Source organism: Pseudarthrobacter sp. O4 (assembly GCF_050157025.1).
Taxonomy (GTDB): domain Bacteria; phylum Actinomycetota; class Actinomycetes; order Actinomycetales; family Micrococcaceae; genus Arthrobacter.
Genome location: NZ_CP189591.1, coordinates 1874996 through 1988041 on the forward strand (window position 1 = coordinate 1874996; position 113046 = coordinate 1988041).

The 113046-nt window shown below is 64.9% G+C and carries 102 protein-coding genes and 4 pseudogenes (1 of these 106 running past the window's edge); 50 read left to right on the forward strand and 56 right to left on the reverse strand.

The window, feature by feature from the left end:
- Positions 1–165: 165 nt before the first annotated feature.
- Positions 166–614 (reverse strand): annotated as a pseudogene (locus ACQCSU_RS08620) (AMP-binding enzyme); the annotation flags it as partial.
- Between the two features lie 146 nt (positions 615–760).
- A complete protein-coding gene (locus tag ACQCSU_RS08625) occupies positions 761–940 on the reverse strand; it encodes a hypothetical protein (protein ID WP_354241802.1) in 180 nt (59 codons plus the stop codon).
- A 215-nt stretch (positions 941–1155) separates the two neighbouring features.
- Between ACQCSU_RS08625 and ACQCSU_RS08630 the strand changes: the two genes are divergently transcribed.
- The 5 genes from ACQCSU_RS08630 to ACQCSU_RS08650 all read left to right on the forward strand — a co-directional run bounded on the left by ACQCSU_RS08630 (position 1156) and on the right by ACQCSU_RS08650 (position 6581).
- Entirely contained in the window at positions 1156–1998 is an 843-nt protein-coding gene (locus ACQCSU_RS08630; RefSeq protein ID WP_426979327.1) for an IclR family transcriptional regulator, read from the forward strand.
- Positions 1999–2101: 103 nt separating this feature from the next.
- Entirely contained in the window at positions 2102–3442 is a 1341-nt protein-coding gene (locus tag ACQCSU_RS08635; protein WP_426979328.1) for an MFS transporter, read from the forward strand.
- The gene (locus ACQCSU_RS08640) at positions 3442–4488 is read left to right on the forward strand and encodes a zinc-dependent alcohol dehydrogenase (RefSeq protein ID WP_426979329.1); all 1047 of its coding nucleotides are present in this window, start codon (positions 3442–3444) and stop codon (positions 4486–4488) included. Before ACQCSU_RS08635 ends, ACQCSU_RS08640 begins: the two co-directional genes overlap by 1 nt.
- Positions 4485–5666 (forward strand): L-rhamnonate dehydratase, encoded by a 1182-nt coding sequence (gene rhmD / locus ACQCSU_RS08645; RefSeq protein WP_426979330.1) that lies wholly within the window; start codon positions 4485–4487, stop codon positions 5664–5666. Before ACQCSU_RS08640 ends, rhmD begins: the two co-directional genes overlap by 4 nt.
- A gap of 42 nt (positions 5667–5708) precedes the next feature.
- Positions 5709–6581, forward strand: a complete 873-nt coding sequence (locus ACQCSU_RS08650) for a fumarylacetoacetate hydrolase family protein (RefSeq protein ID WP_426979331.1) — start codon at positions 5709–5711, stop codon at positions 6579–6581.
- A 226-nt stretch (positions 6582–6807) separates the two neighbouring features.
- Here ACQCSU_RS08650 and ACQCSU_RS08655 read toward each other — a convergent pair.
- Positions 6808–7937: pseudogene (locus ACQCSU_RS08655) on the reverse strand (aldehyde dehydrogenase family protein); the annotation flags it as partial.
- A gap of 295 nt (positions 7938–8232) precedes the next feature.
- On the reverse strand, positions 8233–8949 hold the full coding sequence (locus ACQCSU_RS08660; RefSeq protein WP_426979332.1) for a GntR family transcriptional regulator: 717 nt from the start codon (positions 8947–8949) through the stop codon (positions 8233–8235).
- Between the two features lie 32 nt (positions 8950–8981).
- Between ACQCSU_RS08660 and lhgO the strand changes: the two genes are divergently transcribed.
- Complete coding sequence (gene lhgO / locus ACQCSU_RS08665) at positions 8982–10214, forward strand: L-2-hydroxyglutarate oxidase (RefSeq protein WP_426979333.1); 1233 nt, start codon at positions 8982–8984, stop codon at positions 10212–10214.
- Positions 10215–10340: 126 nt separating this feature from the next.
- Here the strand turns inward: lhgO and ACQCSU_RS08670 are convergent, their stop codons facing one another.
- From ACQCSU_RS08670 to ACQCSU_RS08685, 4 genes are all read right to left on the reverse strand, one after another.
- Positions 10341–11516 carry an aminotransferase class V-fold PLP-dependent enzyme gene (locus tag ACQCSU_RS08670; protein WP_426979334.1) on the reverse strand — a complete coding sequence of 392 codons (1176 nt, stop codon included), beginning with the start codon at positions 11514–11516 and terminating at the stop codon, positions 10341–10343.
- A 194-nt stretch (positions 11517–11710) separates the two neighbouring features.
- On the reverse strand, positions 11711–12208 hold the full coding sequence (locus ACQCSU_RS08675) for an SRPBCC family protein (protein ID WP_426979335.1): 498 nt from the start codon (positions 12206–12208) through the stop codon (positions 11711–11713).
- 13 nt (positions 12209–12221) lie between these two features.
- Entirely contained in the window at positions 12222–12554 is a 333-nt protein-coding gene (locus ACQCSU_RS08680; RefSeq protein ID WP_426979336.1) for an ArsR/SmtB family transcription factor, read from the reverse strand.
- 53 nt (positions 12555–12607) lie between these two features.
- Complete coding sequence (locus ACQCSU_RS08685; RefSeq protein WP_426979337.1) at positions 12608–13387, reverse strand: SDR family NAD(P)-dependent oxidoreductase; 780 nt, start codon at positions 13385–13387, stop codon at positions 12608–12610.
- A gap of 82 nt (positions 13388–13469) precedes the next feature.
- On the opposite strand from ACQCSU_RS08685, the gene ACQCSU_RS08690 reads away from it, so the two are divergent.
- Positions 13470–14075: a TetR/AcrR family transcriptional regulator gene (locus ACQCSU_RS08690; protein ID WP_426979338.1), complete on the forward strand. Its 606-nt coding sequence runs from the start codon at positions 13470–13472 to the stop codon at positions 14073–14075.
- 31 nt (positions 14076–14106) lie between these two features.
- Here ACQCSU_RS08690 and ACQCSU_RS08695 read toward each other — a convergent pair whose 3' ends face one another.
- From ACQCSU_RS08695 to ACQCSU_RS08710, 4 genes are all read right to left on the reverse strand, one after another.
- Positions 14107–16392, reverse strand: coding sequence for an alpha-galactosidase (locus tag ACQCSU_RS08695; protein ID WP_426979339.1), 2286 nt, complete (start codon positions 16390–16392; stop codon positions 14107–14109).
- Positions 16393–16568: 176 nt separating this feature from the next.
- The gene (locus ACQCSU_RS08700) at positions 16569–17906 is read right to left on the reverse strand and encodes an ABC transporter substrate-binding protein (protein ID WP_426979340.1); all 1338 of its coding nucleotides are present in this window, start codon (positions 17904–17906) and stop codon (positions 16569–16571) included.
- Positions 17907–17974: 68 nt separating this feature from the next.
- A complete protein-coding gene (locus ACQCSU_RS08705) occupies positions 17975–18967 on the reverse strand; it encodes a carbohydrate ABC transporter permease (protein WP_426979341.1) in 993 nt (330 codons plus the stop codon).
- 12 nt (positions 18968–18979) lie between these two features.
- Positions 18980–19945 (reverse strand): carbohydrate ABC transporter permease, encoded by a 966-nt coding sequence (locus ACQCSU_RS08710; protein WP_426979342.1) that lies wholly within the window; start codon positions 19943–19945, stop codon positions 18980–18982.
- 215 nt (positions 19946–20160) lie between these two features.
- Between ACQCSU_RS08710 and ACQCSU_RS08715 the strand changes: the two genes are divergently transcribed.
- Together ACQCSU_RS08715 and ACQCSU_RS08720 are read left to right on the forward strand one after the other, a co-directional pair.
- Positions 20161–21363 (forward strand): Gfo/Idh/MocA family protein, encoded by a 1203-nt coding sequence (locus tag ACQCSU_RS08715; protein ID WP_426979343.1) that lies wholly within the window; start codon positions 20161–20163, stop codon positions 21361–21363.
- Between the two features lie 5 nt (positions 21364–21368).
- The gene (locus ACQCSU_RS08720) at positions 21369–22415 is read left to right on the forward strand and encodes a LacI family DNA-binding transcriptional regulator (RefSeq protein ID WP_426979344.1); all 1047 of its coding nucleotides are present in this window, start codon (positions 21369–21371) and stop codon (positions 22413–22415) included.
- Between the two features lie 47 nt (positions 22416–22462).
- Here the strand turns inward: ACQCSU_RS08720 and galE are convergent, their stop codons facing one another.
- The 3 genes from galE to galT are packed head-to-tail and all read right to left on the reverse strand — an operon-like array spanning position 22463 to position 25781.
- Positions 22463–23476: a UDP-glucose 4-epimerase GalE gene (gene galE / locus ACQCSU_RS08725; protein WP_426979345.1), complete on the reverse strand. Its 1014-nt coding sequence runs from the start codon at positions 23474–23476 to the stop codon at positions 22463–22465.
- Complete coding sequence (gene galK / locus ACQCSU_RS08730; protein ID WP_426979346.1) at positions 23473–24645, reverse strand: galactokinase; 1173 nt, start codon at positions 24643–24645, stop codon at positions 23473–23475. Before galK ends, galE begins: the two co-directional genes overlap by 4 nt.
- Positions 24642–25781 (reverse strand): galactose-1-phosphate uridylyltransferase, encoded by a 1140-nt coding sequence (gene galT / locus ACQCSU_RS08735; RefSeq protein ID WP_426979347.1) that lies wholly within the window; start codon positions 25779–25781, stop codon positions 24642–24644. The genes galK and galT overlap by 4 nt, the downstream gene beginning before the upstream one ends.
- 187 nt (positions 25782–25968) lie before the next feature.
- On the opposite strand from galT, the gene ACQCSU_RS08740 reads away from it, so the two are divergent.
- Entirely contained in the window at positions 25969–26781 is an 813-nt protein-coding gene (locus ACQCSU_RS08740) for a DeoR/GlpR family DNA-binding transcription regulator (protein ID WP_426979348.1), read from the forward strand.
- A 91-nt stretch (positions 26782–26872) separates the two neighbouring features.
- Here the strand turns inward: ACQCSU_RS08740 and ACQCSU_RS08745 are convergent, their stop codons facing one another.
- The 8 genes from ACQCSU_RS08745 to ACQCSU_RS08780 all read right to left on the reverse strand — a co-directional run bounded on the left by ACQCSU_RS08745 (position 26873) and on the right by ACQCSU_RS08780 (position 35960).
- Entirely contained in the window at positions 26873–28348 is a 1476-nt protein-coding gene (locus tag ACQCSU_RS08745) for an FGGY-family carbohydrate kinase (protein WP_426979349.1), read from the reverse strand.
- Between the two features lie 234 nt (positions 28349–28582).
- On the reverse strand, positions 28583–29467 hold the full coding sequence (locus ACQCSU_RS08750; protein WP_426979350.1) for an NAD-dependent epimerase/dehydratase family protein: 885 nt from the start codon (positions 29465–29467) through the stop codon (positions 28583–28585).
- Between the two features lie 30 nt (positions 29468–29497).
- Entirely contained in the window at positions 29498–30124 is a 627-nt protein-coding gene (locus tag ACQCSU_RS08755; protein ID WP_426979351.1) for a DAK2 domain-containing protein, read from the reverse strand.
- Between the two features lie 3 nt (positions 30125–30127).
- A complete protein-coding gene (locus tag ACQCSU_RS08760) occupies positions 30128–31129 on the reverse strand; it encodes a dihydroxyacetone kinase subunit DhaK (RefSeq protein WP_426979352.1) in 1002 nt (333 codons plus the stop codon).
- A gap of 85 nt (positions 31130–31214) precedes the next feature.
- Entirely contained in the window at positions 31215–32288 is a 1074-nt protein-coding gene (locus tag ACQCSU_RS08765) for an ABC transporter permease (RefSeq protein ID WP_426979353.1), read from the reverse strand.
- Positions 32285–33340 carry an ABC transporter permease gene (locus ACQCSU_RS08770; RefSeq protein WP_426979354.1) on the reverse strand — a complete coding sequence of 352 codons (1056 nt, stop codon included), beginning with the start codon at positions 33338–33340 and terminating at the stop codon, positions 32285–32287. Before ACQCSU_RS08770 ends, ACQCSU_RS08765 begins: the two co-directional genes overlap by 4 nt.
- Positions 33337–34851 (reverse strand): sugar ABC transporter ATP-binding protein, encoded by a 1515-nt coding sequence (locus ACQCSU_RS08775; protein ID WP_426979355.1) that lies wholly within the window; start codon positions 34849–34851, stop codon positions 33337–33339. The genes ACQCSU_RS08770 and ACQCSU_RS08775 overlap by 4 nt, the downstream gene beginning before the upstream one ends.
- A gap of 62 nt (positions 34852–34913) precedes the next feature.
- The gene (locus tag ACQCSU_RS08780) at positions 34914–35960 is read right to left on the reverse strand and encodes a substrate-binding domain-containing protein (RefSeq protein ID WP_426979356.1); all 1047 of its coding nucleotides are present in this window, start codon (positions 35958–35960) and stop codon (positions 34914–34916) included.
- A gap of 191 nt (positions 35961–36151) precedes the next feature.
- Here ACQCSU_RS08780 and ACQCSU_RS08785 point away from each other — a divergent pair, with 191 nt between their 5' ends.
- Entirely contained in the window at positions 36152–36889 is a 738-nt protein-coding gene (locus ACQCSU_RS08785; protein WP_426979357.1) for a DeoR/GlpR family DNA-binding transcription regulator, read from the forward strand.
- A gap of 373 nt (positions 36890–37262) precedes the next feature.
- Complete coding sequence (locus tag ACQCSU_RS08790) at positions 37263–37562, forward strand: antibiotic biosynthesis monooxygenase family protein (protein WP_426979358.1); 300 nt, start codon at positions 37263–37265, stop codon at positions 37560–37562.
- Between the two features lie 174 nt (positions 37563–37736).
- Here the strand turns inward: ACQCSU_RS08790 and ACQCSU_RS08795 are convergent, their stop codons facing one another.
- Complete coding sequence (locus tag ACQCSU_RS08795; protein WP_426979359.1) at positions 37737–38672, reverse strand: DUF817 domain-containing protein; 936 nt, start codon at positions 38670–38672, stop codon at positions 37737–37739.
- 487 nt (positions 38673–39159) lie between these two features.
- Between ACQCSU_RS08795 and ACQCSU_RS08800 the strand changes: the two genes are divergently transcribed.
- From ACQCSU_RS08800 to ACQCSU_RS08815, 4 genes are all read left to right on the forward strand, one after another.
- The gene (locus ACQCSU_RS08800) at positions 39160–39516 is read left to right on the forward strand and encodes a VOC family protein (protein ID WP_426979360.1); all 357 of its coding nucleotides are present in this window, start codon (positions 39160–39162) and stop codon (positions 39514–39516) included.
- A gap of 144 nt (positions 39517–39660) precedes the next feature.
- Entirely contained in the window at positions 39661–42075 is a 2415-nt protein-coding gene (locus ACQCSU_RS08805; protein ID WP_426979361.1) for an ATP-binding cassette domain-containing protein, read from the forward strand.
- 227 nt (positions 42076–42302) lie between these two features.
- The gene (locus tag ACQCSU_RS08810; RefSeq protein WP_426979362.1) at positions 42303–42728 is read left to right on the forward strand and encodes a hypothetical protein; all 426 of its coding nucleotides are present in this window, start codon (positions 42303–42305) and stop codon (positions 42726–42728) included.
- A 140-nt stretch (positions 42729–42868) separates the two neighbouring features.
- Positions 42869–43687, forward strand: a complete 819-nt coding sequence (locus ACQCSU_RS08815) for a DUF1206 domain-containing protein (RefSeq protein ID WP_426979363.1) — start codon at positions 42869–42871, stop codon at positions 43685–43687.
- A 69-nt stretch (positions 43688–43756) separates the two neighbouring features.
- Here the strand turns inward: ACQCSU_RS08815 and ACQCSU_RS08820 are convergent.
- Positions 43757–44916: pseudogene (locus ACQCSU_RS08820) on the reverse strand (calcium:proton antiporter).
- Between the two features lie 171 nt (positions 44917–45087).
- Between ACQCSU_RS08820 and ACQCSU_RS08825 the strand changes: the two are divergent.
- The gene (locus tag ACQCSU_RS08825; protein WP_426979364.1) at positions 45088–45687 is read left to right on the forward strand and encodes a GNAT family N-acetyltransferase; all 600 of its coding nucleotides are present in this window, start codon (positions 45088–45090) and stop codon (positions 45685–45687) included.
- Between the two features lie 92 nt (positions 45688–45779).
- On the opposite strand, the gene ACQCSU_RS08830 is transcribed toward ACQCSU_RS08825, so the two are convergent.
- Positions 45780–46172 (reverse strand): nuclear transport factor 2 family protein, encoded by a 393-nt coding sequence (locus tag ACQCSU_RS08830; RefSeq protein WP_426979365.1) that lies wholly within the window; start codon positions 46170–46172, stop codon positions 45780–45782.
- Positions 46173–46416: 244 nt separating this feature from the next.
- Here ACQCSU_RS08830 and ACQCSU_RS08835 point away from each other — a divergent pair, with 244 nt between their 5' ends.
- The 4 genes from ACQCSU_RS08835 (at position 46417) to ACQCSU_RS08850 (ending at position 49572) form a co-directional block, all read left to right on the forward strand.
- Positions 46417–46881 carry a DUF309 domain-containing protein gene (locus tag ACQCSU_RS08835; RefSeq protein ID WP_426979366.1) on the forward strand — a complete coding sequence of 155 codons (465 nt, stop codon included), beginning with the start codon at positions 46417–46419 and terminating at the stop codon, positions 46879–46881.
- Between the two features lie 227 nt (positions 46882–47108).
- Complete coding sequence (locus ACQCSU_RS08840; RefSeq protein ID WP_426979367.1) at positions 47109–48056, forward strand: fumarylacetoacetate hydrolase family protein; 948 nt, start codon at positions 47109–47111, stop codon at positions 48054–48056.
- Positions 48057–48815, forward strand: coding sequence for an SDR family NAD(P)-dependent oxidoreductase (locus ACQCSU_RS08845; RefSeq protein ID WP_426979368.1), 759 nt, complete (start codon positions 48057–48059; stop codon positions 48813–48815). It begins immediately after the preceding gene.
- Between the two features lie 85 nt (positions 48816–48900).
- Positions 48901–49572: a FadR/GntR family transcriptional regulator gene (locus ACQCSU_RS08850; RefSeq protein ID WP_426979369.1), complete on the forward strand. Its 672-nt coding sequence runs from the start codon at positions 48901–48903 to the stop codon at positions 49570–49572.
- A gap of 77 nt (positions 49573–49649) precedes the next feature.
- On the opposite strand, the gene ACQCSU_RS08855 is transcribed toward ACQCSU_RS08850, so the two are convergent.
- The 3 genes from ACQCSU_RS08855 to ACQCSU_RS08865 all read right to left on the reverse strand — a co-directional run bounded on the left by ACQCSU_RS08855 (position 49650) and on the right by ACQCSU_RS08865 (position 53182).
- Positions 49650–50867, reverse strand: coding sequence for a fumarylacetoacetate hydrolase family protein (locus ACQCSU_RS08855; protein WP_426979370.1), 1218 nt, complete (start codon positions 50865–50867; stop codon positions 49650–49652).
- Positions 50864–52333, reverse strand: a complete 1470-nt coding sequence (locus tag ACQCSU_RS08860) for an aldehyde dehydrogenase (NADP(+)) (protein WP_426979371.1) — start codon at positions 52331–52333, stop codon at positions 50864–50866. The genes ACQCSU_RS08855 and ACQCSU_RS08860 overlap by 4 nt, the downstream gene beginning before the upstream one ends.
- A gap of 132 nt (positions 52334–52465) precedes the next feature.
- Positions 52466–53182 carry a GntR family transcriptional regulator gene (locus ACQCSU_RS08865; RefSeq protein ID WP_426979372.1) on the reverse strand — a complete coding sequence of 239 codons (717 nt, stop codon included), beginning with the start codon at positions 53180–53182 and terminating at the stop codon, positions 52466–52468.
- A gap of 225 nt (positions 53183–53407) precedes the next feature.
- Between ACQCSU_RS08865 and ACQCSU_RS08870 the strand changes: the two genes are divergently transcribed.
- The 5 genes from ACQCSU_RS08870 to ACQCSU_RS08890 all read left to right on the forward strand — a co-directional run bounded on the left by ACQCSU_RS08870 (position 53408) and on the right by ACQCSU_RS08890 (position 57998).
- Entirely contained in the window at positions 53408–54247 is an 840-nt protein-coding gene (locus tag ACQCSU_RS08870) for a transporter substrate-binding domain-containing protein (RefSeq protein ID WP_426979373.1), read from the forward strand.
- Positions 54248–54332: 85 nt separating this feature from the next.
- Positions 54333–55004, forward strand: coding sequence for an amino acid ABC transporter permease (locus ACQCSU_RS08875; RefSeq protein WP_426979374.1), 672 nt, complete (start codon positions 54333–54335; stop codon positions 55002–55004).
- Positions 54997–55686, forward strand: a complete 690-nt coding sequence (locus ACQCSU_RS08880; RefSeq protein ID WP_426979375.1) for an amino acid ABC transporter permease — start codon at positions 54997–54999, stop codon at positions 55684–55686. Before ACQCSU_RS08875 ends, ACQCSU_RS08880 begins: the two co-directional genes overlap by 8 nt.
- Positions 55687–55700: 14 nt before the next feature.
- Positions 55701–56423 (forward strand): amino acid ABC transporter ATP-binding protein, encoded by a 723-nt coding sequence (locus ACQCSU_RS08885; protein WP_426979376.1) that lies wholly within the window; start codon positions 55701–55703, stop codon positions 56421–56423.
- Between the two features lie 36 nt (positions 56424–56459).
- On the forward strand, positions 56460–57998 hold the full coding sequence (locus ACQCSU_RS08890) for a UxaA family hydrolase (protein ID WP_426979377.1): 1539 nt from the start codon (positions 56460–56462) through the stop codon (positions 57996–57998).
- A gap of 66 nt (positions 57999–58064) precedes the next feature.
- Here the strand turns inward: ACQCSU_RS08890 and ACQCSU_RS08895 are convergent, their stop codons facing one another.
- Complete coding sequence (locus ACQCSU_RS08895) at positions 58065–58847, reverse strand: GntR family transcriptional regulator (RefSeq protein ID WP_426979378.1); 783 nt, start codon at positions 58845–58847, stop codon at positions 58065–58067.
- Between the two features lie 173 nt (positions 58848–59020).
- Here ACQCSU_RS08895 and ACQCSU_RS08900 point away from each other — a divergent pair, with 173 nt between their 5' ends.
- From ACQCSU_RS08900 to ACQCSU_RS08920, 5 genes are read left to right on the forward strand one after another with little or no spacing between them, the layout of a single operon-like run.
- Positions 59021–60343 carry an L-fuconate dehydratase gene (locus ACQCSU_RS08900; protein WP_426979379.1) on the forward strand — a complete coding sequence of 441 codons (1323 nt, stop codon included), beginning with the start codon at positions 59021–59023 and terminating at the stop codon, positions 60341–60343.
- 60 nt (positions 60344–60403) lie between these two features.
- On the forward strand, positions 60404–61429 hold the full coding sequence (locus ACQCSU_RS08905; protein ID WP_426979380.1) for a zinc-dependent alcohol dehydrogenase: 1026 nt from the start codon (positions 60404–60406) through the stop codon (positions 61427–61429).
- On the forward strand, positions 61426–62196 hold the full coding sequence (locus ACQCSU_RS08910; RefSeq protein ID WP_426979381.1) for an SDR family oxidoreductase: 771 nt from the start codon (positions 61426–61428) through the stop codon (positions 62194–62196). Before ACQCSU_RS08905 ends, ACQCSU_RS08910 begins: the two co-directional genes overlap by 4 nt.
- On the forward strand, positions 62193–62858 hold the full coding sequence (gene eda / locus ACQCSU_RS08915) for a bifunctional 4-hydroxy-2-oxoglutarate aldolase/2-dehydro-3-deoxy-phosphogluconate aldolase (RefSeq protein WP_426979382.1): 666 nt from the start codon (positions 62193–62195) through the stop codon (positions 62856–62858). The genes ACQCSU_RS08910 and eda overlap by 4 nt, the downstream gene beginning before the upstream one ends.
- A complete protein-coding gene (locus ACQCSU_RS08920) occupies positions 62858–63940 on the forward strand; it encodes a PfkB family carbohydrate kinase (RefSeq protein WP_426979383.1) in 1083 nt (360 codons plus the stop codon). Before eda ends, ACQCSU_RS08920 begins: the two co-directional genes overlap by 1 nt.
- Positions 63941–64013: 73 nt before the next feature.
- On the opposite strand, the gene ACQCSU_RS08925 is transcribed toward ACQCSU_RS08920, so the two are convergent.
- From ACQCSU_RS08925 to ACQCSU_RS08950, 6 genes are all read right to left on the reverse strand, one after another.
- Complete coding sequence (locus ACQCSU_RS08925) at positions 64014–65156, reverse strand: amidohydrolase (RefSeq protein ID WP_426979384.1); 1143 nt, start codon at positions 65154–65156, stop codon at positions 64014–64016.
- A complete protein-coding gene (locus ACQCSU_RS08930) occupies positions 65138–66250 on the reverse strand; it encodes a mandelate racemase/muconate lactonizing enzyme family protein (protein WP_426979385.1) in 1113 nt (370 codons plus the stop codon). Before ACQCSU_RS08930 ends, ACQCSU_RS08925 begins: the two co-directional genes overlap by 19 nt.
- A 108-nt stretch (positions 66251–66358) precedes the next feature.
- Entirely contained in the window at positions 66359–67165 is an 807-nt protein-coding gene (locus ACQCSU_RS08935) for an amino acid ABC transporter ATP-binding protein (RefSeq protein ID WP_426979386.1), read from the reverse strand.
- Entirely contained in the window at positions 67162–68154 is a 993-nt protein-coding gene (locus ACQCSU_RS08940) for an amino acid ABC transporter permease (RefSeq protein ID WP_426979387.1), read from the reverse strand. The genes ACQCSU_RS08935 and ACQCSU_RS08940 overlap by 4 nt, the downstream gene beginning before the upstream one ends.
- Positions 68151–69101: an ABC transporter substrate-binding protein gene (locus ACQCSU_RS08945; RefSeq protein ID WP_426979388.1), complete on the reverse strand. Its 951-nt coding sequence runs from the start codon at positions 69099–69101 to the stop codon at positions 68151–68153. The genes ACQCSU_RS08940 and ACQCSU_RS08945 overlap by 4 nt, the downstream gene beginning before the upstream one ends.
- A 26-nt stretch (positions 69102–69127) precedes the next feature.
- Positions 69128–69994, reverse strand: a complete 867-nt coding sequence (locus ACQCSU_RS08950) for a GNAT family N-acetyltransferase (RefSeq protein ID WP_426979389.1) — start codon at positions 69992–69994, stop codon at positions 69128–69130.
- 104 nt (positions 69995–70098) lie between these two features.
- On the opposite strand from ACQCSU_RS08950, the gene ACQCSU_RS08955 reads away from it, so the two are divergent.
- A complete protein-coding gene (locus tag ACQCSU_RS08955; protein WP_426979390.1) occupies positions 70099–71697 on the forward strand; it encodes a PucR family transcriptional regulator in 1599 nt (532 codons plus the stop codon).
- A 55-nt stretch (positions 71698–71752) separates the two neighbouring features.
- Here the strand turns inward: ACQCSU_RS08955 and ACQCSU_RS08960 are convergent, their stop codons facing one another.
- Positions 71753–73045 (reverse strand): type II toxin-antitoxin system HipA family toxin, encoded by a 1293-nt coding sequence (locus tag ACQCSU_RS08960; protein WP_426979391.1) that lies wholly within the window; start codon positions 73043–73045, stop codon positions 71753–71755.
- A 278-nt stretch (positions 73046–73323) separates the two neighbouring features.
- Here ACQCSU_RS08960 and ACQCSU_RS08965 point away from each other — a divergent pair, with 278 nt between their 5' ends.
- Positions 73324–73527 carry a hypothetical protein gene (locus ACQCSU_RS08965; RefSeq protein ID WP_426979392.1) on the forward strand — a complete coding sequence of 68 codons (204 nt, stop codon included), beginning with the start codon at positions 73324–73326 and terminating at the stop codon, positions 73525–73527.
- A gap of 190 nt (positions 73528–73717) precedes the next feature.
- Here the strand turns inward: ACQCSU_RS08965 and ACQCSU_RS08970 are convergent, their stop codons facing one another.
- The gene (locus tag ACQCSU_RS08970) at positions 73718–74386 is read right to left on the reverse strand and encodes a GOLPH3/VPS74 family protein (protein ID WP_426979393.1); all 669 of its coding nucleotides are present in this window, start codon (positions 74384–74386) and stop codon (positions 73718–73720) included.
- A gap of 191 nt (positions 74387–74577) precedes the next feature.
- Here ACQCSU_RS08970 and ACQCSU_RS08975 point away from each other — a divergent pair, with 191 nt between their 5' ends.
- From ACQCSU_RS08975 to ACQCSU_RS08995, 5 genes are read left to right on the forward strand one after another with little or no spacing between them, the layout of a single operon-like run.
- A complete protein-coding gene (locus ACQCSU_RS08975; RefSeq protein ID WP_426979394.1) occupies positions 74578–75477 on the forward strand; it encodes a MurR/RpiR family transcriptional regulator in 900 nt (299 codons plus the stop codon).
- Between the two features lie 54 nt (positions 75478–75531).
- Positions 75532–76455 (forward strand): NAD(P)-dependent oxidoreductase, encoded by a 924-nt coding sequence (locus ACQCSU_RS08980; RefSeq protein WP_426979395.1) that lies wholly within the window; start codon positions 75532–75534, stop codon positions 76453–76455.
- Between the two features lie 33 nt (positions 76456–76488).
- Complete coding sequence (locus tag ACQCSU_RS08985) at positions 76489–78036, forward strand: aldehyde dehydrogenase family protein (protein ID WP_426979396.1); 1548 nt, start codon at positions 76489–76491, stop codon at positions 78034–78036.
- Between the two features lie 28 nt (positions 78037–78064).
- The gene (locus tag ACQCSU_RS08990; protein ID WP_426979397.1) at positions 78065–79291 is read left to right on the forward strand and encodes an amidohydrolase; all 1227 of its coding nucleotides are present in this window, start codon (positions 78065–78067) and stop codon (positions 79289–79291) included.
- Complete coding sequence (locus ACQCSU_RS08995) at positions 79288–80676, forward strand: DUF3100 domain-containing protein (protein WP_426979398.1); 1389 nt, start codon at positions 79288–79290, stop codon at positions 80674–80676. Before ACQCSU_RS08990 ends, ACQCSU_RS08995 begins: the two co-directional genes overlap by 4 nt.
- 101 nt (positions 80677–80777) lie before the next feature.
- On the opposite strand, the gene ACQCSU_RS09000 is transcribed toward ACQCSU_RS08995, so the two are convergent.
- Genes ACQCSU_RS09000 through ACQCSU_RS09035 form a run of 8 tightly spaced genes read right to left on the reverse strand, consistent with a single transcriptional unit; the run spans position 80778 to position 90642 of the window.
- Positions 80778–82388, reverse strand: a complete 1611-nt coding sequence (locus tag ACQCSU_RS09000; protein WP_426979399.1) for an amidohydrolase — start codon at positions 82386–82388, stop codon at positions 80778–80780.
- Positions 82389–82428: 40 nt separating this feature from the next.
- Entirely contained in the window at positions 82429–83808 is a 1380-nt protein-coding gene (locus ACQCSU_RS09005) for an aldehyde dehydrogenase family protein (RefSeq protein WP_426979400.1), read from the reverse strand.
- Positions 83805–85403, reverse strand: coding sequence for a thiamine pyrophosphate-binding protein (locus ACQCSU_RS09010; protein ID WP_426979401.1), 1599 nt, complete (start codon positions 85401–85403; stop codon positions 83805–83807). The genes ACQCSU_RS09005 and ACQCSU_RS09010 overlap by 4 nt, the downstream gene beginning before the upstream one ends.
- 34 nt (positions 85404–85437) lie before the next feature.
- On the reverse strand, positions 85438–87111 hold the full coding sequence (locus ACQCSU_RS09015; protein ID WP_426979402.1) for an amidohydrolase: 1674 nt from the start codon (positions 87109–87111) through the stop codon (positions 85438–85440).
- A gap of 55 nt (positions 87112–87166) precedes the next feature.
- Positions 87167–88204 (reverse strand): C-terminal binding protein, encoded by a 1038-nt coding sequence (locus ACQCSU_RS09020; RefSeq protein ID WP_426979403.1) that lies wholly within the window; start codon positions 88202–88204, stop codon positions 87167–87169.
- On the reverse strand, positions 88194–89000 hold the full coding sequence (locus ACQCSU_RS09025; RefSeq protein WP_426979404.1) for an amino acid ABC transporter ATP-binding protein: 807 nt from the start codon (positions 88998–89000) through the stop codon (positions 88194–88196). The genes ACQCSU_RS09020 and ACQCSU_RS09025 overlap by 11 nt, the downstream gene beginning before the upstream one ends.
- Positions 88997–89731: an amino acid ABC transporter permease gene (locus ACQCSU_RS09030; RefSeq protein ID WP_426979405.1), complete on the reverse strand. Its 735-nt coding sequence runs from the start codon at positions 89729–89731 to the stop codon at positions 88997–88999. The genes ACQCSU_RS09025 and ACQCSU_RS09030 overlap by 4 nt, the downstream gene beginning before the upstream one ends.
- 56 nt (positions 89732–89787) lie before the next feature.
- Entirely contained in the window at positions 89788–90642 is an 855-nt protein-coding gene (locus ACQCSU_RS09035) for a transporter substrate-binding domain-containing protein (RefSeq protein WP_426979406.1), read from the reverse strand.
- Positions 90643–90932: 290 nt separating this feature from the next.
- On the opposite strand from ACQCSU_RS09035, the gene ACQCSU_RS09040 reads away from it, so the two are divergent.
- Positions 90933–91913: an Lrp/AsnC family transcriptional regulator gene (locus ACQCSU_RS09040; RefSeq protein WP_426979747.1), complete on the forward strand. Its 981-nt coding sequence runs from the start codon at positions 90933–90935 to the stop codon at positions 91911–91913.
- A gap of 27 nt (positions 91914–91940) precedes the next feature.
- On the forward strand, positions 91941–92513 hold the full coding sequence (locus ACQCSU_RS09045) for an MOSC domain-containing protein (protein ID WP_426979407.1): 573 nt from the start codon (positions 91941–91943) through the stop codon (positions 92511–92513).
- A 21-nt stretch (positions 92514–92534) separates the two neighbouring features.
- On the opposite strand, the gene ACQCSU_RS09050 is transcribed toward ACQCSU_RS09045, so the two are convergent.
- Both ACQCSU_RS09050 and ACQCSU_RS09055 read right to left on the reverse strand, forming a co-directional pair.
- A complete protein-coding gene (locus tag ACQCSU_RS09050) occupies positions 92535–92831 on the reverse strand; it encodes a VOC family protein (protein WP_426979408.1) in 297 nt (98 codons plus the stop codon).
- Between the two features lie 260 nt (positions 92832–93091).
- Positions 93092–93877 carry an alpha/beta fold hydrolase gene (locus ACQCSU_RS09055; protein ID WP_426979409.1) on the reverse strand — a complete coding sequence of 262 codons (786 nt, stop codon included), beginning with the start codon at positions 93875–93877 and terminating at the stop codon, positions 93092–93094.
- A gap of 176 nt (positions 93878–94053) precedes the next feature.
- Between ACQCSU_RS09055 and ACQCSU_RS09060 the strand changes: the two genes are divergently transcribed.
- The 3 genes from ACQCSU_RS09060 (at position 94054) to ACQCSU_RS09070 (ending at position 95766) form a co-directional block, all read left to right on the forward strand.
- Positions 94054–94446 carry a VOC family protein gene (locus ACQCSU_RS09060; protein ID WP_426979410.1) on the forward strand — a complete coding sequence of 131 codons (393 nt, stop codon included), beginning with the start codon at positions 94054–94056 and terminating at the stop codon, positions 94444–94446.
- 363 nt (positions 94447–94809) lie between these two features.
- Positions 94810–94974, forward strand: coding sequence for a hypothetical protein (locus ACQCSU_RS09065; protein WP_426979411.1), 165 nt, complete (start codon positions 94810–94812; stop codon positions 94972–94974).
- 189 nt (positions 94975–95163) lie between these two features.
- Positions 95164–95766 (forward strand): PadR family transcriptional regulator, encoded by a 603-nt coding sequence (locus ACQCSU_RS09070; RefSeq protein ID WP_426979748.1) that lies wholly within the window; start codon positions 95164–95166, stop codon positions 95764–95766.
- A 653-nt stretch (positions 95767–96419) separates the two neighbouring features.
- Here the strand turns inward: ACQCSU_RS09070 and ACQCSU_RS09075 are convergent.
- The 4 genes and pseudogenes from ACQCSU_RS09075 to ACQCSU_RS09090 form a co-directional block, all read right to left on the reverse strand.
- Positions 96420–97323 (reverse strand): annotated as a pseudogene (locus ACQCSU_RS09075) (D-2-hydroxyacid dehydrogenase family protein).
- A 156-nt stretch (positions 97324–97479) separates the two neighbouring features.
- Positions 97480–97929 (reverse strand): SDR family oxidoreductase, encoded by a 450-nt coding sequence (locus ACQCSU_RS09080; protein ID WP_426979412.1) that lies wholly within the window; start codon positions 97927–97929, stop codon positions 97480–97482.
- Between the two features lie 57 nt (positions 97930–97986).
- On the reverse strand, positions 97987–99426 hold the full coding sequence (locus ACQCSU_RS09085) for a serine hydrolase (protein WP_426979413.1): 1440 nt from the start codon (positions 99424–99426) through the stop codon (positions 97987–97989).
- Between the two features lie 458 nt (positions 99427–99884).
- Positions 99885–101275, reverse strand: a protein-coding gene (locus ACQCSU_RS09090) for an IS3 family transposase (RefSeq protein WP_426977257.1) whose coding sequence is annotated in 2 segments (ribosomal slippage) — positions 99885–100924 and positions 100924–101275 — 1392 coding nt in all. Because the reading frame shifts where the segments join, the coding sequence is not laid out codon by codon here.
- 284 nt (positions 101276–101559) lie between these two features.
- On the opposite strand from ACQCSU_RS09090, the gene ACQCSU_RS09095 reads away from it, so the two are divergent.
- Complete coding sequence (locus ACQCSU_RS09095) at positions 101560–101916, forward strand: cupin domain-containing protein (protein ID WP_426979414.1); 357 nt, start codon at positions 101560–101562, stop codon at positions 101914–101916.
- Between the two features lie 86 nt (positions 101917–102002).
- On the opposite strand, the gene ACQCSU_RS09100 is transcribed toward ACQCSU_RS09095, so the two are convergent.
- The 3 genes from ACQCSU_RS09100 to ACQCSU_RS09110 all read right to left on the reverse strand — a co-directional run bounded on the left by ACQCSU_RS09100 (position 102003) and on the right by ACQCSU_RS09110 (position 104719).
- Entirely contained in the window at positions 102003–102731 is a 729-nt protein-coding gene (locus ACQCSU_RS09100; RefSeq protein ID WP_426979749.1) for an SDR family NAD(P)-dependent oxidoreductase, read from the reverse strand.
- A gap of 386 nt (positions 102732–103117) precedes the next feature.
- On the reverse strand, positions 103118–103969 hold the full coding sequence (locus ACQCSU_RS09105) for a phosphatidylinositol-specific phospholipase C/glycerophosphodiester phosphodiesterase family protein (protein WP_426979415.1): 852 nt from the start codon (positions 103967–103969) through the stop codon (positions 103118–103120).
- Between the two features lie 300 nt (positions 103970–104269).
- Entirely contained in the window at positions 104270–104719 is a 450-nt protein-coding gene (locus tag ACQCSU_RS09110; RefSeq protein ID WP_426979416.1) for a bleomycin resistance protein, read from the reverse strand.
- Between the two features lie 110 nt (positions 104720–104829).
- On the opposite strand from ACQCSU_RS09110, the gene ACQCSU_RS09115 reads away from it, so the two are divergent.
- The 6 genes from ACQCSU_RS09115 (at position 104830) to ACQCSU_RS09140 (ending at position 111438) form a co-directional block, all read left to right on the forward strand.
- The gene (locus ACQCSU_RS09115) at positions 104830–105102 is read left to right on the forward strand and encodes a tetratricopeptide repeat protein (protein ID WP_426979417.1); all 273 of its coding nucleotides are present in this window, start codon (positions 104830–104832) and stop codon (positions 105100–105102) included.
- Between the two features lie 205 nt (positions 105103–105307).
- On the forward strand, positions 105308–106081 hold the full coding sequence (locus ACQCSU_RS09120) for an electron transfer flavoprotein subunit beta/FixA family protein (protein ID WP_426979418.1): 774 nt from the start codon (positions 105308–105310) through the stop codon (positions 106079–106081).
- 11 nt (positions 106082–106092) lie between these two features.
- The gene (locus ACQCSU_RS09125) at positions 106093–107076 is read left to right on the forward strand and encodes an electron transfer flavoprotein subunit alpha/FixB family protein (protein ID WP_426979419.1); all 984 of its coding nucleotides are present in this window, start codon (positions 106093–106095) and stop codon (positions 107074–107076) included.
- A gap of 626 nt (positions 107077–107702) precedes the next feature.
- Positions 107703–108731 carry a cytochrome b/b6 domain-containing protein gene (locus ACQCSU_RS09130; RefSeq protein ID WP_426979420.1) on the forward strand — a complete coding sequence of 343 codons (1029 nt, stop codon included), beginning with the start codon at positions 107703–107705 and terminating at the stop codon, positions 108729–108731.
- 200 nt (positions 108732–108931) lie between these two features.
- Positions 108932–110296 carry a glutamine synthetase family protein gene (locus tag ACQCSU_RS09135; RefSeq protein WP_426979421.1) on the forward strand — a complete coding sequence of 455 codons (1365 nt, stop codon included), beginning with the start codon at positions 108932–108934 and terminating at the stop codon, positions 110294–110296.
- The gene (locus ACQCSU_RS09140) at positions 110296–111438 is read left to right on the forward strand and encodes an amidohydrolase family protein (protein WP_426979422.1); all 1143 of its coding nucleotides are present in this window, start codon (positions 110296–110298) and stop codon (positions 111436–111438) included. The genes ACQCSU_RS09135 and ACQCSU_RS09140 overlap by 1 nt, the downstream gene beginning before the upstream one ends.
- Before the next feature lie 147 nt (positions 111439–111585).
- On the opposite strand, the gene ACQCSU_RS09145 is transcribed toward ACQCSU_RS09140, so the two are convergent.
- A protein-coding gene (locus ACQCSU_RS09145) for an amino acid permease (RefSeq protein ID WP_426979423.1) crosses the window boundary here: on the reverse strand, positions 111586–113046 show its 3' portion. Its footprint extends 36 nt past the window's final position; 1461 of the gene's 1497 nt are visible here — the last part of the coding sequence; the start codon falls outside the window, past its right edge; its stop codon occupies positions 111586–111588.

Consider the following 113046-nt stretch of genomic DNA (forward strand, 5'->3'; position numbering starts at 1 on the left):
GCATCTCGGCCTCCTGCTCGTCTTGGCCATCGTGCCCGCTGTGTTGATCTGCAAGAGGATTGCCGTCGGCTGAAAAAGGGCCGGCAAGTGGCCAGCGGAGCCAATAAGGGCGGACGCGGTCAGCCGTCAGTTGGGGTGCCTGAAGCCAGCCGCCAGCCCGCATCCTTACGCGCGGGAGTCCAGTGACGGCATGTCCCCGATCGCCACGATCCGCTTCGGGACTTTGTAGCCGGCGAGGTGCTCGCGGCAGTGTGCCTGCAAGGCATCCTCGTCCAGCTCGGTGTCCGGTTCAAGTTCGACGGCGGCCGCCACCATCTCGCCGCCGCGTTCGAGCGACTTGCCGATCACCGCGGCGTCCCGGACATCGGGGTGCAGGCGGAGCACGCTCTCCACTTCGGTGGGCGAGACGTTGAAGCCGCCAGTGATGATCAGTTCCTTGGCCCGGTCCACGATGGTGGTGAAGCCGTCCCGTCCACGGTCACGACGTCGCCGGTGCGCAGCCAGCCATCAGAGGTGAGGGTCTTCGCGGTTTCCTCCGGGTTGTTCCAGTAGCCCTGGAAGACCTGCGGGCCTTTGAGCAGCAGCTCCCCCGGCTGGCCCGGAGCCACGTCGACGGCGTAGCTGGTGCGGCGGCCGAAGAACCCCAGCGCCGGGGCGACATGCTCACATCTTGCCGTGAAGTTCTACGCGGCGGCGAATTGCAGGACTGAAGGGACGGGAGGTCCTGATGCGGCTCGCAACGTGCTTGCCGCCCAGCGCGTCATTCGTCGCCGTTGTCCTGCGCTTCAAGGTGCTTCGCCATCGCCTCGCAGGCCTGGTTCCACCGTGCGGTGAGGGCATGCCGGCTCAGGGGCTCGAACATGCTGTTGAGGACCTTCTCGACTGCATCGTATGCGGCGTCCCGAACCCGTTCCTGCGCCGCCGGGCTGTAGTAGTTCATGACAGGAATTCGACGCCGGCAGCGTAAAGGATGGCGTTATTGTCAGCTGCCGGAGTCCTTAGCAACTCCGGCCTCGTAGCCCGGCATCCCGGCGCGGGTCTGTGTCCCGGAGCGACGGGAGGGACTCGCCCGCCTACAATTCAAGTATGTGAACAGGTCCGTCACATCACTCAAGGCTAAGCCTCGAGCTGGACGCCCAGACCCCGGGAGCAGACATGAGTGAAGATCGGGGCAACCCGACCGTAAAATCCGCAGACCGCGCGCTCACCGTGGTCGAATTCGTCGCGGGCAAGGGCTCGGCCAGTTTCACCGAAATCCTCGAAGGGCTTCACCTGCCGCGCTCAAGCGCGCATGGGCTGCTGAGCACCTTGTGCGCCGCCGGCTGGCTGGACCACAGCACCTCAAATAAACAGTATTCGCTGGGGCTTCGGGCCTGGCAGGTAGGCCAGCTGTATACCGGCCACCAGACGCTGGCCAACGTCGCAAAGCCCGTGATGGACCGGCTCTCCGCTTCGCTGGGAGAGACAGTTCAGCTCGCGCTTCTCGACGGTGTCGAGAACGTGTACATCGCCATCAGCCAGACGTCCGGCGGCATGCGGCTTGGCTCCTCGGTTGGCATGCGCCTTCTGGCCCATGCAACGGGGATCGGCAAGGCCTTGCTCAGCATGCTTGAACCCGGCGAGTCCAGGCGCCGCCTCGATTCGGTGGCGCTGCCCCGGCTGACCGATAAAACGGTCACCGACGTCACGGCACTGGCGGAACTGGTGGCCGCTGCCAAAGCAACCGGGTTCGCGGTCGACGACGAGGAATATCTTGATGGATGCCGCTGTGTCGCCGTCCCGCTGACCAGCGAGGCGGGAGGCGGCATGCACGCCGCTCTCTCGGTCACAATGCCTACCGCCCGGACTGACGCGGACTGGCCGGGGAGCGTCCTGCGACCGCTCGTGGCGGCAGCCCAGGAAATCCGCGCTCTGCTCGGAGTGCGGGAACCGGACATTGTGGTCCCAGCGGCGGGATCATTCCCGGAGCCGGCCCCCGCTCCCGCACGCTCCGCGTAACCCGAAATTGAATGCTTGCCACCACCTTGTGGCCTGTGCCATACTCGTGCTGTTCACATTTGTGAACAACAATTCATAATCGTGAACTCAACGAGGAGTTACAGTGTCCAACCAAGTGACGGCTCCCACCAGCGAAGCGCTGGCGCCGATTGTCCGCCGCGTTACGCGCCGGCTCATTCCAGTTCTTCTGCTGATGTACATCCTGGCCTTCCTTGATCGTGCCAATCTTGGCTTCGCCAAGGCCGCCTTCCAGGCTGACACCGGCCTCGCGGACGCCGCCTATGCACTTGGAGCCGGCATCTTCTTCCTCGGCTACGCTGCCCTGGAAGTCCCCAGCAACATCCTCATGCGCAAACTAGGAGCCAAGATCTGGCTGGCGCGGATCATGATCAGCTGGGGTATCGTCTCGGCGCTGATGATGTTCGCCCAGACCGAAGGGGCCTTCTACATCCTCCGCGTGCTACTGGGCATCACCGAGGCCGGCTTCTTCCCCGGCGTCATTCTTTACCTGACCTACTGGATCCCCACGCAGTTCCGCGGCCGCGTCAACGGCCTGTTCTACTTCGGCGCGCCCCTCGCCTTCATCTTCGGCGGCCCCCTCTCCGGCATGCTCCTGGACCTTGACGGACTGGGCGGGCTGCAGGGCTGGCAGCTGATGTTCGTCGTCACCGGCGCCCTGACCGTCGCAGTCGGAATCTGGGCCTTCTCCTACCTCGACAACGGCCCGACGGACGCCAAATGGCTCAACGACAGTGAGCGGACCACCCTTGTGGCGGCGCTCAACGCTGAAGACCAGGTCAAGGCCGACCACTCCCCGAAGAGCGCCCTGCGCGCACTGGCCAACCCGAAGGTCCTCTACTTCTGCCTCATCTACTTCACCATCCAGATGAGCGTCTACGGTGTCACTTTCTACTTGCCCACCCAGATCGCCAAGCTGGTGGGCGCGAAAGTGGGCCTCGGCGTCGGACTGATGACCGCTGTGCCGTGGGGGATCGCAATAATCGCCACGTTCCTGCTCAGCCGCTTGGCAGACAAGACCGGGAAGCGCCGCCTCGTGGCCACCGCATCACTCGCCGCAGCATCAGTCGGCATCTTTGCATCGGCCCTCACTGACAACCCGGCCATCGGACTGGCCGCGCTCTCCCTGGGTGCCGCCGGGTTTATCTCGGTACAGCCTGTGTTCTGGACACTGCCCACCGGGATGCTCGTGGGTGCCGCCGCTGCCGGCGGAATCGCACTTATCAACTCGATTGGAAGCCTGGGTGGCTTCGTGGCACCCATAGCCAAGACCTGGGCGGAGGCGTCCTTCGGTCCGAATGCCGGTTTGTTCCTGCTTGCCATTACGGCCTTCCTCGGCGCCGTCCTGCTCTTCAACAGCCATCGGGTCAGCAAGATCGCTGACAGCACTCCGCTGGCCCAGCCCATCGCCGAAAAGGTGCACTAATGCGAGTACTCGAACTGAAAGACTTCCGCCAGCTCGTGGTGTCGGATCGTGAAGAACCCGCCGCTGGCCCCGGCGAGGTCCTCATCGACGTGGTTGCCACCGGCATCTGCGGATCCGACATTCACGGCTACACCGGAGAGAACGGGCGCCGCGTGCCGGGCCAGGTCATGGGTCATGAGACCGCGGGACGCATCGCTGCCCTCGGTACAGGGACAGACCGATTCGGCTTCGCAGTCGGCCAGCCTGTCACCTTCAACCCGCTCATCAGCTGCAACGCCTGTGAGGCATGCAAGGCCGGGCAGCAGCAGCATTGTCCGGAACGGACCGTGATCGGAGTGAACCCGGCAATCGTGTCGGCCTTCGCCGAGCAAGTGGCGGTCCCCGCGGACAACGTCGTGGTGCTGTCCGCCGGAACACCCATTGTGTACGGGGCCCTTATCGAGCCCCTTGCCGTCGCCTTCCACGCCGTCCGCCGCGCACGGATCGCCGCCGGCCAGAAGGTCCTGGTGATCGGCGGCGGCCCAATCGGGCAATCCGTCATCCTGGCAGCACTTCAGGAGGGCGCCGCCCACGTCCTCGTCTCCGAAATGGATCCCGCCCGGCGCGCCCTGTGCGAACGGCTCGGCGCCACCGCGCTCGATCCCACCGCCGCTCCGCTGGACCAGCAGGTCCGGACAGCTTTTGGCACGCTCGCAGATACCACCGTGGACGCCGTCGGCATTAAGCCCACCATTGCCAGTGCCCTCGACGCCACGAAGTTCGGCGGCGTCGTCTCGCTGGTCGGCATGGGTTCGCCGGAGTTGACGTTCAGCGCCTACCGTGTTTCCACGGAGGAAAGGGAGATCGTGGGCAGCTTCTGCTACAACAACCAGGACTTCCGCGATGCAGCAGCCTGGGTGGATCAGGGATCCCCGGCCCTGGCAGAACTCATCAGCCGTGAAGTTTCCATGGAGGACGCCGACGCGGCCTTCACCGGGCTCGCCGCCGCGGACGGTACGGCCGGCAAAGTATTGGTCCGCATCGATTCAGCAAGGAACAGCCAGTGAGCATCGAAAACCGCATCCGTCAGGTCCGCGCCTATACGCTGCGCGGCGGCGGGGCCGACTACCACGACCAGGACGCAGGCCACTGGATCGATGACCACATCGCGACGCCGATGTCCGTCTACCCCGAATACCGTCAGTCCCGCCAAAGCTTCGGGATCAACGTCCTCGGCACCTTGGTGGTGGAGATCGAGGCCGACGACGGCACCGTCGGTTTCGCCGTCACAACCGCCGGCGAGCTGGGCGCCTTCATCGTGGAGAAGCATCTGGCCCGGTTCGTCGAAGGCGCGCGCGTCACGGACATCGAGAAGATCTGGGACCAGATGTACCGGTCCACGCTTTTCTACGGCCGCAAGGGCGTGGTCCTCAACGCCATCAGCGCGGTGGACCTCGCACTCTACGACCTGCTGGGCAAGATCCGGCAGGAACCGGTCTACGCGCTCCTCGGCGGACCGGTCCGCGACGAACTGACCATGTACGCCACCGGTGCCCGTCCCGACGTCGCCAAGGACCTTGGCTTTATTGGCGGCAAGATGCCGCTGCACCACGGCCCGGCCGAGGGTGAAGAAGGTCTCCGGAAGAATCTGGAGATGATCCGGGACATGCGCGAGAAAGTCGGCGACGACTTCTGGCTGATGCTGGATTGCTGGATGTCCCTGGACCTCGACTACGCCACCCGGCTCGCCCATGGCGCGGCGGAATACGGCCTGAAGTGGATCGAAGAGGCGCTGCCCCCGGATGACTACTGGGGCTACGCCAAGCTCAAGAAGCAGGTCCCGCCGAAAATGCTGGTGACCACCGGCGAACACGAGGCCACCCGGTGGGGCTTCAAGCTGCTCCTGGACATGGAATGCGCCGACATCATCCAGCCCGACGTCGGATGGTGCGGTGGCATCACCGAGCTGAGCAAGATCTCGGCCATGGCCGATGCCGCCGGCGCACTGGTCATTCCGCACGGATCTTCCGTGTACTCGTACCATTTTGTCGTCACCCGGACCAACAGCCCGTTCGCCGAGTTCCTCATGATGCATCCCACCGCCGAGGAAGTCGTGCCCATGTTCTCCCCGATGCTGCTCGGTGAGCCGGTCCCCGTAAACGGCAAACTCAAGGTGCCGGAAACTCCGGGCTTCGGGGTCGAGCTGAACCCGGCCCTGGAAAAGCTGCGGCCTTACACGCACTGACCGCCCCGCCAACTGAAAAAACTGCGAACAAGGAACCTATAAATGGAACTCATGCGCTTGGGTGAACCCGGCTTGGAAATCCCGGTAGCCACCGAGGACGGAAAGTACTTTGACCTGCGGTCGATCACCGCGGACATCGACGGCGATTTCCTGGGCGGCGACGGCATCGCCAAAGCCCGCGCCGCCCTTAAAGCCGGGTTGCCGGAACTCGAAGGAGCCGGATCCCTGCGGATCGGCGCGCCCGTCGCCAAGCCGGGAGCCGTACTGTGCATCGGCCAGAACTACGCCGCCCACGCTGCGGAATCCGGTGACGCCCCGCCGTCGGTTCCCATTCTCTTCTTCAAGCACCCCAACACCGTGGTGGGGGCTTTCGACCACGTCGTGATCCCGCCCGGAGCAGAGAAGGTGGACTGGGAGGTGGAACTCGCCGTCGTCATCGGCAAGCGCGCCTCGTACCTCGCGTCCCCCGAGGAGGCCCTGGACTACGTGGCCGGCTATGCGGTCAGCAACGATGTCTCCGAGCGGGCGTACCAGGTGGAACATTCGGCCGGGCAGTGGTCCAAGGGCAAGTGCTGCGCCACGTTCAATCCTCTCGGCCCGGCCTTGGTTCCCGCCGAGGAAATTGGCGACCCGCAGCAGCTCCGCTTGCGATCCGCCGTCAACGGCGAGACCAGGCAGGACTCCAGCACCTCGGACATGATCTTCTCGGTGGCCCACATCATCTGGAACCTTTCCCAGTACCTGGTGCTGGACCCGGGCGACATCATCAACACCGGAACGCCGAAGGGCGTCGCGCTCTCCGGCAAGTTCCCGTACTTGCGCGAAGGGGACAGCATGGAAATCTCCATCGAAAAGCTGGGCCGGCAGGAGCAGAAGCTGGTCGCATTCCGGCAGGAAGTTCCGGGTCCCAGCTGACTCGCTGGTGTCGTTTTGAGGCCCGATAACGATAACTACTGCGATTCAGTCGGGCGGACGAGAAGAGGACGACGGCGGGAAACTCTCCCGCCGTCGTCCTCTTGCGTTGCTGAGGTGCTACAGGCTGCGGACCAGACCGCCGTCGCACCGGAGCGCCGTCCCGGTGACGTACGGCATCCACCGCCACTTCCGCCGCCAGCGTTTTCAGGTACCCGGCCAGGGCGGTCCGGCCGGTGTTGGACAAGGCCAGGTTGGGCAGGGGAGCAACCACCCCGCTGGATCCGATGGCCAGAATCCGGCCCCACTTCTGCTCCTGCATGCCCGGCAGGAAACTGCTTACCAGTGCATGCTGGGGCCGGACCAGAAGATCGAACGCGGACGCCAGCTCCACGCTGCTGAGCCCACCCGCGGTTCCGGGCTCCGGTCCGGGACCGCTGAGCACGAGAATGTCCACGGAACCGAACCGGTCGGTGGCGGCGTCATCCGAATCCGCCGCATAGAGCACCGCGACAGGCCCGAAGATTTCTGCACAGGCGATGGCCGATCCTGGTGCCACGCCGTCGATGACGGTCGGCTCTATGAAGAAGCCTTCTCCGTCGAGCGCATGCCCACCGGCGAGAACGTTGGCCCCCTCGACCTTGGCCGCTTCGAGGAGTTTCAACACTCCGCGCTGCTTAGCGTCGATGAGCGGACCCACGGTGGTGCCCGCGGCAGTGCCGGCGCCAACGCGGAGTTCGGCCACCCGCTTCAGGAAGCTCTCCCGGAAGGCAGGCAGCACGTCCTTGTGAACGATGATCCGGTTCGCCGTGACGCAGGTCTGGCCCGCATTACGGAACTTCGCGATGACCGCCCCCTCCGCGGCCGCCTCGACGTCGGCGTCCGACAGGACCGCAAACGGGCCGTTGCCGCCTAGCTCCATGGAAGATGCCATGACGTTGTCCGCCGCTTGCTTCAGCAGTGCCGTTCCGACCCGGTGGAGCCGGTGAAGCTGACCTTGCGCGGGCGCCGGTCGCTCATCAGGGCCGCGGACTGGGCCCCGGACCTGCTGGTGGTGACGAGGTTGACCACGCCCTCGGGGATCCCGACCGAACGTAGGACCTCCACGAGGAGGTGCATGGTCAGCGGGGTCTGCGAGGCCGGCTCGATGATCACTGTGCAGCCAGCGGCCAGGGCCGCTCCGATTTTCCGGGATCCCATGGCGAGGGGGAGATTCCAGGGCTTGATCAGCAAGGACGGACCCACCGGCTGGTAGGTGGTGATGATCCTGTAGTCACCATCGGGCGCCGTTCCGTAATTGCCGCTCTGGGACGGCACCTGCTCGGAGAACCAGCCCAGGAACTCGGCCGCGTAAGCCACTTCACCCCGGGCCTCGGCGAGGGCCGCGAAATATGGCCTCGCGGTTGACTTGCATGTTACATGCAGGCATTCTATATGAGGCGATTAGCTTTCCCAGTACCGAAAGGCAATGGAGCCCCTATGAGCACCCAGACCGGTTCAGTCAGCACTATTTTCCCCGGAGAGTCGCAGCGGTCTCGATGATCGGCACCACGATTGAGTGGTACGACTGCTACATCTTCGGCAGCGGACCCAGCCGCGCGCCTGGAGAGGCTCCGGCAGATGACCGCCCAGGAACGGGGTGCTCGCCGGCGGCTCAGGAGAAGTCGTTGGGCCACCGCAGGGCCGCGGCGAGGGCGCCGGCGTCGAACTCCTCGTTGTCCCCAGCCTCCTGCGTAATCAGCAGCTGGGCGGTATTGAGGATGTGGCGGCGCATGGCGGCAGCCGCGGCCGGTCCGTCGTGCGCTGAGATCGCATCGACAATGTCGAGGTGGTCATCAACGACCTCCTGGCAGGATCGGGCGGCCGGGGCCGTCCCCACTCCCCTGGTCAGGACCAGGTTGCGGAGGTTTTCCAGGACATCGACCAATTTCGCGTTCCCCGCATTCTCCATGATCTGCAGGTGGAAATCACGGTCGGCCCGCAGGGTTGCCTCCGCATCGTCCTCATCGGCAGCGGCCTGCATATGGGCAAAGCACGCGAGGATTTTACTCATTCCGGCCTCGGAGACCGTCCGGGCAACCTTGGCCGCGGCCGGTACTTCAAGCATCAGCCGGATCTGGAAGACCTCCACCAGATCGGTGAGCGTGGTCGCGAGGATGGTGGCGCCCTTGTTCTTGTCGATCCGGATCATCCCGGCACGGGCCAGCTGGAGCAGTGCCTCCCGGGCCGGGGTCCTGGAGACGCCGATGCGCTCACCCAGGCTGCTGGCTGAATACGTTTCACCTGCGACCAGCTCGCCGGAAGTAATCGCCTCACGAAAAAGCTCCACGGCTTGATCGGTCAGGGACGAACTGCGGCTCAGTTTTTTCACTTCACCATCATTTCAGCAACGGAAGAAAAGCAATGACAACGAATCGAATAGCAGTGATCGGCGGCGGAATCATTGGAACCGCCGTCGCCCGGCAGCTGTCCCGCATGGTCGACGGCGCCGAGGTCACCCTTTTTGAGAAGGAGTCCGGTCTGGCCGGACACCAGACGGGCCACAACTCCGGCGTGGTCCACGCGGGCCTTTACTATGAGCCCGGCTCCCTCAAAGCCCGGCTGTGCCGGCGCGGGGTGGACCTGCTGGCCGAATACGCCGCCGAGAACACCATTGCCTATGACGAATGCGGGAAGGTCGTCGTAGCCCACAACAACAACGAACTCGACCGGCTGCACAGCATCTTCGAACGGGCCAAGGCCAACGGGGTTCCGGATGTCGCCATCGTCGGCCGGGACAGGCTCCGTGAACTGGAACCCGGCTGCACCGGAGGCATCGCCGCCCTGCACTCGCCGCACACGGCCATCATCGACTACCCCGGGCTGACCCGGTCGCTGGGCAGGGACGTCGAGGCGGCCGGCGGCCAGATCCGGCTCGGCACCGCCGTCACCGGACTGGACGTGACCGGGTCCGAGGTCCGGATCTCGGGCTCCGGCTTCGATGCAGAGGCCTTCGACCTGGTCATCACCTGTGCGGGCCTGCAGTCCGACAGGCTCGCCAACGCGGTCACCGACCGGACGGGTACCTCCGGGAAGAAGAACGAGGGACCCCAGATCGTGCCGTTCTACGGCGACTACTTCCTCCTGAGGCCGGAGCGGTCCGCTCTCGTCAACGGGCTCATCTACCCCGTACCGGACCCGCGCTACCCCTTCCTGGGTGTGCACCTGACCAAACGCGTCGACGGCGCCGTCATGCTCGGACCCAACGCGTTCCTTTCCCTCTCCCGGGAGAACTACCGGAACAACGCCCCCAACCTCCGCGATCTCGCGGATACGCTGGGCTACCCCGGCTTCTGGAAATTCGCGGCCGCTAACATCCCGGCGACCCTCCAGCAGGTCCGCACGGCAGTCAGCAAGAAGGCTTTCGTGGAGGAAGCCCGGAAGTTCGTGCCGGCCATCGAGGCAGCGGACGTCGTCAAGGGAGTCCGCGGCATCCGGGCGCAGGCCCTGAACGCGGACGGCGGCCTGGTTGATGACTTTGTGATCCGCCGTACCGGGCGGCTTGTCCAGGTCCGCAACGCCCCCTCCCCCGGGGCAACGGCTTCCCTCGCCATCGCCGAACACATCGTCGAGGAAGCCCTTGCCAAGGTCGCCTAGGACGTGGTCTGTCGCCCAGCCATTGGGGGGTGGGCGACGTGCAAAAAATGTATGAGGACGACGGCGGGAGCGGCGATTTCTAGGGGTCGTTGAAACACCTCTGGCGGCTAGGTAGTTTTCAGTAGATCACGCAGGAGGACCGCCTTTCCCAACTGCTTTCCGGACAGCCCCGACGGCCTCGATGGCCTGCCGGATATCCGCCATTCCGTTGTAGAGGTGGGGCGAAATTCGCACCCGTTTGTCTCCGGTCCAGGCGAGCACACCGTGGGCCTCAAGTCCGCGGCGCCAAACGCCCTCGTCGTCGACCTCGAACGCGACGATTCCTGCCCGTTTGGCGGAGTCAGCCGGGGTGAGCATGCGCATCCCCAGGGCATCGAGCTCAGTCCACAAAACGTCGGTCAGTGCCCGCACATGGGCCTCGATTCTGGCCAGCCCGCTGGCGTGCAGGTAGTCGATGCCGGCTCCCAGGATCTGTACGCACAGGGCGGCCGGGTTGCCGAGTTCGAAGCGCCGCCCGTCCCGGACCGGAGTAATCGAGGTGTCCCGAACGTCCGCATCGACCCACACCGCAGAGGTCCAGCCGGATTCCCGCGGCTGCCAGCCGGGCTGACGGGCGGCGTTGCAGTACGCGACTCCGGCGCCGTGGGTGCCCAGGGCCCACTTGTAACCGCACGCGACGGCGAAATCAGCCAGCGAAATGTCGAAACTCGCAACACCCAAGGCCTGGGATGCGTCCACGATCAGCACCGCGCCGCAGGAATCCGCAATCGCGCGGTATTCATTCAGGTCGATCAGCTCGCCGGTGTAATACGAGACCAGGCTGGTCACGATCGCCCGGGTCGCAGGGTCCACAGCGTCGCCGAAACGCTGTGGATCCATCAGATGGTCCGGGCTCCGGACCAGGCGGATTTCCATACTCGTGCCAGTCCGCCACGGATACATATCGGACGGGTATTCCCACTGCGGCATGACCACGTTTCCACCGGGAACGTCGATGCTGCGCGCCACCATGTTCACGGCCTGCGCGACGTTTTGGGGGAATCCAAGCTCGGCCGGCCGGCAGCCAAGCAGGGTGGCCAGCGAGTCCGCAGTCCGCGAGACCTTGGCGTAGATGCGTTCCCGCCCGCCCATCCCCAGGGCCTTGTCGTGCATGAATTCGCTGAAGAGCGCCGTCTGGGAGGCGAGCATGGGCGTCTCCCCCGCGGCCGCCAGGTGGCACAGCCCCGGAAGGCCTGCGAAATCGGTCTGGCTGACTAGCGGCGGCAACCCTGGATCGGGATAACCGCGGAACTGTTGGGACATGCTGCCGCACCTCCTCCGGAGCGCCGGCGTCACTGGCCGCCGGTCCCCCCAACGGTTCAATGCTGGCCCGGGCCCGCGCCGGATACAAGTGCTGAGGGGCACTTGGCGACACGCAAGAGGACGACGGCCGGAAGCTCCCGCCGTCGTCCGCTTTGCGTTGCGCCACTTGGGCGGGCGCCGCTCCAGTTGGCTGGTCAGGCGTGGGAGTGCTCGGCCAGGATGGCGTCGATCTGGCCGGCGGCTTCCTTCATGCCCTCTTCCATGCCCATCTCGACCATCTGGTTCATCTGCTCTTCGGACTCGAACGTGGACAGCACGGTCATCCGGGTGCGGTCGCCGATCTCCTCGAGCGTGACGGTCGCGTGAGTGGTGCCCATGGCCTCGACCGGGGCACCGTTCTCGTCGGCAAAACCGTCGTCGAACTCCAGCCGGGTGGGGGCCTGGATGGAGGTGATGCGCCACCAGCCGCGGGCCTTCTCCCCGTCGGGGCCGGTCATGTAGTAGGCCGCTTTCCCTCCGGGCTCGAAGTCGAGCTGCTCAAAGGTAGCCGGCCAGGTTGGCGGACCCCACCAGCGCTCAAGCTGCCGCGGGTCTTCCCAGATCTGCCAGACGCGTTTAACGTCCGCGGCGAACTCGGCCACGAGGGTGAAGCTGAGTGCCTCAAGATTCTTGGTGGAACTGATAACCGTCATTGCAGAACCCTTCCTATCCTTCAGCGAGAATGTCTGCGATCCGCTCGGCGCGCTGCCGCCAGATCGCCTCGTACTCATCGAGCAGTCGCCGGGCTTTCTGCAGGCCTTCATGATTGCCCCGCACGATCTGCTCCCTTCCGCGCTTCTCCTTTGTGATCAGGGAGGCGCGTTCCAACACCGCCACATGCTTCTGGACGGCGGCAAAACTCATGGCGTAGAGGGCGGCAAGGCCGGAGACCGAATACTCCCCCACCGTCACCCGCCGCACGATGTCCCGGCGGGTGGCATCGGCGAACGCCTGGAACAGGCGGTCAAGTTCGGCATCACTCAACTGATCTACAACCATTTAGTTGTAGAATATGACGGCGACGGAGAACTGTCAAGGGTTCCGGGACACAGTCACAGCGCGGACCAGCCGCCGTCGGAGGCGAGGATGGCGCCGTTGACGTTGGTGCCGTCATCGCTGAGCAGGAACGTGATCGAGGCGGCCAGCTGCGCGGCGGTGGCCGGTGCCGGAATGGTGGCCTGCATCAGCGGGCCGAGTCGTTCGGCCGCCAGCTGGGATCCCCAGTTGGCCTCAATGTTGGTGATGGTGGGGCCGGGGGCCACGGCATTGAAGCGCAGCCCCTTCGGCCCGTACATCACGGCCGAGTTCTTGGTCAGGCCGACGACGGCGTGCTTGGAAGCGGTGTAGGCGGCGCCGGCGGCTGAACCGCGCAACCCCGCCTCGGAGGCGATGTTGACCACAGAGCCGGCGCCTGCCTCGAGCATCAGCGGCACTACGGCACGGGTCAGGCGCATCAGAGCGGTGACGTTGATCCTGAAGACCCGCTCCCACAGGTCGTCGTCCACTTCGTGGATCGGGGCGAAGTTGTCCATGATGCCGGCGACGTTCGCGAGGGCGTCAATTCGCCCGCCGGCGGCAGCGACGACGGCGGCGACGGTCTCTTCGGTGGAGATGTCGCCGGGCACCGGAACCAGGTCCAAGCCGCCATTTTCGGCCACGAGGTCGTCCAGGCGTTCCTTGCTGATGTCCGCGGCGATGACCCTGCCGCCCTCCTTGGCGATGCGCAGGGCCGTGGCCTGGCCGATCCCCGAGCCAGCGCCCGTGACGATGACGGTCCTGCCGGCGAAGCGGCCCGTTGTGGTGGTTTCCTGCCATGAAGCCTCGTTGCCCATGATGTCCTTCCGAACGTTGGAGATTGTGTCACCGCTAGCTTATGACACGCCGTGTCATAATGTAAGGGTGGATACTGGTGGGATGCCTGAGGAAGACCGGCCGCCCGCCGTCACACGTGTCGCCGGGCGACCGGTGACGATCGACCCGGACGCCGTGGCCGGCATCGCGTTGCGCCTGTTCGCCGCGCGCGGCTACGAGCAGACCTCGATGGAAGACATCGCACGCGAGTCGGGCATCGGCCGGAAGAGCCTCTACCGATATTTCGCCAGCAAGGCCGATCTCATCTGGGGCGGGATCGAACCGGTGGTTGAGGCCTCCGGGCTGGTCCTTGAGCACGCCCGGGTCAACGCTGCAGCTGACGGGGACATCCTGTCCGGGCTGCGGATGGCGGCCCTGGCCGGGGCGGCAGTGCTTCCCGACCTCGCCGTGACGCGCGGACGCCTGCGCCTGATCGCCGAACATCCCGAGCTAGCAAGCCGGAGCTACGCTTCGCTGGCGCCCCAGCGCGAGCGCGCCCGGCTTTACCTCGCTGCGGCGGGCGTCGACGAAGACACCGCCGGCTATTTGTGCGCCGCCTATATCGGGGCGACTTTTGAGGCGTGGACACGGTGGGCCGCCGGGGAGGACCCGGATCCCGTGCCCTATCTGCTGGCGGCCATGGGCGTGCTGCGGCTGCCGCAGGGCTGAGCCTATACGCGGCTACCAGCCCGGGCCGAGGCTAGCTGCCGACGGTGGTGACTTTCAGCAGCAGCGCGTGCTCCGGGTTGAGAATGGGCATGGGCAGGCCCACCTCGGCCAGGAAGCGGCCGTTGGCCTGGGCCCCGGATGCCAGCCAGGCCGGGGGTTGGACCTGGGTGAACGTGTGGTTGTAGTGAGTGTCGCCCGGGGCCGGGAAGATGGCCTCCACCCGGTAATTGGTGTCGGCGGCAAGGCCCGGGATGGCGACCCGTCCGGGCTTCTCCGAGAACGAGGTCCGCGTGCTGACCAGCGCGAACAGCGCCGCCGTCGAACCCGGCACCGCACCGTCACCGGCCGCGCCGCCTGAACCCGCTGAGCCGTCCGCCGAGCCGGCCACCACGCCGTGCAGCATCAGGGCGTCGTCGGGCACGTCCGCGCGGACCATCCGGCCGCTGTGGATCAGCCCGCGGTGCTCCTTGTAGAGCCCGATGAAGCGCTTGAGCTCCCCGCGCTCGGCACCCTGCACCTGCCGGACGTCCCATTCCATCCCGAAGTGGCCGAACAGGGCCGTGATGGCGCGGAAGGAGAGGTCGTGGGTGCGGGCGGTCGTGTGTGAGGTGGTGGGGCCGATGTGTCCGCCGACGAGCTCCGGCGGAACCACCATTCCGGTCCAGCGCTGGATGGTCTGCCGCTCCAGGGCGTCGTTGCAGTCCGAGCCCCAGATCCGGTCGGTGCGCTCCAGGATCCCGAGGTCCACCCGGGCGCCTCCGGACGAGCAGCTTTCAATCTCGACGCCGGGGTGGGCCTTGCGGAGCTCGTCGAACAGCCGGTAGGCGGCGAGGGTCTGTTCATGGACGGAGGCGCGGCCGGCGTGGCCGTGCTCCAGCAGGTCCCGGTTCTGGTCCCACTTGAGGTAGCTGATGTTGTTCTCGCGCAGCAGCGCGTCCACGCGGTCGTAGATGTACTGCCAGGCGTCGGGATTGACGAGGTCGAGGATGTGCTGGTGGCGCCACTCCAGCGGCAGGCGGCCGCCGTCCTTAAAGCTCTGGACGGAGGGCCCCGCGATCCACTCCGGGTGGGCACGGACCACATCGGAGTCCAGGTTGACCATTTCCGGTTCCACCCACAGGCCGAACTCCATCCCGCGGGACGTGACGGCCTCGATCAGCGGCGTGAGTCCTGCCGGCCAGAGGGCCTCGTCCACGTACCAGTCGCCCAGGCCGGCGTGATCGTCACGGCGTCCGCGGAACCAGCCGTCGTCGAGCACGAAGCGCTCCACGCCCAGCTCCGCCGCGGAGTCCGCGAGTTCGATCAGGGTGGTGAGGTTGTGGTCGAAGTACACGGCCTCCCAGGTGTTCAGCACCACCGGGCGCGGCTTTCCGGCCCCGGCGCCCGTCGCGGTGGCCGGCAGCACGTGGTGCGGACGGTTCCGGAACCACGCGTAGAACGCTTCGCTGACGCCGTCGAGGCCGCGGTCCGAGTACGCGGCGAAAAGTGCGGGGGTGGTGTAGCTGCCGCCGGGCGCCAGGATGACCTCGGCCGGGCCGAGGAGTTCCGAGCCGCCGATCATGGTGCGCCCGTCCGCGACGCTGTCCGCGAACTGTTCGTGGTTGCCGCTCCACGCCAGGTGCGTCGCCCAGACCCTGCCGTGGCGGTTCCCGAAACCGGCGGTGCCGGCGGCGAAGAGCAGCGAGGAGTCGTGCCCGGTGCGGCCGTGCCGGCCGGTGCGGACCCAGGTGCCCTGCTGGATGGCGCGGCGCTGCGGGTGGCGTTCCCGGCACCAGCGGCCGGTCAGGTCCAGGAGCTCGACGGCGTCCGGCGCCACCGGGAGCACTGTGGCCAGCTCGTCCAGCTGGAAGGGCGAGCTGCCGGTGTTGGTGACGGTGTGGCTGAGTTCCAGCAGCCCGCCGTCGTGCAGCTTCAGGGAGGACGCAACGCTGATGCCGGCGTCGGCGTCTGCCTGGACAATCACCACGGAATGAGGCACCACGGAATGAGGCACCGCGGCATTCCCGACGACGGCGCCCGCACCGTCCGCCGTCACGTCCGCCACGCGGAGGCGGACGGAGAAGTCATAGCCGGGGACGCCGTCGGCGATCCGGTGGCCGCGCAGGGCCGGGCGGCCTTGCCAGCTCGAGGAAGCCTGCGGAAGCAGCCCGGCGGGGACCGCCGCGTCGACGGCGGAGTGCGGGACGGGCTCGCCGAGGATAGCCAGGTCGGGAAGTGCGACGCCCAGATCGGAGCCCCAGTGAATAATCTCGGCCTCCCCGCTGTCGAAGCTGATCACCAGGCTGGTGCTGGCGGAGCGGAGGTACAGGGGATCCATGGCGGGTCTCTTTCGGTGGTTCGGCATGCGTCCGGGAACGCGGGAGTCTTGGCGTGCGGAGTGCGGGATGCGGGGTGCGGGTTGGTGCGGCTGGGAAGTCCCCGGGTGCCGCCGCCGCGAGGAGGCGGCGGCACCCGGGCGGGTGGCTGCGGGCGGCGCCGCAGTCAGGCATGGGCCTACTTGAAGAGGGCGTTGACCTGGTTGTTGGCTTCTGTGAGCGAGCTGGCCGGCTTCTTGCCGGAGAGGACGGCGTCCATGGCCGGCTTCATGATGCCGTCCACCTTGGCCGCCTTGTCCGCGATCGGGAACAGGAACGTGGTGCTGTCCTTGACGTGGGTGGTGAAGGCGGAAACGTCGGTGCCCTTGTCCGCGAAGGCCTTGGCGGCGATCTCGGAGGAGCTGCTGACGGCCGGGAACACTACGGCCTTCTTGGCCACGGCGTCCTGGCAGGCGGTGGAACCGAGGTATTCGACCCACTTGACCGAGGCGGCCGGGTTCTTGGTGCCGGCCCAGACGGAGTCGGCCAGGCCGTTGAACATGCTGGCGCGCTTGCCTTCGGGGCCCTTCGGGGTCGGGGCGAACGCGGTCGCCACACCCTTGTAGCTCTGGTACTGGCCGATCAGCCAGTCGCCGGTGGTGTTGATGGCGGCCTTGCCGGCACCGAAGTTGTCCGCCAGGCTGGCGCCGACGGTGGTCTCGAGCTTGGGCATGTAGCCCTTCTCGGTGAGGCCGGCCCACCAGGTGATGGTGTCCTGGAACCGGGGGTCGTCGTAGTTGAACTTGGTGCCCCACGGGTTCTTGTCCGTGGCGGTCCAGCCGGTGGTGCCGGTCAGGAAGCTCCACTCGGTCTGTCCCTGGCCGGAGCCGCCGCCGGCCAGTCCGAGGCCGTAAACCGCGACGTTGTTCTTGTCGAAGCCGGCCTCGTCGCCGCGGGCGCCGTTCTTGTCCACGGTCAGGTGCGCGATTGCCTTCTCGTAGCTGCCGCCGTCCTGCGGGTTCCAGTCCAGGTTCGCCATCTGCTCGGCGGTCAGGCCGGCGGAGTCCGTCATGGCCTTGTTGTAGAAGAGGCCCACCGTGTCCCAGTCCTTGGGCAGGCCGTAGCGCTTCCCGTCCTGGCCGACCCACAGCTCGGGGAGGCCCTTGGTGTAGCTGTCCAGCTTGATGCCGTCCTTGGCCACGGCGTCATCGAGGGAGAGCAGCTGTTTCTTCGCGGCGTACTCGGGGTACTTGGAGAGGTGGTTGGTGAAGACGTCCGGGGCCGTGCCGGAAACAAAGCCGTTGGTCAGCGTGGTCCAGTAGTCGTCCCAGCCGCGCTGGGTGATCTTGACCTTGATGTCAGGGTTGGCCTTGGTGAAATCGTCCGCGCACTGCTGGTAGGCCGGGAGCTGGTTGGCATCCCAGAGCCAGTAGTTGATTTCGCCCTTGGCTTCGGCGGATGGGCCGGAACCGCCGCAGGCGGAGAGGGAGAGGGCGATGGCTGCGGCGGCAGCGACGACGCCGATGGTCTTCTTCATGGTGGACCTTTCGTGGAAGTGCGTGTTGAGGGGGCGTGTGTTGGGGGGCAGTGCGTGTTCGGTGGTCGTTACTTGATGCCGGAGAAGCCGATGGAGTTGACCACCCGTTTGCCGAAGGCGATGAAGAGCAGGAGGACGGGCAGGGCGGCGACCAGGGTTGCGGCCATCAGGCCGGACCAATCGGGGGCTCCCTGCGGGGACTGGGACCTGAAGACGCCCAGGCCGACGGTGAGGACGCGGACGCTTTCGTCCTGGCCCACGAGCAGCGGCCAGAAGTACTCGTTCCACTGGCCGATGAATGTCAGGAGGGCCAGCGTGGCCAGCGGCGCGGCGGCGTTGGGCAGCACGATCTGGAAGAAGATCCGGAGGTGCTTGGCGCCGTCGAGCATGGCCGCTTCCTCCACTTCCCGTGACATGCTCAGGAAGAACTGCCGCAGGAAGAAGATGGCGAACGGGGTCATGAAGAGGAACGGCAACGCCATGCCGGCGAAGGTGTTGAGCAGGCCCAGGTTCTTGATCATGACGAAGTTCGGCAGCGCGGTGAAGATCGGCGGGACCATCATCGTGGCGAGGAACAGGGAGAACACCACGTTCCGGCCGGGCCACCGGAGCCGGGAGAAGGCATACGCGGCCATCGCGCTGAAGAACACCTGACCGGCGGTGGTGACGCTCGCGAAGATGATGGAGTTGCGCAGGTAGAGCCAGAAGTTGATCGCCGCGCCGGAGCCGCCGTCGGCGATGGCCTCCTCGGGGCTCTGCAGGCCGAGGACCCGTTTGAAGGCGCCCAGGCTGAAGTCGGCGGGAAGCAGGTTGCCGGCGTTGGCGGCGAGTGAGTGGTTGCTCGACAGCGCGGTGCGGAGCATCCAGAGGAACGGTGCCACCGTCACGGCGACGGCGACGGCGACGAGGGTCCAGGCGCCGACGCGGCGCCAGTTGACGGGCTTCCGGTTGACGGGCTTCCTGTTGACGGCCTTGCTGGGGACGGACTCATCGCGGACGGACTCACCAGGGACGGCGGTGGTGCCGACGGGCTTTTTGCGGGAAAGGGCGGAGGTAGTCATGGCTGGGTTTCCTTAGTCCAGATCCGATTCGTTGCCCTTGAGGAACTTCATCTGGACGAAGGCCACAAGAGCGAGAATGACGAAGAGAATGACGGACAGTGCCGAGGCGTAGCCGAAGTCGGATTCACCGAAGGCCTTCTGGTAGATGTACATCTGGATGACGCGGGAGGCATTGATGGGGCCGCCGCCCGTGGTCACGGCCACGGTGTCGAAGACCTGGAAAGAGCCGATCACGGTGACCACCAGGACCAGCACCAGCACGGGGCGCAGGAGCGGCATCGTGATGCTCCAGAAGGTCCGGGTGGGGGACGCGCCGTCGAGCGATGCGACTTCGTAGACGTGGTTGGGGATGGACTGCAGGCCGGCGAAGATCAGCAGCGCTGTGTATCCCATGTGCCGCCACACGTTGACGCCGGCGATGGTGGGGATGGCCCATTGCTCGCTGCCGAAGAAGGCGATGCGGGGCAGGCCGAGCCAGCTGATCAGCTCGTTGACGATGCCCATCTGGTAGTCCAGCATCCAAAACCACAGCAGGGCGACGATGACGTTGGCCACGAGGAACGGCAGCAGCAGTGCGCCGCGAATAAGCGTGGACTTGGCGACCCGGTGCATCAGGAGGGCCAAACCGAGAGCGATGATGGTCTGGAAGCCGATGTTGAGTCCGACGTACTGCACGGTCACTCCCATGGCGTTCCAGAACAGCTCGTCGCCGAAAATGGCGGTGTAGTTCTTGGTGCCGATCCAGGTGGGGTCGCCCAGGATGCTGTATTCCGTGAAGCTGAGGTAGATGCCGCGCACCGTGGGGACCAGATAGAACGCGACGAAACCGATCATTGCCGGGAGGATGAACAGCAGGGCGATCCGGAGATCGCCGAGGCGGCGTCCCCTGCCGGTTTTTCCGGCCCTGCCTGCCTTTCCGCGATGCGAGGGCTTGGATCCGCCGGCCACAGGATCCGGAAGCTTGGTGATGGTAGTCATCGTTGACTCTTCCTGGTGGTGTGATGTGGATAACAACTGGAACATGAATCTACACGAGTAGATTCAGACCAGCAAGTAGTTTTCCGGTATTTAACAAGACATTCTCCGGCGGATGCGAAATTGATTGACTCGAGTAGATTCCGGTGGGAAACTGTCCGGAAGCCCCCGGGCGGGCATCCGGCCCGGTTGCCCGGGCGGATCAGGAAAGGTAAACAATGACGTTTTCAATCGGAGTAGTGGGTCTTGGCCAGTTCGGCGGCCATTTCGCCCACCTCTTCAAGCTCCACCCCGGAGTCAGCGAGGTATACGCCGTCGACGAGCGGCCGGAACGCGCCGCGGCCGGCCGGGAGCAGTGGGGGCTGGATGGCACCAAGGGCAGTTTTGAGGAACTGCTGGCGTCCGACGTCGACGCCGTCGCCATCTTCACCCAGCGCTGGACGCACGGTCCGCTGGTGGTGCAGGCCCTGCGGGCCGGCAAGCACGTCTACTCCGCGGTCCCTATGGCGGTCTCCGAGGAGGAGATCGCACTGATCATCGAGGCTGTCCGCGAGACGGGGCTGGTCTACGCCATGGGCGAGACCAGCTACTACAACCCGGCCACTGTCTACGCGCGCAGCCAGCACGCGGCCGGAAGGTTCGGCCGGATCTTCTACGCCGAAGGCGACTACGTCCACGACATGGACCTGGGCTTCTATGACGCCTACCAGTACAGCGGCGGGGAGCACTGGAAGGAAACGGCCAGCTACCCGCCCATGCTGTACCCGACCCACGCCATCGGCGGTGTCCTGGGTGCCGTGCCGTCCCACGCCATCAGCGTCAGCTGCATCGGGGTCAAGGACGACCGCGCGGACGGTGTGTTCGACAAGGACATCAGCATGTTCAACAACGACTTCTCCAACGCCACGGCGCTCTTCGAACTGAACGACGGCGGGGTGATGCGGACCAACGAGATGCGCCGGGTGGGCTACCCCTCGCACCTCCGCGAATCGCGCTTCCGGTTCTTCGGCACCGAGGGGAGCTTCGAACAGCTCGCCAATGTGACCGTGTGGCAGGACAAGAAGGACGTCCAGGACATCTCAGGCCAGATGGAAACCCGGCCCAGCATCCCCCTGGACGATCCGTCCCTGGCCGGCGTCGCCCCGGAACTGCGGGACGCCTTCACTTCCGGGCTTGCGCCGGTGCATGACAGCAGCCGCCTGCCGGAGGAGTTCCGCGGTGCGCCCAACGGGCACGAGGGCAGCCACCAGTTCCTGGTGGACGACTTCGTCACCGCGGTCAACACGGGCACCCTGCCTCCCGTCAACGCGTGGGTCGCGGCACGGTTCACCCTGCCCGGCGTCGTGGCGCATGCTTCGGCCCTGCGTAACGGTGAACGCCTGCCGATCCGTGATTTCGGCGATGCACCGTCCGCCCTGTAGCTAGCATGTATTCCATGACGACTTCGGCAGTGCACACCCCCCGCAGCCCGGTGACCCGCAAGGATGTCGCCCGCTATGCCGGGGTGAGCACCGCCGTCGTCAGCTATGTGGTCAACGGCGGGCCCAAGAAGGTGGCCCCGGCCACCGAGGCCAAGGTCCAGGATGCCATCCGGGTCCTCGGCTACCGCCCCAACGCCGCCGCCCGGGCGCTGAAGCTGGGTTCGAGCGAGACCATCGGGCTGGTCATCCCGGACAACTCCAACCCGTTCTTCTCCCTGCTGGCCCACGCCGTGGAGGACGCCGCCGCCGAGCTCGGCTACGCCCTGCTGCTGACCAACTCGGACGGCAACCTGGCCAAGGAACGGCGGAACATCCGCAACCTCGCCTCACGCCAGGTGGACGGGGTTGTCCTCGCCAGCGTGCTGTTTGAACCGGACCTGGAGGCGCTCGAATCGGCCGAAATCCCCGCGGTGCTCCTGAACCACGGGGGCAACGCCCCAGGCTTCAACAGCGTCGGCGTGGACCTGGCCGCCGGGGCCAAAATGGCGGTGGACCACCTCATCGGCCACGGGCACACCAATATCGCCCTGGCCATGGGCACCACCGTCGCCAACGACTTTGACCGCCGCGAACATGGCTGGCTGCAGGCGCTCACCGCGGCCGGGCTGCCGGAGGGCCCCATTGTCCGCGGCGACTTCACCCGCTCCGGCGGGTACGCGGCGGGGCAGCGGCTGCTCGCCTCGCCCAACCGGCCGACGGCGATCTTTGCCAGCTCGGATATGCAGGCCATCGGCATCCTGCGGGCCATCCACGAGGCCGGACTCAACGTCCCCGGCGACATCGCCCTGACCTCCTTCGACGGCTCCGCCGAGGCCGAATACAGCTGGCCCGCCCTGACCACGGTGGAACAGCCGGTCCGGATCATGGCCGAGGCGGCGGTGAGCGCCCTGGTGGGGACGTCCCGCGGCCAGGAGCCGGAACAGCGGATCTTCCCCACGGAACTGCGGATCCGGCAGTCCTGCGGCTGCGGGGTCCGGGGCCCCGGGGCCTAACCGGGGCCCCACGACTTAGCCACGAGTGAAACCAACGCAGGGAAGTGCTAGGAGTTATAGCCCTGGGGGTTGTTTTTTTGCCAGCGCCAGTGGTCTTCGCACATTTCGTCGACGGTGCGGGTGGCGGACCAGCTGAGGTCCGCCAGGGCCGAGGAGGCGTCGGCCCAGAAGGCGGGCAGGTCCCCGGGGCGGCGGGCGGTGATCTCGTACGGGATGGTCTTGCCGGCGGCTTTTTCGAAGGCGCGGAGCACTTCCAGCACGGAGGAGCCCGTGCCGGAGCCGAGGTTCCAGCGGTACACCCCGGCCCGGCCGGCGATGTGCCCCAGCGCGGCGACGTGGCCTTCGGCGAGGTCGACGACGTGGATGTAGTCGCGCTGGCAGGTCCCGTCCGGGGTGTCGTAGTCGCCGCCGAAGACCATCAGCTTCTCGCGCCGGCCCACGGCGACCTGGGCGATGAACGGGACGAGGTTGTTCGGGATGCCCTGCGGGTCCTCGCCGATCCGGCCCGAGGGGTGCGCGCCGACCGGGTTGAAGTAGCGCAGCAGCGCGATGTGCCAGCGGGGGTCGGCGGCGCCGAGGTCCGCGAGGATGTCCTCGATCTGTTCCTTGGTCCGGCCGTAGGGGTTGTTCGCGCCGATCTCCATCTTCTCCAGGTACGGGCTGGGGTTGTGCTCGCCGTAGACGGTGGCGGAGGAGCTGAAGACGATCGAGCGGACCTCGTGCCGGTCCATCACGCGGAGCAGGTTCAGCGTGCCGGTGAGGTTGTTGTGGTAGTAGCGCAGGGGTTCGCGGACGGACTCGCCGACGGCCTTCAGCCCGGCGAAGTGGATGACGGCGTCGATGGGGTGCCCGGTGAAGACGGCGTCGACGGCGGCCTCGTCCACCAGGTCCACGTGGTGGAAGACCGCGGCGGTGCCGCTGAGTTCCGCGACCCGGCGCAGGGCTTCCTCGCTGGAGTTCACCAGGTTGTCGATCACCACCACCTCGTGGCCGGCTTCCTGCAGGGACAGCACAGTGTGCGAACCGATGTAACCGGTGCCGCCAGTAACCAGAATTCTCATCGGATGCGTTCCGCCCCTGCGGCCGGCGTGACGGTAAAGATGTCCGGCGCGGTGAACCCGGCTTCCGCGAAGGCGCGGACGACGGCGTCACGGACCTGCCGCTCGTCCTGCCCCGGGGTGAGGGCGATGGCCGAGCCGCCGAAGCCGCCGCCGGTCATGCGGGCGCCGATGGCGCCGTGGGCGCGGGCCGTGTCCACGGCGAGGTCGAGTTCCGGGCAGGAGATCTCGAAGTCGTCCCGCATGGAGGCGTGGCTGGCATCGAGGAGGCCGCCGATGTGGGCCGGGCCCTGGGACCGGAGGGTGTCCACGGCCTGCAGCACGCGGTCGTTTTCGGTGACGATGTGGCGGACCCGCCGGAAGGTGACCGGATCGAGCAGGCCGCTGGCCTCCTCGAGGTCCGCGACGGCGACATCCCTCAGGGCCGTGACGCCCAGGACCTCGGCGCCGAGCTCACAGGACGCGCGGCGGGAGGCGTACCCGCCGTCGGCGTGGGAATGCGAGACCTTCGTGTCGATGACCAGCAGCACGAGTCCGGCCTGCTGCGCCTCGAACGGCACGAGTTCCACGGCCTGGTCCCGGCAGTCGAGGAAGACGGCGTGGCCGCTGGCGCCGCGCAGGGACGCCGACTGGTCCATGATGCCGGTCGGTGCGCCGACGAAGGCGTTTTCCGCATGCTGGGTCAGCCGGACCATCTCCTCGGCGGACAGCCCTGCCCCGGTGAGCTCGTTGAGGGCCGTGATGACGGCGCATTCAATCGCGTGGGAGGAGGACAATCCCGCGCCGAGCGGGACGTCGGAGTCGAGCAGGAGGTCGAAGCCGGGAACCTCGATGCCGTGCTGCTGCAAAGCCCAGACCACACCGAGGGGGTATTTGGCCCAGCCTTTGACGGCGGCCGGTGTCAGTGCGGCGGCGTCGGCCTCGACAAGGCCCTGGTCGCCGAAGGTTGAGAGCAGCCGGATTCTACTGTGGCTGCGGAGCCGGACTGCCGTCGTCGCCCGCTTGTCAATGGCGAAGGGCAGCACGAAGCCCTCGTTGTAATCGGTGTGCTCGCCGATCAGGTTCACCCGGCCGGGGGCGGCCCAGACGCCGTCCGGGGCCGCGCCGAAGGTGGCCTCGAAGCGGTTCTCCAGGCTGTCCGGCTGGGCGTCGGTGCGTGGTGTCGTGTTCATGCGGGGGCGCCTTCCGGGGTCAGGGTGGCCGGGGTCCCGACGCCGGCGGCTTCGCGTAGCCGGGCCGCGACGGATTCGGGGGTCGTGTCGTTGATGAAGGCGCCCATGGCAGCTTCGGAGCCGGCCAGGTACTTGAGTTTGTCCGCGGCGCGGCGGGGTGAGGTCAGCTGGAGGTGCAACTGGCCTGCGCGGCGCATGCCCGGGTCCAGCGGAGCCTGGTGCCAGGCCGCGATGTAGGGGGTCGGCGTCGGGTAGAGGGCGTCGAAGCGCCGGAGGAGCTCGGGGTAAAGCTGCGCCAGTTCGTCGCGTTCCCCCCCGTTCAGGGCGGCGAGGTCCGGGACCTGGCGGTGCGGGACGAGGTGGACTTCCAGCGGCCAGCGGGCGGCGAAGGGGACGTAGGCGCTGAAGTGTTCGCCTTCGAGGACCATCCGGCTGCCGTCGCTGCGTTCGGCCTGCAGCAGGGAGGAGGTAAGGGTCGCCGCGCCGTCCGAGTTGTCGAAGTATTCGCCGGCCGCGGCGGCCAGCACCGCGGCACGGGGCGTCACGTAGGGGTAGGCGTAGATCTGCCCGTGCGGGTGGTGCAGGGTGACGCCGATTTCCGGGCCCCGGTTTTCGAACGGAAAGACCTGCTTGATGCCCGGCAGGGCGCTGAGTGCCTCGGTCCGGTGGGCCCAGGCATCGACCACCGTCCGGGTGCGGCGCCAGCCGAGTTCGGCGAAGGATCCGGTGTGCTCCGGGGTGAACGCCACGACTTCGCAACGGCCCACGGCGGGTGCGGTGGTGCCCCAGACCGGCGCCGAGGGGATTTGGCTCGCGTCCGGACCGAGCGAGGGGAAGCGGTTTTCGAAGACGGCCACGTCGTAGTCCGGCGCGGGGATCTCTGTCTGGTTGGCCGGCGTCGTGGGGCAGATCGGGCACTGGTCCGCCGGCGGCAGGTGCGTGCGCGCTTGCCGGTGCGCGGCCACGGCCACCCATTCCCGGCTGAGCGCATCGAAGCGCAGCTCGCCTGGCTCGGGGCGGGCGGGCAGGTCCCGGTGGTCCACCAGGGATTCCGCGGGGCGCGCGGCTGATCCGGCGTCGTCAAAGTAGAGGATCTCGCGGCCGTCGGCCAGCCGGGTCATCGTGGTTCGCGTCATGGTCTATTTGTACACGATAAAACATTTTCAAACAATAGAACACATAATGAATCAGGAAGCGGGCAGTCTCCCTGTGTGCGCAGGGAAGAATAGGATGTGCAGGAGTAAGCCGGAGCAGTCGCCGTCGTCCGTTCCCGCAACACTCATTCCCCACGCCAGTAATTCAAGACGCCAGTAAGGACAAGAAATGCTTGCCGCAGCCCGCCACTCAGCCATCGTCGCGGAGGTCCAGCGCGAGCGGATCGTCCGCGTCGCGGACCTCGCCCGGCTGCTGGGCGTGTCCCTCATGACCGTCCGGCGGGACATCGAGATACTCGACGCGGCCGGCGCCGTGGAAAGGATCCACGGCGGGGCCAAGCTGCCCGGCGGCGTGAGCACCCACGAGCCCGGCTTCGAGCTGAAGGTGACCCAGCTGCAGGAGGAAAAAACCGCGATCGCGCACGAGGCCGCCGGCCAGGTCCGCGAGGGAATGGCGGTGGGGCTCAGCGCCGGCACCACCACCTGGGCGCTGGCCCGGCTGCTGGCCGCCGGGCCCCGGATCACCGTGGTCACCAACTCCGTACGGATCGCCGACGTCTTCCACCAGAGCACCTCCCCGTCCACCGTGATCCTCACCGGCGGCGAACGCACCCCCTCCGACGCCCTGGTGGGGCCGCTGGCCACGGCCGCCCTCAAACAACTGCACCTCGACGTGCTGTTCCTCGGCGTCCACGGCGTCGACGCCGACGCCGGGTTCACCACCCCGAACGTGCTCGAAGCCGAAACGGACCGCGCCTTCGTGGCGGCAGCCCGCCGGGTGGTGGTGCTGGCAGACCACACGAAGTGGGGCATCCTGGGCATCAGCACCATCGCCGGCCTGGACGACGCCGACGAGCTCATCAGCGACGACGGGCTGCCCGGCGAAGCCCGCCGGATCCTCAGCGAACGCGTCGGCCGGCTGCGGCTGGCCACCACCGGCGGTACTGCCGAGACGGCCGTCGCCGCCGCCGTCGCCGGGTAGACGCCGGCGCCACAGATGCGTGACGAAGGGCCCTATGAAGGCGTGATTCAAGAGCTTGACCACCATCGGGTGCGCAGACGCATTTCTTGTGTCACGGCGAAGCAAGATCAACGAGTCGGTGGGTAACCGAAGCCGTGGACTCGTAAAGCTCCCGGTACAGCCCGTAGAGAGTTCCATATCTCGCCGACGATTCCTCGCGCGGCCGGGTCACTGAGACGATGGGGTTCCAGTCATCGATAGCAACTGAGCCCAGCGCGTCCGCGGCCAGATAGGCGGCTCCGAAACTGGCCCCGATGGTCACAGAAGGTGTCTGCTGTTCCAAGCCGGTAACGTCAGAAACGATCTGGGTCCACAGGCCACCCTGTGTGCCGCCGCCAACGGAGATCGTGCGTCGCACGACTCCGCCCATGCCTGCCAAGGCCTCAACGTTGTGTCGGACTCCAAACGCGGTTGCCTCCAGAGTGGCCCTATACAGGTCGCCACGGGTGTGGTCCAAAGTGAGTCCAGCGACAAGTCCACGGGCATTCGGATCCGCTACGGGTGTGCGCTCCCCCGCAAAATACGGGAGCATGAGCAACCCCTTCGCCCCGGGGCCTGAGTTATCTGCCTCGGAGAGCAGAGTTGAAAAGTCAGGGGAACCAACCATCTTCCGAAGCCAGGCTGTGATGGCACCGGACGTTGCCATGCCGCCGGCCAGGTTGTAAGTACCCGGCACCACGCCGACCGTGCCCCACAATGAGGACGATGTCGCTCTTGCCTGCAGAGTATTTATCAGGAACATGGTTGTGCCGTACATCAACATCAAATCGCCTGGCCGCTGGGCGCCCACACTCACTGCTTCCGACCAGGCATCAATTGTTCCGCCGATGACCGGCACACCCTTCGGGATGCCTGTCCTGTCCGAAGCCACCGCATTCACGTGGCCGACAATGTCTCCGGGCCAGACAAGCCGGGGCAGATCGATGGACTGAATCAGCGGATCCGCAAACGGCGGATACCACTCGTGCGCGGACGTGTCATACATGGGCGTACACTGGCTCGCCGAGTGATGGTCGAGAATGTATTCGCCCGTCAGCTGATAAGCCAGCCAGGAGCTCGGCATGAAGAGCCTGCGGGCGCGTGAAGCGATGCCCGGTTCGTGATCGGACAGCCACGCCAGCTTGGGCCCGACAGCCTGGGTGGACAGCGCTGATCCGCACCGATCAACGATCGATTGCTCACCGAATTGCCTGTTAATGTTGGCAATCTGCTCCACGGCCCGGGCGTCGATGCCGTAGAGGATCGCGGGACGAAGTGCCCTGGCATACTCATCCGCAACAAGGACGCAAGGTCCCATGCCGCTGACCCCGACTCCTACTACGCGGACGTTTTCCGTAGCTGTCAGCTCACGGGAAATGTCAATGAACTCCTGCCACCAGATGGCAGCGTCCATTTCCACATGCCCTGGAGCTGGTCTGGACACCTCGTGATCGCGCACTGCTGTTGCATGAATCGTGCCGCCGAAATCGACCAGTACGCCCTTGCTGCTGGACGTGCCGATATCGATGCCCAGGACAACGTCCCGCATCACTTGCCCACCGCCCGAGGTCCGTGGCCCGCCCTCGACGAAAGGGCGGCTCGAACATTGATCACATTGTGGCGGAAGTCCGCCCCGCGAGCCTTGAAAATGACGATCATCCTTCCACAGGCCGAAGCCCGGCCGGTCAATGCGACAACGTTTTCGGTGGCAACCCCATCACTGGTGTTGTGGCGTGACCTGCGCATACTCCCCCAGCCAGCGGCGGGGAAGATTCACGAAGGGCTATCGCTCGATGGCGTGGCCTTCGGTGTCCAGGTGATCACGCCACGACCGCTTGGCTTTCCAGCCGAGCATCCGTTCTGCCTTTGCACATGAGATACCGGAGGCATCAACCCGGTCCAGCTCTCGCAGCTCAATCTGATCCCCGTAATACTCTTTGAGCACGGCGGCGAAGTCGCGCCCGCCGACGTTGTCGGGGTTGGCGATGTAAAAGACTTCGTGACCAGGAATGTTTGATTCAACGGCCAGCACGATTGCGTCGGCGAGGTCTTCCGAGTCAACGTAGCTCCACAGGTTTGGGCTCAGCTGCCCGGCGTCACGGACTTGACCGCCAAGGTTCCGTTCGTAGTTGCCCGGGTGCTGAACGTGACTCGGCCGGATGGAAATGCAGCGCATATCGCTACGGCGCACCGCGGCGTCGCACAGCTCTTCGCCGAACACCTTGGACAGGGCGTACGGATCCTGTGGCCGGATCGGGTGGCTCTCGTCGACCGGTGCGTAGTCGGGGAGGACAGGGCGCTCGGGGAAGAAGAACCCCGGAACGGTTTCGCTGGAGATGTTGACGAAGACTTTGACGCCCGCCCGAATGGAGGCCTCAATCATGTTGAAGGTGCCCATGATGTTGTTCTGGAACACAATGTGCGGCGGGTTGTGGGTTGGTTCGGGAATGGCCCCGGCGTGGACCACCGCGTCGAAGCCACGAACGGTCCCGTATGCTTGGCCGGCATCCGTGAGGTCCGCCTGCTGATAGTCCGGTTCCCCGGGCAGGATTCGGTCAAAAGCGTGGCGGCTGAGGTCCGAGCCAGTGACATCATGTCCGGCCGAGATCAAGGCACGGACAACAGCTGTGCCCACCTTGCCACGGGATCCTGTTACGAGAACTTTCATTTTTTCCTACTCCCTTGGAGACGCTCGCTATTAGGACCTGGCGGGCACGGAGGCCGTGCGCCAGGATTCAAGGAAGCGCCACATTGCGGTTGCCCCCGGGTCCTGGAGGCCGATGCTGCGCTCCTGAAGCCAGGCGGCACGTCCTCGCCGAGAGCGCAGCGAACGTGTGTCGATCACTGCCTTTTCGGCCGCAGCGATGGCCGCATCGAGGCCGCCCGCTCCATCCTCCCCAGCGTCGAGAGCATCTGCGGCAGGCATGATGGCATCAACGATGGTCTTGTCACCGATCTGAGTCTTGCCACGCTGCGCGATATTGTCGCCCGCGGCCCGCACGAATCGTGCGGCCGCCGCGAGGTCCACGTTGTCGAGGTCTTTCCACGTCTTTGATCCTGCGAGCAATCCGCCGGCCACCAAGGCCGCCATCGTCGAAGGATTGGCGTTGGCGAAAGCCTTTGCACAGGCGCGCGAAATCTCGGCCGGCGTGGCCCCATCCGGAAGCTCCGCCAGGGCTTCGATGACTGCCCCTGCTCCGAGCGTGATGGTGATACCAAGGTCACCATCCCCCAGCGCCTGGTCGAGGTCACGCAGCTCGTCCGCGTACTTGACCACCTCTGTCAGGCTGCGCTGGATCTGTTCAATCAGCTCTGTAGAGTGCATGGTTCAAACCTCCTGGAAGAACGGTGAGGACGCGGGCGCCTCCAGCAGCGCAAGCCGGGCGTCGTTGAGCTTGAGAAGTGAGATGGAGGCGCCTGCCATCTCCAGGCTGGTCGCGTATTCGCCGATGTAGTTCTTGGCGATCGAAACGCCACGTCCGGAGAGGATCTGGTGCACGCGGCGGTACATGACATAGAGCTCTTCCAGGGGCGTTGCACCCATGCCGTTCACAAGCACGGCGACTGTGTCGCCGTCGTACAGGTCGAGATCTTCGACGAGCGCGTCAACCAGCCGGTCCGTAATGGCGTCCGCCGTCTCCAGGGGACCACGATGGATGCCCGGCTCTCCGTGGATTCCGATTCCGATTTCCATTTCGCCGTCAGGCAGGTCGAAGCTCAAGGCAGCCGTGGTGGGAAGGATGGTCGGCGACAATCCGATTCCCATCGTCGCCGTGTTGTCGACTATGTCCTCGGCGACCGCTGCCACCGCGTCGAGGCTGTCCCCGCGCTCGGCTGCCGCGCCGGCCGCCTTGTACGCGAAGATCAAGCCGGCGACGCCGCGTCGTTCAAGACGGTTGTCCTTCGGCTGGCTGGCAACGTCGTCCCGTCCCACAACGGTCCGCGTCTCAATGTCTTCAAGCTCCGCCAGATCGGCTGCCAGATCGAAATTGAAGACGTCCCCGCCATAGTTTCCGTAGAGGTAAAGCACACCGGCGCCGCCGCTGACGGCTTTTGTTGCCTCGAAACACTGCTGCGAACTGGGCGAACTGAAGACATTGCCGATCGCCACACCCGAGCAAAGCCCCTGGCCGACGTAGCCCTTGAACAGCGGGAGATGGCCGGAACCGCCACCGGTGACGATGCCTACCTTGCCTGCGACGGGAGCATCGGCGCGGACGAGGATCCGTGGGTCTTCGCCGGGGGTCTTCAGCTTTTCGGGGTGTGCGAGGAGGATTCCCTCGATCATCTCGTTGACGAAGTCCTCTGGCTTGTTAATGATCTTCTTCACGATCTTCTTTCTGTTGATGCCGGGGGAGGTTATTGGGGCTAGGGCGGTGCTGGAAGCTGGTCTGCTGCCCTGAGCCGGAGCAGATCTAGGTGGGCTGGACCGCGGGTTTTATCTGCCGACGGCGGCGGCGCCACCGGACTTGTTCGAAGGCCATGGCCGCCACGAGTACCAGGCCCTGGGCGATCGCGTACTGATAGGACGAGAGCCTCAGTGCGGTGAAGCCGCTGGAGACGATCTGCAGGGTGAGGGTGGCCAACACGACGCCCAGAACGGTGGCAAATCCGCCGTTTGGATTGGTGCCACCAAGGACAGCGATGACGATGACCAGGAGAACGTAGGACGCACCGTAGTCGGCAGAGGCCGTGGGGTTGCGGGCGATGAAGAATACGCCTGCGATGCCGCTCAGCAGACCCGTAAGTACGTACGTGCTCATGAGTGTCTGCTGGCTCGCGATGCCCGAATAACGTGCCGCCGTCGGGTTCGCGCCCTGCAGCTGAATCTTTAGTCCAAGAGGGGTGCGATTGATGATGACGCCGATGGCAATGGCGAGGAGGACAAACACGAAGAAGAGAGTCGGTATCCCGCCGAGGGTGGATGCCCCGATAGAGGTCAGGGCGGCGGGCGTCCCGTTCAGGGTCTTGCCGCCCGTCCAGGCAACAGCAATCCCATTGAAAATCTGCATGGTTCCGAGGGTCGCGAGAATCGGGGTGATGCCTACCACGGAGATCAGCAGTCCGTTGATGCACCCGCCTACAACGCCTACGGCGATGCCGGCCATGAGAATGAGCGGGAAGGCTTGCTCGGCCAGGGCCGGATCGCTGGCGGAAACGGCCGTAAAGATCGTCGACATTGTGATGGCCGCGAGGTTGGCCGTGGCCACCAGCGACAGATCGATGCCGCCGGTGAGCATTGCCAGCATCATGGCAATCGCGATCACCCCGATTTCGGGCGAGTTCAGGGCGATGTTGCTCAGATTCGTGCCGCTGAGGAAGACCGAGGGCTTGAGGGCTGCGAAGACGGCGAACGCAATGACGAGCAGAACCAGCATCCGCTTGACGCCGCCTTGCAGGCTCACACCGCCCAGTACGCGGGTCCAGGCCGAGTCGACCGAGTCGTTGAAGCGGCTCAGGGAGTTCGTTTCTGTAGCGGCGCGTTTCATGCTGCAACCTCCTGCTTCTGGGGGGCCTCATCGAGGATGCGGGCCTGGGTGGTCCGGCGGGAGGCTACGGCCTGAATGCCAACACCGACGAGCAGGAGGACACCGACCGCGGTCCGCTGCCACGCGCTGGGCACGCCTGCCAGAATGAGGCTGTTGTAGATCACCTGGACCAGTAGGACGCCCAGCGTCGTCCCCAGGACCGAGCCCCGGCCGCCGAAGATCGATGCTCCGCCGAGGACGACGGCGGCAATTATGTCGAGTTCGCTTCCGACGAGGATCTGGGGGCTGGCGCTGCGTCCCATGATCACGTAGATCATCCCGCCCACCGCTGCCATGGTTCCGGCTATGACATAGACGAACAGTTGAGTGCGGACCACCCGGATGCCGGCCCGGCGCGCGGCTTCCACATCCCCGCCGATGGCGTAGATGCTTCGTCCGAACATCGTGCTCCGCAGAACCCAGGCGAGTCCTAGCGCCAGAAGAACTGCCGGGACCACCAGGACGTGCAGGTAGGCGCTCCCACTGGAGGTCTCGAGTTCGAACAGGTTCGTCGTGGAGATCTGGGCCATCGACTCCGGCAAGTCGGCGATGTAGCGGGAACCGACGTAGGTCAGCAGTGCGCCCTTGAAGATGCCCTGGGTACCAAGAGTGACAATGAGGGTCGGCAGCCTGAACTTCGCTATGAGGAAGCCGTTGATGACGCCCAGCGACGCTCCGATCAGCAGCGCCAGTACGAAGGCCCCGACAAGCCCAAAGTCAGGCATTCCCGATTCGAGCGCTCGCACCGTGCTGTACGCCGCAAACACTGCGATCGCAGCAAATGACACGTCAATGCCGCCGGAGATGATCACCATGAGGACGCCGAGCGCAAAAATCAGCGGCACAATCGAGCTGCGAAGGATACTGAAGGCCGTCGGCAGCGTGAAGAACACGGGATTTGCGATGGACATGGCCACAATAAGGGCCACGAGGACGACGGCGAGGACGCCCTCGTTGTTCGGCCCCCGGAGCAGTCCGAGTCGTGCCGGAGTATCCAGCCTGGTGCCGCTCATGCAGCCACCTTCTCTCGGATAATGTCCACAGCGACATCGGCGTCTTCGAGGACTTCAACAACCCTGCCGTGCCGCACGACAAGCACCCGGTGGCAGCAGGCCACCAGCTCGGGCGCGTCGTCGGAAATGACGATGATGCCCATCCCCTCGGCTGCTTCGGCGCGGAGGATACTCAGAATCTCTGCCTTCGATCCGATGTCGACACCGACGGTCGGACCGTTCAGCATCAGGATGCGCGGACGGCGAGCCAGCCACTTGGCGAGCACCACGCGTTGCGCATTTCCGCCTGAAAGGGTTCGGACCGGGGACTGAACGTTAGGGGCCTTGACACGCAGCCGGGCAAAGAGGTCCTGGATTGTCTGGCGTACGGCGCGCAGGTCCAGGGTTCCGAGGCGCGTCATGTGCTCGTTCGGGGAGCCGGCGATGATGTTGTCCGCAATCGACTTATCCATGAACAGCCCCTGGGTCAGTCGGTCTTCCGGGACGTAGCCGATGCCCGCCTCGATCGCGTCCTTGATGGAGCGGATGCGGACCTCTTTACCGTTGACTTTCACGGTGCCGGAGTCGTGCGGTACGGCGCCGAAGAGTGATTCCGCAATTTCGGTGCGTCCCGAGCCGAGGAGGCCGGTCACGCCGAGGATCTCGCCACGGCGGAGGCAGAAGGAAACGTCCTCGTATGCCCCCCGCAGCCCGAGCCCCTCGAGTTCCAGGACGACCTCCGACGCAGGGTCCAGCTGGCTTACGTGTCGCGTTTCATCCAGTTCGCGCCCTGTCATGTGGAGAGCGATGGCTCTGGGATCCAGGGTTGAGGCAGGGCTCGTGACAACGTTCTTACCGGAACGCAGGATCGCAACGCGCTGCGAAATCTTGAGAACCTCATCCAGCTTGTGGGAAACAAAAATGAGCCCCACCCCCTTGGCGCGCAAACGCTCTACGATCACGAACAACCTGTCCACCTCGGTGTGCGTCAGTGCCGTGGTCGGCTCGTCCATGATCAGCACGCGGGCATCGCTGACGAGGGCACGGCAGATCGCGGTCAGCTGCTTGTCCGCGACTGAGAGCTGCTCCACGTCGGCGTCCAGGTCAAGATTTAAACCGAGATCGTCGACGATGGCCTGCGCTGCGGGACGTGCCTTCCGCGCACTGTGAAGTCGACGGCGGCCAGCGACCGCCGCGGTCAGGACGATGTTCTCGGCCACTGTGAGGTTGGGGAACAAGGAGAAGTCTTGGTAAATGACCTGGATCCCGCTCTTGATGGCGACGGTGGGATCCATCGAAGAATACGTATTGCCGTCGACGACGATCTCGCCGGAGTCCGGCCTCTCGGCGCCCGAGATGATCTTGATCAGCGTCGACTTTCCGCAGCCGTTCTCGCCGGCGAGGCAGAGCACCTCACCGGGGAGCAGGTCGAGCGAGACGTCGCTCAGTGCGGTGACACCACCAAATGTTTTGACAATGTTGCGCACCTTGAGCACAGGCGAGAGCGGCCCTTTGAGGGCAGTGCTTGTCATATCGGAAACCTTTCAGGAGGGCGTGGGGCCAGCACCATGGTGCCGTCCCACGCCCCGGACTATCAGAAGTTGTACTGCTTGGCGGATTCGGCATCCGCCTCGATGGATGCATCGCCCAGGAACACGTTGTCGTAGCCGTCCAGCTTCTTCAGGCTGTTGTAGCCCTTGATGCCCAGATCGGTACCGGCTTCGATCTTGCCCCCGGTGGCAAGAACGCGGGCGATCTCAAGCTGAGCCTCTCCGGCCAGCGCCGGATCCCAGAAGAAGATCTTGTCGATTCCGCCGGTTGCGAGGTATTTGCTCGCAGCGGAGGGAATCGACGTACCCATGACGCAGATTTCCTTCGCCTTGCCGGCTTCTTCCACAGCACGTGCGATGCCGGGAACGTCGTTACCGGCAGAGCCTTGAAATCCCTTGATGTTCGGGTGCTTCGCGAGGATTTCCTTGGCCTTCTGGTACGCCGCGGCCTCGTTGTCCGTGCTTTCGATCGGATCCTCGACGCGCTTCATGTCGGGGAAGTTCGACTTCTGGAAGTCGTAGGCGGCGCCGACCCACTCCATGTGGGTCTTGGCTGTGAGGCCACCGACAAACTGGACGTAGTCGCCCTTGCCTCCCATGCAGGTGCCCAAGCTCTTCATGATCTTCTGGCCGTAAACGGCGTTGTCGAAGGCTTCGATGTCGATGTCGACATTCTTGATTCCCGTGGCCTCGTGCGCGACCGTGATGATGCCCTTCGCTTTGGCCTGGGCCAGCACGTTGGCAACGGCTTCCGGGGAATTCGGGACCACGGTGATGGCTGTCGGCTTCTGTGCGACCAGGTCCTGGATGATCTTGATCTGCTTCTCGGGGCTGACGTCGTCGCCGCCTTCGGTGCGGGTGTCGATGCCGGTGCGCTTGCCGTAGGACTGCACACCTTCGTCCATGCGGTCGAACCATGCGATGCCCTTGAGCTTCACTACGGTCACCATGGTCATGTCTGATGCTTTGGTGTCACCGCCGGCGCCCGGTGCGGCCGTAGCGGAGGCTCCGTCGTTGACAGAACCGCAGCCCGTCATGAGGACGGCTGAGAGCCCCGCGGCCAAAAACGCTGATGTACGCAAAAGCTTCATCAATTCACTCCTTTGTGATCACGCAATGCGGATGCATGAATCCGCGCATCGGTTTCTCCGATCTGTGCATACGCTAGGTCATATTCGCGCAGGTGTCGAGGGATTCGCGCAATTTTGCCGAAATGCGTGCAAATATTGCGCGAATTCGTGCATCCGTCTACCCTTTAGCTCATACCTAGGAAAGGGGCCCGATGTCGCGCCGCCAGGAGATTGTCGAGCTCATCGAGGAGCACGGCTTTCAGAGCGTCACCACGCTTGCCCGAAAGTACGGAGTGGATGCGTCCACGATTCGTCGAGACCTAGAGCGTCTCGCAGAGGAGAAGAGTATCCGGCGCACACACGGCGGCGCCGCACCTGCAGAGCCTTCCGTCCCCGCTCGCGCGACCGAACTGCAGGCACGGGAGAAGGAGGCGATCGGCGCTGCCACGGCTGACAGGATTCTTGAGAACCAGACGGTCCTCCTCGACAGCGGGACGACATGCCTGGAAGTGGCACGGCATCTCGACCATTCGCGTCTGACCGTGGTTACCCACGATCTGTTGGTTGGGATCGAGATTTCACGCAAACCGCGCATCAACCTGGTGTTTATCGGCGGCGAGCTCCTGCCGGGCACCACTTCCATGTGGGGCCCGGCTTCGCTGCAGCAACTCGAAAACATGCGGGTGAACGTGGCCGTTTTCGGAGCGGGTGCCGTGATGGATGACGGGATCTACGCAAGCTCAAGCTATTCGATCGAACTCAAACGCAAAATGCGTTCCGTGGCTGCCGAGGCGTTTTTCGTCGCAGACAGCTCCAAGTTCGGACGCGAGGCGCTTTTCAAGGTCTTCGGGTTCGAGGACTTTACTGCGGGGATCACCGACGACGCAATCGATCCGATCCGGGCGGCACGTTGGCCGATTCCGCTTATTCGTGCCAGCACCACGAACTAGCTGGCAGTGAGCGGCGAAGCTAGCGGGCATGCCCCAATGTCTTTCGCCCAAGAGACCACGCTGTCGACTATCGACAGTCGGCCGAGCCTCATGATCGTGCGTGACGTAGAGGCAGGTTGTGCCGGCGGCCTTCTGGGTGGACCGGATCTCGGTTAGTGCTTCCCCGCGCAGCATCGCGTCCAGATTGGAAAGCGGCTCGTCCAGCAGCAGCGCCGCCGGGCGGATGACAAGGGCTCGGGTTCTAGCAGGCTTCGCGTCTCGCCCACGGCGAGAGCGCCGGAGCAATCGGCTGGTGCCTTGAGAGCGGCTCCGCGCAAAGCTGCCGGTTCTAGAATTGACGTATCAAAAACCTTCTGGAAAGGGTGTGAGACCGATGGCAGAGCATTACGCCTCCGGGGTCTGGCATGTGAAGCAGGGGAACGACGAGGAGTTCGTGGGGCGGTGGACCGAGTTCCTCCAGTGGTCCCGCGCGAACTATCCGTCCATGGTGGTTGCCAATCTCCTTCGTGACGGCGGTGTCCCGGGACGCTATATGTCGTTTTCGGAGTGGACCGACGAGGCGTCCCGCGACGCATGGAAGCAGGACCCGGAGTTCAAGAACCGCTTCGGTGCCTGCGTGGCGCTCTGCGAGGACATGCACGGGGCAGACTACGATCTGGCGGTGAGCGTCTAGCGCTACTGGCCGGGGGTCCCCGAAAATGTGACGCCTCGCTGCGGAAAGACTCCGCGCGGCGGAGTGCCCCAACGGTCGACGGCGGGGGCTCCCAAGGCCGCGCAAACGGATGCCGCCGGCGCCTCCAGCCTGCTGCGACCGTCGCGTCTGCCGTAACACTGATCGGGGGCGGCGCTACCGCGGGGCCCCGTTTTCCGCGGTGGCGGCCGGGACCGCCGGTGACTCGCCGACGTCGGACGCGGCACCGCTGACCTCCTCAGCCGGTCCGGGTGGCTCCGGCTTGTAGACCCATGCCACCAGCACCACCGAGATGATCATCAGGAGGAACCATGAGACCAGCTTGTCGGACGAGACCATGTGCCAGCCGTTCAGCTGGCTTGGGTAGAGCCACGCCCCGGACCACGTCGCGATGTTCTCGGCAATCCAGATGAACAGTGCCACGAGCAGGAACGCCAGAACCAACGGCATCCGGAACTGCCTGCGGAACACCCGGAAGTGCATGACACACCGGCCGTAGATGATGCCGACGGCGGCCAGCAGAACCCAGCGTGCGTCGATGGTGTAGTGGTGGGAGAAGAAGTTCACGTAGATGGCTGCGGCCAGGATCGCCGTGACCCACCGCCGCGGGTACCTGGCGAAGCGCAGATCGAAGAGCCGGTAGACGCGCACCATGTATGAACCGACTGCCGCATACATGAAGCCGCTGAAGAGCGGGACGGCCCCGATGCGCAGGAAGCCCTCGGCCTCATACGACCACGAGCCGACGTCGGTCTTGAACAGTTCCATCGCCGTTCCGACCACATGGAAGAGAACAACCACCCTGAGCTCCCGCAGGGTTTCCAGTCGTGCCGCAACCATCAGAATCTGGATAGTGACTGCGGCGAGGGTCAGGAAATCGTTCCTGGCCAGTGCGGCGCCGTCCGGATACCAAAGGCGTGCCGCCAAGATCACGGCGAGGAGCGCAACGCCAAAGATGCATGCCCAGGCTTGCTTGAGACCGAAGACGGCAAACTCGGTAAGTCTCGAACGGACGCCGCCAGCAGGGGCGCGGTCTAGAAACCGATGCGCACGCTCATCGATACGGTTCTCTACGGAAGTGAAGCTGCGCATTGGTACCCCGTTCCCCCGCCAACCAAGGCGCCATACCCATAGGTCATCGCGGCGCGAAGCCGGTCCCGCATCGGCCAGTCCACGCACCATTCCCACACCCTATCGGAGGGGAAAGGTGACGTCCGTGGGGGCAGAGCGGACGCGGAGTGGAGTGGCACGCCAGGGGCGCTAGACAACTCCGGTGCGACGTGGCACGATCGGGCAGGTGACCAGCAGCCCCGCCGCAGCGCAGCACCTGTGCCACCCCGCGCGGCTGCACCGCGTCCGCGACCGGATCGACGCGAAACAGCTGACCAGACCGATCCGGAATCGAGAAGCGCGGACCCCCGAGCCGCAGCTAGCGTGACCGTCATGGATATCACCATGCACGCTAGCTTCCTCCCGCACAACGACCCGGACGCCTCCCTGGCCTTTCTACCGCGACCGCCCGGAGATGGTCCCGATGGGCCAGACAATCCCGACCAGACCCACGACTTCAGGAGTGACTATGACCGGCTCTTCCACCCAGGGAATCAAGACCGTACTGCATCCCGTTTCCGACCTGGCGACGGCCAAGGCGGTGTACGCCGCCCTGCTCGGCGTACCGCCGCAGACCGACGGGCCCTACTATGTCGGCTTCGAGGCCGCGGGCCAGCACATCGGGCTGGTGCCGGGCGGTGGACCGCAGGGGATGACCTCACCGGTGGCCTACTGGCACGTGCCGGACCTCGAGGCGAAGCTGGCCGAGGTGACCGCCGCGGGTGCCGTCGTGAAGGAGCCTGTGCACGACGTCGGCGGCGGCCGCCTAGTGGCCACCGTCACCGACCCCGATGGCAACGTGCTCGGGCTGCTCCAGGACCCGTGAGGTAGACAGCGGGCTGCTCCAGTGAGGTAGACAGCGGACCGCGCCGACGAAGGAGAACCGGACGTACTGCTCGAAGCAGTACGATCAAGCCGGGCGACGCCTACGGAGTCCGCGCAGGCGGCCCCGCAAACAGATGGAGACACGATGAGCATGGCCACGAGGACGGACACAGAATCGCCTGCGCTGCACGTAGCGGACAGCCATGATCTGATCCGCGTGCAGGGCGCGCGCGAGAACAACCTCAAAAACATCAGCATCGAAATCCCGAAGCGCCGGCTGACGGTGTTCACGGGCGTCTCCGGCTCGGGCAAGAGCTCTCTCGTGTTCGCCACCATCGCGGCCGAGTCGCAGCGGATGATCAACGAGACCTACAGCGCCTTCGTACAGGGCTTCATGCCCAACCTGTCGCGGCCCGATGTGGACCACCTCGAGGGGCTGACGACGGCGATCATCGTCGACCAGGAGCGGATGGGGGCCAACCCGCGCTCCACGGTGGGCACCGCCACCGACGCCAACGCCATGCTGCGCATCCTCTTCAGCCGGCTGGGATCGCCGCACGTGGGGCCACCTACCGCGTTCTCCTTCAACGTCCCGACGCGGAAGGCGAGCGGGGTGATGAGCACCGAGAAGGCCGGCAGGGTCGAGAGGAACGTGGTGCGCGAGGTGGTCTACCTGGGCGGCATGTGTTCGCGCTGCGAGGGCATGGGCTCGGTCTCCGACTTCGACCTCACGGCGCTGTATGACGACACGAAGTCACTCAGCGGAGGTGCGTTGACGATTCCCGGCTACAGCATGGACGGCTGGTATGGCCGTATCTTCAGCGGCGCCGGTTTTGACATGGACAAGCCGATCGCGAAGTTCACTAAAAAGGAAATGCACGACCTCCTGTACAAGGAACCGACCAAGATCAAGGTCGAGGGCATCAATCTCACCTACGAGGGGCTGATCCCGAAGATCCAGAAATCGATCCTTTCCAAGGACGTCGACGCGATGCAGCCTCACATCCGGGCTTTCGTGGAGCGTGCCATCACGTTTCAGGCCTGCCCCGAGTGCAACGGAACGCGGCTCAGCCCGGAGGCCAGGTCCTCGAAGATCCAGGGCAAGAGCATCGCCGACGTGTGCGAGATGCAGATCAGCGACCTTGCCGCTTGGGTCCGCGAGCTCAACGAGCCTTCGGTTGCCCCGCTCCTCAAGGGCTTGCAGCACCTGCTCGACTCGTTCGCCGGAATCGGGCTGGGTTACCTCTCGTTGGACCGACCTGCGGGCACGCTGTCCGGAGGGGAGGCCCAGCGCACCAAGATGATCCGGCACCTGGGCTCGTCCCTCACGGACATCACCTACGTCTTTGACGAGCCGACTATCGGCCTGCACCCGCATGACATCGAGCGGATGAACCAGCTGCTGCTGCAGCTGCGCGACAAGGGCAACACCGTGCTCGTCGTCGAGCACAAGCCGGAGACCATCGCGATTGCCGACCACGTCGTTGACCTCGGTCCCGGCGCAGGCACCGAGGGCGGCAGCGTCTGTTTCGAGGGAAGCGTGGAGGGGCTGCGGGGGAGTGCCACCATCACGGGCCGCCACCTCGACGACCGGGCCGCGGTTAAGGAATCGGTACGCCCGTCGTCGGGCGCACTGGAGGTCCGTGGAGCGTCCACGAACAATCTCCAGGGCGTGGATGTCGACATCCCGCTCGGCGTGCTCTGCGTGGTCACTGGCGTAGCCGGCTCAGGGAAGAGTTCGCTGATCCACGGTTCGGTGGACGGCCGCGACGGCGTGGTGGTGATCGACCAGGGTGCCATCAAGGGGTCGCGGCGCAGCAACCCTGCGACGTACACGGGCCTTCTCGAGCCGATCCGCAAGGCGTTCGCGAAGGCCAACGGCGTGAAGCCGGCGCTGTTCAGCTCCAACTCAGAAGGCGCCTGTCCCACATGCAACGGCGCGGGCGTCATCTTCACCGAACTGGGCGTTATGGCCACCGTCGAGTCCACCTGCGAGGACTGCGAGGGCAAGCGGTTCCAGGCCGCGGTGCTGGCCTACAAGCTGGGCGGCCGCAACATCGCCGAAGTGCTGGCAATGTCGATGACCGAGGCCGAGGTGTTCTTTGGCGAAGGGGAGGCCCGTACGCCGGCGGCCCACAAGATCCTCGACCGGCTCGTGGACGTCGGGCTCGGCTACCTCACCCTCGGCCAGCCGCTCACCACGCTGTCCGGCGGTGAGCGGCAGCGCGTCAAGCTCGCCACCCAGATGGCAGAGAAGGGTGACGTCTACGTCCTCGACGAGCCCACCACCGGCCTGCACCTCGCCGACGTCCAGAACCTGCTGGGCCTCCTCGACCGGCTCGTCGACTCCGGCAAGTCGGTCATCGTCATTGAGCATCACCAGGCGGTCATGGCGCACGCCGACTGGATCATCGACCTCGGCCCCGGCGCCGGCCACGACGGCGGCAGGCTCGTCTTCCAAGGTACACCCGCCAGCCTGATAGCCGCCCGCTCCACCCTCACCGGCGAGCACCTCGCGGCCTACGTCGGCACCGGACCGAGGCCCTCGCGGGCACCGTGAGACGAGCTCTCTCATCTGTTTCGACTCGTTGGCTGCCGATAACAGCGCATACATGCGGCAGTGACTCACACCGCCGTCGGTAAGCCGCGACAGGTCGGGCCGTCACTCATGAACACGCGACACTAGCTGCGGGCCGTCGCGACCCATTGTCCTCGACGAGCTGCCCGCCGGGAGGTAAGCTGGCTTACTACCGAAAAGCGGCAGACACCAATCGCAAAGGTAAGCCGATGTCCGAGAATCCGCACGGCGGCCAGGACGCCGCATCCCAGGCCCGGCATCCCGCGCCGAGTGCCGACATCCCGGCCGATCAAGCCCGCAACGGTGCAGATGTGGGCGAAGCGGTCGACATCGCCGAGTCGGGCACCAAGGCGCAGGGTGACCACTCGCGTCCGGAACATGCCAAATCAGGCGAGGCGCCCGTAGAGCAGGTGTTCAACGACCCCGCCATGACCGAGGGACAGCGGACCGTGACCCGCTCTGCGACAGCCGGGGCCGTACCGCCTGGACCGTCACCTGCCGAAGCCGGATCCGGTGGAGCCCAGTCCCCTATTGGGGCTCGGGAGTCGGACCGTCTCGCGGCCGGCGAGCCGCCGACCGCAGGCAAGCCCTTCGACACCGGCACAGAGGACACCGAAACCGACAGCGACGGATAGCACGTTTGCCGGAACGGTCCGTGTATGCCCGGGCTGTCTTCGCTGGCTCAGACCGGGCCTGTATCAGCGCGGTCTCACGTGGCAAAATGGGTGTGTTACCCGCCCCGCATTCGCATCGCGCCTGCACCAAGGAACGAAGAATGAAGAAAGAGCTGAACGAGGCCGCGAACGCGGTCGAGGAGGCATCGAACTCCAGGGCTCTTGTGATCGCTGCCAGGGCAGGTTTTGCCGTCAGCGGCCTGTTGCACGTTCTGACCGGCTCCGTCGCCATCCAGTTGGCCTTCGGCAAGGCGGGACAGGCCGACCAGGGCGGTGCCGTCGCCCAACTCGCCGGCCAGCCCCAGGGGCTGCTGCTGCTGTGGACCGGATTCGGCGCCTGTGTGGCCTTGGCCCTGTGGCAAACCGGAAACGCCGTGTTCGGCTACGGTCAGCAGGAAACCAAGAAGAAGGTGGGGAACAGACTTTCCGCAGGCGGCAAGGCAGTGGTGTTCGCCGCCATGGCCCTGACGTTCGCTGCCTCCGCGAGCGGAAACAGCAAGAACAGCGGACAAACCACCAGCGATTTCACGGTCTCAATCATGAAAGCTCCCGGGGGTCCATTCCTACTGATCATTATCGGGGCCGCGGTCGCCGTCGTCGGCATTGTCTTCGTGGTCCGCGGATTCAAGGCATCGTTCAAGAAGGATCTGCGGCTGCCTCCCTCGGGCACCGGTCGGTCCGTTGTGACGGGGTTGGGCGTGGCCGGCTACATAGCCGAGGGCATCGCACTGTTTCTGGTGGGATTGCTGTTCATCATTGCCACCGTAAACGCCCGCCCTCAGGAGTCCACTGGCCTGGATGGCGGATTGAAGGCGCTGCGCGAGCAGCCGTACGGGGTATATCTGCTGACCGCCGTCGGTGCCGGCCTGATCTGTTACGGCCTTTACCTGATGGTGAAGACCAAATTCGCGCGGATGTAAACTGCCCCACGTTTCATGTCGGTGGACCTGTCTGCGCCTCTGTCTGTTTCTTTGACGAACCCGCGAGGCTCAGGAGAATACGGCGATGCCGTAGACCGCGAAGACCACGAGATGGGCTGCGCCGTGCATCGCCGTCACCTTCTTGGAAGCAAGCGTTGTCACCGACAGCATCAACGTGACGCCAAGGAGTAACAGGTTGGCCGAGGACTCGCCCAGAACGACGGCCTGGCCGGTGACGAGGCCGATAACGAGGACTGCGGGAATGGTCAGGCCAACCGTGGAGACCAGTGCACCATGACATAGATTGCTGACACGCTGAATCTCGCCCTGCAGCGCGGCGCGCACTGACGTGATCGACTCGGGCAAGAAAACAATCATGGCGATCAGAATGCCGGAAAGCGCCACGGGCGCACCGACGCGCCCGAGCCCGTCGTCCAGAAGAGTGGCCATGCCGTGCGAGAGCAGCACGATGGGCAAGACCGTCACGACAAGCAACGCAATCCGCAGCAATAACTCGGAACGATGCTCGGCGATGACGCGGATGACGCTCCGGCGGCCCTGCTCGGAGGCGTCGCTGCCACGTAAGCCCGGACCGGCGGAGAATCGTGGATCGACTTCCGGAAGTCGTCGGCTTGCCTGCCCATCTGCCGGTAGAGGAAGAAGGCATATAAGGCGAGGGTCAGCACGATGATGGGGATCTCCTGCCGCGGCGTGTAGGAGCCGTCACGACCAATCAGGGCCGGCAGGGCAAAGGCCAACGAGACGAGAACGACGAGCAAGGCGAGATAGGAGGAGGTGCCAGTGCGGTTGTGGCCCAGATTGCCGTGCTTGATCGCCCCGACGAGAAGAGAGAGCCCGATCACCGCATTGAGAATAATCATCGATACGGCCATCACCGAGTCTCGTGCGATGGTGGTGTGCTCCCCGGGCCCCAGCATGACGGCAGAAATGAGCACCACCTCGATCAACACGATCGAGAGTGTGAGGACCAGGGAGCCGTAGGGATCACCAAGGCGGTGGGCGAGATGTTCGGCCTCATGGACCACCCCGAAGGCGCAGACCAGAACGACACCGACGATGACCACGAGCGCAGCAACCAGCAGCGGCGTGGGAACGGGTGGCTCAAGCAGGGGCCCGGCAAACACCAATCCGACGACGGCGCCCCCGCCGACCACGAGGCGCACAATAGCGACGGGCGTGAAAATGGATCGCCCAGTAGAGGAAAACACGGGTTGAACCCCATTCCACGAGGCCGTCCCCGTGTCGACCGACCGAACGGGCCGTCCCGTCCGCAGCGCTGCTGTCACACTCTGCCGCTCATGCTACTGCAGGGCAGTCACGATCCCGGCAGGCTCAAATACGATTGACATACGATCGATATCGAAAGGCTTGAGATGTCTATGAAGGTCACTACCACGACGCTCCATATGCGCCTCCCGCCCGATTGGGCGGCGCGCCCTTTGCCCGATGAGACACGTCTGGACCGAGCTGTTGGGGTCACACCGGAGTACGCCCGCTTCCTCTATGGCCTGGTCGGCGGGCCGTGGCACTGGACGGATCGGCTTGAGTGGACACGGCAGCAGTGGGCCGAGGAGCTCGCGGTGCCGGGTACAGAGTTCTGGGTCCTCTATGGTGAGGGCGTGCCGTGGGGCTATGTCCACCTTCAACCTGTCGTCGCCGAGGATGGCACGCACGTCGAGGTCAGGTACTTCGGCCTCGCAGAGCAGGCGATCGGCCGAGGCCTCGGGGGTCGGCTTCTGGAACACGGCATCACGGCGGCATGGTCGCTGACACAGCGCTTCGACCTCCCGCAGGTGGCCCGTGTCTGGGTCCACACCTGTGCCCTCGACGGTCCCGCAGCCCTGGCGAACTACCAGGCGCGCGGCTTCGTGATTTGCCAGACCGAGGAAGCGGACGACGATGTGCCGGACGAGCCGCTCGGTTCCTGGGTGTCCACCGGCGGGTCGACAAGGGGTCGCCTAACTGAGGCGGGCCACTAACGGTCGATTTCGGGATTTAAGGGACCGGCAACCCGGGGGTCACCCAGTAACAGGGGTGGAACAAGAATGGCGGTGGCCGTCCTGGCTGGAGGCTATGCCCAGAATGCGTCACCCTGTGCCGTGTCTGCGAAGAACTCCCGGCCCTCGGTAATCTGTCCGTCCCGAAGCTGGAACGCGAGTGCGCCGTCCCTGTCCAAAGTTTTGCCGTTGCTCTCAGCATGCTCGTGCTGCAGCGCCACCGAGTGGTCTTCCCCTCCGATGATCTCCTGGACGGTGACCTTGAAGCTGCCGCCGGAGCGTGTCCCCAGCTCGCCGAAGTACGCCAGGATAGCGTCGCGTCCCTGCTTTTTGCCCGATAGGACGCCGTTTCCGGCAGCATGCCAGACAGCGTTCTCCGCGAATAATTCGCCGAGTGTCGCCACATCCCCTGCAATGAAGGCCTCGTATCCGCGCCGGACCAGTTCAGCATTCTCTTCGGTTCCCATGTCGGGCACCTCTCCGTCATCGTCGTCGGGTCACTCTCGAACGGCTTAAGGCTATTCCTGGGCAATGTTCTTGTCGATGGGTCATCGGCATCGGCCAGACCGCCAAACGAACCTGCGAAAAACCGCCAAATGTAGGTAACAGTCACACATATGTTGTTCCAAAAAGCTCGTCTCCGACGAGCGTCCGGAACAACTTTCGGTACGGTGCGGTACGGTGCGGGTCTTAGCATTGGGCGTATGAAGGTTGGTAACGTCCACGCTCAGCGCGGAAACTGCAATGACCGGTGACAGGGATCGGGATGCATCAAGCCGCCCGCGGCAGGCCCGGCCACGTGACGCTCTCGGGCGGCCGCTGCCGTACGGAAGCGCTGGCGTCGAGCCGGTCTCGGAGGAGCCGCTGCCGCCGGCGGAGACGTTGGTCTCGGCCCGGAGCCTGGTGGACGCTGGCCGGCCGTTCGCAGCCCATGAGGTGCTCGAGGCCCGCTGGAAAGCTGGGCCGGCCGAAGAACGCAACCTGTGGCAAGGTCTCGCCCAGATCTGCGTCGGGCTCACCCACGCCGCCCGGGGTAACAGCGTTGGCGCGCTCCGGCTCTTCGAGCGCGGGGCGGCCCGGCTCGAGGAGTACGGTTCCGGCGAAGGGCCGACCTACGGGCTCGACTTGTCCGCCGTGGTGAGTTGCGCACGTGATCGGATGCGCACCGGCCGCTGAGCTTGCGACCAGCATCCTCGCGGCCCGTGAGGATCTCACGAATGCCCAATGCGGACCACAGACATCGGATGTATGGCTTGTCGATATCATTCCTTCGAGTACACTTGCATAAAATGCCCGCAGAAACCTCACTACGAATCGCCCATAACTCCGATGTTTGCGTGTTTCGCTAGGCGGACAGAGCGCCACGGGGACCCCTTGAAGGCGACTGAAAGGATATGACAAGAGTGAAAATCGCACGGCTGGGTCCAGTTGGACACGAGATACCTGTCGTCTACGCTTCGGCGGTGGACGGCGGGGAAAAGGCGTATGACGCGAGCAGCATCACGTCGGATATCGACGGCGCGTTCCTCGCTGCCGATGGGGTTTCGCGGCTCCGCTCCGCCCTCGCGGCGGGCACCCTGCCGGTCCTGCCCGGGGCCGCCAGCCTTCGGATAGGAACTCCTCTCGCCCGGCCCAGCAACGTGATCTGCATCGGCATGAACTATGCCGCCCACGCAGCGGAGTCCGGGTCCGCCGCGCCCGAGACCCCGGTGGTATTCCTGAAACCGAGCAATACCGTCGCCGGCCCTTGCGACGACGCCCCAATACCGCCGGGCAGCCGCAAGTACGACTGGGAAGTGGAGCTGGGCATCGTTATCGGCAGGGAAGCCAGCTACCTGGACACGCCCGCGGAAGCGATGGCCGCCGTCGCGGGTTACCTCGTGGCCAATGACCTCTCCGAGCGCGAGTACCAGCTTCCGGGCGCTGCCGGGCAATGGACGAAGGGCAAATCGCTGCCCAAGTCCACGCCGCTGGGGCCCTGGCTGGTCCCGGCCGACGAAGTGGACGCCGGCAACCTCCGGCTGCGCAGCTGGGTGAACGGGGAAGAGCGCCAGGATTCGAACACCGCGGACCTGATCTTCGACGTCGCAACCGTGGTGCACCACGTGAGCCAGTACATGCTGCTGGAACCGGGCGACGTCATCCTCACTGGCACTCCGGAGGGCGTGGCACTCTCCAGCCGCTACCCCTACTTGCAGGAGGGCGACGTCGTAGACCTCGAGATTGAGGGCCTGGGCCGGCAGCGTCAGACATACGTGCGCACTCGTGTCCCGCTATCACCTGCCCGGGTGGAAGCCGCGGATCCGCACCGCTACCCCGAAGTCGCCACCAGCACTAGCAAGGAAGCCTGAATGGGCCAGGAAATGACGAAGCTCGTCGCCGTCGTCACCGGCGGGGCATCCGGGATCGGCGCCGCCATATCCGCCCGCCTGCAGGAGTTCGGCGCCCAAGTTGCCGTGCTGGACCTCCACCCCACCGGTCTGCCGGACGGCCAACTCGGCCTGGTCTGCGACGTCTCCAACGACGCTTCCGTTCGGGCCGCCATCGAGACGGTGCGGGCCTCGTTTGGCCGGTTGGACATCGTCGTCAACAACGCCGGCATGGGAGCCCAGGGCACCGTGGAGGACAACGACGACGACGAATGGCACCGTGTCTGGGACATCAACGTCGTCGGGATGGTCCGCGTTGCCCGTGCCGCCCTGCCGCTGTTGCGCGAGTCGCCGTCGGCCGCCATCGTCAACACCTGCTCTATTGCCGCTACCGCCGGGCTACCCCAACGCGCGCTCTACAGCGCTACTAAAGGGGCTGTACTCTCCCTCACCCAAGCCATGGCTGCCGACCATCTGCGCGAAGGGATCCGGGTCAACTGCGTCAACCCCGGCACCGCGGACACACCTTGGGTGGGACGGCTGCTGGACGCCGCCCCCGATCCCGACGCCGAACGCCTGGCCCTGAACGGCCGCCAGCCGCATGGCCGGCTGGTCACTGCGGACGAAGTCGCGGGGGCTGTTGTCTACCTGGCCAGCCCGCTCTCCGGCTCCACCACTGGTACGTCCATAGCCGTTGACGGGGGCCTCCAGGCACTTCGGCTGCCCGCAGCCCGGCTGTAGGACTGAACACTTCCGTCCCTTTCGTTCACGAATGACCCATGTCCCGGCGTGGCAAACCACCAACCTGTCCGAGGGGATGAGTCTTATGACCGTAACCGATGAAGCAATTCTGAAGATCAAGGAAATGATCCTCGAGGGACAGCTCAAGGCAGGAGAGCGCCTACCGCCGGAGAAGGAACTCAGTGAACAGCTCGGATTGTCCCGGAGCTCGTTACGTGAAGCGGTCAAGGCTCTGGAAATCATCCGTGTTCTCGATGTGCGCCGTGGCGACGGCACCTACGTGACGAGTCTGGAGCCACGGCTTCTGTCAGAGGCCATGGCTTTCATCGTGGACCTGCAACAGGACACCTCGGTACTCGAGCTCTTCGAGGTGCGTCGAATCCTGGAGCCGGCAGCTGCAGCCATCGCCGCCGGCCGGATCAGCAGTGATCAGCTCGCCCTGCTCCGAGCAAGCATGGCCACTGTCCGGAAAGACACCTCGGTAGAGGAACTGGTCTCCCACGACCTGGAATTCCACCGCATCATTGCCCAAGCCAGCGGCAACAGCTACCTCGCAAGCCTCCTTGATGGCCTCTCCAGCGGCACCGTGCGAGCCAGGATCTGGCGCGGCCTGACCGAGGAACGCGCGGTCACACGTACTATTGACGAGCATGCCGCCATCGTGGAGGCGCTGGGCCGTGGCGATAGCGAGCTCGCCCGGTCCTTGCTGACTGTCCATATCTCCGGCGTCGAGAACTGGCTCCGCGAAGCGATCTAATGAGGCTCAACCTGTGCCGTGGCGGCGCCGGGGCCGGTCCAGGTCACCACAGCACAGGTCGTCAGCCGCTCCCCCGGTCAGTCCGCGTTGACAGATGCCGGGCTCGTGTCGGCCCCAACGCGCTGGAGATAGCCCAGCAGATCGCGGAGGCCGTAGCTCCAGGGAGGGAGCTCTTCGGTAGGTCCCACCTTGTTGATCAGTGTTCCGAGATGAGAGCTGGAAATTTCCACGGTGTCTCCCATCTGGTGAGTAAACCCTCGGCCAGGCTCATCCCGGTCCTGTGTGGGGGCGAACAGTGTGCCGGTGTATAGAGCGAAGCCGTCCGGATATTGGTGGTGGTCGCCGTGTGTCGCGGAAATCAGCTCTTCGAAGCTGCGGCTGATCCGGCCGACGCTGCTGCTCCCCGTCAGCAGGTAGCCATCCGGGCCCTGGACCTTGAGGAGAATTTCCTCGGTGCGCAGGGTCTCCAAAGTGAACTCCTCGTCAAACAGGCGGATGAAGGGGCCCAGCGCACTGGACGCGTTGTTGTCCTTTGCCTTTCCCAGCAGCAGTGCGCTGCGGCCCTCGACATCGCGCAGGTTCACGTCGTTGCCGAGCGTTGCTCCCACAGCCGCTCCGCGCGAGTTGACGAGGAGGACGAGCTCCGGTTCCGGATTGTTCCAGGACGAGAAGGATGGGATCCCGATCATCGCGCCTGTTCCGACCGACGAGAGCACGGGTGCCTTGGTGAAAACCTCCGGGTCCGGACCTATGCCCACTTCGAGGTACTGGGACCAGAGCCCTTCCTCTATCAGCACTTTCTTGGCTTCAACGGCTTCTTTCGATCCGGGCCGCACTCCTGCCAGGCTGCCGCCAAGGGCTGCGCCGACTCGGTCCCGCATTTTTGCTGCCAGTTGCGGATTGCCGCCGGCCCGTTCCTCGATGACCCGTTCGATCATGCTGTCCACGAAGGTCACGCCGCAGGCCTTAATAACCTGCAGATCTACCGGAGCCAGCAAATGGGAGCGCTCAGTGTCCCTGGACATTGAGGCATCTATGATGTCAGCCGTGCGCCAGCGAGGCGTTGTCATAGCCGCTCTGACGTCGGGGAGGAGAGTCTTGGATTCGAGCAGATCCGACACGGTGGCGGTGATGGGCTGGAGATCGAAGGCGTTTTCCCCGCGGAAAGCCGCGACGCGTGGGCCCCGGGTGTCAACGTCCCAGACACGGCCGATGAGCAGGGCGTTCTCGGAGTCCTCGGGCAGTACGTCCCTCATCGTCAGCCGCGTGGGGAGGCTTTCGCTAGGAGTAGTCATCGGGCGTCCACCTTTGGCTGCGGTCGGGTCCAGGTCCCATCGATGCGTTGCGGCACCGACCATGGGTTTGTGTCTTGTAGTGGTTCCGGCAGCCGTGAGGAGGGGAAATCCTGGTGCGCCACCGGACGCATGAAGCGCCCGACGGCGGCCGTCCCCACGGACGTCGTGGCCGAAGTCGTGGCGGGGTAAGGCCCGCCGTGGTGCTGGGCGAAACTGACGGTGACGCCGGTGGGCCAGCCGTTCCAGAGAACCCGTCCGCTGATGTCGGCGAGTCGGGCCGCGAGTTCAGTGACGTCGTCGTCCGCTTCGGCCTGCAGAGTAGTGGTCAGCTGGCCCTCAAGCAGCTCGGCGAGAGCCGTCAGCTCGGACTCCTCCCGGTATTCAACGAGCAGGCTGGCCGGGCCGAACATTTCCTGGCGCAGCAGCTCGGGCTGGTCGAATACCGCAGCGCTGGCCGCGCGCAGCACGGTCGGCATCGGGGCAGGATCGAAGTTTCCCTCGAAAAGCGGTTCCACGCCCGGCTGTCCGGCAACCTCTTTGACGGCATTGCGATAGCCCTCGTGCAGCCGTGCGGTGAGCAGCGGCGCCGGCTCGAAGCCCGCGAACGCTGCGCGCAGCATGTCGCCGGCTTCCGCCGTCGTCCCCCCGGGGACAAAGAGGAGGCCAGGTTTGGTGCAGAACTGCCCCATGCCGAGGCTGAGTGACGCCGCGTAGCCGCTGAGGATACTGTCCTTGCGCGCCGACCACGCCTTTTCGGTCACGAAGACGGCGTTGATGCCGCCGAGCTCTCCATAAAACGGGATCGGCTCCGCCCTGGCGAAGGCCCGCTCCGCCAACGCGCGTCCGCCCGCCGTGGAGCCTGTGAAGCCGATGGCCTTAACCAGCGGGTGGTCCACCAGCGCTTCAGCCGCCGCCCGGCCCGTGATCAGGGCGAAGAGACCTTCCGGTGCTCCCGCCTCACGGAGTCCGCGCTGCACGGTTTCAGCCGTGCGGAGCGAGAGTCCAGGGTGCCCTTCGTGGGCCTTGTAGACAACGGAACATCCGGCCGCGAGGGCCGATGCGCTGTCCCCGCCCATGACGCTGAAGGCAAACGGGAAGTTGGAGGCGCCGAAGACGCCCACAACGCCCAACGGCACATTCATCCGCCGCAGATCGGGCCGGGAGCCCATCCCCCAGTTGGGATCCGCGTGGTCGATGGTGGCGTCCAGGTGCTCACCCGAGCGGATTTCCGCGGCGAACAGTCGGAGCTGGAAAACGGTGCGCTTCAGTTCGCCTTGGAGTCTGGCGACACCGAGGTTGGTCTCGCGGGCGGCCAGCGGAACGAGGACCTCGGCGTCCTCTTCCATGGCCGCGGCCACCGTCTCGAGCCATCCGGCCCGGGTGCTCAAATCGGCGCGTCGCCCGAGCAGGAAGGCGGCGTGGGCCGCCTCAACCGCCGTGTTTAGGTCCGGGACGCTGGTGCTCACTGTGCGGCCTCGTCGCCGGTGGTGATGGAAATGGTCATTGCCATGAAGTCTCTATCTCCTGAGCGGAACGGATCGTATATGGATGTAACGCATCATATACGCGATGTGACTCAGATCAAGCGGAACCGCCGATCAGGGTGTCATTCGTCCGAGCACGGCGTCCGGCAATGGGGGTGTCTCCGCGACGAAGGCACGTGCGAAGCGGTGGAAGGAGTTGCGGAGGTGCGCGCTCATAGCCTCCTCGGCTGCTGTCGGATCCGCGGCTGCAATGGCGTCGCGGATGCCTCGGTGCTCCATCAGGGTGACCCTGCTGTCCAGGTCCGCGGGGTAGAGCCGGAACATGTGCAGGTGGCAATGGGTTTGGACGTAGGCCTGCTGAACCACCGGATTGCCGGCAGAGGCCAGGATCATGTCATGGAAGCGTGCGTCATGGGCCAGCAGATCCTGGCGTACGTTCGCGGTGTCATCCACCTGGCGCTCAAGCACCTCGAGTTCGGCCCGCAGGGCCGCCGAGGGGTTGGACAGCCGGTCCACTGCGGCGGATCGCGCGGCCCAGGGCTCAACCAGCAGCCGAAACTCGAACAGGGAACGGAGTTCCGCCAGGCTCAACAGGGGCGTGGTGCTGTACCCCCGGCCAGGGTAGTACACCAGCAGGTTGTCGCCCTCCAGATGCTGCAGCGCTTCGCGGACCGGGGTCTGGGACACCCCTAGGCGCCGGGACACCGCATCGATGTTAATGCGCGTACCCGGAGCGATATCGCCATCCAGTATTGACTGGCGAAGCGCCGAATACACGTCGCTGGCGGCGACCTTAGCCATCGTTACGTCGCTTGCAGCTGATGCTGTCACCCGCTCCTCCTCTCAGTTGCTGAATAGATCAATGGCCGCCCAGAACCGTGCGCCAGCCCGCTAGCCTGCGGCAGGGGCATATCGGCCAGGACTTGACCTGCATCACATTGCATATATGATACAACATATTCCTACAGGATCCCTCGCCGCGCGAGCAGCCCGGAATCCCGGAACGCTGTCACAGCCCGCTTCCGATACGCAGTAATGATCACCAGGAGAGTACTCATGTTCAGAGCAACGCCGAAGTTGCTTCTTGTTCCGGCCGTCGCGTTGGCCCTTACTTTGGGGGGCTGCTCGTCCGGCGGCGCTTCGAGCGGCGCCGGTGCCGCAACAGGAGCCGTGGCGGACAGCCACCTCACACAGATTCTCAAGACGAAGACGATCAAGATCGCCGTCAGTGCCGACTCTCCGGGTTATGGCGTGATGAGTTCATCGGGAGACCACGAGGGATTCGACATTGACGTCGCCAATGCCCTTGGCGCCTCGCTGGGCGCAAAGGTCGAGTTCGTTACCGCCACGAACGAAAGCCGCATCCCGTTGCTGCAGACCGACAAGGCGGATGCCGTGATTGCCACCTTCACCGCTTCGGATGCGCGCGCCCAGGTGGTGGACATGTCCGAGCCGTATGCCGCCAGCTCCACGGTCTTCATGGTGCCCGCGGGAAGCCCGATCTCCAGCTACGCGGATCTGGACGGCAAGTCGGTGGCTACGTCAAGGGGAAGCGTGGGCGAGCAAATCCTCAAGGCCAGCTTCCCCAACGCCAAAATAACCGGCTTCAATACGACAGCCGACTCTATTCAGGCACTTAAGAGCGGCAAGGTGGACGCACTCATTGAAAACAACGCCATCATTGGCGGGCTGGTGAAGAAGGAACCTTCTTCGTTCCAGGTTCTTAAGGGCGACCCGATCAAGCCGGCGCTGTTCTCCATTGGCGTCAAACAGGGTGACCAGACATGGCTTAACTACCTCAACAACTTCATCCGGAACTACAACATCTCCGGACAGAACGAGGCCTCCTTGCAAAAGTGGTTCGGGCTGGCCCTCCCTCCCTTCCTCGCACACTAAAAAGTATTCGAACGCGTCCTCAGGCGTGGGTGGATGACATGGAGTCTCCACCCACCCTGCCGTTCACGGATAGGATCCATTGCTCATGGCTTTATACTTCGGAGACCTTCTCCCGTTCACCTCGCTTTTACTCGAGGGGCTCTGGACGGCTTTGTACATCACGCTCGTGGCCATGCTGGCGGGAAGCGCACTCGGTGTTCTCGTGTACCTGGGGAAGGTCGGGCCTGGAAAACCAGTCAGCATCTTGTGCACCTGCTACATCGAGGCCATCCGCAACACGCCTCTGCTGGTACAGCTGTACCTGATCTACTTTGCCCTTCCCGCCCTGGGCATCAACCTCGAGCCTGTTTGGGCGGCCGTCATAGGCCTGACCCTGAACAACGCCGCATACACGGCGGAAATTTACCGGGCCGGGTTCGAATCGGTGCCCCACGGCCTACGTGAGGCTGGTAAAGCGCTAGGCATGAAGCCCGCCCAGATCGTGCGTTACATCGTACTGCTGCCGGCCACCCGAAACGTTTTCCCCGCACTGACCAACCAGCTCATTCTGCTGTTTTTGGCTTCATCGATTGGATCCATCATCTCGCTTCCTGAATTGACCAACGCGATCATGAGCGTCAGCAACACAACGTACCGAACTATCGAGGTACTCGCCGTCGGGGGGCTTCTCTACCTCGCCGTATCGGCCCTGATGTCGCTGGCCTCGAAACGGGCCGAAACGACGCTGTTCCGGTGGGCGGTGGGGACGCATGTTTAGGCCGTTCGATTGGCAGGACCTGATTCCGCTGGCCCAGGGGGCCTGGCTGACCATTCAGCTCTGCGCAGTATCCGGGATACTCGGAGTCATCTTCGGACTGATCCTCGGCATCGCCCGGACATCCCCGAGCAGGATCGCACGGTGGATCAGCACTATCTACATCAGCTGCGTACGCGGCATTCCCGTTCTGGTCATCATCTTCTTCGTCTTTTTCGGGATCCCGTTGCTGTTTCCCGGTCTGGAACCGGACAAGTTCTCCTCGGCCGTCATAGCACTGACGTGCTTCGCCGCCGCCTACGTGGCCGAAATCGTGCGCGGGAGCATCGAAGCCGTTGCCAAGGGACAAAGCGAAGCAGCAGATGCCCTGGGTCTGAACTACTGGCGGAAACTGAGATATGTCATCCTGCCCCAGGCCGTAAAGATCATGGTTCCCCCGGGAATCGGCTTCCTCATTGGCCTGGTCAAGGATTCGTCGCTGGTCACGGTCACCGGCCTGCTCGAGCTGACGCATGCGGGGAACATTGTCACCAACCTGACTGGTGACCCCATCAAGACGTTCCTGGTGGTCGCCGCCATGTACTTCGTCATTTGCTACGGCATCTCCCGGCTGGGCCGCCTGTACGAGAAACGCACCGGCGTCCGTGTCGACCCCCTCAAACTTCCAGAGCCCGCGGGCATTTAGATCGGAATACACCAGTGATTTTTGTTGAGAATTTGAATAAGAAGTTCGGGCCGAACCACGTGCTCAAAGGAATTGATTGCCATATCCGTGAACGTGAGGTGGTGTGCGTCATCGGTCCCTCAGGTTCAGGCAAAAGCACCTTTCTGAGGTGCATGAACGGCCTGGAATCGATCTCGTCGGGCAGCATCGTCATCAACAAGCACCGGCTGGACGATTCGAAGACGAATATCAATCTGGTCAGGCAGGAGGCGGGGATGGTCTTCCAGCATTTCAACCTGTTCCCGCACCTGAAAGTCATCGACAACGTCATGCTGGCACCGCTTAAGGTAGCCAAGACCTCCAAGGAGGAAGCCCGCGCCAAGGCCGAAATGCTGCTGACAAAGGTGGGCCTTGCGGAAAAAATGGACACCTTCCCGGGGAACCTGTCGGGCGGTCAGATGCAGCGGGTCGCCATAGCCCGCGCCTTGGCAATGGATCCCAAGATCATGCTTTTTGATGAGCCCACCTCGGCTCTCGACCCCGAAATTGTCGGCGAGGTGCTGGCCGTGATGAAGGCCCTGGCAAATGAGGGCATGACTATGGTGGTTGTCACCCACGAAATGGGCTTCGCCCGGGAAGTGGCCGACCGCGTGATCTTCATGGATCAGGGACGGATCGTCGAGGAAGGCACACCGGAAGAGATCTTCTCCTCTCCTCAGCACGGAAGAACTCAGGGATTCCTGAGCAAGATTCTCTAACCGCCCTGCCGAAACATCGAACAAAGGTTTATCCCAGTGACCCCTGCCATTGCGCCCCTGATTCACCTTCACACCGAAGACAACGTGGCCCTCACCACCCAGGACATGCGGGTAGCCTCAACGGCCAGTACCGGCGACCAGCTGGTGACGCTGGCCGCCGCGATTCCGCGCAGCCACAAGGTCGCCGTACGTGACATCGCCGCGGGCGAAGCAGTCCGCCGATACGGACAGATCATCGGTTTCGCCCGGTCGAACATCAGCACCGGAGACCACGTTCACCTGCACAATCTTGACTACAAGGAGTTCGACCGCGAGTACGAATTCTGCGTGGACGCCAAGGACGAGCCCATTCTGCCCCTCAGCGAGCGAGCGACCTTTCAGGGCTACGTCCGCTCGGACGGCAAAGTTGGAACCCGGAATTACATCGGAGTCCTGAGCACGGTCAACTGCTCCGCCACGGCAGCGAGCCAGATCGTCCAGCGTCTCCGGTTCTCGGGCGTGCTCGACCAGTATGAGAACATCGACGGCATCGTTGCACTGACGCACGGGACCGGGTGCGGGATGGCCCAGGTGGGCGAGGGCATGGACATCCTCCGCCGGACGATGCGCGGGTACCTCACCCATCCCAATTTCGGCGGCTTCCTGGTGCTTGGCCTTGGCTGCGAAGATAACCAGATCAACCAACTGACCCAGGACGTTCAGCTCCGCCAGGACCTGCCCATCGTCTACTCGACCATCCAGGAGCTGGGCGGGACGTCGAAGACCATTGCCGCCGGCATCAGTTGGCTCACGGGCATGATGGAGCAGGTCAACGACACGAAGCGAAGCACGGTCCCGGCATCCGAACTCATCCTCGGAACCAACTGCGGTGGCTCCGACGCCTACTCCGGGATCACAGCCAATCCCGCTCTCGGCAACGCCGTGGACCGTCTGGTCCACCAGGGAGGGACGGGGATCGTCGGCGAGACCCCCGAAATCTACGGCACCGAGCACATGCTCGTCCGGCGGGCGGCCACGGAGGCCGTGGCCCGCAAGCTGCTGGAACGCATCGATTGGTGGCGCGACTACACCGGGAAAAACTCGGGATCCATGGACAACAACCCGTCTCCGGGGAACAAGGACGGCGGCCTCACCACCATTCTCGAAAAATCCCTGGGCGCCGTCGCCAAGGGAGGCACGACCACCCTGGCGGACGTCGTGGAGTACGCGGCGCCAGTCACGTCCAAAGGGTTCGTCTTCATGGACACCCCCGGCCACGATCCTGTTTCGGTCACAGGCATCGTGGCCGGCGGAGCCAACCTCGTCTGTTTCACCACCGGACGCGGATCAGCGTTTGGATGCGCCCCGGTGCCAAGCATTAAACTCGCGACAAACACGGAGCTCTACATCCACATGACCGAGGACATGGACATCAACTGCGGCGGCGTGGCGGACGGCACGACCACGATCGAAGAGCTGGGTGAGGAAATTTTCAGGAAGATCCTCGACGTCGCATCGGGAACCCACACCAAGAGCGAAGACTTCGGCTACGGGGACAAGGAATTCGTTCCATGGATGGTCGGAACGGTGATGTAGCAACTGGGTGGCTCCGGGCTTCCAGAACAAAGGCCGGTTTCCCTTTGTTCCTGGAGGATGATCGTCCTAGCGCAGGAGCCGGACAGGTGGGCGCTTCGTGTGGGCAAGCGTCGCAGAGCCTGCGCTGACATCAAAGGCCCGGGAAAACCGGCCAAATGAATTCTTGATGTGGTCAGACATGACCTGCTCTGCCGTCTCCGGATCGGCGTTGGCGATGGCGTGGGCAATCATTCGATGCTCCTCGACGGTCGCAGCGCGGCCGATGTCCGTTGGATACAAGCGGAAGATATGCAGGTGGCAATGGGTCTGTGCGTATGCCTGCCCAATGACGGGGTTGCCGGTTGCCGTCAGGATCATTTCGTGGAAGCGCGCATCGTGCGCCACCATATCCTGACGCAGGTCCCCGTCCGGAGCCGCTGCTTCGAGGAAGTTTTCCACCTCATGAATGAGCCGGGTTCCCGGGTTGGAAAGTCTGTCAACTGCCACCGCCCGGGCCGCCCATGGCTCGACGAGCAGCCGGAACTCAAAGAGAGCGCGCAGACCCTGAAGGTCCAGGAGGGCCGTGGTGCTGTATCCCCTGCCCGGGGTGTAGACAATCAGGTTGTCGCCTTCAAGTCGCTGCAACGCTTCGCGAACCGGCGTCTGGGACACGCCAAAAGTCCGTGAAACAGCCTCAATATTGATGCGCGAGTCCGGTGCGATGTCCCCGGACATGATGGCGGCACGCAGCAATGCATACACCTCACTGGTTGGGACCTTGGCTTGGTCCGCAGGAGCACTTTTTGGCATCGGCCCTCCGCTTCTCCCTAAGTGTGGCCTTAACGAAGCATAAGTGATTGCCCCCTCCACGGCATCATGCCCAGGGCCCACCCGTACCAACTGGTCCGGAGCCCGCGCCGGCCCGAACAATCACTTGACTCAGATCACACCATATATATAATTATGAATATTCCTATAGGATTCGATCTCTGACCGTTCCACGCCACACCCGCACTCACCAGCTCATTCGTTAAGGAATCAAAATGACTGTCATCACCGGAGTCGACGTAATTGACGTCCGTTTCCCCACATCACTGACGGCGGACGGCTCTGACGCCATGAACAAGGACGGCGACTACTCCGCCGCCTACGTCGTCCTCCACACCGACGACCCGCAGCTCTCGGGCTACGGGTTCACCTTCACGATTGGCCGCGGCAACGATCTTTGCGTTGCCGCGGCCGAACAGCGTGCGCTTCCATTGATCGGACGGAGCGTCGAAGAGATCACCTCGGACCTGGGCGGCATCTATCGCGAGCTGCAGTCCGACTCCCAGCTTCGCTGGCTCGGTCCGGAGAAAGGCGTCGTTCATCTCGCCCTCGCCGCGGTCATGAACGCCGTGTGGGACATGGCCGCACGCCGGGCCGGAAAGCCGCTGTGGAAGCTGCTGGCCGACATGACGCCGGAAGAACTCGTCAACGCCGCAGACATGCGTTATCTCTCGGACGCGCTCACCCGCGACGAAGCACTGGAGCTGCTGAGGAACCTCGAAGGATCACGCAAAGACCGGATAGCGCAGCTGGATGTGTCCGGGTACCCCTCGTACACCACGTCTGCTGGCTGGCTCGGCTACTCCGACGACAAACTCCGCATGCTCTGCCAGGAGGCCGTGGACTCGGGCTACCGTCACATCAAGCTGAAGGTCGGCGCCGACCTTCAGGACGACATCCGCCGCTGTTCAATCGCCCGCGAAGTCATCGGCGACGACGCCCACCTGATGATTGACGCCAACCAGGTCTGGGATGTTCCGGAGGCCATCGAATGGGTCAGTGCCCTCGCCGAATTCAAACCGCTGTGGATCGAAGAGCCGACCAGCCCGGACGATATCCTCGGGCATGCAGCGGTCCGGAAGGCCGTGGCACCGATCGGTGTTGCCACCGGCGAACACGGAATGAACCGTGTCCTTTTCAAGCAGCTGTTCCAGGCCGAGGCCATCGACTACTGCCAGCTGGACGCCTGCCGGCTGGGCAGCGTCAACGAGGTTCTTTCCGTGCTTTTCATGGCAGCCAAATTCGGGGTCCCGGTTTGCCCGCATGCAGGCGGCGTGGGCCTCTGCGAGCTGGTGCAGCACCTGTCGATCTTCGACTTCGTTGCCGTCTCGGGAAGCCTCGAAGGGCGCGTCACGGAGTTCGTTGATCACCTGCACGAGCATTTCGTCGATCCCTGCGTTGTGCGCGACGGCGCGTACGTGCTGCCGTCCCTTCCCGGATACAGCGCCGAGATGTTCGAGACAACGCTTGCCGAGTTCTCATATCCCGCAGGCTCGTACTGGGGTAAAGCCAGGAACGCCACTCCCGTCAGCGTCTAAGTCACCCGCGGGGCCGGGCCTGTCCCGGCCCCGCAAAGCCTCCCATCAAAGGAAGAAGCCATGCCAGCGGCAACATACATCGGCAATAGCACCATCAACATGGTGGAAAGCACTCAACGCCCGCCCGCACCGGGCGAGGTCCAGATCGACGTGGCCTTCACGGGAATCTGCGGTACAGACCTTCACATCCTGCACGGCAACATGGACTCCAGAGTCACCTTTCCGGCGATCATTGGTCACGAAATGTCCGGCCGCATCTCCGCGCTCGGCGAAGGCGTCAGCGGCTGGAACCTTGGCGACCCGGTCACGGTCATGCCCCTGGACTGGTGCGGGGACTGCCCCGCCTGCAAGGCCGGACATGAGCATATTTGCCAGAATCTGAACTTCATCGGTATCGACTCGCCGGGGTCGCTGCAGAAGCAGTGGAACGTCCCGGAGAACGTCCTGGTCAGGCTGCCGGATTCCCTGCGCCTGGATCACGCCGCCCTTGTTGAACCCGTTGCGGTTTCGGTCCACGACGTCCGCCGCGCCGAGATTCAACCGGGCGAGAAGGCCGTCGTCATCGGTGGCGGCCCCATCGGCGTCCTCATCGCCACCACCGCCCGGCACGCCGGCGCCGAGGTTGTTGTGCTGGAACTCGACGGCGACCGCCGCGCCATGATTCAAGCGCTGGGCTTTGAAGTGCTGGACCCTCAGGCCCAGGACCAGGTCGAATGGGTCAATACCTGGACCGTCGGCGCCGGCGCCGACGTCGTCTTCGAGGTTTCCGGGGCTGCAGCCGCGGTTCTGGGCGCGACGGCGCTGGCAAAGGTGCGGGGCCGGCTCGTCGTCGTGGCCATCCACCCGCAGCCCCGGCCCGTGGACCTCCAGCGGGTGTTCTGGCGCGAACTGACCATCGTGGGCGCCCGGGTCTACGAACGCCGGGACTTCGAAACGGCGGTAGAGTTGCTGGCCGCCGGTGTCATACCGGCCGATCAGCTGATCACCGGAACCGTTCCGCTCGAGCGGACAGCTGATGCATTCAGCCGGCTCGCTGCCGGCGATGCCATGAAGATCCTGGTCGACTGCCAGGCGGTACCGGCGTGAGCACACATCCCTTCGACCTGACCGGGAAGCTTGCTGTTGTCACCGGCGCGAAGCGCGGGCTGGGCCGGGCAATGGCCGAGGCCCTGGCCGCCGCGGGAGCCGACATCATCGGCGTCAGCGCAACTCTGGAGCCCGAGGGCAGCCAGGTCGCGCAGGCGGTCGAGTCACACGGACGCTCGTTCAGTGCCCGCACCGTGGACTTCTCAGACCGGGACGCTGTCCGCGCCCTCGGCGCTGAGCTCGCAGCCCTGGAACGGCCAGTTGACATCCTCGTCAACAACGCAGGCACCATCGAACGGGCACCCGCAGCCGAGCACTCGGACGATCTCTGGGACCATGTGCTGCAGGTGAACCTGTCCTCGCAGTTCGTGCTCAGCCGCGAAATCGGCAAATCCATGATCGAGCGCGGCGCCGGGGGCAAGATCATCTTCACCGCATCCCTGCTGAGCTTCCAAGGTGGAATCAACGTCCCTGGATACACCGCCGCCAAATCCGGCATCGCCGGACTTACCAAAGCGCTGTCCAACGAGTGGGCGGTCCACGGCATCAACGTCAACGCCATCGCACCCGGATACATCGCCACGGACAACACTGAGGCCCTGCGTAACGACCCCAGCCGGTCCCAAGCAATCTTGAGCCGCATCCCGGCAGGCCGCTGGGGCACCGCCGACGACATGGCCGGGGCCGTCGTTTTCCTGGTCAGCCGCGCGTCGAACTACGTCTCGGGCACGGTGTTGTCAGTGGATGGCGGATGGCTGGGACGATGACTACCTCTACAGCAACCGTCATGGAGATACTCTCTGAAATCCAGATTGTTCCCGTCGTGGTCCTGGATGACCCGTCCGGGGCGAACGAACTCGCCGATGCCCTGGTTGAAGGCGGAATTTCCTGTGCCGAAATAACTTTTCGCACCGCTGCCGGCCTGGAAGCGCTGAAAGCGCTTCGCGGGCGTACCGATCTCTTGCTCGGTGCCGGCACCGTGCTGAATGCCGCGGATGTGGATCTCGCCGCCGACGCGGGGGCGAAGTTCATCGTCAGCCCCGGATTCGGACCGGACGTCGTCACACGGTGCCGTGAACGCGGAGTCACAGCCATCCCGGGAATCTCCACCGCCTCAGAACTGCAGACAGCTGTAGCCGCCGGGCTTCGGCACGTGAAGTTCTTCCCCGCCGAACATGCCGGTGGCCTCTCGATGCTCACTGCGCTCTCAGGCCCGTTCCCCGAGGTGCGGTTTATGCCCAGCGGCGGCCTCCGTCCAGAAAACGTCAACACCTACCTCGACCATCCTGCCGTGTTCGCCGCCGGCGGCAGCTGGATGGTTCCCCGCGCGGCGATCATTGCGGGCGATTTCCAGGAAATTGCACGGCTGTGCGCACAAACCCGATCACAGCTGACCGAACACAAAGGCAAGAACCAGGGATCGATCTGATGCCCCTGACAGTCAAAACCGACGCGTCCTACGACGCTGTCGCACTGGGCGAGATCATGCTGCGGCTGGACCCCGGAGCAGGACGGATCCGCACGGCCCGTCAATTCGATGTCTGGGAGGGCGGCGGGGAGTACAACGCCATCCGGGCGCTAAGCCACGTCTTCGGGCAGCGGACGGCCGCCTTGTCAGCCCTCGTGGACAATGACATCGGGCATCTTATCGAGAGCCTGGCCCGTGCCGGCGGAGTGGACACCTCACTCATTAAGTGGGTTCCGTATGACGGTCTGGGCCGTTCTGCCCGCAACGGGCTGAACTTCACGGAACGAGGCTTTGGCATTCGCGGCGCGCGGGGCGTCTCCGACCGCGGAAATACGGCAGTCTCCCAGATGAGCGCCGAAGATGTGGACTTCGAGGACCTCTTCGGCGTGCGCGGCGTCCGCTGGTTCCACACCGGCGGCATTTTCGCCGGCCTGTCCGAAAACTCCTGCGCGACAGCGATAGCCGCCATGAAGTGCGCACGGAAACACGGCACGGTTGTCTCCGTTGACCTCAATTACCGCCCGAGCCTGTGGGCAGACCACGGAGGCCAGCAGCGGGCGGCTGCCATATTCACGCAACTAACCGAAGCCGCGGACGTCGTCATTGGAGGTGAAACCGACTTCATAGACAGGCTTGGCATTGAGGCTCCCTCTGATTCCCTGGATGGGGCACCGCGTTTTACCGCAATCGCCTCCCGGACTCTTGCCCGGTTTCCCAACCTGCGCCTGGTCGCCACAACCACCCGCAGGGTCAGCAGCGCCAGCCGCAACGACTGGCAAGGCATGTGCCACACCTCAGTGACTGGAACCGTTACCTCCCGGGAACGGAGGGAACTGGAGATTCTCGACCGAGTTGGCGGTGGCGACGGCTTCGCTTCCGGAATTATCTACGGTCTGCTCCAGGGACTCTCTGTTCAAGAAGCCGTCGATATCGGTGCAGCCCACGGGGCACTGGCAATGACAACCCCCGGCGACAATTCGATGGCGACCCTGGCGGAAGTCCTGACAGCGGCTCAAGGACAGCGCACATCCACGAACCGGTAGTCATGCCTGCCGCGCAGGAAGCCGTTGCCTCCGGCGCGAGTGAATTCTGTCGATATAGACCAGTCGAACGCCGCTAAGATTGACGCCGCCCCAGCGTCTGGCGGCAGGCTTCAAGGAGCACACTGACCGCCCGTTCCATGGCGTCGGCTTCGAATGTCATGGACGGGTCGTGAAGTCCTGGCTGGACGTTCGCTCCGACGGCGAGCATGGCTGCCTGAACTTCGGGGTTTCGCAGTGTGTAGAAATGGAAGTCGTCCGATCCGGACGTAACAATCCGCGGCCGCAAGTGGCCGTCGCCCAGCTCCGTCGCCACTGCCGACGCAAGGGCGGCTTCGGCCCGGGGTCCGATCATGGCCGCTGGTACGGCGTCCCGGAAGTCGAGGTCGATCACTGCCCCTGTTGAGGCCGCCACCCGTGCGCAGACCGAGTCGAGTCCTGTGCGGAGGGCGGACATGACTTCGTTGGTTTGGGCGCGGAGGTCCACTCCAAAGCGTCCGCTGCCCGGTATGACGTTGAGGTTCTCCCCACCGGCGTGGAGCATGGTCATCTTGGCCGAGCTGGGAACTTGCGGGTCAACCTTGAGGCGGCGCAAACCCTCGGAGATTTCGAGCGCAACCTCAACGGCGTTTGCCCCGAGGTGTGGACGCGCCCCGTGATGGTCAGTCCCCGTGATGGTTCCGGAGGCAAACAGGCATGATCCGTGCGAAATGGACGGCGCGAAATAAGGAGCCGGGAGTTCATTTTCCGGGCGTAGGTGCACGCCGAATAGATACTCAAGCTCATCACTCACGCCAAGGGCCGCCACGAGTTCGGCACCGTTGCCCAGCTCTTCGGCCGGCTGGAAGATCGCCCGCACGGAGCCTTCCAGGAAGTCCCCGAGTTCTGCCAGCTCAAGCATCACGGTGGCGATTATTGCCATGTTGGCGTCGTGGCCGCAGGAGTGGACCGCCGTCGACTCCCCCGCAATGTTTTGTACAAGGGCGTCCATTTCTGCCCGCAGTCCAATCACCGGAGCGCCCGTCCCGACGTCGGCTGTGAAACCCGGGAGGAAGTCGAACCTGCGAACCTTAAGGCCCGCTGGCTCCAGAACCCCCGCGAGGTACTCCGCTGTGGCGAATTCCTGCATGCTCGGTTCAGGATGGTTGTGCAGGTGAGTCCAAATCTCCGCCAACCGGCGGTGCCTCGTGGCGCTTCCACTCACGCGTTGACTTCGCATTCGCTCACCGTGAGCTCGGCAAGAATGTCCGTGTCCACGTCGACTCCGAGCCCAGGCCGCTCAGTAATCTGGACGTTGGGAATAATGTACTGGAGGTCGCCAGGATCCTTTGCGAACTTCATGGGACCGGAGAGTTCGGTGGAAACAATGTTCGGGTGGCTGAGGGCCAAGTGGAAACCGGCGGCGGAGGCAATGCTGGTTTCCAGCATGGAACCGATCTGCACTTTGAGTCCGCCGAGTTCAGCCTGAGTCGCCAGGCGATGGCAAGGCGTGATGCCGCCACTCTTCATCAGTTTGAGGTTGACCATGTCCACCGAGCGGTCGCGGACGAACCGCGCGATGTCGCTGGCGTCAACCACGGACTCGTCGGCCATAAGGCGTGCGCTCGTGTCCTGGCGAAGCAGCCGGAAGCCATCGATATCGTCCGCGAGGATTGGCTGCTCTACCCAGTCAATCCCGAATGGTTCAAGGGCGCGGATCATTGTGCGTGCGGTGGCGGCATCGCCCCAGCCCTGGTTGGCGTCCACCCGAATGGCCAGGTCGTTGCCGATCGCTGCCCGGACCGCCCGCACGCGCTCGATGTCCTGCCCGTCATCGCTTCCAAGCTTCATTTTGAGGTGCCGGTAGCCTTCCCCGCGCGCCTGCAGCGCCTGTGCCGCCAGGACTTCCGGTTCCAGGATGCTCATCACCTTGGCGATGGTTGGTTGTTCAGGCCGCCGGCCGCCGAGCAGTGCATAGATCGGGCGCCCGGCCGCTTTTCCAGCCAGGTCCCAGCAGGCAATGTCGACGGCTGCTTTCGCCGCTCCGCAGCCCTTGAGGACCTGGTTGAGCCGCTGATGGACGGCAGTGATGTCCCGGGGATCCAAGCCCATCACGGCGGGAATCAACTCGGTTTTGAGGGCTTCGACGGACCCGGTGGGGGTTTCTCCGGTGATGTGTCCGTCAGGAACGCTCTCGCCGTACCCGGTTACCCCGTCGTCGGTCTCGAGGGTAAGGATAACGCTCGGCATTGAGGCGTAAGCGGCATAGGAGACCACAAAGGGTTCCAGCAACGGAACATCGATGAGGGTGATGGTGGCGCGGGAGATCTTCATTGAGGGCTCACTGTTCGTGGGGAGGGTAGGAACGAGGTACAAGGCATGGAGCAGCCCAACCGCAGCCGTCAAACATGACATTTGGTTTGGTGGTGCATAGGGGGCCGCTTACATGACGCTGTTGAGGAAGGCGATGGTCCGGGGGTTTTGCGGGTTGTCCAGCACGGCTGCCGGTGCTCCTGATTCCACCACCACGCCGCCGTCCATAAAGACGACGTTGTCTGCAGCGCTACGGGCGAAGCCAATCTCATGAGTGACAACAATCATCGTCATGCCATCGGCGGCCAGCGTGCGCATAACGTCGAGGACGTCGCCTACCAGTTCCGGGTCCAGGGCGCTCGTCGGCTCATCGAACAGCAAAAGTTGGGGATCCATGGCCAGCGCCCTGGCAATCGCTACCCGCTGCTGCTGACCTCCGGAAAGCTGCGCCGGATAGGCCTTCGCCAGGTGTGCCAGGCCCACCCGCTCCAGCAGTTCCATTCCTCGCTTGAGCGCTTGCTGCCTGGGCACTTTTTTCACTCCCACCGGCGCAGCCGAGATGTTCTCCAAGGCAGTCATATGTGGGAAGAGATTGAAGCGCTGAAACACCATGCCGATGCCCCGCCGCTGCCTGGCCACTTGACGGGGATTCATTTCAAAAATCCGGTCCTGACGCTGGGTATAGCCGATCAGGTCTCCGCCGACGGAAATCCGTCCGCCGTCGATCCGCTCCAAATGATTGATGCAGCGCAGGAAGGTGGACTTGCCGGAACCGGATGGGCCTAAAAGGCACATGACCTCCCCGGCGTTGACAGCCAGCGAGATGCCCTTCAATACCTCCACGCTGCCGTAGTGCTTGCGGACGTTGCTGGCAACGAGGAGCGGCTGGGCGGCGGAGCCGATCGCGTGCTCATGGGTGGCGAGGGCCTCGGTCATGGCTGGAGTCCTTTCGATTCTGCGTGGGGCTTGCCTTTGCGGAGCGCCGACAGCATCCTGCCCAGGGGTGTGGGGGCCTGCTGGCGTGCGTTTCCGCGGCCGTAGTGCCGTTCCAGGTAGTACTGCGGAACGGAGAGCACCGTGGTCAGGAAGAGGTACCAGCAGCTGACCACTACGAGCAGTTCCACTTGGCGGAGGTTCTGCGAAGAGATTTGGGTGGCCACGGTGTAAAGCTCGAGTACCGCGATGACAGACAACAGCGAGGTGTTTTTCAGCATCGAGATGGTCTCGTTGCCCATCGGCGGAATGATCACGCGCATCGCTTGCGGCAGCACCACCCGGAATAGGGCGAAGGCCGGTGACATCCCGAGGGAGTACGCGGCCTCGTGCTGGCCGGTATCCACTGAAAGCAGCCCGCCCCGGATTATTTCCGCTGAATACGCGGCCTGGTTCAGCGTCATGGCCAGCAGCCCTGCCGTGAACGCCGGAACCAGGGCGTTGGTGTCTACTGAGAACACCGTGAAGTCAGTGAACGGGACGCCGAGGGAAATCTGTGAATAGAGCAGCCCCAGGTAGCCCCAGAAGACAATCTGGATCAACAAGGGGGTGCCGCGGAATACCCACACGTAAAGCCAGGCGAAGGCGTTCATCACCGGATTTTTGGAAAGCCGCATCACCGCGAGCAGCACGCCAAGCAGCGTGGAGACCAGCATGGACACGACCGTCAGCACCAGGGTAAGGCCTATTCCGCCGAGGATCCGGGGGTGGAAAAGGTAGTTGTTGATGGTGGAGTGGTCGATGTTCGGGTTGGACCACAGCGATGAAAAAAGGGCCACCAACCCGAGAGCCAACGCCGCCGCGACTACCCAGCGCCACGGGTGCCGCAACGGAACGGCTACAACGTCGTCGTCGGCAGTGCTGACGATTGCGGTTTCGGTTGCGGTCCCTGCCGGTACCTCCCGGGAGGGGAGCGTGTTTGCCTGTTTCATGGTTTGGCCGTACCCAAGTTGAGGCCGGTTTCCTTGACCATGTAATCGGAGAGGTCGTACTTCTCGAGGATCTTGTCATAGCCGCCGTCGGCGATGACCGCCTGAAGGGCTGCCAGCACCGCCTTGCTGAGCTCCGCATCCTTTTTCAGGACACCGATCCCGGTGTAGACCGGGTTGTAGCCGGCCGGGTTTGCGGGGTCCTTGACGATGTCGAAGATCTTGCCGTCCCCGGCAGTCTTGGCGGCGTAGGCTGCCGCGGCGGAATCGACGACGTCGGCTGCGGCTTTTCCGGAACGTACGGCAGTCTGTACATCCGTTTCCAGCGGCAGCTCGGAAACGCTCACCGGTTCTGCTCCCTTGTCCTTGCACTGCTGGTCATAGCTGCGAAGAATCTCCGCCTGCACAGTCGCCTTCTGCACCGCAACGTTCCTGCCGCAAAGGTCCAGCACGGTTGTGATGCTGTCCGGGTTACCCTCGGGCACGAGGATGGAGAACCCGGCATGGAAGTAGTCCACGAAGTCCAGGGTCTCCTGACGCTCAGCGGTGTCGTTCATCCCTGACATGATGATGTCGTTTTTGCCCGACTGCAGCGACGGAATGATGCTGTCGAAAGCCTGCGTCTGCAGTTCCAGCCGCACCCCGAGCTTCGCGCCCAAAGCCTGGGCGAGGTCGTAGTCCAGACCCGTGAGTTTTTGGTTTTCATCGAACATCTCCATCGGCGGATACGGAATGTCCGATGCCACCTTGATGACTCCGGCTGATTTGTAGCGCTCGGGCAGGGCCGCTGCTGCGGCGGGGTCGACGTCGGCGGCGGAGAAAGTCTGCGAATCCGCGACCGGCACTGCTCCTCCCGAACAGGCCGTTAGTCCGACGGCGAGGGTCAGGCTGGCAGCGCCAAGGACCTGGCGCGCGATACGCGCGGTAACTGCACGATTGCTGGGGCGCATTCTGTACTCCTGGTGTTGGGTAAGGGTCATGCCTGGTTGGTTTTTGTCAGCCGGTACCAGCCGGTCCGTGTGACTCCGGACGCGTTGTAGCCGGAGGCGAAGGCCGATTCGAAGATCCCGCGGATCCGCAACCGCCACATTCCTGCTTCATCGGAGCTCGCGGCCCTCAGCGCCACGATGTCCTGCGGTGCACGGCACCAGAGGGTGTCCGGGGTTTCGAGGAGTACCGGCCTGGAGTCCGGGCCGTACTCCAGAATGTTGTTCAGGGCCGTTTCGGGCAGTTCCAGTTCTTCGACGGAGCCTTCGCTGCAGCTGATGCTCCGCTTGGAGGACAAGGGCCAAATGGCGACGAGCCGGTCGCTTTCATCATTGGCGTTGATGTCGTCGTGCATTTCGCCGTAAAAATCCCGGGCGTACTCGAAGGCATGGGCTCCTAGTTTGGTGAGGTTGAAACGAGCGTTCCGGCTGACCAGCGGGTCAAAGGTCCACGTGATCGTTTCGATTCCGCGGGCAAGCGACCACGCCCGCTGATGCTGTTTGAGGGCGAAACCGACGCCTTTGTCCGCCGCGCCGGGCAGGACACCGGCGATCAGGGAATAGGTGGCCGCTCCACCGGGGGAGACGATGCCAACGGCGGCTCCACACAGCACCCCGTCCGCGTTGTACGCAGCGGAAACATTGCAGCCCGCGTGGGAGATGCTGCGCAGCAAGTCGAAAGGAATAGGCGCTCCGTGGGAAGACATTCCCCAGATCGCAATGAGCAGCCCTTCAACGTCCCTGAGCCTGTCGCGGTCATGTTCATCGACGACTCGGACGCCGGCCCTGGCTGCTGCCGCGGCTGCCGCTGCCCCGGCCTGGCGTGCTGTTGGATTGGCTTCAACGATAAGTGACATGCATCAACTATGGGCTTGGCCCCTACGGCCTGACTTCGGTGCCGGGCACCAACATCGGCACTGAATATTGTGGGTCAGCACTAGGAGCAGTAGATTTACACCTTGTGGCAACCATCCCGAAAACCCCGGACAGCATCGAATTGCCTGACCTCCTGCAAGTACTGGCGAGCTCCGGACTGGTTCTCCGCTCACACGGAAATTCACCCAGGCTCTCCCTGACGAGCCCAACACTCTATGACCCCCTCGCCCCTTTGGAAGGGTTCCGCGGAGGGATCTTGCTGGGGATAGGACTCCACCCCGCAGCACCGGAAACAGCCGTCGTGGTCCGGGACGCAGCGCAGGCAGGCTTCGGCGCGATCGTCCTCAAGCAGCTCTCGCAGGACATCGAAGAACTCGCGAACACCGCTGACCAGGCCGGCATAGCACTGTTGGTCGTGGACGACGCCGTGGGGTGGCGGCAACTCGACGCGCTCCTGGACTCGGCCCTCAGTGCCTCCGCGGAAGCCAGCAGATCGCACTCGCCACTCGGAGTGGGTGACCTGTTTGCCCTGGCCAACGCCATTGCCGCACTGGTGGGCGGTGCCACCGCCATCGAAAACCTCCAGGAACAAGTTCTCGCATATTCCACCCTGCCCCACCAACCGATCGACGACGACCGGCGGAACGGAATCCTGGGGCGCCAGGTTCCCTACCTACCGGAGAATGCCGGTCAATATGCCGCCGTGTTCCGGTCCCGCGGCGCCGTGCGCATTGAAGGGGTCCGTCCGGCGATGGACCGTCTGGCCATCGCTGTTCGCGCCGGTAACCAACCGCTGGGGTCTATCTGGGTAGTCGACGCCAGCGGGGACCTGGATTCCGACGCGGAGCAGGCACTGGAGCGTGCCGCGGATATCGCAGTCCTCCACATCCTGAGGGCACGAAGCACGATTGACCTTGCGCGGCAACAACGGGCCGAGCTCCTCCGCCGGCTTCTCGAAGGCGGAGACGACGTCCAGCTCGTCGCGGAACAGCTCGGGCTGAAGCACTCGGCCCCCTTCGTCGTCGTGGCTTTCCAACTGGAGCTCGGGCAGTCCGACGAGTTGTCCCTGATCCGGCTCGTCGACCTTGTCACGACCCAATGCGAAGCGCACCGGCAAGGTGCGCAGTGCGTACTCATCGGCACCACCATTTATGCGTTGTTCGCCGAGGCCCCCGCCTCAGGTCCCGGGTCCATTGAGACCCTGGCCCGCCGCCTGATCGAGCGCTCAGCGGCTTCGCTGCGGGTCAAGCTGCGGGCGTCAACGGGCTCTACCGTCACCACCGCCGCAGATATCAGCCGGTCCCGGCACGACGCGGACCTCGTCCTGCTGATGCTCGCCTCCGGGCGGAGCGCCGGTGACTATGCCAACGCCCAGGAAGTGCGCAGCCGCCTGACCCTGCTGGAACTCGGTGCACTGTTCCGGAACACGCCCCGTCTTATGTCCCCGGCCGCGGCCAGCATGCTGAAGTACGACGCCGAATCAGGAACCGAATACGCGAAAACCTTGCGCACCTACCTCGATTTCTCCCGCGATTCCGCCAAAACCTCAGCGGCGCTTTCGGTGCACCAGAATACGCTCCGCTATCGCTTGCGGCGTCTTCGGGAACTTTTTGGAATTGATGTGGACCAGCCCGAAGACACAGTGGTTTTGTGGCTCAGCCTGCACGTTCAGGAGCTGTTGTAAGGAAATCGCCCCTACCGCGATGCGTCTCTCGGACGCGTCCGTTGGGTAGAAGTACCTAGCCGGATAGCTCCTGACGCCGGTGCCGCAGCTCCCGGACCGTGTGATTGAGCGGTGAGCCGGTGAACGGCAGAGCTTCCAGGTCGATCCCGGCTTCTGCACGCAGGGCGAGCGCATTCGCCGATGCGGCTGCCCGCTGGGGAAGGCCGATAGAGTCCGCGAACTCCTGCCAGTGCCTGGCCCTCAAATTCTTTGCCCGGCCGGCCACCGGCAGCGCCATGGTGTCGTCCCCGTAGAGGAGGGTGCAGGGGATGTCGTAGACCGGCGCCACGACGAAGCCTCCGCGCCGGTCTCCCAGGATGGCGACGTTCTTGGCGTGCAGGTCGCCGTTGCCGGTCAGCCAGGCGAATACGAACTGGAGGTACAGGTTCCTGACGGCGACGACGGGTGCCTTGCTGGCGCCGGCGAGGGCGGCAACAACCTCCTCAGAGGTCACGTTGTACTTGGACGACGGCGGCAGACCCAGGACCTGGGCGCCGTCTTCCATCGCCAGGTGCCGCCACTCGTCGCCGTCGCTCGTCCGGTCGAAACGGGTGACCAGGAGGCCCGGCAGGCCGTTCCGGTCCTGGACGACGGAAGCGGTCGAGACGGGGATTTTCAGCGCTTTTGCCGCTGCAAGGTGCATGGCCTCGTTGTGGACCAGGTGCGGGTGGTTCGGCGGATCCAGCTTGAGGACGTACCGGCCGCCGCGGGCTGCCAGCGGTGCCGAGAGCCTGGAGGCGCTGGCCTTTGGCTGGACGCCGGGCAGGGCATGGAGGTCTACCGCTACCGCCAGAGCACCAAAGTCCAGGTGAGACGGGTCAGTAATATCGGCCAGCGGGTCCGGTTCGGCGGGTGTTTCACCGGCCGGGACGATCTGCACGTCACCGGGAGCGTCGGCGCCGACTGCCAGGAGCAGCGTCAGTTCGTCGCTGAGGCTTGTCTTGGCCGCATCCTTCAGGACTGTGAGGCGGTGACCTTCGGGTAGGAGCCCTGTGAAGAACGCGGGCAGTCCGCCGCCCGGAGTCTCGATGACCACGTCCCGCGCCGGCAGGGTCGTGGCCACGCCGGGGAGTCCTGCTTCCAGGTAGTCCGGATCGTAGGCGAAGGAGGTGCCGGCAATATGTTGCCGCTTTTCGGTCCAAGGGACTCCTGCTGTGTGATTAGAAGCCCAACCGGCAAGATGCTGCCGGTGGCAGATGGCGAACTCGAATACTCGGGCCGCCTTCAGGACCTGGGTGCGGAGCACGCAACCGTCACGGCCCGCCCGGCTCCACCACCATAGCCACCAGCTGTGATGAGACTCACCCACAAAAATCGCCATCTAGCTTGAGTCGTTTGCGCCGCGCCATGCACTATGGAAAGGCACGGCAGGGAACCCAAATTCCCGCCACAGCAGCCCTGACCACTCCGGAGCTATGCGCAGGCAGTGGATCAGCGGCACAGTTTTACCCATCCTGGTGGACGCAATGAGGCCAAACCGGTGAGCTCGCAGAGCTGCCCAGAGGTCTCAGGCGTTCCTGGCCCCACGGCGGCTCCGCATCGGTGCGGCAGCCGGACATCCGGATTCATGAATGGAAGCACTGAACAATGACGTTTGAAACTGCCAACTCCGTAACCCACAAGCTTTGGGACCGCTCCACGATGCACCACGAGCTGGACGCCCTGGTCCACGACCTCTCGGTCCGGCACAACACCGCCAAGAGCAACATCGCGGTCCACGCCAGCGGCCCGAACACCTTCACGCTCAGCCTCAACCAAAGCGAAGCCAACCTCGAGGCAGTTTCGGCCTAGTAAACCCAACGACGTCGGCGGGAGTCTCCCGCCGACGTCGTTGCGTGGCGTGGCGTGGGGACATCAGCAAGTATTCGACTGTCCCCACGCGTGCAACCGAGAGAGAACGACGGCGTGACTTCCCGCCGTCGTTCTCTGGCGTTGGAGGCCCACTGACCTACAGCGCCGACAAGCAGCCGACGACGGTTGGCTAGGTTGCGGCTTCTGCCTCCGCCAGTTTGACCATGCGAAGTTCTTTTGCCACGGCGCGGGAAGGCCAATGGCCCTTCGCTAGTTCCCTTGCCCTGCCTTGATCCGCCGCCGGGAAGAACTTCTCGAGCAGCCCTGCCGCGTGGAGCAGTGCGATCAGGGCCGTGGTCCTTGGATCAGACGTTCCGGAATCGGACGGCGCGGAATCGGGCGGCGCCCCGCTGAGTGCGGCGTGGATCTTTTGCAAGAGCGCAGCTTCCGGAGCGTGGTCCTTCTCCGGGTACCGCGTGGTCCTGAACAGGCCGAGGTGTCTCTCGCCGACATGATCCACGATGCCCAGCGAAACCATGCCCTCGTAGACACGGTGCAGTTCGGCGCGGCTCTCCAGCATCGAGACCCAGCGCTTGGGAGTGTGCTGCCGTGATTTGTCACGGATGAGTTCCAGCTGGTGCTGGAAGTCCGTTTGCGGGGCGGTGCCGGTAGCCCTCACGTGCTTGCCCTGCAGCTTGATTGCACCGAGCAGGTCCAGCTCGGCCAGTATTGCCCCTGCCACGGCGGCCCTGAGCACGGACTGCGGCACGTCAGGTTCGCCGTCCTTGTCGTTCGTTGCCAGAAGGAGCAAAGCCTGGGGAAGGTTCAGCTCCTCGGCGTTCGGTATTTCAGCATCCATAGGATCATGGTGGCGCAGTCACGCGGCCACCACAACGGCCATCTGAAATAGCCCGGAACCTCTCGCTCCTGTTGAACAGGTTGAGGATTTACAAGCCTGAAACGCAAACCACTAGTCGCAAACGAAATTGCATAGTACATTTGATGCAATCAGCCTTGCAGAGTGATCCACGTTACAGAAGAGGTCCGGACTTGAACACCAATGCGGCCGATCTGGAAGCCAACGCGGCCGGCGGCACTGGCGCCGGGAACGTTTCCCATGCCTGGCTCGGTGACGTGTTTCCGGACGTTCCGCTGTCCAAGGCCCAGAGCCGGGTGGTCGATGTCATCGGCCGCAATCCGCAGCTCTCCTCCTACGCCGACATCGCCGAGATTGCCCAGCGCGCCGACGTCAACAACTCCACGGTGGTCCGCGCAGCCCAGCATCTGGGCTACCGGGGCTGGCCTGATCTCCAGCGGGAACTGCGCTCCCGGTACCTCGTGATGATCTCCACCGAGGACACCCTGACCGAGCACGGCGAACACCGCAGCCCCCTGCATGACGCGCTCAACCACGACATCGAGAATCTGCGCCTGACCCTGGACTCCAATACGGCCGACGACGCCGAGGCCGCCATCGCGGCCATGGCCGCCGCCAAGTCCATCACCGTCGTCGGGCTGGGCTCCTTCGCCGGCCCCGCCAGCGTGATGGCGCACCTGGGCTCCACCATGGGATACCCCATCACGCTGGAGAACCGCGGCGGCGTCCACCTCGCTTCCAGCACCAACACCCTTGGAGAAGGGGACGTCCTGGTGGTCATCAACATGTGGCGCTCGATACGGCAGATCATCGTCACCGCCGAGGCCGCCAAGCAGGCAGGCGCCACGGTGATTGCCATCAGCGACATGCGCCGCGGCCGCCTGGCAGCTGCGGCTGACCACCTCCTGGTGGTGGCCTCGGAAGGAATCTCCTTCTTCCAGTCCGTCACCGCCGCAAACTCGTTGGTCTACGGCCTGCTCGCGGGAATGGAGGCAGCGCACCCCGAACGCAGCCGCGCCGCCATCCGCCGCACCCAGCAGCTGTGGAAAGACCTGGACATCTACCTCGACTGACCCCCGGCACCCCTTGCCTCTCCCTCACCCGCGTGCCTTTTCCAGGAGTAGTTCATGAACACCAGCACCGACCGCCGCATAGCCGTCATAGGCCTCGGCTCCATGGGCGGGGCGATGGCCGCCACGCTCCACCAGGCCGGCTGGGATGTCACCGGTTTCGACCCCTCCGAGGCAGCCAGGGCCGCCGCCTCCGACACGGGAATTCGTACCACTGCCAACCTTGCCGATATCGCCGGAACCCCTTACGCGGTTCTCTCCCTGCCCGCCGCCAGCATCGTCGAAACCACCGTGCCCCAGCTCCTGGCGGCACCGGGAACCGTCGCGATCATTGACACCACCACCTCCGAACCGGCCACCAGCAAACTCATGGCCGCCCTTGCCGAAGCACAAGGGGCGGCCTTCGTGGACGCGCCGGTCTCCGGCGGCCGCGACGGGGCAGCAACGGGATCACTGAGCGCCTTCGTCGGAGCAACCGATGCGGCTCTGGCCGCCGCCGAGCCAGTCCTGCAGGCCCTCACCGGCGGCAAGTACAACCACATCGGTGGCCCCGGCAGCGGCAACGTGGTCAAGCTCCTCAACAACGTCCTGGCAGCCGCGAACCTGGTCTCCGTGGGCGAGGCCTTGGGCGTCGCCAAGGCCTACGGCATCGATCCTGCCAAGGCGGCAGCGAGTATCAGCGAAGCCTCCGGCGGCAGCAAAGTCTCCGCGAACATGTATCCCACCTGGGTGCTCACCGGCACCCACGATTCAGGGTTCTCCCTGGGCCTCATGGCACGGGACGCCGCCCTCGCCGTGGAGGTCGCCGCGCAAATCGGCGAAAGCCCGGCCCTGCTGGCGGCCGTGGCGGGCCAGTGGCAGGACGCCCTGGCCGTCCTCGGACCGCGTGCGGACTTCACCGAAATCGCGAGGACCGTCGCCCCGGCCATCACACCCGCCGGCGCACCTGGCACCACAAACAGCACCACTGCCTTCGCCTGAGCCCCCAGCCCCCAGCCGTAAAGGAACACCACATTGAGCCTCACCACCGCACCCGCCTCCTCCTCGGCGGCGACCGTCCGGGCGGTCCTGGACGCGGCCTTCCCGGCCGGCCTCGGCGCCTTCCTTGACGGCCGGACCGTTCCGGGCAGCGGCGAGAGCATCACGCTCACTGCCGCGGCCACCGGGGAACCCTTTGCCACCTACGCCGACCCCGGCGCCGAGGGCGCCAACGCCATCCTGGAAAGCTCAACGGCCGGTGCATCGGCCTGGGGCGCGATGAACGGATTCGAACGGGCGGCCATCCTGCGCAACGTCAGCCGCGTCGTGGAAGCACACGCGGAGGAACTTGCCATCCTCGAGTCAGCCACCACGGGAAAGCCCATCCGTGACGCCCGCGTCGAAGCTGCCAAAGTGGCTGAAATGTTCGGCTACTACGCGGGCTGGGCCGACAAACTGACGGGGCAGACCATTCCCGTTCCCGGGCCGTGGCACACCTACACCGAACGCGTCCCGTGGGGCGTCGTCGTCGCCATCACCCCGTGGAACGCTCCCCTGTTCACGGCGGGCTGGAATTCCGCCGCCCCGCTGGCCGCCGGCAACGCCGTGATCATCAAGCCCAGTGAATTCACCCCGGCCTCTTCGGTCCGGCTCGCCCAGCTGGCTCACGAAGCGGGGCTGCCGGCAGGCGTGTTCAACGTGGCGGCTGGGCTGGGACAGACCGTGGGCGCGGCCCTCACCACCGACCGGCGCGTCGGCAAAGTCAGCTTCATCGGCTCCGTCCCCACCGGGCGCCAGGTGGCTGTCGCGGCCGCGCAGGCCGGGATTCCCGCCCTGCTGGAACTCGGCGGCAAAAGCGCGAACATAGTGTTCGCCGACGCCGATCTGGACCGTGCCGCCGACGGCGCCATCTCGGCGATCTTCTCCGGTGCGGGGCAGTCATGCGTCGCCGGATCACGGCTCCTGGTGGAGCGCAGCGTGCACGCACAGTTCATTGAACTTGTGGCCGACCGGGCCGCGCGGCTGCGCGTCGGCGACCCGCTCAGCGCGGACACCGAGGTGGGCCCGATCATCACGGCCCAGCAGTTCGCCACCGTCAACTCCCTCATCGAGGCAGGACTGAACGACGGCGGACGCCGGGTCACCGGAGCGACGCTTCCGGATGCAATCGCCGGGTCCCCTCTGGCAGGCGGGCACTGGGTCATGCCGACCCTGCTCGACGGGGTGACGCCCGAGAACCGCCTCGAAACCACGGAGGTTTTCGGTCCCGTGGTGGGGGCGGACGCGTTCGACACGGAAGCGGAGGCCATTGCCCGCGCCAACAACACGAACTTCGGCCTGGCCGGTGCGGTGTGGACCTCCGATGTCTCCCGCGCCCATCACATTGCCCGCGAGGTGAAGGCCGGCACGTTTTGGATCAACTCCTACAAGACCATCCACGTGGCAGTCCCGTTCGGCGGCTTCGGCGATTCCGGTCACGGCCGTTCCTCCGGTCCCGGCGTCCTGGACGAGTACACCCAGACGAAGGCCATCTGGGTGCCCACGCGCGCAGCAGGCGTTCCCTTCCCGTCGCTGTCCTACTAAAGCGTCCGACTAGAGCAGGCAGATACTCATGGAACTGACAGACACAACCGCCGCAATGGAAACCCTCCGCGCCGCCCTTGCCGACGGCGTCGAACGCTGGAAACCGCAGGTGCAGGCCCTGGCGCGGGAAATCCACGCGGCCAAGGAGGTGTCCTTCGAGGAGGTCCGCTCGGCCGAGGCGGCAGCAGCATTGCTGGCCGACGGCGGCTTCGCGGTTGAACGCGGCGCCGGCGGCCTTCCCACCGCCTTCACCGCGAGCGCCGGCAGCGGCGAACTCACCGTGGCCCTGTGCGTGGAATACGATGCGCTCCCGGACGTCGGGCACGCCTGCGGGCACAACCTGATCGCAGGTGCCTCCGTCGCCGCGGCCCTTGCCCTGCAGCCCTACGTGGACCAGCTGGGCATCACGCTGAAGGCCATCGGAACGCCGGCCGAGGAACACGGCGGCGGCAAGGCCCTCCTGCTGGAACGGGGAGCGTTCGACGGCGTCGGCCTGGCGCTGATGGTCCATCCCGTCCAGGACGGCCTGACGTACAACCCGGCAGGCACCAGCGCCCAGGCCGTGGGCCGGTACAAGGCGACCTTCACCGGTAAGGCAGCCCACGCGGCGGCAGCCCCGCATCATGGCGTGAACGCCGCAGACGCCGCCGTGCTGAGCCAGGTCGCCGTCGGGCTGCTGCGTCAGCAGATCCCTGGCGACCACCGCATAGCCCTGTACGTCGCCGAAGCCGGACACGTCACCAACATCATTCCGGAACGGGCGGTGGTCCAGTTCGAGTGCCGGGCCTTCACCCTGGCGGAATACGAGGCGTTGCTGGAGCGCGTCCGCCGCTGCTTCGAAGGGGCCGCACTCGCCACCGGCTCAACGCTGAGCATTGAGGCAACGGAGCCCCTCTACGAACCCCTGCTCCAGGACAACGCCCTGGCCGCGCACTGGACCGAGGCCATGGAGGCGTTCGGCAAGGACACCTCGCCCGCGGCCGGCCTCAGCGGCGGCTCAACCGACATGGGCAACATTTCCCAGGTCATCCCGTCCCTGCATCCCTGGCTAAGCATTCCCCGTGCGGACGTACCGATCCACTCCCACGAGTTCGCCGCGCTTGCAGACTCCCCGGAGGCGTACGGCGTGATGTTCGAGGCAGCCACCGCGCTGGCCTGGACCGTCGCCGCCGCAGCCTCAACCCCCACCGAAAGAGCACGCTTCATCAAAGCGGCATACCGCCGTCGTACTTTCACCCAGGAAGGCACCTCATGAGTACCAGCACCACAACCGCGCGGATAGACAAAGCTGGTGCCCGGCTGACGCTTCCGGTCGCCGCCTTGGCCTTTGTCATTGCCGTAGCCGTCCAGCTGATCGGCCAGGCCAAGATTGACCTCGGAATCGGCGCAATCGTCATCTTCCCCATGGTCTGGGGCCTCATCCTGGGACTTTTGGTCTCCATCCAGAAGTTCAAGCCCCTGGGCCTGGACCTGCAACGGATCGCAGCCGCCCTGGTGGGCGTGGCCGTTCTGCTCCTGGTGGCCAGGCTGGCGTTCAACATCGGCCCCAGCCTCCCCAGCCTGATCAAGGCCGGGCCCGCCCTGCTTCTGCAGGAAGTGGGCCACCTGCTGGGCACCATCGCGCTGGCCCTCCCTCTGGCTGTCCTGCTCCGGATGGGCAAGGCAACGGTAGGGGCCACGTTCTCCCTTGACCGCGAACCGTCATTCGCCATGGTCTCCGAAAAGTACGGTCCCGATTCGGACCAGTACCGGGGCGTGCTGGCCATGTACGTTTTCGGAACCCTTTTCGGCGCCGTGTTCATCACGCTGCTCACGTCGCTGGTCGCGAACTGGAAGATCTTCGACCCCCTGGCCCTGGCCATGGGTGCCGGCGTGGGATCGGGCTCCATGATGGCGGCGTCCTCGGCCAGCATCATCGCGGCCTACCCCGGGGACCAGGAGGCCATCCTCGGCATGGCGGCAGTGTCCAACCTGATCACCACCATCCTTGGCGTCTACGTCGGGATCTACATCGCGCTGCCGCTGGCGGACCGTTTCTACAAGGTCCTCACCCGCAAGCAGACCCGCGAAGCCGCGGCCGTCGCGGCAGGGGCCGCCGCGGCAGGTGCCACAGCAGAGCGCGGCCGGGCCGACATTGAGCGGGAAGAGGCCCAGGCCGAAGAAAACCGGCGGTTCCGCGAACGGGTCGCCGAATCCTCGGCAGCCATCAAGCTCCCGCTGTGGCTGTCCCTGTCAGTCCTTACGGTCCTGGGCATCGGCACAGCCTCGGTGGCGGCCAAGGGATTCAGCCTGACGATCGTCGCCGGGTACGGAATCATGCTCGCCCTGGTCCTGGTCAGCATCGCGCTGGCGAAGGTCACCCGGAAAATATCGGCCATCGTCTACGTCACCACCATCGGCGCCTACATCTCCAGCCCCTGGTTCTTCGGCGCGGAAGCGCTCACAACGGTCATCAAGTCGGTCGACTTCCTGTCTATCGCCACCGTCATGCTGACGCTCGCGGGCCTGTCCCTGGGCAAGGACATCCCGCTGCTGAAGAACATCGGCTGGAAAATCATTCCCGTGGGCCTGGTCGCCGTCACCGCATCCTTCCTGCTCTCCACCGTGATCGCCGAGTTCGCCCTGGGGCTCTGGCACTAGCACGCACCATCAGTGCCACTTTCGCGGCAGCGGTGAACGGACGACGGCGGGACCTCCCCGCCGTCGTCCGCTTGCGTCTAGACGATATGCCGTGGGGTGCTTTACAGGGCCGTGTTCCAGGCTTCCTCGGACACCGGGATCCACCAGTCACGGGCCTTGCCCTCACCGATGTATGCGGGCCAGCGGAAGTCCGTGGGCGCAGTGAATTCGGCGGGCAGGAGCGGGGCAACGGAACCGCGGCGGACCTTCTCGGCATCGAACTCGGCCTTTGCCGCTGCCAGGAGGTCAGGCTGGGTCACCAGGTCCAGCACCATGCCGGCGATCATCTTGCCGGTGGCCTTGATCGTGGGGTCGATCGTTTCCGGGATGCCGCCCATCGCCGTCATGGCCCAGCCCGGGTACGCGGTGCCCTTGCCGTCCGGAGCCAGCGTTGGCCGGGCGGTGTAGAAGCGGATGGTGGGCGCGTACCAGGTCATCTCCACGTAGTCGTCGCTGGTCCAGTTCTGCTGGGTTGCCGGAATGTGCCGGCGCAGCTCCGTCTCGGCGTCCTGCGGGCTGATCAGTTCCGCCGTCGCCGGGTGGAACGGGTTCTCCATGGGCTCCACCCCGCACGAGGCCTGGATTTCGCGCCCGATCTCCCGGGCCCGCTCGTCCAGAACCGGGGCCCCGACTGCGGCGATGTTCTCCCACGCCAGCTGCGCCACCGTGTGGTTGGCGATGCCAGGCCGGTTGCGCGCCACCCAGCGCGAGCTAACGGTGCAGTGCGAGGCAGCCGCGGCCAGTTCGGCGTTGCGGTCCAGCACGGCGAGCACCGAATCCGCTTCGGCCAGGCTCGGGCAGCGCCAGGAGTACTGGATCTGGGCCAGCCCGGCCGGCTGGTTGTCCGCCGTCGCCTGGCCGGCGGTGAGGATCGCCTCGGACAGCGACCAGCCGCCGGCCTGCGGGAGCATGGAATCCTGCGTGGTTTTGGTCAGCGAGAACATCGTGAACAGTGCCGCGTCGGCGCCGGGCGCCCGGGCAGCGGAATGCGAGGACGGGATGGGGCTGTCCCCGTAGGTGTTGTTCCAGCCTTCCGGGTTGTCGCAGGTGAACGTGTAGATCTTGCTGTAATAGGAGCCGCAGTGGGTGTCCCAGCGCGCGGTGTTGCACAGCGGCATCATGTAGAACGGGTGGTACGAAATGATGGCGTCGAGGTTGTCGTAGTAGCCGCGCAGGCCATGGACCACCTTGGAACCCTGGACCTTCTCGGCCGGCTCGCCCGTGTACACCAGGGTGCCCGGGATGCTGTGCCGTTCCATGGCGTCCTTCGCCGCGAGGAACCCGGCGAGCGTGGAGATGCCCAGGGCGGAATGGGGGTCCGTGTGGCCCGGCGCGAACCGGGACATCCCGGTGCGGGGCTCACGCTTGGTGGAGGCGGCCTGGCAGTTGCCGGGGATGGCGTCGTATTCGGCGTAGCCCAGGATCCGGGCGCCGGGGCCGGCGGGGCTGGTCCACTCGGCGGCGAAGGCCGTGGGCATGCCGCCGCTGCCTTCCTCCACGGTGAAGCCGTGTTCGCGCAGGGTTTTCACGTACCAGGCGCAGGACTCGTACTCGCGCCAGGCCGGTTCGGCGAGCTCCCAGATGTTCGTGTGCCAGGCGGAGAGCTGTTCCTTCTGCTCCTCAACCCACTCCCACGCGGTGGACTTCAGCCCGGCGTTCTTGATGGCGCTCATTGCGTTCCTTCCTCAAAGTCCAAAGATTTCAGCGTCCGCCTCAGCGGACCAGCAGTTTCCGGTTCACGAATTCGTCCATGCCAAGCGGCCCCAGTTCGCGTCCCACGCCGCTGTTCTTGACCCCGCCAAAGGGCAGCGCGGCCGACGACGGCGCGAGCCGGTTCACGCTGACCATGCCGACTTCCAGCCGCTCGGCGATGCGGTCTGCCCGGCCGGCGTCGGCGGTAAAGACCGAGGCGCCCAGGCCGTACGGCGAATCGTTGGCCAGCCTGACGGCGTCGTCCTCATCCTCGGCCTTGTAGACAACGGCCACCGGGCCGAAGAGCTCCTCGCGGTAGGCACTTGTGCCCGGCCGCACACCGGTCAGCAGCGCCGGTGCCACGTGGGCCTCCCCTGCCACCGTGCTGAACCCGCCGCAATGCAGCGTGGCGCCTTCGCCGACGGCGCCCTCCACCTGTGCGAGCAGTGTCCGGGCCGCCGCGGCGGACGACATCGGGGCAAGCCTGGTGGCCGGATCGAGGGGGTCACCGGGCACGTAGGCGGCCAGCCTGGCCGCCAGCCCGGCGACGAAGTCCTCGTACAGCGGGGCGGCCACAATGAAACGCTTGGGCGAAGTGCAGGCCTGTCCGGCATTCTCCATCCGCGCCGCCGCGGCAAGGCCAACCACGGAGTCCAGATCCTCGCTGTCCAGGACAACGAAGGCGTCCGAGCCGCCCAGCTCCAGGACGTGCTTCTTGAGCCCGGCCCCGGCCAGGGCCCCCACTGCAGCGCCGGCCCGTTCGCTTCCGGTGAGCGAGACCCCCTGGATGCGGGGATCGGACACCATCACGGCCGTCTGCTCCACGCCGGCCAGCACGGTGCGGTAGGCACCTGCCGGCAGGCCGGCGTCGAGCAGCACCTCTTCGAAGGCCAGCGCCGAACGCGGGCAGGCCGGCGCCGGCTTGACCAGCAGCGTGTTGCCCAGCATGAGGTTCGGCGCCGCGAAACGGGCGATCTGGTAGTACGGGTAGTTCCACGGCATGATGCCAAGGATCGTCCCCAGGGGGCGTCGCTGCAGCACCGCGCCGGCGTAGTCCAATGTCTCGTCCGCCAGGAATCCCGGCCCGTGCTCGGCGTAGTACGCGAAGATCTCGGCGCAAAGCTCCACTTCGGCGACGGCTTCGCCCAGCAACTTGCCCATTTCCTCGGTGGCAAGCCGGGCGAGCTTCTCCTTCCTTTCGAGCAGCAGCCCGGCGGCGGCCCGCAGCACCGCGGCCCGCCGTTCCGCCGTCGCCGGTCCCCACTCAGCAAAGGCGCGGCGTGCCGAATCCACAGCGTCTTCAACCTCCGCCGCCGTGGCCTCCGCGTACTCGGCAAACACCTCTCCCGTGGCGGGGTTGAGCACCCGGAACGCGGTGCCGGCCATGGCTGGGGTGCTCACTGGATGCTCACGTGGATGAGGCTGGGGCCCTGCACCGCGAGTGCCTTGGTGACGGTTTCGGCCAGGACGTCGAGGGACTCGACGTTGAACGCCGTGAGGCCGAAGCCCTCGGCCAGGCGGACCCAGTCGGGCTGGGTCAGGTTCACCCCGACGGGTGCCAGATCGCGGTCCTCCATGTTCTGCCGGATTTCGCCGTAGCCGCCGTTGTTGATGCAGATGATGGGCAGGTCCACGCCCTGTTCCACGGCGGTGATGAATTCCTGGACCGCGAACATGAGTGCACCGTCGCCGATCAGGCCCACCACGGGACGGTCCGGAGCGGCCACCTTGGCGCCGATCGCGGCCGGCAGCCCGTAGCCCAGGGTGGCGTAGGCCGGCGTGTACAGGAGCTGGTGCGGCTGCTGCATGGGGAAGAAGGACGTGGTGCCGAAGTAGGTGATCTGCGAGGAATCGCCGGCGATGACGGTGTCCGCCGGCAGTGCAGCGGCGAGGATCTCGTTGATTTGGGCCAGTACGGGTGCCATGGAGCGGGCTTCGGTCTGCAGTCCGGCGCGCAGCGGGGCCAGGTCCGGCGCCGCTGCCGGCACGTGCCCGGAGAGGGCCGTGAGCAGCTGGGGCACCACGGCGGCCGCGTTGCCCAGGAGTTCCAGGTCCGGGCTGAGGTTGCAGTGCAGCTGGACGGGGTCGATGTCGATCCGGATGCAGCCGCCCTGCGGGAGGATCTTTCCGCCCCACATTTCGGACTCGCCCAACTTGCTGCCGATGACCAGCAGCGCATCGGAGGCGTTGCACAGCTCCTGGGCCGCGGCGAGCCGGATCTCAGAGCCGAGGGACAGCGGGTGTGCCTCCGGGATGGCGGCCTTGCCGTTGATGGTGGTGACCACCGGGGCCTGCAGGAGCTCTGCGAGCTGGAGCAGGGCGGCGCCGGTTCCGAGCGATCCGCCGCCGGCCAGAATCACCGGGTTGGACGCGTTCCGGAGCATGTCCGCTGCGGCCGCGACGGCGTCGTCGGCTGCTTTCTTCGGGGCGCCCAGGGGGCGGGCCGCCAGGGCGGCGGGCACGACGTCGGAGGCGGACTCCAGCAGGTCCAGCGGGATCTCGATGTGGACCGGGCGCGGCCGCCCGTGGGCGAAGGACGCAAAGGCCTCGTGGATCAGTTCCACGGCCTCGCTGCCGCTGGAAACGCGGGTGCTGCGCCCGATCAGGGCCCGGACGGCACCGGTGGGGTCCTTGGTTTCATGCAGCAGCCCGATGTCCGAAAACTCGCTGCCGCGCGGTGCACCCGGGGACAGGATGATCATGGGCCGGGATTCGCAATAGGACGTGGCGGCGGCGGACATGGCGTTCAGCAGTCCGGGACCGGACGTGGTGATCACGATGCCGGGAAGCCCCTTGAGCTGGCTCCAGCCGTCGGAGCCGTACCCTGCGCCCTGCTCGTGCCGGGTGGTGACCGGGCGGATGCCGAGCGGCTTCAGGTGCCGGTAGAACTCCAGGTTGTGGGTACCGGGGATGCCGAAGATCGCGTCGATCCCGTAGTTCCGCAGGGTGGTCATGACGGCGAGGCCGACGTTGTTGGTGGGGATGGCGCTGGTCACGGTTGGGTCCTTTGATGGTGGGGAGGGCGGGCGGCTAGCGCGTGTAGACGCGGGTTCCGCCCACCCAGGTCTCCACGACGTCGATGCTGCTGATTCGTTCGGCAGGCGCCGCCAGCGGGTCCTCGGCGAGGATCACGAAGTCGGCGAGCTTTTGCGGTTCCAGGGAACCCAGGTCCTTCTCACGCCCCATGGCCCGTGCACCGTTGATGGTGTGGGCGCGGAGGGCGGCGGCGGCGTCGATCTTCAGCCCGTCCGGGCCCAGCTGCACGCCGGAGCGGGTCTTGCGGGTCACGGCGGTCTGGATGGCCTCGAGGGGACGCGGATCGGCCACGGGGGCGTCGGAGCTCATGGTGACGGGTACTGCCGCGGCCACGAATTCGCCCAGGGGGTTGAAGCGCTCCCCCGGGCTGCCGATCGCGTCCAGCACACCCGGGCCCCAGTTGAAGTAGTGCTGGGGCTGGTTGACCGGAAGGATGCCGAGGCCTGCCATCTCCGTGATCTGCTCCGGCGTGGGCAGGCCGCAGTGCTCGATCCGGTGCCGGTGGTCCGCCCGCGGCGAGACGGCAGTGGCTTCCTTCACGGCGTCGATCACCAGCTGGATGGCCGTGGGCGACTGCGCGTGGGTGGCCGTCTGCAGCCCGGCGCTGTGGGCCCTGACCACCAGCGAACGGTATTCCGCGGGCTCGTGGTAGAGCGAACCGGTGCGGCAGGGGTCGTCGCGGTAGCCCTCCGGGAAGTACGCCGTCCAGCCGCCCAGGGTTCCGTCCGCGTAGAGCTTGATGCCGGCGAAGGACAGGAGCGAATCGCCGAAGCGGTCCACGAGTCCCAGCTGCAGGACTTCATCCAGGAGGCTGGAGAGGAAGTAGGCGTTGATGCGGGTCACCAGTTCCCCGCGCTCCACCAGGTCAAGGTAGGCCGCGAATTCGCGCTTGGTGACCTGGGCGTCGCCGATCATGGTGACGCCGTGGCTGAGGAACTCGCGCTGGGCATGGAGCAGCTGACCGCGGTGCTGTTCCTTGCTGTCCGCCAGGTGGAAGTTGGGTCCATGGTGGCCGAGCTTCACGCCGTCCTCGCCCGTGAGGATGTCGCAGGCGGCGTCGGAAAGCTCACCGGTCAACTCGCCCTCGGAGTCGCGGAAGAAGGTGCCGCCGGGCGGGTTGGGGGTGTCCGAGCCGATCCCGGCCGTGTCCAGGACAAATGAGTTCACGACGCCGCCGTGGCCGCTGGCGTTCATGACGTAGACCTCGCGGGTGGTGGACACCGTGTCCAGTTCCTGCCGGCTGGGGTGGCGCTGTTCGGCCAGGTTGCGGTGCTCATACCCGTAGCCCCGGATCGGGCCGTCGCCGGGGTTCTCCGCCGCGGCCCTTGCCAGGCGTTCGAGCATGGTGGGGATGTCGGGCGCGGCTACCGGCCCGCAGTCCACCCAGGACAGCAGCTGCCCGTACATCAGCGGGTGGGCGTGCGGGTCCACGAACCCGGGAACCAGTGTGCGGCCCTGGAGGTCCACAACCTCCGGCACCGAGGTGCTGAGTTCGCGGGCCGCAGCGCGGCATTCCTCGGGAGTCCCGACGGCGGCGATGCGGTTGCCGATCACCAGCATCGCTTCGGCGACGGAGTCCTGGGCGTCGACCGTCCGGATGGGGCCGCCGAGGAACAGGGTTGCCGGCGGGGCTGCGGGGGACGTTTCATGGGATGTCGGGAATGACATGGGGATGACCTTTGCGTGTAGAAGGAGTGCGGTGCCGCTGCGAGCCAGCCGGCACTCAGCCTGCGGGTTCCAGTTCGAACAGCGGGGTGTCCGGGGCACCGGTGCGGGCCTGGGAGATGACGTTCTGGGCCTGGATCCTGATGTACTCGGCCAGGGTGTGGTCCGAGAGGAATCCGATGTGCGGTGTCACCAGGATCCGGGGGTGGCCCATGAGCGGGTGGTCGGCCGGGGCGGGCTCGACGTCGAGCACGTCCAGGGCCGCCGCGCGGATGTGTCCTGAGTCGATGGCGGCGCGGAGGGCGCCGTCGTCGATCAATTGCCCCCGGCTCACGTTCACCAGGTAGCTGCCCGGCCGCATGGCCGCGAGGCTTTCGGCGTTGATGATGTGCCTGGTTTCCTCCGTGAGCGGCATGTGCAAGGACACGACGGCGGACTCCGCCAGCACCTCGTCCAGACCGGTCCGGCGGATGCCCGCCTTGGCCAGCATGTCCCGGGTGGCCGGGGTGTCCGGGAGGCAGGGGTCGTAGCCGATGACTTCGCCGAAGACGCCGGAGGCCAGCTTCCCGAAACGGCTGCCGATCCTGCCGAGACCGATCAGGCCCAGCCGCTCCTGGCTGAGCCGGAACACCGTGGTTTCCGGCCGTCCGTTCCAGTCGCCTTCAGCCACCCGGCCCTGGAAAAACGGGATCTCGCGGGTGACCGCCAGGGCAAGGGCCAGCGCATGGGAGGCGACTTCCTCGGTGGCCACGCCGGGAAGGTTGCTGACCCAGATGCCGCGCTCCCTGGCTGCGTCCAGGTCGACGTTGTCGAATCCCATGGAGACCAGGGCGATGATCTTCAAACCCGGGATGGCGTCCATGACTTCAGCCGTGACGGAGGCATAGCCCACCAGCAGGGCTTCGGCGTCCCTGGCCTGTTCCATGATGACGGCAGGGTCCTGGCTGCCGAGGTAGAGGACGTCGTAACCGTTCTCCTCCAGCAGGGCGACGCCCGCGGAGTAGTCGATGTCCTCCATGTCCGTGTAGACGGCCAGGGGCCGGGCCCGCTTCGCGTCGGTGAATATGGTGCTAGTGGACAGGTACTTAGTGGACATGGCTGAGGAACTTCCTGGTGCGCTGGTGCTGGGGGTTGTCGAAGAACTCGTCCGGCGAGGCCTGTTCCACAATCACGCCGCTGTCGAACAGGGTGACCTGGTCCGCCACCCGGCGGGCGAAACGGACCTCATGGGTAACCACGATCATGGTCATGCCGTCGTTGGCCAGGCCTTCCATGACGTCCAGTACCTCGCCCACCAGCTCCGGGTCCAGGGCCGACGTCGGCTCGTCAAAGAGCAGCACGGACGGGTTCATGACCAGGGCGCGGGCGATGGCCACGCGCTGTTGCTGGCCGCCGGAGAGCTCCGAGGGGTAGTGCCCGGCGCGGTGGGACAAACCCACCCGTTCGAGCATGGCCATGGCGCGTTCCTCAGCATCCTTGTGCGGAACACTCTGGACCGAGGTCAGGCCGAGCATCACGTTCCGGCAGGCGCTGAGGTGGGGAAACAGGTTGAACTTCTGGAACACCATGCCGATGTCCCGCCGTTCCTTGGCGAGCTCCCGCTCAGGCAGCGGAACGGTTGTGGTGCCGCGCTCGCGGACGCCCAGGCGGCGGCCGCGAAGGAGGATCTCACCGTCGTTGGCCGGCTCCAGCAGTGCCATGAGGCGCAGCATGGTGGACTTTCCCGAGCCCGAGGGGCCGAGGACGGCCTTCACCTGGCCCTGGTGGATGTCGAATTCAACGCCGCGGAGAACGTGCTGGTCCTGGTAGCTCTTGTGCAGGTTTCGCACCTGCAGCACGGGGTCGGCAGGCGTCCACACCGCGGCCTCCGTTGGCTGTGGCATCTGGGTCATGCGTGCACTCCTTGGCCGATCGGTTCCAGCGTGGATGGCTTCTTGGATTTTGACCGTGAGGTCCATAGGAATTTCTTCTCAACGTAGTTCTGGAGCAGTGTCAGCAGGCTCACGATGATCAGGTAGTAGATGATGGCGGCCGCGTAGTATTCGGCGTAGCGGAAGGTGATGTTGACCCCCACCTGGGCCGTGGTCAGCAGTTCCTGCAGGGAGATGACGGAGGCCAGGGAGGAGAATTTCACCAGGCCGATGAACTCGTTGCCCGTCGGCGGCAGCGCGATGCGGATGGCCTGCGGCAGCACGACTTTGAGCATGACCTTCGCCGGCGACATCCCCAGGGCACGTCCGGCCAGGTTCTGTCCGTCGTCGACGCTCAGCAGCGCCGAGCGGATGATTTCCGACATGAAGGCTGCTTCCACAATGCCCAGGCCGATGAACGCGGCAATGAACGGGGTGAACCATTCCTGGCGCAGCACCGGTAACAGCTGCGGCAGCGCGTTCCAGATGATGAGCAGGACCAGCAGCGCCGGGATGGCGCGGAAGAACCAGGTGTAGAACCCCGCTGTACCCTGTGCGATGCGGCTCTGCGAAGTGCGTCCCATGGCCACGGCGAACCCGACGGCGGTGGCCAGTATCAGCGCCAGCACGGCCACGGCCACGGACAGGAAGGCACCGTAGAGGTAGCTCGGGTTCACGAGTTGCTGGACGAAGATGCCGATATCGAATTCCATCGGACTCTCCTTTCGAGTGGGGCCGGGACCACGGCTCCGTGGTCCCGGCGCGATAACTAGTGAACGTCGACGATGGCCGGATCGAGCTTGTTGTCCTTGGCGATCTGGGCCAGCGTGCCGTCCTTATGCAAGGCCTTCAGGGCTTCGGCGAGAACCGGGGAGATCGGATCGTTCTTGCGGGTGAAGACGCCGAACGTGGTGTCCGTTTCAAAGACGTCCGGGGCCACGGCCAGCTTGCCCTCGTTCTGGGCTGCCATGTAGGAAGCGGCGACGTTGGTCTCGATCAGGGCGTCGGATTTGCCGTTCATGACGGCGAGCACGGTTTCCGCCGTCTTCGGGTATTCGGTGAGCTTCGGCTCGTCCTTGCCGGCGGCCTTGCATTCGTCCTTGAGCGCGGTGATGCGTGCGGCGTTGGACGATGCCGACTGCGCGGCGACGCTGCGGCCACAGAGGTCCAGGGGCCGTTTGAACTGTCCGGCCAGGGCAGGGCCGGCCAGAATCGACGGCCCGGCGTTCATGACGGGAGCGGCGTCGGCCACGGCCAGGCGTGCCTCGCTCATGTACAGGCCACCGAAAATGGCGTCGCAGCGGCGGGACTGGAGCCCCGGCATCAGGCCGTCAAAGGTGGTTACGTCGAACTTGGCCTCAAGCCCCCAGTGCTTGGCAAGCGCCCTGGCTGCGTCGGCGTCGAATCCGACGATGTTGCCGCTGGAACCGTTGGCGTAGTACTCCAGAGGTGCGTACTCGGGGTCGATGCAGAGCGTGAGCTTGCCACTTGTCGTCAGCCCCTTGGGGGCCTCGGCAGCAGCCGGGGCCTTCCCTTCGGAACTCGGTGCTGCGGCAGCGGAACAGCCACTCAAGAGCAGGGCAAGGGCGGCCGCTGCGATGGCGGCCTTCGTGAACTTGGGCATGTGCAGATCTCCAATGAACATCTGATTCGCGGTTAGGGGGCGAAAAGCGGGTGGAGCCGATGTGGCGCTGGTCACGATACTAACCAAGTTCCATCCAAATGCAAGCGAATCCGTCGTTGACGGTGCTTCAGGCGCGGTATTTGCGTAATTGTTACCGAATAGCCAGTCAAATCCCTTGCTGCTAAGTGAGTTCGTGGAACAATTGAATCCGGCGGAGGATCAACTGCGCTGATCTGCCCCGGGTGCGCCGCAACTGTGCCCAACAACAAGAGGCGTCTATTGTGAAGACCATGCATGATCTGGACAATCGGCTGATCCGACTACTGCAGGCCGACGGCCGCGCGTCATTCAGCGAGCTGTCCAAGCAGCTGGGCGTGACCCGCTCCGTGGCAACGGCCAAGGTCAACGAACTCACATCTTCCGGAGAGCTGCGCATTGTCGCTGCAGTCCACCCGCGGCTGCTGGGCCTGGCCGCCGTCGCGCATGTCTCCATCCAGCTCAACGGCTCCGCCCGGCCGGCCTTGGACAAACTGAGCCAGCTGGACGGGGCCGTCTTCGCCTCCCTGACCACCGGCAGGTACGGCATCATCGCCGAGCTGCGCCTGCCCACAGTGGAGCGGCTCTACGAGGATGTGGAAGCCATCCGCCTCTCCGAGGGTGTGGCTGCCGTGGATGTTTTGATGTACAAGGAAGTCGTCCGTAGCCTCTTCCTCGGTAAGGAGCCGCCGGATCCGGGGCTGGAGCTGGACGATGCGGACCTGCTGATCCTGGGCGAGCTTCAGCTGGATGGCCGGCTGGGCTTCGAGGCGCTCGGGGAACGCATCGGGCTCTCGGCCAGTGCCGCCAGGAACCGGGTCATGCGCCTGCTGGACGCGCGCGTTATGCAGATCGGCCCTATCCGCAGCCGCTCCGGCTCCTCCCGTGCCATGGCCTTTGGATTTGGCATCTCGACGTCCGCGGGAACCGAGGAAGCCATCGCATTCTTCTCCGCCACCCCTGGCGTGGAGTTCATCGCCAGCTGCTTCGGGCGGTATGACCTGGTGGCCACCGCTGGCGTGAGCTCCCTGGATGAGATGTATGAAATCCTGGACAAGGTGCGTGCCATGGGGTCCGTGGCCAGCGTCGAGTCCTGGCTGCACCTGAAGATCGTCCAGGAGCGCTACGCCAAGCCCCTGGACAAGATGCTGGCAACGCGAACCCACGCCGACGGCCAGCCAACTGACCTGGGGCGCGCCTCCAAAGGGTTCACCAAGACGCGCCACGACGCATGACGCGGCGCGGGAGGATAGTTTTGTGGCATGACGGCTGGCTACAGGTACGACGTGGAAGTCCTGCATCTCCTGGTGTCGCCGGCGCACGCTTACTTCGGCCGCGCACGCGAGGGCGCTGCCGACGTCCCCACCACAGATGCCGAGCACGTGGAGCTGGTGGCCGGCAAGGGCATCGTCGGTGATCGGTTCTTCGGCAAGGCCGCACACATGGACGCCGCAGTCACCGCGTTCGCGATCGAGGCCCTCGAAGCCATCGCCGCGGAGCTGGGAACGGCACCCCTTGACCCGCTCCTGACGCGCCGCAACGTGGTCCTCAGAGGAGCCCACCTGGCACCGCTGCTCGGACACGACTTCGCGCTGGAATCCCGCGGGGACCTGGTGCGGCTCAAGGCCGCGCGGCCTGCCCATCCTTGTGCCTGGATGGATGAAATGCTCGCCCCGGGTGCCCACAAAGCCATGCGCGGGCGGGGCGGCGTGCGGTGCCAGGTGCTTTCCGACGGCGTCCTGCACCGCGGACCGGCAGTGCTGATCAGCCCCGTGCCGCTCGACCCCGAACGCGCAGGCGACGCCACCCTGTTGCGCCCGTCGCGGTTGCCCTAGCCGGACGCGGCGCCTCGCAGATCAGACGTGCTGATCGACGAGCACCCGGTTGCCATCCGGATCCAAGACGATAAAGCTCGCCGGCCCTGCCGTTCCCTCGTCTGCCTCAGAAAGGAACTCCGTGCCCTTGGCCTTGAGTTCCCGCTGGAGATCGCGCACCTCGGTGAACGCGTCCACCGCCTCCGCGTTCTGGTTCCAGCCCGGGTTGAAGGTGAGCATGTTCTTCTCAAACATCCCTTGGAAGAGGCCGATGACCGTCTTACCGTTCTTCAGAATCAACCAATTCTGGGTGATGTCACCCGAAACTGCTGAAGCCAAGTTTCTCGTAGAACGCAGCAGAAGCCGCGATGTCCTTGACGGTGAGGCTGATGGAAAAAGCGCCGAGCTGCATGTGTTGCTCCACTCTCAGAGGGACCGATCTTCCGATGATACCCGCGGCTATCTGAGTCGAAGGCGCGGGACGGGACCGGCATGACGGGCGTAGTTAAGGAACGACGGCGGGAGGTCCCGCCGTCGTCCCCTTGCGTTGGTGTCAGGCGTTGTCGTGGGCGAGGTTGCTGGAGAGTTCGCAGTGGGCGCTACTCGCCGAGGAACCGCAGCAGGAACGGGACGGTGGCGTGCATCGTCCTCAGGTCCCCGCCGCTGGCGGCCTGCTCGCCGAGGTAGTCACCGTGGCCGCCGGGGACGATCAGCAGGCGGGCGCTCGGGATGGCGCTGGCCATCCGCGCGGCGTAGTCGGCGGTGACAACGTCGCGGTCGGCGCTCACCACCAGCGTGGCGGCTGTGATGGTGCCCAGCTCTTCGTCGGACCAACCGGGGAAGTCCAGGATGCGTCGGCGGTCCAGCTCGAAGAGCCGCTCCAGGTGGCCAGGTTCCGGGTTGAGACGGCGGTCGGCGTCCTTGTAGGTCTCAGGCATGTCATCGAGGGCGGCCTTTGCCATGCCTTGCCAGAACTCGTCCGGCACGGCGTCGCGGCTCGCAAAGGTGGAGGCAGCGATGAGCCGCCGGACAATGGCTGGGCGCCCGAGTGCCAGCGCGATGGCGGTGTGGCCGCCGGCGCTGAAGCCCAGCACGTCCACGGTTTCCACGTTGAGCTGGTCCAAAACAGCGAGGACGTCGCCGGCGGAGTTCTCGGCGGTGAGGGGGCGGCTGGTGGGCTGGGTGCGGCCGTGGCCCTCCTCCTCAACGGCAATCACCTGGCGCCGGTCGGCCAGCAGCGGGATGAGTTCACTGAAGTTGGTGCCGATGGTGGAGCCGCCACCCGGGATGAGAAGCAGCGGCGGCTGGCCGGGAACGGCCCGGCCGTGGACCTCGTAGTACATGCGAAGACCGTTGTTGTCCGCGTAGCCGTGGGTGAAGGTCACACGGCATCCTAACCCCGGGCGGTGCCGACGAAAAGGGGCTAGATCCGGCGGCGGAAGCGGCAGACAATCAAGACAACTACGCGTGTTCGTCCGCATGGCGGCGAACTGAGCACGCGGATCCAGTTCCGGCTTTGCGCCATTGAGTACTCCCAATCGAGCTCGGAAAGGAGCTTGAAATGCCCAACGACCTTACGGACATGGTCAGCGTCCGGTACATGGTGGACGACGTCGATGCGGCTATCGACTTCTACACCAAGCACCTCGGATTCACCCTCCGCATGAGCGCCGCACCGGCGTTCGCCGATGTCACAAGAGGCCGGCTGCGGCTTCTGCTGAGCGGGCCGACTAGCTCGGCAGGCCGACCGATGCCGGACGGTACGGTGCCGGCACCGGGAGGATGGAACCGTATCCACCTCATAGTGGGTGATATCACTGCCGAGGTGGAGCGGCTGCGTACCGCGGGCCTCACCTTCCGAAACGACGTTGTCACCGGTCCAGGCGGTCAGCAGATCTTGCTGGAAGACCCGTCCGGCAACGTAGTCGAGTTGTTCCAACCCGCCGGCGCATAGCGATCAGGTTCAGAGCTCGAGGTCTCGCTACTGGCGCGTCAATTGGCGGACGGGGACACCAGCCAGCCATGACGTGACGTCCTCGAGGGCTCCGCCGTAGAACTGCGCGTAGCTCTCGTGGGTCGACGGCTCGTCAAGCGGCACGCTGCCGGATTCATCTGGCCTCAGGGCGCTGCCGGGGGACGCTTCGGACGATGGGGGCCACTGCCGATAGCGTCGAAACGTGTCCGGTGGTGATCATCGATTCCGGGGCCATTCGCACCACCCATTCAGTTGCACAGCCAGGGCACAGGTCAACCTAAATCCCCAACAACTCCCGTGCTGGAGAGTGATCACAGGAACACCCGCTCCAGGAGGACCCTAATGATCATCTACCGCCCCATCGCCCCGCTCACCACCGGCCGCACCGGACTCAAGTCGGCTTTGGCCGCCATGGCCCTGACCGCTGTACTGGGCACGACCTGGCAGGTCTCCAAGGAATCCTCGGCGGCACCGGAGGCGAACGTGGAAACGGCGCCGAACGCATAGTCCGCTGCGGCCATCGCTTCTCCCGCCACTTCACCTCGACAGCTCGGCGAACGGCGGGGGCTTCCCGGAGCAAACAACCATGCAGCGGCAAAACCATTGACCAGCGATACTTACCGACATATCGTTAACTATCGCCGAATGATCGGCGACCACAGAGAAACACAACTGACGTGGAAGGACGATGCCACTATGAAAGGCATTCCAGACGATAAATTAGACAACGGGCCCACGCTGGGACGCTTCGGGCGCGGCAGGAGCCGTCGCGGACCCCACGGACACGGCGGTTTCGGTCCGGGCCGCGGGTTTGGGCCAGAATTCGGCCCGGGCTTTGGTCCTGGATTTGGCCCCGGCGGTTCGCGCCGGGCCAACAGGGGCGATGTTCGTTCGGCGATACTCTCCCTCCTGGCCGAATCACCCTCCAACGGCTACGGCCTGATCAAGACAATCGCTGAAAAGACGTCTGGAGCCTGGCGTCCCAGCCCGGGCTCGGTATACCCGACGCTGCAACAGCTCGTTGATGAAGAGCTCATCGAGCCGATTGGTGACGGCCGGCGCACTGAGTTCGCGCTCACCGATGCGGGTAAGGCCTATGTGGCCGATCACGCCGAAGAGCTGGGGAACGCGTGGAACACCGACCCTCAGGGATCCGGCCCAGCGTTCCATCAGAGCGTGGGAAAACTGATGGGGGTCATCCACCAGTTCCGCTTCTCGGCCACCGAGGAACAACGCAAGGCCGCGATGGAAAAAATCGACGAAACCCGCCGCGCGCTCTACCACATCCTCGCCGACTGACTCTGTCGTTCCGGAGATCCTGCAGCCGTCACCAGGCCACTGCCGAGCTCCGCCGGTCCTTAGTCCACTGAGCCCGCCAATACCGCATATGTGCACCCTCGGTTGATGATGCGACGCTTCCTGTCGCACTATCGAACGACGCTAAGCCTCTCCGCCACAGGGTCCGAACTGGGCTGCGTACAGCGCAGCATACTCCCCGTCCGCGGCGCAGCAGTTCAGCATGTTGAAGAGGTGTGCCGGCTGGCCTTCATGGAGTTCGACGACGCGGAAAAGCTCGCGCTCAGGCGCTGGGCCGGCGGCAGGCTCCCTCCTGACCTCACAACTCGAAACCCTCGAAACCCTCGAAACAGACGAAGCCGGCCTATCCCTCACCTCAGAAGGAGGTCTCGAATCAACCGTCGACCGAGTGTGCGCCCACCTGGCAAGTGACACCACTGGGGCGCGTCAATACACAGTCCGGTAGCTTGATTTGGTGTGATGCAGCGTCACCCCGCGGATCATGGGCGACGGCAGGTCTTCCCGCCGTCGCCCGCTTCCGTTTGGTGCCGCTCCCCTACAGCGCCGACCAGCCGCAATCGGACGCGAGGATGGCGCCGTTGACGTTGGTGCCGTCGTCGCTGAGCAGGAACGTACGACCCCTATGCGAGGTCCTGCTACTGGCGCGTCAATTGGCGGACCGGGACACCCGCCAGCCATGATTTGACGTTTTTGAGGGCTCCGCCGTAGAACTGCGCGTAGCTCTCGTGGGTGACGTACCCCAGATGCGGTGTCAGGAGGGTGTTCGGGGCGGCCAACAGCGGATGGCCCGCCGGTAACGGTTCCTGATCGTAGACATCGACGGCTGCGCCCCGGATCCAGCCTTCTTCGAGGGCACGAATGAGGCCGAAGTTCGGCTTCACCGACTGACCCTTCGGAGCGCTGGGACAGGCGGAGGTGGAGTGTCACGATGTCGGATTCCCGGAAGAGTTCGTCCTTGCCGACGTTCCGGACCCCTGCGGCCTTTGCGGTCGCCTCATCCAGGTTCTGGCTCCAGGCCAGGACGTTCATGCCGAACGCGTGCGCGTAGGCCGCCACCTTGTGCCCGATCTTGCCCAGCCCGACGATCCCCAGGGTCTTGCCCGCAAGTTCAGAACCGACAGTGTTCTGCCAGCGGCCGGCCCGGAGCGCGTTCTCTTCAGCGGTCAGGTTGCGGGCCAAAGCCGTGAGCAGCGCCCATGTCAGCTCAGGGGCGGCCGACGGCGATCCGCCCGTTCCGCAGACGGTGACGCCATGCTCCTCCGCCGCGGCGAGATCGATGGCGGCGTTTGCGGCACCGGTCGTGACCAGCAATTTCAGGCGGGGCAGCTTCGCCAACACAGCCCGCGGAAACGGTGTCCTCTCCCTCATGGCGACAACGACGTCGAAGCCCGAGAGGGCGTGGACTGTGTCGGCCTCAGAGGCAAACGGGCAGCTGAAGACGGTGACGCTCACGCCGTCCGCACCCAGGGAGTCCCAGTCCGCGTAGTCACCCGAAACCTGCTGGTAGTCATCCAGAATCGCCAGCCGATACTCGGTCATATTTGTACAGTCCCCTAGTTCCAGATGGGTGTCCCGGGAAGGTGCATGGACTTCTGACAGTCGGCCAGATTCACATACCCTGGTGCGGTCCCAGTGTAGACGGGCGCAGCACGTGGGCCACGGGATCGGCCCAGCGACCCTGCTCCTGCCGCTGAACTACAGCGCCGACCAGCCGCCGTCGGACGCCAGGATGGCGCCGTTGACGTTGGTGCCGTCCTCGCTGAGCACGAAGGTGATGGACGCGGCGAGCTGTGCCGCGGTGGCCGGCGTCGGGACGGTGGCCTGCATCAGCGGGCCGAGGCGTTCGACCGCGAGCTGGGAACCCCAGGTGACCACGATGTTGGTGATGGTGGGGCCGGGGGCCACGGCGTTGAAGCGCAGGCCCTTGGGCCCGTACATCACGGCCGAGTTCTTGGTCAGGCCGACGACGGCGTGCTTGGACGCGGTATAGGCGGCGCCGGAACCGCACAGGCCGGCCTCGGAGGCGACGTTGACCACGGAGCCGGTCCCGGCGCCCAGCATCAGCGGCACCACGGCGCGGGTGAGGCGCATCAGGGCCGTGATGTTGGTCCGGAAGACGCGGTCCCAGAGGCTGGTTGTAGCCACCGCGCTCTCGGTGTATACACTCCGCGGCATCACCAAGTGCGGCCGGAATCCGTAGCCCTACGAGGCCCGCGTGAATGTCCCCAGCCCGGTTCTGTCGTAGAAGTCCAGGGTGACGCTTGGCGAAGAGCCGCCGCTTGCTCCTGCAAACAGTGCACCGGCCAGGCCGTTGCCGTTCTCTCCGATGGATTCGAAGCTAAACGTGTCGCCGTCAAAGTGAGTGAGCGGGAATGTCGTGGGACTGCCAGGCGGCCCCATTCTCATGGCCAGTTTCCCGCCCTGCTCGAGGACCACAAGCTGGCCAAAGTAGGAGTTGTCATAGGTGCCTGTGTAGGCACTGTTTGTCCTGGCAGGAGAGGGGTTAGACGGAACCTTGGTGTAGTCGACCCTAGGATTCTCGGACTCATCAATTTGTTTGAATACGCCAGCGGTGAATGCCAGCCAATCGACTGTGGGCGATCCGTGCTGGGCTGTATCCAGGAAGCCTGCGGTGATTGCTTCAGGAATCCCCTGTGGGCGCCCGTTAGTCAGGGCCACAATGGCCAGTTGTTCACCTGGAAGCATCGAGACGGCGGTGGCTGCGCCCAGATTAAATGCCCCGGAGTGTCCCAGCTGGACACGGGCCTGATCGTCGTAGGAGACGTTCCAGCCCAGCCCATAGAAACGGGAGCGGGCAGCTGGAGCCGACGCCGGCCCGGAGACTGCATGGGGGACGTGGGTTGTTTGGAGGGCAGCCGAATCAATAACGGGCTTGCCCTCGTAACTGCCGTTTCCGAGCTGAAGCCGGAGCCATTGTGCCAGGTCCCGCACCGACGAACTCGCACCCCCGGCCGGAGCCTCGGAATCGGCGTTGCGGCGGTATTTCGCTGCCCACTCCTTGTTCCCGAGCGGCACATGAAGGGTGGCCTTGTCTGAAGCTCTCTCATAGTCCGAGTGACGGTAACTGCTGGCGGACATGCCCAGCTTCCGGAACAGGATCTCGTCGGCCAGATCTTCCCAGGTCATTTTCATCGCATCGGCTGCTGCCTGGCCGCCTTCCGTGTAGCCGAAATTGCTGTAGTTGTAGCTGGACCGGAACGTATCAAGGGGCTCCTGATTGAGGTGGCCGAGGATGTACGCCCGATCGAATCCGAGGTCCTCCAGCAGATCGCCCGAACCCGTTTTCAGCCCACTGCGGTGTGACATCAGATCAGCAAAGCTCGCATTCCGCGTGACGTAGTCATCCTTGAGCGCGAAGTTCTTGCTATGGTCAATGACGCCGTCGGTCCAGGTGATGACCTGCCGCCCCACCACCCCTGCCACCACTGTGGACGCCAGTGGCTTGGACACAGAAGCCAACTGGAACACCGTGTCAGGACCGATCTCCTCGGGCTTTCCGACCTCCCGGACCCCAAAGCCCTTGGAGTACACCACCTCGTCCCGATACACCACGGCTACGGCTATCCCCGGCAGCCCGGTGCGCTCCATGGCGTCCCGGATCAATCCGTCGAGCTTGGCCAAGGCATTTGTAACTTTCGGCCGGTCCAGCAGCGGTTCGATCTGTCCCGGCGGGGCCGGGAGCAGCGATGCCGACGCCGATGACGCTGTGCGGATTCGCCGGTGCAAGAGGACAGAAGGGGTATACCGGCAACACCGGCCGCCCCAATCCCAGCCGCCTTCAGCAGCGTCCGTCGGTTCGGGGAAATAGAACCGGTGCTGTCGTCCATGTACTCCCCCTTGATCCGTCAGGTGGTGAGCGCTCCGGTCCGTGCCGGCCGTCCCGTTTGTCTCTATAGTGAACCGCGCACTGCAACCAGGCAATGAAGGCTGCGGAAGTCGCTGAGACTTGGGCGATAGCTCCGGCACTTCAACCTGAGCCTCAGTGTTGCTCGAGTGCCCGCTCGATGATCCCGAATGCCTTATAAGGCGGACGACGGCGGGACCTCGGAATTTGTCAAGGCGATTGAGGCCAGCGGGAGTTAGGCGGCTACTGCCGTAGCCATTCTGTTGGATGGGTTATTGATCCATGCCGCGTCGGGGATGGCCAGGATTTTCGGATCCCGTCTGGTGCTGAATCGTTCGGGGCTTCTCTCCCGGGCTGCGGCCAGCGTCAGGGAACGTTCGGTGGCTTTCGCGGCGGCAAGGCCGTAGTGGACGTCTGCCGGGGTATTTAGGCCGATCCCCGTGTGGCAATGGCGATGGTTGTATTGCTCAACAAAGGCGGCCGTGAAGGTCCTCGCGTCGGCCAGGGAGCCGAAGCGTTCAGGGAAGACGGGTGCGAACTTCAATGTCTTGAACCACGCCTCGCTGAACGGGTTATCGTTGCTTACCCGGGGCCGCGAATGTGACCTGGTCACCTCCAGATCGGACAGCAGTGCGGCAACGGTTTTGCTCGTCATGGAGGTGCCGCGGTCCGCGTGCACGATCTGCGGGATGCCGTGGATGCCGAAGATTTCCTTCATCATTTCCACCGCCAGCTCCCCTGACTCGTGGGCGTGGACGTAGACGCCGACAATGTAGCGGGAGTAGATGTCGATCATCACGTAGCAATCGAAGTACTTGCCCTTGACCGGGCCGGCCAGCTTGGTGATGTCCCAGCTGTAGACCTGGCCGGGGCCGGTCGCGAGCAGTTCCGGGATTGCCCGGGGTGGATGGCGGGCCTGCCGGCGGCGTTCCTTGACCTGCCTGTTCTCGGCCAGGACCCGGTAGAACGTTGAGATGGAACACAGGTAGGTCCCCTCGTCCAGGAGCTGGGCGTAGATCTGTACCGGGGCCAGGTCCACGAAACGCTCCGAGTTCACGGTGGCCAGGATGCGGGCCCGTTCGGCGGGGCCGATTTTGTTCGCCGGCACAGGCGCCGAAACGGCCACCGGGATCCGGGGCTTGCGGGTCGCGGTCGCCCGCGGGACGCCGGCCAGGACGGCCGCTTCCCTGGTCGGAATGTCCGCCCCTGTGAGGTCCGTGTAGATGCCCATCAGGGTTTCCTGTACCAGGGCTGCTGCTCCGCGCTTTCGGAGATATCCTCCAAAAGCTGCCGTGCTTTTTCCATGATGGACAACGCGGCCTCCGTCCGTACCAGCTTGCGTTCACTCACCTCCAGCTGCCGGCGTAGACGGGCGATTTCGACCTGCTCGGCAGTGAGCTTGCCGATCTTCTCACCGGGCTTCTTGCCCTCGAGCACTCCGGCGTCGCGGAGTTTGCGCCACTCGGTGATCTGGGAGGAATAGATCCCTTCGCGCCGCAGGTAGGCCCCGCCGCCGGAGCCGTCCCCGCAGGCGGTCTCGTAGGCATCCAAATGGGCCAGCTTTTGTGCCGGGGTGAATGACCGCCGAGGCCTTGGACCGCCGGCGCGAGGGCCAGAATTACTCATGGACCCATCTTCCCGCACCGGGGAAATTGTGGAGATAGACATTGATGCTGTTCCTGATTCTCGCCCTACGATTTTGCGGAGTTGCTATGAGCCGCTGGCCTCAACTCAGCCTGACACGTAGGGCCTCCCGCCGTCGTCCGCTTGCGTTGGGTGCAGCCTTCCCGGTTGTGCACCCCAAGTGAATTAGCTGGGACTGGGCGTTGACGCATCTGAATTGGCTGAGGATCATGAATGTGGGGCCTCGCCGCAATGTTGTGATCTGCAGGGTTGAATGGAAAGTAGGCATGGCAAAACCAGAGATCGAATTTACCGCCACCTCGTCGGTGGAATTCACGCCCTGCAACCCGCACATCAATGGACTCATGGAAGCCGTCTTGGCACGCGATGACACGAACGACAGCGTCACGCGCATCCTCAAGTTCGAACCCGGCACCGATACCTCCCCCATCGGTGTGCTCACGCACGACTTCTGGGAAGAAGTCTTCATCTTCGAAGGTTCCTTCGTCGATCAGCGGCTGAACCGGACGTTCAACGCAGGCGATTGGGCAGTCCGGCCTCCGGGCATGGAACACGGCCCCTGGATCTCCGAGCACGGTGCCAAGATGTTCGAAGTCCGGTACTACCAAAACCGGGAAGAGTAAGAGGCCGCTGCGCCTTCCATGGAACCCAATAACTCGAAGGAAGCCACTGTTTCCGAATGGCCTCCTCGCTTCTGGGCGCCGCTGACCTACAGGGCCGACCAGCCGCCGTCGGACGCCAGGATGGCACCGTTGACGTTGGTGCCGTCGTCGCTGAGCAGGAACGTGATGGACGCGGCGAGCTGTGCCGCGGTGGCTGGCGTGGGGACGGTGGCCTGCTTCAGCGGGCCGAGGCGTTCGACCGCGAGCTGGGAACCCCAGGTGGCCACGATGTTGGTGATGGTGGGGCCGGGGGCTACGGCGTTGAAGCGCAGGCCCTTGGGCCCGTACATCACGGCCGAGTTCTTGGTCAGGCCGACGACGGCGTGCTTGGACGCGGTGTAGGCGGCGCCGGCGGCGGAACCGCGCAGGCCGGCCTCGGAGGCGACGTTGACCACGGAGCCGGTCCCGGCGCCCAGCATCAGCGGCACCACGGCGCGGGTGAGGCGCATGAGGGCGGTGACGTTTATCCGGAAGACGCGGCCCCAGATGTCGTCGTCCACCTCGTGGATCGGGGCGAACTTGTCCATGATGCCGGCGACGTTCGCCAGGGCGTCGACCCGTCCCCCGGCGGCCGCGACGACGGCGGCCACGGTCTCTTCGGTGGAGATGTCGCCGGCCACCGGGACCAGGTCCAGTCCGGCGTTCTCGGCCACCAGGTCGTCCAGGCGTTCCTTGCTGATGTCGGCGGCGATGACGCGGCCGCCTTCCTTGGCGATCCGCAGGGCGGTGGCCTGGCCGATGCCCGAGGCTGCGCCGGCCGGGGCCATGAGGTCCATGGCCTCGATCTCCTGCGCGCTCAGGTCAGCAAACCGATCAACTTCATTCAAACAACTGAAGGGGTCATCGGGTCCGGCCATCAGCGAGTGGGCCTCTCGTTGCCGCGGGGCCCACGGGCGCAGGTCTCCGGAGACAATGGCCGCCACATCGACCCGGCAGGCAGATATACACTCCGAAGCTGCGTTCCGCGGTGCAGTGAATCAGGCTGTGAATCGTCGGGTGGTGGCGATTCCAGCGTGCGTGGTTGTCTGACATGGGGGTGTCAGGTGTCCCTGAAGTTGCGGTGTGTCCGCGGCTGCCGTGGGGCAGCGGCGGACGCACCTGCCGGTCCGGGTTCAGCCGCTGCTACATGCCGGGAATCTGCTAGGCCTCGTGGACCTTGGCCTTATGGCTGCCGGGCTTTGAGGAACCGTTCCAGTGCTGCGAGGTCGTCGGTGTTGATGTGGTCAACACCTGCCCGGTGAAGCTCGGTCCAAAGGGCTTCGCGTGCCTCGCCCGGCTGGTCCGGAGTCGCCCAGAAACGGACCCGGTATCCCTTGGCGTGTGCGTCCGCGACGTACGCGTGGAGTTTGGCGCGTTCCGCCTCGGGCATCGGGCCAACACCCTGCCATGTGAACAGCTTTGCCCAGTTGTCACTGATCAGCGGCATGAGCGTTGAGGGCATCCCGGAGGCAAGGTCGGATGAGCGTCCGTCGAAGAACCCGTAGCGTTTGTCTTCCGCCTGCATGGTGGTCGGCGGCCTGTTGCCGCTGATCACGGCGGTCACCGGGCCGGTGCTGACCTTGCCCTTGCTGTAATGGGTCATGAGAGCCGGGTGCTTGCTCAGTTCCTGCTCGATCGCAGCGTAAGTGCTCCCGGCGTCGCTCTTGATGTCGATCAGCAGCTGCAGGCTGCCGTCCCAGCCCGGATAGACGCTGTGGCCTTCCTGCTGGACAAGGTTGTCCAACGGATCCAGGTACAGGCTCGCCAGGGTCTCCCCAGGCTGTGCGTTCTCCCTGTCGTGAGCGACGAGAAGTTCGCCGTCAACCAGCCAAACGTCCGCCTCGAGGCTGGTGAACCCATGCTCCAAGGCGTCAATCAGCGGACGGCCGTGCTCGTAGTCGTTGTGTGCATGGGCCTCCAGCAGCGGCTGGCCCAGCACAACATCCCGGGATGAGGTGGCGGCAGATGAGGGGACGGCGATTCCGGTCAGGGACGTGAGGGCCACCAGCGCGGCGACAGCACTTTTGATAAGCACGGGGTTCTCCTTGGTGCGGTTCAGGGGGCATAGTTCAGCTCGACCGATCAGGCGCGCCGATGCCTCAAACAGGCTCCCCGATCCGCACTAACAGGGAAGGGCCACGCGGTGGAGGGCCGGTAAACAGCAGTGAACGGCCACGCTGAGCCGTTCCGTGACCGGCCGCAGTCCACGTCATCCTTCGGCAAGCCGCCCCGGTGACGACAACGCCTTACAGCACCCCGCCGATGCCGATCCAGCGGAGATGAGGCAGGAATGGCCGTTCCCGCCGCGTCGTCTCCGTGGATCCTCAGTGGATACTCATGCCTGCCCTGGAGAGACAGGCCTTCGTCCCAGGGACGCCTGGAATCGAATCAAATACCCGTCGGGATCTGCCACCAGAAACTGTGTGACGCCGGCTTCGTGATCGCCGGTTCTGTACCACCTGGTCTCGGGTGCCATGAAGAGCGGCCAGTCTCCGCCATCAAGCGCATTCACGAGCGGCTCGATCGACGGAACTGAAACCTGAAAGTTGATCCCGCGCCCGAGTGGACGTTCAAGAGGACCAGTGATCCAATTACGGCCCGCTCCCGCCTGCTCCAGCATGACGTGCGCCGCCCCACTGGCGATATAGGCGAATCCCTCATGGATCCGGTGATACAGCACCGCGAACCCACACAGCCGGCACCAGAAATCGAGGCTCTTGTCGAGATCCGTGATCAGAAGCTCCGGCACCAAGCCGGGATCGGGTGCAACGGTTGCTGAAGTCATACCAAGATCTTCCCACTTGCCCGAGAGACGTCCTGCTAGCAAGGTTAGGACAGGTCCCCGCCGCGGAGGCCGCATATCGCGAGGCAGTGGCCCAGGGCGACGTTCAAAGTATGAGCAACCTTGGCGCAAGCCTCCACGGTCGTGGGCACCTGTCGAAAGCCGAGGCGATGTTCCGGAAAGCCATAGCAAAAGGGAGCGCTCACGGTAAGTGGGGGCTCGCACGTGTATTCATCGACCGGGGAAAAACAGATGAGGCCGAGACCTTGCTTCGTCATGCTGCGGCGCAAGGACAAACGGAAGCCGCGACATGGCATTTTGCTCGTCGAACGCGGCGAGACGTCACGAGGAGAAGAAATCCTCCTCCAAGCTGCAGCAAGAGGTGAAGCCCAGGCTGCGAAGTTCCTGAAGAGCTTTTTGGAGCGGCACACCGACGAGACCGCCAGTTGAGGGCGTCCCTGAGGCGAAGACTAGGTACTTCAATTCACGACACGGGCTCTGTCCGCCAGGAAGGGCCCCACTTTCGTAGACTCAATGGAGATCCGACATGTCTCCTCTCTAGAGACAAGCCCGCCACAGGAAGAGCCATCGATGAAGATTATCGTCCTAGTAAAGGAAGTCCCCGACACGTACGGGGACCGAAAACTGAACCTTGAAACAGGCCTCGCCGATCGAGAAGCCAGCGAGGCAGTCATTGATGAGATCGGTGAGCGGGCCTTGGAGCTGGCACTGACGTACGCCGGCGCTAACGGCACTGAGGTCGCAGTCCTCTCCCTCGCTCCCGAGGGTGCGACGGCAACGCTACGCAGGGGGCTTGCAATGGGTGCGGGGAGCGCCATCCACGTCTCTGACGAGGCGCTGCGGGGTGCGGATCTTGGACTTACCGCTGAAACGCTCGCAGCAGCGATCCGTCGCGTTGGGTTTGACCTTGTGATCACTGGCAACGTCTCCACCGATGGATCCGGCGGCATGATTCCCGCGATGCTTGCAGAATTGCTGGACGTGCCGCATGCTACCGGCCTCAGCTCCGTAGAGATCAGCGACGGCGCGGTGTCTGGCTCCAGGCCGGTTGAATCCGGCGTGCAGAAGGTATCAGCGAACCTGCCCGCGGTGATTTCCATTACCGAGGCGCTTCCCGGGGCGCGCTTCCCGAACTTCAAAGGAATTATGGCCGCGAAGAAGAAGCCCCTTGAGATGCTTACCCTCGCAGACCTCGGGATCACGGCCGACAACCCGGACGCGGCGCGTTCGATCATGCTGACCGTTGCAGAGAAGCCCCCGCGTGCGGCGGGCGTAAAGATCATTGACGAGGGTGATGCCGGCGAGAAGCTCGCCGAGTTCCTTGTAGAGAACCGACTGGCGTAAGGAGTAACGACATGACTGGATTCCCTCGTGACGCGATCCTCGTCGTCGTGGAGACCCTGGCTTCCGGTGGACTCGAGAAGGCTGCGGCCGGGCTCTTTGGCGCTGCTGCTGCAGTTGGCACGCCAATTGCATTGGTACTTGCCTCACCCGGCGCCGGGAGCGCCGCCGCCGCGGAGGCCGCGGTCCTTGGTGCCGCGCGCGTACTGGTCGCGGAGACTCCGGATCCGTCCGCGCTCGGCGTGCCGAGCGTTGACGCGCTTGCCGCCGCTGTGGAGCAGGTGCAGCCAGACGCGATCCTGATTTCGCATTCCCTGAATGGGCGCGACCTCGCCGGCCGTTACGCTGCCCGTTCGCGTGCAGCGGTTTCTGCCGATGCGATCGGTGTGTCACGTGATGACGAGGGCGTCGTGGCACACCACTCCGTCTACGGCGGTGCCTACGATGTGACGTCAACGTCCACGTTTGGGGCGCCGGTGATTACGGTTCGCCAGGGCTCCATCGAGGCGCGTGCCATGGCCCAGCCGCAGGCGTCGGAGACCCTGGCAGTGCCGCCCTCCGGGAAGCCGGCCGCGCGGATCGACTCGTTCGAGGAGGTGGTTGCAGCCACCTCGCGGCCGGAGCTGCGTGGTGCCGCGAAGGTTGTCGCGGGTGGTCGCGGCCTCGGGTCGGAGGAAAAGTTCGCCCTCGTTGGACAGCTCGCCGATGCACTCGGTGCTGCCGTTGGTGCTTCGCGTGCCGCGGTGGATGCGGGGTACATCCCGCAGTCGCATCAGGTCGGCCAGACCGGGGTTTCCGTGTCATCACAGTTGTATATCGCGCTGGGCATTTCCGGCGCGATTCAGCACCGGGCCGGCATGCAGACCGCGAAGATGATCGTCGCCATCAACAAGGATGGGGACGCGCCGATCTTCGAGATCGCCGACTTTGGTGTGGTCGGCGACCTCTTCGAGGTCGTGCCTCAGCTGATTAGCGCACTTGAGGCTCGGAAGAAGTAGTGATGTCAACTCAGTCTCGGTCTATTCGGCGGGGCCTGCCGCGCGTCGAAGGCGGTGACCCCTGGCCTGCATCAGGCGAGGCGCCCGCACGCATTGTCACGGCAGGAGCGGCAGCCCGGTCGGCGTCTGATTCCGGGGTGGGATCGGTCACCGCCGGGCCAGCGGCCGCCGCGCCCCCCGTCCCTACTGCCGCCCAGGAAACGGCACCGGGAGCGGCATCGCCCGGCCCGGTCCCTGCAGTTAACGCGGGCGCCGCGGTGGCGCGGCAGCTTCGCCGTGGCCTGCCGCGCGTGCCGGGCGGCGAGCCTTGGCCGCCAAAGGGCGAGGTTTCGGTATCAGTGGCGGCCCTGTCCGTGTCCGGGGCTCCCGCCGCAGTCGCCACGCCCGCGCCGGCCGCAGATGCTGCTGAGAAAGCAGCAGTGCCGGCACCGGCGCCGCCTGTAGGTGCTCTGGCCACCACACCGGCTACAGCGGCGGCGGGAACCAGTTCGCTTCGTCGCGGGCTCCCCCGTGTCCCCGGCGGTGAACCGTGGCCGCCAGCTGGACTTGCTCCGGCGGTCGCCGCCGCCCCTGCGGTGCAGGCAGCTCCCGAACACATCGCCCCGGCCCACGCCACGGCTGCCAGCGTGGTGGAGACCGTTGCCGAGGCGGAGCCGCCGGCGACCGTGAGTGCACCAGCGGTCACCGCCGCCCCAGTGCCGGTGGCACAGTCCGTCGCTCCTGAAAAGCCCCTGAGGCCAAAGGCCGAGGCAAGGCTCTACGGATCGCGCACCCTGGGTCAATGGATCAAGCGCGTCGTGCTCCTCGCGCTCGGCGCCGTGGCTGCCGCCGGGATTCTGGTGCTCGCCGCGCGCGGTGTGACCACACTGCCGGGCGTGCCGGAGTTCCTCGAGAGGTACCCCGGCGAGTACCACCTGCCCGAGACGGCCGAGTCCGGCTTCCCGTGGTGGGCGCAGTGGACGCACTTCCTGAACATCTTCCTGATGGTGCTCATCATTCGCTCCGGCTATCAGGGGCGCACCCAGCAGAAGCCGCCGGCGTTCTGGACGCCGAAGCGCGGTGGCAAGAAGATCAGCATCAACCTGTGGCTGCACCAGTCGCTCGACATTCTGTGGCTGGTCAACGGACTCATCTTTGTGGTGCTGCTGGTTGCCTCCGGCCGCTGGGTGCGAATCGTCCCGACCAGCTGGGAGGCGTTCCCGAACGCGCTCTCCGCGCTCCTGCAGTACATGACACTCGACTGGCCCGTTGAGACCGGCTGGGTGAACTACAACAGCCTGCAGCAGCTCATGTACTTCCTCGTGGTGTTCATCGCGGCCCCGCTCGCGGCGATCACGGGTGCGCGCCTGAGCGAGTTCTGGCCGAAGAACGCGAAGACGCTGAACAGGATCTACCCGGTAGAGGTTGCGCGTGCGATCCACTTCCCGACGATGCTGTTTTTCGTGCTGTTCATTCTCATCCACGTGTTCCTGGTGTTCTCGACCGGTGCGCTGCGCAACCTGAACCACATGTTCAGCGGCACCGACGTGGTGAACTGGGTCGGGTTCTGGCTCTTCGCGGCCGCAATCGCAATCACGGTGGCCGGATGGTACGCCGCCCGCCCGCTCGTGCTCGCACCAATCGCGAAGCTGTTCGGTCAGGTGAGCAGCCGCTAGGCTTCACAGTTCTTCCTCGCGCGGCAGTCGAAGGTTGCCGGAGCTGAAGCGGACGACGGCGGGACCTCCCGCCGTCGTCCGCTTGCGTTCGGCCCGCTCCCCGACAGCGCAGACAAGCCGCCGCCGCTGAGCAGGCGATGGAGGCAGCGGCACATCTGTCGAACCTTTCATTGGACGGGGAGGCGCCGCATGATAGGCGCATGACCGAAATTGCATCAGTCGACGAATCCGCTGTTGCCAAGGCACAACGCGAGCTCGAAGCGGCCGGCGTCCGCACCGTGATCGGCACGGTGGTGAATGCTTCGGGCATCACGCTGGCAAAGAGCGTTCCGTTAGCCCGGCTCAAAACCTTCCACCAATCCGGGATGGGCGCTGCCCCCGTCTGGCATGTCTTCACCATCGACGGCGGGATAGCGTTCACGGACAGCATCACCCCCGTTGGCGATATGCGCCTCAAGATCGATCTCGCGGGACTCCGTGTCCTGCAGGGTGGCCGGGCATGGGCACCAGGCAGCCTTTTCGAACAAGACGGAGCCGCTTCTCCGGCCTGTGCCCGCGGCCTTCTGGCCGGTGTCGTCGGCAGCCTCGACGAGGCCGGATACCAGGCACTCGTGGGCCACGAACTTGAATTCTTCCTCGTCGCCCCAGACGGTTCAGCGCTGGAAACCGCACCCTGGGTTCCGTACGGGGCAACCGGCCTTCTGGACCGATCGGAATTCCTCGATGATCTGCTGTCAGTGCTGAACCATGCCGGCATTCCGATGGAGCAGATCCACGCCGAGTACGGCAGAAACCAGTTCGAGTTTTCCCTTCCCCCTGCTTCGCCGGTTCAGGCCGCGGACACCGTGGTCCTTTCCAAGATCATCGTTGGCATCGTCGCCAGGGCCCACAGCATGCATGCCTCGTTCTCCCCGCTGCCCTTTCCCGGCACCGTCGGAAACGGCGCCCACCAGCACTTTTCGCTCCACAAGAACGGCCTGCCGCTGTTCTCCGGCGGCAGCGGACCGCACGGCATCTGCGCCGAGGGAGGCGCGGCCATTGGCGGAATCATCGCAGGACTCCCCGACATCCAGGGTTTCCTCACGGGATCAATCTTGTCCGGAAGCCGCTTGGCACCCGGCACGTGGTCGGGCGCCTACTTGTGCTGGGGCCTGGAAAACCGGGAAGCCTCAGTGCGCTTTCTGAACGAGGGCAAGAGCAATCCGCACGGAGCCAACGTCGAGGTGAAAATCGTCGACCCGTCGGCAAACGTGTATCTGGCGTCCGCATCCATTTTTGCGCTCGCCCTTGACGGCATCCGCGGCGGGCGCAGGCTTCCGGCAGAGATCCCAGGTGATCCCGGACGGCTTTCGGAAGGCGAGCGGCACCGGGCCAACGTCCTGCTGCTCTCAGACTCCCCCACCGCCATCATCGACACGCTGGACAAGTCACGCCTTGCACGCGGGCTTCTCGGAGACGCCATCGTCGATGCCACGGTGGCCGTCCGGCGCTACGAACAGCGAATCTCCGCGGAACTCTCGCCGGACGAGCTTGCTGAACGCTTTCGACTTGCCTGGTCGATCTAATGGCGGGCGGTTCTTTCCCGGACTTCGTCGAACAAGTCAGCCTTATTGATCACCACGTGCATGGCGCGTTTCACGTCGACGGTGATGAGGCACGCTTTCAGAACTCGCTCAACGAAGGAAACACCGAACCACTGGCCAACCCCGGGGACGCCTACAGCACACAAATCGGGCTCGCCATCCGACGCTGGTGCAGCGGAATTCTTGATCTGCCACGGCACGCCTCACCGGCGGACTACTGGAGCCGGCGCTCCGAGCTTGGAGAAATCGAGGTGTGCCGGCGCATGACCCGCGCTGCTGGCGTGAGCGACTGGCTGATCGATACGGGATTGGATGCCGCTGACTACCTCGGCAAGGCCGGCATGGCCGATGTCTCCGGTGGGCGAACCCACGAGATCGTTCGGCTGGAACTGGTCGCCGAGTCGCTGATCCAGGAGATTGCCAACCCGGCAGATTACGTCGAAGAGTTCGGTCGGCGGCTTCAAGAGCTCACCCTCAGCGCCGTGGGCGTCAAAACAGTTCTCGCCTACCGCGCAGGATTCGACCAGAATCTCAGCCGACCGGCACCGGCTGCGGTTGTTGAAGCAGCCCGCCGCTGGCAGGAGAACCCGCGCGCCGGCACCAATGCGAAGCTCACCGACGTGACACTCATTGCCCACGGGATCTACACGGCGGTGTCGATGAAGCTTCCGCTGCAATTCCATGTTGGATTCGGTGACCGCGACCTGGACCTACACAAGACCAATCCCCTGTACCTCTTGGATTTTCTGCGGTCCCCCGAAGTCCGAGACACACCAATCATGCTGCTCCACTGCTATCCATTCGAGCGCGAAGCCGGCTATTTGGCCCACGCCTTTGAAAACGTCTATATCGATGTGGGCCTGGCCGTGAACTTCACCGGGTCACGGAGCCGGGATCTGGTGGCCCGCTCATTCGAACTGGCTCCGTTCACGAAAATCCTTTACTCCTCCGACGCCTTCGGCCCGGCCGAACTCCACTACCTCGGAGCGAGACTGTGGCGCAACGCGATCACCAAGGTAGTCGGCGGATGGATCGCCGACGACGACTGTTCCGAGGCGGACGCCCGCGAGATCGTGCAACTCGTCGCACACGGCAACGCCCGCCGCGTGTATGCGCTCCCCTGAGCGCCGACCCGAGATCCCGAGCAAGCAGAACGGACATCACCTTCCAGGTTCATGGCATGACGAAGGCTCCCGGCGAACAGCATTGGCGATTATCGGCTGTCCACCGGGAGCCTCCTTGGTTCAAGGCCGGGCAAGCAATACTTCTGGCTAATGTGATCCTTCTGCGGCGGGCGCAAAGTCCGAACCAGGCGAAACGGCATTGGTCCGCGCGATTTCCTCCTGCAGCGGGTCATAGCGCCCGCCGCCGGCATTGGTCCGTTTGTCGACGAAGTAGTACGCGATCAGCAGCAAGGCGAAGAAGGGTACGCCCGCCATCCACGTCCAGGTCAGGCCATCAATGAAGATCGTTGAGACCAGAACGGCCGTGAGGAAGAGGATCGCCAGCAAGGTGGTGACGGGCGCGCCCTTCAGCCTGGCCGGTGACTGGGGGAGATTGTGACGGGCCCGAACAATGCGGAACCGGATGTGGGTGATCAAGATCAGAATCCAGACGACTAGCGCGCCGAAAACTGAAATTCCGAAGAGCGCCAGGTACGCGCTGTCGGCGGCGACCACCGAGATAATTGCCGCCAGCAGCATCCCCGCGGAGCTCAGGATCAACGCCAGCGCCGGGGCGCCACCCTTGGTCAGTTTGCCGGTCCACTGCGGCGCGTACCTGTGCGCCGCCAGCGAATGGAGCATGCGGGTCGTGAGGTAGAGGTTGGCGTTGGCGGAGGACAGCGCCGCGGTCAGGACGACAAAGTTCATGATCGTTGCGGCGGCCGGGATGCCGGCGGCCGCAAAGACCAACACGAACGGGCTGGCATGGATGTTGCTGCCCACCTGGGCCGTTTCAGTCCACGGCACGACCGCCAGGACGATCGTGATGGCAACGACGTAGAACAGTGCCAGACGCAGCGCCATTGACCTGGTGGCCCGCACGACGTCGCGCGCCGGGTTTTCGGACTCCGCGGCAGTAACCGAAACAACTTCCGTGCCGATGAAACTGAAGATCACAAAGACCATGGCCAGCAACAGGCCCTGGACGCCGTTCGGCATGAAGCCACCGTTGGAGACCAAGTTACCAACGCCGACGGGCGGCCGGCTGGGAAGGCCGAAGACGATCAGGGCAACACCCAAAAGGATGAAGGCGACGATGGCGCTGACCTTGATCATGGAGAACCAGTACTCAACTTTGCCGAACAGTTTGACGGCTGACGCATTCACGCCCAGGATCGCGATGGAGAAGACAATCGTTGTGAGCCAGAGCGGAATTTCCGGCCACCAGAACCTGACGAAGATTCCGGCGGCAATGACTTCGCCGCCGATGGCAATGCACTGAATAGCCCAGTACGTCCACCGCACGACGAAACCGGCCCACCGGCCAATGTAGGAGTGGGCCAGAACGCCAAATGCGCCGGCGGTGGGGTGAACCACCACCATCTCGGCAAGCGCCCATGCGATGACGAGCGCGACGAGCCCGCACACCACGTAGGCAATGATTGTTGATGGGCCGGCCTGCGAGATGGCAAGCCCGGAGCCTAGGAATAGCCCGGTGCCAATTGCTCCGCCCAACCCAATCATGCTGAGCTGGCGTCCAGTTAGCCTGCGCTGCAGGCCGTGGGTGTT

Bases quoted from the DNA above. Each gene is read 5' to 3' on its own strand.
- ACQCSU_RS08980 (WP_426979395.1), top strand. From the start codon at position 75,532: ATGAACACCAGCACCGACCGCCGCATAGCCGTCATAGGCCTCGGCTCC.
- ACQCSU_RS08650 (WP_426979331.1), top strand. From the start codon at position 5,709: ATGGAACTCATGCGCTTGGGTGAACCCGGCTTGGAAATCCCGGTAGCC.
- ACQCSU_RS08800 (WP_426979360.1), top strand. From the start codon at position 39,160: ATGACCGGCTCTTCCACCCAGGGAATCAAGACCGTACTGCATCCCGTT.
- lhgO (WP_426979333.1), top strand. From the start codon at position 8,982: ATGACAACGAATCGAATAGCAGTGATCGGCGGCGGAATCATTGGAACC.
- ACQCSU_RS08790 (WP_426979358.1), top strand. From the start codon at position 37,263: ATGGCAGAGCATTACGCCTCCGGGGTCTGGCATGTGAAGCAGGGGAAC.
- eda (WP_426979382.1), top strand. From the start codon at position 62,193: ATGACTACCTCTACAGCAACCGTCATGGAGATACTCTCTGAAATCCAG.
- ACQCSU_RS08690 (WP_426979338.1), top strand. From the start codon at position 13,470: ATGCCTGAGGAAGACCGGCCGCCCGCCGTCACACGTGTCGCCGGGCGA.
- ACQCSU_RS08695 (WP_426979339.1), bottom strand. From the start codon at position 16,392: ATGGATCCCCTGTACCTCCGCTCCGCCAGCACCAGCCTGGTGATCAGC.
- ACQCSU_RS08995 (WP_426979398.1), top strand. From the start codon at position 79,288: ATGAGTACCAGCACCACAACCGCGCGGATAGACAAAGCTGGTGCCCGG.
- ACQCSU_RS08950 (WP_426979389.1), bottom strand. From the start codon at position 69,994: ATGTCACTTATCGTTGAAGCCAATCCAACAGCACGCCAGGCCGGGGCA.
- ACQCSU_RS08905 (WP_426979380.1), top strand. From the start codon at position 60,404: ATGCCAGCGGCAACATACATCGGCAATAGCACCATCAACATGGTGGAA.
- ACQCSU_RS08745 (WP_426979349.1), bottom strand. From the start codon at position 28,348: ATGCGGGACGTTGTCCTGGGCATCGATATCGGCACGTCCAGCAGCAAG.
- ACQCSU_RS08755 (WP_426979351.1), bottom strand. From the start codon at position 30,124: ATGCACTCTACAGAGCTGATTGAACAGATCCAGCGCAGCCTGACAGAG.
- ACQCSU_RS08945 (WP_426979388.1), bottom strand. From the start codon at position 69,101: ATGCGCCCCAGCAATCGTGCAGTTACCGCGCGTATCGCGCGCCAGGTC.
- ACQCSU_RS08770 (WP_426979354.1), bottom strand. From the start codon at position 33,340: ATGAGCGGCACCAGGCTGGATACTCCGGCACGACTCGGACTGCTCCGG.
- ACQCSU_RS08870 (WP_426979373.1), top strand. From the start codon at position 53,408: ATGTTCAGAGCAACGCCGAAGTTGCTTCTTGTTCCGGCCGTCGCGTTG.
- ACQCSU_RS08715 (WP_426979343.1), top strand. From the start codon at position 20,161: ATGACGTTTTCAATCGGAGTAGTGGGTCTTGGCCAGTTCGGCGGCCAT.
- ACQCSU_RS08720 (WP_426979344.1), top strand. From the start codon at position 21,369: ATGTATTCCATGACGACTTCGGCAGTGCACACCCCCCGCAGCCCGGTG.
- ACQCSU_RS08710 (WP_426979342.1), bottom strand. From the start codon at position 19,945: ATGACTACCATCACCAAGCTTCCGGATCCTGTGGCCGGCGGATCCAAG.
- ACQCSU_RS08855 (WP_426979370.1), bottom strand. From the start codon at position 50,867: ATGACTACTCCTAGCGAAAGCCTCCCCACGCGGCTGACGATGAGGGAC.
- ACQCSU_RS08785 (WP_426979357.1), top strand. From the start codon at position 36,152: ATGTCGCGCCGCCAGGAGATTGTCGAGCTCATCGAGGAGCACGGCTTT.
- ACQCSU_RS08930 (WP_426979385.1), bottom strand. From the start codon at position 66,250: ATGAAGATCTCCCGCGCCACCATCACCCTCATCGATGTTCCGTTGCTG.
- ACQCSU_RS08780 (WP_426979356.1), bottom strand. From the start codon at position 35,960: ATGAAGCTTTTGCGTACATCAGCGTTTTTGGCCGCGGGGCTCTCAGCC.
- ACQCSU_RS08845 (WP_426979368.1), top strand. From the start codon at position 48,057: ATGGGCCAGGAAATGACGAAGCTCGTCGCCGTCGTCACCGGCGGGGCA.
- ACQCSU_RS08675 (WP_426979335.1), bottom strand. From the start codon at position 12,208: ATGACGGTTATCAGTTCCACCAAGAATCTTGAGGCACTCAGCTTCACC.
- ACQCSU_RS09070 (WP_426979748.1), top strand. From the start codon at position 95,164: ATGAAAGGCATTCCAGACGATAAATTAGACAACGGGCCCACGCTGGGA.
- ACQCSU_RS09060 (WP_426979410.1), top strand. From the start codon at position 94,054: ATGCCCAACGACCTTACGGACATGGTCAGCGTCCGGTACATGGTGGAC.
- ACQCSU_RS08630 (WP_426979327.1), top strand. From the start codon at position 1,156: ATGAGTGAAGATCGGGGCAACCCGACCGTAAAATCCGCAGACCGCGCG.
- ACQCSU_RS09095 (WP_426979414.1), top strand. From the start codon at position 101,560: ATGGCAAAACCAGAGATCGAATTTACCGCCACCTCGTCGGTGGAATTC.
- ACQCSU_RS09140 (WP_426979422.1), top strand. From the start codon at position 110,296: ATGGCGGGCGGTTCTTTCCCGGACTTCGTCGAACAAGTCAGCCTTATT.
- ACQCSU_RS08940 (WP_426979387.1), bottom strand. From the start codon at position 68,154: ATGAAACAGGCAAACACGCTCCCCTCCCGGGAGGTACCGGCAGGGACC.
- ACQCSU_RS09000 (WP_426979399.1), bottom strand. From the start codon at position 82,388: ATGAGCGCCATCAAGAACGCCGGGCTGAAGTCCACCGCGTGGGAGTGG.
- ACQCSU_RS08875 (WP_426979374.1), top strand. From the start codon at position 54,333: ATGGCTTTATACTTCGGAGACCTTCTCCCGTTCACCTCGCTTTTACTC.
- ACQCSU_RS08990 (WP_426979397.1), top strand. From the start codon at position 78,065: ATGGAACTGACAGACACAACCGCCGCAATGGAAACCCTCCGCGCCGCC.
- ACQCSU_RS09110 (WP_426979416.1), bottom strand. From the start codon at position 104,719: ATGACTTCAGCAACCGTTGCACCCGATCCCGGCTTGGTGCCGGAGCTT.
- ACQCSU_RS08815 (WP_426979363.1), top strand. From the start codon at position 42,869: ATGAAGAAAGAGCTGAACGAGGCCGCGAACGCGGTCGAGGAGGCATCG.
- ACQCSU_RS09015 (WP_426979402.1), bottom strand. From the start codon at position 87,111: ATGTCATTCCCGACATCCCATGAAACGTCCCCCGCAGCCCCGCCGGCA.
- ACQCSU_RS08685 (WP_426979337.1), bottom strand. From the start codon at position 13,387: ATGGGCAACGAGGCTTCATGGCAGGAAACCACCACAACGGGCCGCTTC.
- ACQCSU_RS08670 (WP_426979334.1), bottom strand. From the start codon at position 11,516: ATGTCCCAACAGTTCCGCGGTTATCCCGATCCAGGGTTGCCGCCGCTA.
- ACQCSU_RS09040 (WP_426979747.1), top strand. From the start codon at position 90,933: ATGCATGATCTGGACAATCGGCTGATCCGACTACTGCAGGCCGACGGC.
- ACQCSU_RS08970 (WP_426979393.1), bottom strand. From the start codon at position 74,386: ATGGATGCTGAAATACCGAACGCCGAGGAGCTGAACCTTCCCCAGGCT.
- ACQCSU_RS09045 (WP_426979407.1), top strand. From the start codon at position 91,941: ATGACGGCTGGCTACAGGTACGACGTGGAAGTCCTGCATCTCCTGGTG.
- ACQCSU_RS08810 (WP_426979362.1), top strand. From the start codon at position 42,303: ATGTCCGAGAATCCGCACGGCGGCCAGGACGCCGCATCCCAGGCCCGG.
- ACQCSU_RS09125 (WP_426979419.1), top strand. From the start codon at position 106,093: ATGACTGGATTCCCTCGTGACGCGATCCTCGTCGTCGTGGAGACCCTG.
- galK (WP_426979346.1), bottom strand. From the start codon at position 24,645: ATGAACACGACACCACGCACCGACGCCCAGCCGGACAGCCTGGAGAAC.
- ACQCSU_RS09065 (WP_426979411.1), top strand. From the start codon at position 94,810: ATGATCATCTACCGCCCCATCGCCCCGCTCACCACCGGCCGCACCGGA.
- ACQCSU_RS08965 (WP_426979392.1), top strand. From the start codon at position 73,324: ATGACGTTTGAAACTGCCAACTCCGTAACCCACAAGCTTTGGGACCGC.
- ACQCSU_RS08700 (WP_426979340.1), bottom strand. From the start codon at position 17,906: ATGAAGAAGACCATCGGCGTCGTCGCTGCCGCCGCAGCCATCGCCCTC.
- ACQCSU_RS09135 (WP_426979421.1), top strand. From the start codon at position 108,932: ATGACCGAAATTGCATCAGTCGACGAATCCGCTGTTGCCAAGGCACAA.
- ACQCSU_RS08680 (WP_426979336.1), bottom strand. From the start codon at position 12,554: ATGGTTGTAGATCAGTTGAGTGATGCCGAACTTGACCGCCTGTTCCAG.
- ACQCSU_RS09035 (WP_426979406.1), bottom strand. From the start codon at position 90,642: ATGCCCAAGTTCACGAAGGCCGCCATCGCAGCGGCCGCCCTTGCCCTG.
- ACQCSU_RS08740 (WP_426979348.1), top strand. From the start codon at position 25,969: ATGCTTGCCGCAGCCCGCCACTCAGCCATCGTCGCGGAGGTCCAGCGC.
- galE (WP_426979345.1), bottom strand. From the start codon at position 23,476: ATGAGAATTCTGGTTACTGGCGGCACCGGTTACATCGGTTCGCACACT.
- ACQCSU_RS09120 (WP_426979418.1), top strand. From the start codon at position 105,308: ATGAAGATTATCGTCCTAGTAAAGGAAGTCCCCGACACGTACGGGGAC.
- ACQCSU_RS08920 (WP_426979383.1), top strand. From the start codon at position 62,858: ATGCCCCTGACAGTCAAAACCGACGCGTCCTACGACGCTGTCGCACTG.
- ACQCSU_RS08775 (WP_426979355.1), bottom strand. From the start codon at position 34,851: ATGACAAGCACTGCCCTCAAAGGGCCGCTCTCGCCTGTGCTCAAGGTG.
- ACQCSU_RS09025 (WP_426979404.1), bottom strand. From the start codon at position 89,000: ATGACCCAGATGCCACAGCCAACGGAGGCCGCGGTGTGGACGCCTGCC.
- galT (WP_426979347.1), bottom strand. From the start codon at position 25,781: ATGACGCGAACCACGATGACCCGGCTGGCCGACGGCCGCGAGATCCTC.
- ACQCSU_RS08765 (WP_426979353.1), bottom strand. From the start codon at position 32,288: ATGAAACGCGCCGCTACAGAAACGAACTCCCTGAGCCGCTTCAACGAC.
- ACQCSU_RS08750 (WP_426979350.1), bottom strand. From the start codon at position 29,467: ATGAAAGTTCTCGTAACAGGATCCCGTGGCAAGGTGGGCACAGCTGTT.
- ACQCSU_RS08625 (WP_354241802.1), bottom strand. From the start codon at position 940: ATGAACTACTACAGCCCGGCGGCGCAGGAACGGGTTCGGGACGCCGCA.
- ACQCSU_RS09020 (WP_426979403.1), bottom strand. From the start codon at position 88,204: ATGTCCACTAAGTACCTGTCCACTAGCACCATATTCACCGACGCGAAG.
- ACQCSU_RS08705 (WP_426979341.1), bottom strand. From the start codon at position 18,967: ATGACTACCTCCGCCCTTTCCCGCAAAAAGCCCGTCGGCACCACCGCC.
- ACQCSU_RS08880 (WP_426979375.1), top strand. From the start codon at position 54,997: ATGTTTAGGCCGTTCGATTGGCAGGACCTGATTCCGCTGGCCCAGGGG.
- ACQCSU_RS08640 (WP_426979329.1), top strand. From the start codon at position 3,442: ATGCGAGTACTCGAACTGAAAGACTTCCGCCAGCTCGTGGTGTCGGAT.
- ACQCSU_RS08935 (WP_426979386.1), bottom strand. From the start codon at position 67,165: ATGACCGAGGCCCTCGCCACCCATGAGCACGCGATCGGCTCCGCCGCC.
- ACQCSU_RS09115 (WP_426979417.1), top strand. From the start codon at position 104,830: ATGAGCAACCTTGGCGCAAGCCTCCACGGTCGTGGGCACCTGTCGAAA.
- ACQCSU_RS08830 (WP_426979365.1), bottom strand. From the start codon at position 46,172: ATGGGAACCGAAGAGAATGCTGAACTGGTCCGGCGCGGATACGAGGCC.
- ACQCSU_RS09030 (WP_426979405.1), bottom strand. From the start codon at position 89,731: ATGGAATTCGATATCGGCATCTTCGTCCAGCAACTCGTGAACCCGAGC.
- ACQCSU_RS08925 (WP_426979384.1), bottom strand. From the start codon at position 65,156: ATGCGAAGTCAACGCGTGAGTGGAAGCGCCACGAGGCACCGCCGGTTG.
- ACQCSU_RS08900 (WP_426979379.1), top strand. From the start codon at position 59,021: ATGACTGTCATCACCGGAGTCGACGTAATTGACGTCCGTTTCCCCACA.
- ACQCSU_RS08795 (WP_426979359.1), bottom strand. From the start codon at position 38,672: ATGCGCAGCTTCACTTCCGTAGAGAACCGTATCGATGAGCGTGCGCAT.
- ACQCSU_RS08825 (WP_426979364.1), top strand. From the start codon at position 45,088: ATGAAGGTCACTACCACGACGCTCCATATGCGCCTCCCGCCCGATTGG.
- ACQCSU_RS09100 (WP_426979749.1), bottom strand. From the start codon at position 102,731: ATGGACCTCATGGCCCCGGCCGGCGCAGCCTCGGGCATCGGCCAGGCC.
- ACQCSU_RS08805 (WP_426979361.1), top strand. From the start codon at position 39,661: ATGAGCATGGCCACGAGGACGGACACAGAATCGCCTGCGCTGCACGTA.
- ACQCSU_RS08850 (WP_426979369.1), top strand. From the start codon at position 48,901: ATGACCGTAACCGATGAAGCAATTCTGAAGATCAAGGAAATGATCCTC.